Below are 115,343 nucleotides of genomic sequence, written 5' to 3'. Positions count from 1 at the left end.
CGAGGACGTCTACAACACGCGCGTCAAGGAGTGCGACCGGCTGGACGCGTGCGCGGAGAACCTGCGGGCGCAGGGCATCCGGGTCGAGACCGGCCGGGAGTGGATCGAGATCCAGCCGGGCACGCCGCGCCCGGTGGAGATCGCCTGCCGCGGCGACCACCGGATGGCGATGAGCTTCGCGGTCGCGGGCCTGCGCAACCCGGGCACGACCTTCGACGACCCGTCGTGCGTGAAGAAGACCTTCCCGGGCTTCCACGAGTTCTTCGCGGACCTGCGGGCGCGCTGGGACGTCTGAGTAGCGGCAACTCCCGTGTGGCGTACGGGAATCGGGGTGATCGGCTGCACGGCGCCCGCGGGCCCGGCCATCATGGTCCGCACGAGCGGGGTGGCTGGTTCCCGCACCCCCCTGACCGAACGGGAGCGCTCATGCACGCGAAAGACGCCGAACTGGCCGATGTCCTGACCGAGTCGCTGGGCGACGAGAAGATCGTGGCCGCCGCCTACGCCAGGGTGGACACCGCGCTCGGCCCGGCGCGGATGCTCTCGCCGCTCGGCAACTACCTGATCGCCAGGCCCGCGGCCCGCGCGGCCGCGAAGAAGATGACCGAGGAGACCGACATACCGCTGGACGCCGCGGTCGTCTTCGGCGTCAGCGACAGCGCCCTGCACGTGTGGACGGCCGACCCGATGCTCAACCGGGTCGGCGACCACCTCGGCGAGATCGCCCTGGAGCGCATCGCGTCCATCACGGTCGAGGGCGGCAAGAGCTGGCAGCCCGTCACGATCACCCTGGCGGACGGCAAGAGCGTCGCGCTGGAGGGCCGGGGCCCGATCCACGCGGTCGCGGCGGAGTTCGACAAGCGCAAGGCCGGATAGCACGCGTCGGGCCTCCCCGGCGGTGGGCCGAGCGGGTGGGGCGCGGTGGTGCCCCGTGACGCAGAACCGATTCGCCGTGTATGTCCCGATCTAGGGTGGCCGCTGTTCACCCACCCCACGAAAGGGACCCTTCGTGCGTATCCGTACGACTCTCGCCGCCGTGACCTGCGCGGTCGGCGTCGCCCTGTCCTTCCCGGTGCCGGCGCACGCCGCCGACGGCGCGTTCGACTACCGGACCTACCTGGGCCAGAAGGCGCTGGTGAACCCGCCCGGCCGTGAGTGCATCACGCTGCCCGAGGTCGCGGATCCGGACGTGCCGCCGGCCACCCACGGCGTCAACGACACCGACGCGTCGGCCACCGTCTTCGCCGGACCGGACTGCGACGGCCCGCACTACTCGCTGCCGCCGTACGCGGGCGCCGCCCTGCCGCAGGGCTTCCGCTCCGTGGTCTTCTCCTCCTGACACCGGGCGAGGGTGTCGGAGCCGCCGTCCTTGCCTGCGGCTCCGGCACCCTCGCGATGGTGGCTCAGACGTGCGCCGGAGCGGGCAGGTAGGGGGTGATGTTGCGCCAGGCGCGCGCGACGTACTCCTCCTTCTCGCCGACCGGCGCGACGTAGTGCAGCGCCTCGGTCGCGGCCTCGCGGCCCGCGAGGCGGGCGATGACCCAGCCGGCGAGGTAGTGCGAGGCGAGGCAGCCGCCGGCCGTCGCCACGGTGCCCCTCGCGAAGAACGGCTGGTCGAGCACCTCGACGCCCGCGGCCACGACCCAGGGCCTGGTGGTCAGGTCGGTGCAGGCGGGGACACCGTCGAGCAGGCCCAGCCGGGCCAGCACGAGCGCGCCCGAGCACTGCGCGGCGACGAGTTGGCGCGACGGGTCCAGACCGCGCAGCACGCCCATGACCGCCGGGTCCTCGACCACCTCCCGGGTGGCGATGCCGCTGCCGACGACGACGGCGTCGGCCTCGCAGGCTTCTTCGAGGGTCGACATCCGCGCGACGGTCACGCCGTTCATCGACGTCACCGTGGGAGTGGGACAAGCGAGGGTGACCCGCCACCCGTCGGCCCGGACGCGGTTCAGGACGCCGAGCGCGATCAGGGAGTCGAGTTCGTTGTAACCCTCGAAGGTGAGGATGGCGATGTGCACGGCTGCTGTCCTTCCGTCAGGAGTGGGCCCGACCGTAAGGACCCGCGGACGGGACAGTCAAAGAATTGTCATGGATACAATCCCGTCCATGGCGGCCTCGCGCTACAAGACCCTGGTCGACGCCTTCGCGTCCGGCATCCGCGCGGGCCGGCTCGCCCCGGGCGAGCGGCTGCCGACGCACCGCGCGCTCGCCGCCCGCGAGGGCATCGCCGTGGTGACCGCGACCCGGGTGTACGCCGAGCTGGCGGCGATGGGCCTGGTCAGCCGGGAGCAGGGCCGCGGCACCTTCGTCCGCGACCTCGCCGTGCCCGCGGGACACGGCATCGACCAGCAGGCCGTCGCGAGCGACACCGTCGACCTCAACTTCAACTACCCCCTGCTGCCCGACCAGTCCGACCTGCTGCGCCGGGCGCTGCGGGAGGTCGCCACCTCCGGCGAGCTCGACTCCCTGCTGCGCTACCAGCCCCACCGGGGGCGCCCCCAGGACCGCGCCTCGATCGCCCGCCACCTGTGGCGCCGGGGGATCCCCGCCGACCCCGACCGGATCCTCGTCGTCAGCGGCGCCCAGCACGGCCTGGCCGTCACCGCCATGGCCGCGCTCACCGCCGGGGACGTCGTCGCGGTGGACGCGCTCACCTACCCGGGCTTCAAAGTGGTCGCGCACGCCTTCCACCTCGACCTGGAGCCCGTCCCCGCGACCGCCGCCGGGCCGGACCTCGACGCCCTGGAGCGGCTGTGCGCGACCCGCCCGGTGCGCGCGATCCACACCATGCCCACCCTGCACAACCCGCTCGGCTGGGTCATGCCCGCCTCCGACCGCACGCGCCTTGCCGCGATCGCCCGGCGGCACGGCGCGCTCCTCGTCGAGGACGCCTCGTACGCCTACCTGGCCGAGGACCCGCCACCGCCGCTGGCCGCGACCGCGCCCGACATCACCGTCCACGTCTCGGGGCTGTCCAAGAGCGTCGCCACCGGTCTGCGCGTCGGCTTCGTCGTCGCACCGCCGTCCCTCGTGCCGCCGCTGGAGCGCGCGATCCGGGCGACCGTCTGGAACACCCCGGCGCTCAGCACCGCGATCGCCTGCCGCTGGCTCGACGACGGCACCGTGGACCGCCTGGAGGCGCGCAAACGGGACGACGCCAGGGCGCGCCAGGCCATCGCCGCCGAGGAGCTGGCGGGCCTGCCGCTCGTCGGCCACCCCGCGTCGTACTTCACCTGGCTGCCGCTGCCCGACGACGCCCGCGCCGACCGCCTGACCGCCGCCCTCGCGCGCCGGAACATCTCGGTCGCCACCGCCGAGCCCTTCGCCACCTCGCCGCACCCGCCGCAGGCGCTTCGCCTCGCCCTCGGCTCGACCGACCCGGACCGCCTCCGGTCGACGCTGCGCACGGTGCGGCAGGTCGTCCTGGAGGACGCCTACACCTGAGCGGCGCGGACGGCGACCGGCTCGCGGCCGAGGGTGATGCCGAAGTGCTCGCGGTAGGCGGGCAGGACCTCGTCCTCGCCCAACTCCCGCTCCTCGCGGCGGCCTTCGCCGTCCGTCAGGACGAGCGTCCGCCCGCTGAGCGTCGTCCGGCCGCCCTCCTCCGTCAGCCGCGAGCAGACGAGCGACCGCCGGAAGTACGAGCCGGGGAAGCTGCGCTGGTACCAGCACGTCGCCGCGAAGTCCCCCAGCTCGCGCGGCCGCTGCTCCAGCCGGTAGGCGGCGGTGCCGTCGTGGAGGACGTCCAGGTCGCCGTCCGCCGCCTCGGCGACACGGAAGCACCCGCCGGGGTCCTGCTGCTCCGCGCGGCTCGCGTAGTCGAGCGGGAAGGTGCTGTGCCGCCCGAAGCCGACGTCCGCGAGCCACGGGCCGCTGCCGTCCGCGCCCGTGACCCGCAGCGCCATGTGGTCGTACGGCGGCCCGAGCCGCCCGCCGTCCCCGAAACCGCGCGCCGCCAGCAGCTCCACGCCGAAGCCGAGCGAGCGCAGCAGCGCGGCGAACGCGCCGTTGAGCTCGTAGCAGAAGCCGCCGCGTCCCTTGAGGATCTTGCCGACGAGGGCGTCCTCGGTCAGGACGATGTCCTCGCCCAGGTGGATCGACAGGTTCTCGAACGGCACGCTCACCAGGTGCCTGCGGTGCAGCTCGCGCAGCGCGGCCGCGTCGGCGGCGGCCGGACGTGCGGCGCCGATCCGGCGGAGGTAGGCGTCCGTGTGTTCGGGGTCCATGCCCGTACCGTACGGGCCCGGCCCGCCGCCCTCCCGCTGCGCCGCCCCGGCCACCGCCACCCGCGGGTCCTCCCAGCGCAGCCGCCAGGGCCGCGGCCCGCCTCGGCCGCCCCCGGAGTGCGGCGCCTCCTCGACCAGGCCGTGCCGGGCCAGCTGCCGCAGATGGAAGGAGCACAGCCCGGAACTGTGGCCCAGCCGCGCCGCCGCCTCGGTCGCGGTGACCGTGCCCTCCTCGGCGAGCAGGTCGAGGAGCGCGAGCCGTATCGGGTGGTCCGGCAGCTCCCGCGGGGCACGGCTCGGCCGGGCGGTCTTCCGGGGTTCGTCCTCGGTCATTTGCAAAGAGTGCTACTTTGCAAATGACTTGGCAAGCCCGGGAGTTGCCGGGCGGAGAGGCGGCCGTGGATGAGCGAGGACGTACGCGAGGTGCGGGTGCAGGGGGAGCGCGTGGCGTCCTACCCCGAGCTGCCCCCCGAGGTGGGACGCGGCGCCGTACGCCGTATCACCGTCGTCGGCGAGGACGTGTTGCACCGCCCGTGCGCCGACGTCACGGACTTCGGCTCACCCGAACTCGCCCGGCTCGTCGACGACATGTTCGCCACCAACGCGGTGGCCGAGGGCGCGGCCATCGCCGCGAACCAGGTCGGCGTGCCCCTGCGGCTGTTCGTGTGGGACATGGCCGACGAGTGGGGCGTCCGCCACGTCGGCCACATCGCCAACCCCGTCCTCGACGAACTCCCCGCCGACCGGCGCCGACTGGTCGAGGAGTCCGAGGGCTGCCTGTCCGTACCCGGCCCCTACCGCCCCCTCGCCCGCCCCGACACCGCCGTCGTCCGCGGCCAGGACATGCACGGCAACCCCCTCGTCATCGAAGGCCGCGGCTACTTCGCCCGCTGCCTCCAGCACGAGACCGACCACCTCTCCGGCAGCCTCTACGTCGACCGCCTCTCCGCCCGCGACCGCCGCTCGGTGCTCCGCGAGATGAGCCGCACCCAGGACGAGGTCCACGCCCGCAGGGCCGCCCGCGCGGCCGACCTCGGCAAGCCGCTGCCCCTGCCCTGACGGGCGGTCCCTGCTCAGTCCCCGGAGGAGCCGAAGATGCCGACGTGGCTCGGCTCGTCGCCGCTTTCCTCGGCGTAGAGCAGGACGTAGCGCCCCGTCCAGCGCATGGAGCTCTCGGCGAGCAGCGTCGCCGGGCCGCTGCCCCCGGACAACGCACGCCACGCCGCACGGGCCTCGGCGAGTGCCTGCTCGAACCGGGCGGGCGTCGGCCGCTCGGTGCCGAAGTGGTGGAGTATTCGCTCCGCCGCCATCGGGCGCAGTGTCCCGTAGTCGTCGTCGTTCAGATACTCCGGCTCGGCGGTCGTGTGCACGACGCGCGGGATGTCCAGCACCGAGTGCGTCCCCGCCGTCCCCATGAACTCCTCGTCCGCCCACATCTCGGCGATGCTGCCGAAGTCGTCGCCCCACTCCTCCGCGAAGAGCCTGTCCTGCAAGGCCGCGAGGGACTTCTCGACGCTCCCCTCGTACGGCGTGACGTACTCCCACCCGCTGGCGCCCATCGCTCGTGACCTCCCCAGATCCGTTCCGCGGCTACGGACACCACGCTAGGGGCGACCACTGACAATCCGGCTCCCTCGCCTCAGCCGACGACCGCCCACACGAGCTTGCCGACCCCGTCCCGCGAACTGACCCCCCACCGCTGGTCGGTGAGCACACTCACGAGTGCGAGCCCCCGCCCGGCCTCGTCGTCCTCCGCCGCCCGCTGCGTCAGCGGAATCCGGTGCGAGGCGTCGTGCACCTCGATCCGCACGCCCTTCTCCGTCCGCTCGTACCGCGTCTCGACGAGCCGCCCCCGCGGCGTCCGCGCGTGCCGCACCGCATTCGTCATGAGCTCACTGAGCACCAGCTCCGCGGTGTCCGTCAGCTCCTCCAGCTCCCACCCGCAAAGAGCCTCCCGCAACTCCCGCCGGGCCCGCCCGACCGCCCGCGCGGTCATCGGCCACCGGAGGACGACGAGCTGCCGCTCGGGCTGGTCGGGGCTGTGGCTGTCGTCTTCGTACGACGGTTCCATGTGCGTAGTCCTCTGCGAAGATTGCAGGCACGGTCTGTGCCGTTCTGCTTACAGAGTGGCTTGGCCGGGGATAGCCTTGACAGAGGGTTGCCCTCTCCACTGGGCAAAGGAGGGACGGGAGTTCCGCATGAGCCAGGAAACGGACCGCGACAACGACAGCGACAGGCCCCTCACCCCGGCGGAGTTCCTGGGCCGGGAAATCCGCCGCCGGAGGGAGGCGCAAGGCCTGAGTCAGCCCCAGTTGGGCGACATGATCGTGATGTCCTGGCAGATGATCGCCCACTTCGAGAAGGGCCGCCGCAAGCCGCGCCTTGACGACGCGAGGCGCCTTGACCAGGCGCTTGGCACGGACGGCTGGTTCTACCGGTTGCGCAAGAACATGGAAGATCCGCGTGTGGCCGACCACTTTGAGACGGTCCGGGAAGCGGAGCAGTTTGCGACGGTCATTCAGATCCACGGGGCGGCCCTGATCCCGGGACTCTTTCAGACGGAGGAGTATGCGACGGCTGTGCTGCGTCTGGGCATGGTGAATCCTGTGGCGAGCAAGGTGAAGGAGCGCGTAGCCGCGCGTCTGGAGCGTGCTCGCCTTCTTGATGACCCCGAGGGTCCGGACGTATGGCTGCTTCTCGACGAGCACGCGCTCCGGCGGCCAGTGGGTGGCCCGGCCGGGATGGCTCGGCAACTACGCCATGTCGCCTCGTTGGCGCGGAGAGGGCGTATCCGCTTCCACATCATCCCGTTCTCAGTAGGCGTACACGCCTTGGTGGAGAGCATGCTCATGCTTTTGTCGTTCGCTGATGCGCCCACATTGGCCTACGTTGAGGGCCTGCAAATGGGGAAGGTCATGGACGACCCGGCGCTGGTTACCGGATGTCGGCGGTCCTGGGACCTCGCCCTCGGAGATGCGTTGTCGGCGGAGCAGTCGCTGGCCATGCTTGAGGAAGTAGCCGAGGACTATGAACGACAGGCAGCTGAATCTGAACGGCCACCGGTGGCGTAAGTCGAGCTACAGCGGTCCAACCGCTGGCGAGTGCGTCGAGGTAGCCGACGGCGTACCCGGTGTCGTCCCCGTCCGGGACAGCAAGGACCCGCAGGGTCCGGCGCTGCTCTTCCCGGCGGAGGCGTGGGCCAGGTTCATCTCCGAGGTGAAGTCGGGCTGCTTCGGGGCCTGAGCCGACCGGCGGCGGAAGAGATTGGGAGCAGTGCGTGTCCTCGTTGAGCGAGTTGCGGGCCCTGCTGGGTGAGCCGGTGCGTCGGCAATCCGGCCCGGACGACTGGGCCGACGTCGAGCAGCACGTGGGTTCGGCACTGCCCGGAGACTTCAAGGCGTTCCTCGACGCCTATGGCGGCGGAGTCATCTCCGGCGAACTCGCCGTCTTCCACCCGTGTGGACCAGCACCATTGCTGGACCGTATGCGCACGACGCATCAGGTGTTCGCCGAGCGCCGGGACAAGGCGCTCGGCCGCGGCGACGCCGAGCACGTACCGCACCCCTTCCACCCCGAGCCCGGCGGGCTGATCTCGTGGGGGTACGACTACAGCGGGGACGAGCACTTCTTCCTGCCCTGCGCTGCGGATCCGGGGCAATGGAAGATCGTCACGATGGTCCACGAAGAAGGGTGCGAGACGTTCGACGGCTCGTTCTCGCACTTCGCCCTCGCGTTCGTGCGGCGGTTGCTCGATGTCGACCGGTACCACGGCATCGACCCGGACGCCTTGGAGTTCCTGGAGCCGGAAGACCTGGAGGAACTGGTCGCCGCCGGAGAGATCGGCCCCGTGCAGCCGAGCTTCGAGCCGTTCTGACCACACTGGCGCCGGCCAACCTGTCGCGGACCCCGCCTGAAGCCGATCGAGCTCCGGGCCGGAGGGCCGTAGCGTACCGGGCATGACGAACGAGAACTCCCCAGCCGCCCCCGAGACGCTTCAGAAGCGGTTGAGAGCCGCGCTGCCCGCTGCCATGCGGGCTCGGGACAAGGCGACGCTGGCCCTGCTCCGCTCCACGCTCGCGGCGATCGAGAACGCTGAGGCCGTCGAGTTGACCGACGTGCCCGGTGGGAGCTTGGCGATCGAGCGGACCCCGGTGGGCCCCGGCGCAGCCGAGGCGGTCCGGCGGGAGCTGACCGAGGCCGACGTCGAGCGGATCGTCCGCGCGGAACTGGCCGAACGCGAGGCCGCGGCCCAGGCCTACGACCAGGCCGGTCAGCCCGCCCAGGCCGAGCAGTTGCGCGCCGGGGTCGCGGTCGTCGCCGCGTACCTGCCGGATCCGGGTGGTTGCTGAACGCCCGACGGCGGTCGGCTGTCGGACCCGCCTGGGATGCTCCGGGCATGGAGATGACAGTGCAGCTGACGATCGACTGCTCCGACCCGCAGCGGATGGTGGCCTTCTGGGCCGAGGCCCTGGGCTACGTGCCCGAGCCTCCGCCGGGCGGCCATGCCACGTGGCGTGCCTACTGGGAATCGCTGGGGGTGCCCGCGGAGGAACTGCCGCCCGGTGCCGGGGACATTCCGGAGTCGATCATCGACCCCGCCGGGCACGGACCGAGGGTGTGGTTCCAGCAGGTTCCGGAGCAGAAGGCCGGCAAGAACCGGTGGCACCTCGACCTCAAGGTCGGCGGGGGCCGTGACGTCCCGCTCGACCTCCGCACGCAGCGCGTCAAGGTCACGGTGGAACGGCTGGTCGCCGCCGGTGCCACCGTGCTGCGGATCAAGGACGAGCCGGACACCGGCTTCTACGCCACCGCCCTGCAGGACCCCGAGGGCAACGAATTCGACGTCGTCTGACGGCCTGCACCCCCACCGGCGGGCAGCCGCCGACGAGACGCCGGGAGGGGGACGATCCGGGGGTGCCCCCGCAGGAATGCGCTTCCCAGCCCCTTCACGGCTACGGGTGAGGGTGGACGCGCATTCCGAGGAGGTACCCCCGGAGTGGCACCCGACCCCACCCCCGGCCAGGGGCGCCCGCCGGGCAACCCGGGGGCGCGGGGCTGCATCTGATGTGCGGCCGGCGCCGCGCGGGCGCGATCAGCCCCCACGCGCGGAAGATCGCCCAAAGCACCCCACCTGGGCCACCCCGTGGCGCATCAGAGCGCCGCGCCACGCCCCGCAGCCAGCCGCTCCATCAGCGCCGCGCTCCGCGCGAGCAGCGCCCGCTCCTCCTCCGAGAGCTCGGTCTCGATCGCCAGCGCCAGCCACCCGGCCCGGCGGCCGCGTTCGGCCTCAAGAGCGGCCCGCCCCGCCTCCGACAGCTCCACGAGCGACTTGCGGCCGTCCGTGGGATGCGCGCGGCGCGTGACGAGGCCCTGGTCGAGCAGGAGGCCCACCGCGCGGGCCATCGACTGCGGCCGCACCCGCTGGTCGGCCGCCAGATCGCTCGTGGTCATCGCACCGTCGCGGTCGAGGACGCCGAGCACGGCGATCTGGCCGAGCGGGATGACGTCCTCGCCCTTCACCCGCCGGGTGAGCTTGCCCATCGCGGTACGCAGTTCGGCCGCGACGGTGGCGGCATCCGGGGTCGGCATAGGGCACTTTAACCCGTAACGCAACTATGCAGCCGAACTGTGCAGCTGAGCTGTACAGCAGAACTGAACAGCAATACTGCGCAGCAATGCTGTAGAGTTCGACGTGTCGGGCCGAGCGCCAGAGCCGTCGCAGCCGGGCCCGGCCCAGGCGACGAAGGGAAGAACCCCCATGTCCGCACCCACAACCGTCAGCACCGTCACCGCCCGTGCCGTCCTCGACAGCCGCGGCAACCCGACCGTCGAGGTCGACGTCGTCCTCGCCGACGGATCCCTCGGCCGCGCCGCCGTCCCCTCCGGTGCCTCCACCGGAGCCCGCGAAGCGGTGGAGCTGCGCGACGGCGACCCCGGGCGCTGGCACGGCAAGGGCGTCGACCGGGCCGTGGCCCATGTGAAGGGCGAGATCGCCGACGCCGTCACCGGGCGGGACGCCCGCGACCAGGCGGGCCTCGACGCCGCGCTCGTCGCGCTCGACGGGACGCCCGCGAAGGCGCGCCTCGGCGCGAACGCGCTGCTCGGGGTGTCCCTCGCGACGGCCAAGGCCGCCGCGGCCTCGCACCGCCAGCCGCTCTACCGCTACGTCGGCGGGGCGGACGCCCGCGTGCTGCCGGTACCGATGATGAACATCGTCAACGGCGGCGCCCACGCCGACAACCCGCTGGACTTCCAGGAGTTCATGATCGCGCCGGTCGGCGCGCGCACCTTCGCCGAGGCCGTCCGGATGGGCTCCGAGGTCTTCCACACCCTGCGCCGCGACCTGCTGGCCGCGGGCCACTCCACCGGCGTCGGCGACGAGGGCGGCTTCGCGCCCGCGCTGCGTACGGCCGAGGAGGCGCTCGACTTCGTGATGGCCGCGATCGAGCGGACCGGCTACCGGCCGGGCGCGGACATCGGCCTGGTCATGGACCCGGCGTCGTCGGAGTTCCACAAGGACGGCGTGTACGCGTACACCGGCGAGGGCGTCCGGCGGACCACCGCCGAGCAGGTCGACTACCTCGCCGGGCTCATCGACGCGTACCCGATCGTCTCGGTCGAGGACCCGATGGCCGAGGACGACCACGACGGCTGGCGCGAGCTGACCGCCCGGGTCGGCGCCCGCTGCCAGCTGACCGGAGACGACGTCTTCTGCACCGACGAGGCGCTGGTGCGCGAGGGCATCCGTACCGGGGTGGGCAACGCCGTCCTAGTCAAGGTCAACCAGATCGGCACGCTGACCGAGGCGCTCGGCACGGTGGCCGCCGCCCGCCGCGCCGGATGGAAGGTGGTCATGTCCCACCGCTCCGGCGAGACGGAGGACACGACCATCGCGGACCTGGCCGTCGCGACGGGCTGCGGCCAGATCAAGACCGGCTCCCTTTCCCGCTCCGACCGCACGGCGAAGTACAACCAGCTCATCCGGATCGAGGAGGAGCTGGGCGAGTCCGCGCTGTACGGCGACGCGGCGGCGTAGCGCCCGCCCCGCGGCGGCGCGGGGCGCGGGCGGGCGAACGGTACCCAGGGCGCACCGTCCGCCCGCGGCGGACGTCGGCACCCGGCCGCACCGTCCGCGCCTGGCGGACGTCCGCGCCGGCCGCACCGTGCGCGCCCGGCGAACCTCCGCGCCTGGCGGACGTCCGCGCCGGCCGCACCGTGCGCGCCCGGCGGACGTCCTCACCCGGCGCCCCGTCCGCGCCCAGCGAACGTCCGCCCCCGGCGAAGCGTCCGCACCCTCACAGTGTCAGCCGCGCCGCCACCGGCAGGTGATCGCTCGTGGTGGCGGGCAGGACCCACGAGCTGTTCGCCCGCACACCCCGCACCAGGATCTGGTCGATCCGGACCACCGGGAATTTCGCGGGCCAGGTGAAGCCGAAGCCCTTGCCGGCCGCGCTCTGCGCGGAGTGCAGCCGCGCGGTCAGGCCGCTGAACGCGCGGTCGTCCACCGTGCCGTTGAGGTCGCCGAGCAGCACCACCCGCGCGTCGGCCTCCGCGGCGACCGCCTCGGTCAGCGCCTTCGCGCCCGCGTCGCGCTGGTCGGTCCAGAAGCCGTTCCGCGGGAAGACGCGCACGGAGCCGAGGTGCGCCACGTACACCGCGACCGGCCCCTCGGGCGTGGTGACCGTGGTGCGCAGCGCGCGGGTCGCGTCCGTCGCGGTGTAGGCCGTCCCGGTGATGGCCTGCGGCGGCGTGCGGCGCAGGGCCCTGCGCATGCCCTCGGGCGAGCCGTACGGCTGCGAGCCGTACACCTTGACGTCGATCGGCCGGGTGCCGGACAGGGGCAGCCTGCTCCACAGCCCGACCGTGCCCTGCACCGTGTGGTACGGGTACGAGGCCGCGAGCGCCTGCTCGTACGCGGGCCGGGCCTGCGGCGTCAGCTCCACCAGGGCCAGCACGTCCGCGCCGGACGCGGCGAGGTCGCGGGCGGTGCCCGCGGGGTCGGGGTTGGCGTCGCTGACGTTGTGCTCGGCCACGGTGAGGTCGCCGCCCGGGCGGGACTTGTCCTGGAGCGCCCCGCCGAAGAGGTTCAGCCACACGACGGACGGCAGCAGCAGTGCGACCACCGCTGTGGCGGAGCGCCGCCACAGCGCCCCGGCCAGCAGGAGCGGGACGAGCGCGCCGAACCACGGCAGGAAGGTCTCGGCGAGGCTGCCGAGGCCCCCGGCCCCGTTCGGGATCCGCGCGTGCAGCAGCAGGAGCAGGCCGAGCGCGAGCGCGAACCCCGCGAGCACCCGGCCGCGCCTCCAGGGCCCCGGCCGTGAGGCCGCCCGTACCGCCCGCCGGGCGTGCGCGGGCCAGGCCCGGGGCCGCAGCCGCTCGCCCCACACATGGGTGCTCAGGTTCCGCCGGACGCGCCGGCGCCTGCCCCCGGCGCCCGGGGCCGGGCGTACGGCACCGGCCCCCTCCGCTTCCGCGGCGGCCTTCCCCGCGTCCGCAACGGTCTTCGTTCGTGCTGGTGGTGCGGTCTCGTGCATGCCGCAAGCCAAGGCGGCACGGTGTTGCCAGCGCGTATGCGCTTTTCGATACGCGGACGATATGTACCGGCTTGTAGCATCCGTGCCATGCGCGTGCTGATCGTCGAGGACGAACCCTTCATGGCGGAAGCCATCCGCGACGGCCTGCGCCTCGAAGCGATCGCCGCCGACATCGCCGGGGACGGCGACACCGCGCTGGAGCTGCTGGGCGTCAACACCTACGACATCGCCGTCCTCGACCGCGACATCCCCGGGCCCTCCGGCGACGAGGTCGCCCGCCGTATCGTCGCCTCCGGGAGCGGCATGCCGATCCTCATGCTCACCGCCGCCGACCGGCTCGACGACAAGGCCTCCGGCTTCGGGCTCGGCGCCGACGACTACCTGACCAAGCCCTTCGCCCTCCAGGAACTCGCCCTACGGCTGCGGGCGCTGGACCGCAGGCGGGCCCACAGCAGGCCGCCTGTACGGGAGATCGCCGGGCTGCGGCTCGACCCCTTCCGCCGTGAGGTCTACCGGGACGGGCGTTTCGTCGCGCTGACCAGGAAGCAGTTCGCGGTGCTGGAGGTCCTGGCAGCAGCCGACGGGGGAGTGGTGAGCGCCGAGGAACTCCTCGAACGCGCGTGGGACGAGAACGCCGACCCGTTCACGAACGCGGTGCGCATCACCGTCTCCGCCCTGCGCAAGAGGCTCGGCGAGCCGTGGGTCATCGCGACGGTGCCGGGCGTCGGCTACCGCATCGACGTCGGGAGGGGCGGAGGAGCCGCCGGGCCGGGGGAAGCCCCCGGGGCACCCCGTGGCTAGACCCCCGGGCATGAGCGTCCGGCTCAAGCTCACCCTCAGCTACGCGGGTTTCCTCATGATCGCGGGCGCCCTGCTGCTCGCCGCCGTGTGGCTGTTCCTTCTCCGGTACGTCCCCGAGCGCGCCCTCCTCGTCCCCGGCGGTACCCCCACCCCGCACGGCGTCTTCCCCATCCGCTCCCGGCTGCTGGACGTATTCGCCCCGCGGGCCGCCGCCGTCATGGCGCTCCTGCTGCTCTTCGGCCTGGCAGGCGGATGGTTCCTTGCCGGGCGCATGCTCGCCCCGCTGACCCGGATCACGGAGGCGACCCGTACGGCCACGGGCGGCACCCTCGCGCACCGCATCCGGCTGCCCGGCCGCAACGACGAATTCCGCGAACTGGCCGACGCCTTCGACGCGATGCTCGAACGCCTCGAAGCGCACGTCGCCGAGCAGCGGCGGTTCGCCGCCAACGCCTCGCACGAGCTGCGCACCCCGCTGGCGATCTCCCAGGCCCTCATCGACGTGGCCCGCACCGACCCCGACCGCGACACCGGCGAGATCCTCGACCGCCTCCACACCGTCAACACCCGGGCGATCGATCTCACCGAGGCGCTCCTCCTGCTCAGTCGCGCCGAGCAGCGGTCCTTCACCCCGGAGCCGGTCGACCTGTCGCTGCTCGCGGAGGAGGCCGCCGAGACGCTCCTGCCCCTCGCCGAGCGGCTCGGCGTCACCCTCGAAACCTCCGGCGGGATCGCCACCGCGAGCGGATCACCCGCACTCCTGCAGCAACTGACCACGAACCTCGTCCACAACGCGATCGTCCACAACCTCCCGGACGGCGGCACCGTCCACGTCACCACGACCATCGCCACCACCCACCCCCGCAGCGTCCGCCTCACCGTCGAGAACACCGGCGACCCGCTCCCCCCGCATCTGGTCGCGACCCTCACCGAACCCTTCCGCCGCGCCACCGACCGCGCGCGCGGCGACCACCCGGGCACGGGCCTCGGCCTGGCGATCGCCGCGACCATCACCCGGGTCCACGACGGCACCCTCACCCTCACCCCGCGCCCCGGCGGCGGCCTGCGCGCGACCGTCGAACTGCCCGCGGCGGACGGGCGCCGGCCCGGCCGGAGACCGCAGCCTTGAGCACGCGACCGCCGCGGCCTCTCCGGAGCCCCTTGACCCTCACGCGGCGTCATGCCGCATGGTCGGGGGCGTGGAAGAACTCCTGACCGTGGGGCGCGTGGCCGGGCTGACCGGAGTCAGCGTGCGCACGCTGCACCACTACGACGAGATCGGGCTCGTGCGGCCGTCCGCGCGGACGGCGGCGGGCTACCGGGCCTACGCGGCGGCGGACGTGGAGCGGCTGCGGGAGGTGCTGGGGTACCGGCGGCTCGGGTTCGGGCTGCGGGAGATCGCCGACCTCGTCGACGACCCCGGCACCGACGCCGTCGCGCATCTGCACCGGCTGCGCGGGCTGCTGCTGGAGCAGCGCGACCGGGCCGCCGCCACCGTCAGGGCCATCGACCGGGAACTGGAGGCACGCGCCATGGGGATCAAGACCACACCGGAGGAGCAACTGCAGGCGTTCGGAGCGCAGTTGTACGAGAGGATCGGGTCCGGCTACCCGGCGACGCGGTGCACCGAGCCGCGGATCGCCGCGCAGATCTGGGAGGCGCTCGGGGACGCCCGCACCGTGCTGAACGTCGGGGCGGGCACGGGCTCCTACGAGCCCGCCGACCGCGAGGTCACGGCCGTGGAGCCGTCCGCCGTCATGCGGGCGCAGCGGCCCGCGGGCGCGGCGCCGTGCGTGGCCGCCGCGGCGGAGAGCCTGCCCTTCGAGGACGGGTCCTTCGACGCGGCGATGGCGGTCAGCACCGTCCACCACTGGCAGGACGCCGTCGCCGGGCTGCGCGAGATGCGGCGCGTCGCCCGCCGGGTGGTGGTGCTCACGTACGACGCGAGCAGCCCCGGCTGGCACGACCGGTTCTGGCTCTCCCGCGACTACCTGCCGGAATTCGCCGACATCCTCGACGCCTGGCCGTCCTTCGCCGAGCTGACCGCCGCGGTCGACGGCCACGCCGAGCCCGTCCTCATCCCCTGGGACTGCGCCGACGGCTTCTTCGAGGCCTACTGGCGCCGCCCCGAGGCCTATCTGGAGGACCACGTCCGCCGCGCGGTCTCGGTCTGGGCCCGGGTCGGCCCCGAGGCCGAACACCGCGCGGTCGAGGCGCTGCGCGCCGACCTGACGTCGGGCCGCTGGGCGGAGCGCAACCGCGACCTCGCGGCCCTGGAGGCGGCGGAACTGGGCCTGCGGCTGCTCGTGGCCTGAACCGGGCGCGGCCCCGGGGGGGGTTGACCTTCCCCTCGGGGCAGGCCCCAGGGTGCGGCCATGACCACGCAATCAGCAGCTCAGGAACAACTCCTGTCCGAGCAGCGCGCCTACTACAGCGCCTTCGCCCCCGACTACCTGGACCAGCCCCTCGACCTGCCCGGTGGCGGCGAACCGGCCACCGCACTCGACGCCTTCCGGCCGGTGGGCAGCGTCCTGGAGCTGGCCTGCGGGCCCGGCACCTGGACGCCGCAGCTGCTCCGGCACGCCGCCGACCTGACAGCGGTCGACGCGTCGCCGGAGATGCTCGCGATCGCCGCGGGCCGGGTGCCGCCCGGCGCCCCGGTGCGGTTCGTCGAGGCCGACCTCTTCGGCTGGGAACCCGACCGCCGCTACGACGTCGTCTTCATGGGGTGCTGGCTCTCGCACGTGCCGGAATCCCGCTTCACGTCCTTCTGGTCCCTGGTGGCCGCCGCCCTGGCCCCCCGGGGGCGCGTGTTCTTCGTCGACGACCACCACCGGACGCCGGAGGAGCTCGTCGAGGGTCCGGCGTCGTCCACCGTCGAGCGGCGCACCCCGGACGGCGCGGCCTACCGGATCGTGAAGGTCCCCTACGAGCCGGCGGAGCTGGAGCGGCGGCTGCGCGGGCTCGGCTGGGACATCACGGTGACGCCGACGGCCGGACCGTTCTACTGGGGCGCCGGAGGCCGGGCCGGGGAATCCGGGTGAGACCGCCGTCCCCGCGGTGACCGCCGGGCGGACGGCGGGGGCGGGACCGGGCACGCACGGTGCGAGCCGACCCGCCCCCCACAACACCGTGTCCTCTTCCGGCACGTGTCCGCTGCCTGCCGCGCGCGGGGCCGCTGGAGCGGCGGACGGGCTGGCATGCTCGCCATACCGCCTGCCTGGCGGGCGATTTGTCCGCTCCTTGCGCTCGGAGGAAAGACCTTGGCGATACCCGTGCACCGTCCACGGCCCCGGCTCAGACCGCTGCTCGCGGGGGCCGCGGTCGCCGCGCTGGCCGTGCTGGGCGTGCAGTTCCCGGCGCAGCCGGCCGCCGCCGCCCCGCAGGCGCAGGCCGCGCCCGCCGCGGCTGCGGCGAAGAGCACGAAGAAGCCCGCCTCGCACCCGTCGCACCGGGTGTGCTCCCGCTCCACCCGCCCGGGGCAGGCCGCCTGCTCGGCGGTGGAGCGCGACGACGTCGAGCAGTCCAGGGCGCAGCTCGCCGCAGAACCGGACGCCACCCCGTCGGGCTTCGGGCCCGCCGACCTGCAGGCCGCGTACGACCTGCCGTCCGCGACCGAGGGCGCGGGCCGCACAGTGGCCATCGTCGACGCCTACGACGACCCGCAGGCGGAGGCCGAACTCGCCGTCTACCGGCAGACCTACGGACTGCCCGCCTGCACGACCGCCAACGGCTGCTTCCGCAAGACCGACCAGCGCGGCGGCACGAAGTACCCCGCCGCCAACGCCGGCTGGGCCGGTGAGATCGCGCTCGACGTCCAGATGGTCGGCGCGGTGTGCCCCAACTGCAAGATCCTGCTGGTCGAGGCGGACAGCGCAGGCAGCGACGACCTCGGGACCGCCGTCAACCAGGCGGTCGCCCAGGGCGCCGGATTCGTGTCCAACAGCTACGGCGGCCCCGAGGACGGGTCCGACCCGCAGACCGACACGACGTTCTACGACCACCCCGGCGTGGTGATCACCGCCAGCTCCGGCGACGACGGCTACGGCGTCAGCTACCCGGCGGCGTCCCCGCACGTGACGGCGGTCGGCGGCACCTCGCTGGTGCGCGACGCCTCGGCGCGCGGCTGGACGGAGTCGGCGTGGAGCGGCGCGGGCAGCGGCTGCTCGGCGGTCGAGCCCAAGCCGTCGCAGCAGGCGGACACCGGCTGCGCGCGCCGCACGGTCGCGGACGTCTCCGCGGTGGCCGACCCGAACACCGGCGTGGCGGTCTACTCCGCGGGCGCCTGGCACGTCTTCGGCGGTACGAGCGTCGCCTCGCCCGTCATCGCCTCGGTGTACGCGCTGGCCGGCGACGCCCCGGCGGGCTCGTACCCGATGGCCTTCCCGTACGCCAGGCAGAGTGCCCTCAACGACGTGACCTCGGGCAGCAACGGCTCCTGCGGCGGCGGTTACCTGTGCACCGGCGCCGAGGGCTACGACGGGCCGACCGGCCTCGGCACGCCCGACGGCGTCGCGGCCTTCACCTCGGGACCCTTCGCGACCGTCAAGGGCACGGTCACCGACGGCGCCACCGGCTCGCCGCTGCCCGGCGCCCTGGTCACCGCCGGGGACGCGCACGCCACCACCAGGGACGACGGCAGCTACACGTTCACCGCCGACCCGGGCACGTACGACATCACCGTCGCCAAGTTCGGCTACGCCACCCGCACCTTCGCGGGCGTCACCCTCTCCGGGGGCCAGACGCTCACCGAGGACGCCGGACTCGCCGCCAAGGCACGGGTGAAGGTCACCGGCACCGTCAAGGACGCCGCCGGGCACGGCTGGCCGCTGTACGCGACCGTCCAGGTCAAGGGCGAGCCGACCAGCGCCGTGCACACCGACCCGGCGACGGGCCGCTACACGCTGAGCGTGCCGGTGGACGGCAGCTACACCCTGCAGACCAGCGCCGCCGCCACAGGGTACGTACCGCGCGAGGACACCCTCGCGGTCGCCGGCACCGACACGAAGCTCGACGTCGGCATGCAGGTCGACGACGTGTGCGCCGCGCCCGGCTACGCCTCCCACACCACCGGCGACGCCCAGGACTTCGGCACCGCCACCGGGGCCGTACCGCCCGCCGGGTGGACGGTCGTGGACGCGGCGGGGACCGGCCAGACCTGGCGCTTCGACAGCACCCGCGGCAACTCCACGGGCGGCAAGGCCACCTACGCGATGGTCGACAGCAAGACCTACGGGACCGGCGGCAAGCAGGACACCTCGCTGGTCAGCCCGCCACTCGACCTGAGCGGCCAGCCGCACCCGTACGTCACCTTCGCCACCTGGTACGAGGGCGCCCCGACCAGCACCGCCGACGTCGACGTCAGCCTCGACGGCGGCGCCACCTGGACCAACGCCGGCCACTGGGCCAACTCGGCCAACCGCGGCCACACCCAGCGCTGGGACCTGCCGCAGGCCGCCCGGCACTCCGGTGTCCTCGTCCGCTTCCGCTACACCGGAGCCAACTCGCAGTTCTGGGAGGTCGACGACATCTTCGTCGGCGGGCAGCACTGCGACGTCGTGCCCGGCGGCCTGGTCCTCGGCCAGGTGACCGACGCCAACACCGGTGACGGCCTCGCCGGGGCCACCGTGGCGTCGGCCGACGCCCCGGGCGAGTCCGCCACCACCGCGGCCACCCCGGACGACCCCGCCCTCGGCGACGGCTACTACTCCTTCTTCTCCAGCCTCACCGGCACCCACCCGCTGACGGTCACCGCCTCCCACTACACGGCGGCCACCACCTCCGCGGCGATCGCCGCGGACGAGGCCAACGAGGCCGACACCGTCCTCAGGGCGGGCCGGCTCACCGTCAGCCCGGCATCCGTGGCGAAGACCGTGCAGTGGCAGGGCACCGCCTCGGCCACCGTCACGGTCGAGAACACCGGCACCGCCGACGCCACCGTCCGCCTCGCCGAGAACGACAACGGCTTCACGATGCAGGGCCGCGCTCCCGGCGCCGCCCTCCAGGAGGTCAAGGGCCACTACCCGGCCGGCTTCGTCGCCCCGTCGCACGCCACCGCCGTGTCCCCGGCCGCCGCGGCACCCGCCGCCGCGCCCTGGACGACGCTCGCGAACCTCCCGGCCGCGGTGATGGACAACGCCGCCGCCACCGGTCCCGACGGCCGGGTCTACTCCGTGGGCGGGCTCAGCGGCACGCAGGCGATCCTGTCCGGCGGCTACGTCTACGACCCGCAGGCCACATCGTGGACGGCGCTCCCGGACAGCGGTGTGCGCCGCGAGGCGCCGCAGGCGGCCTTCCTGCACGGCAGGCTGTACGTGACCGGCGGCTGGAACGACGACGGCGGCACGGTGACCGCCACCCAGGCCTACGACCCCGCCACCGGCGCCTGGACCGCCGTCGCGAGCGCGCCCAGCGCCTTCGCCGGCGCCGGTTCCGCGGTCGTCGGCGGCAAGTGGTACATCGTCGGTGGGTGCACCGCGGCCTGCGGCAGCACCACGGTCCTGGTGTACGACCCGGTGGCCGACTCGTGGAGCACCGCCGCCGCCTACCCCAACTCCACCGCCTGGCTCGGCTGCGGCGCAGTCGGCAGCGCGCTCTACTGCGGCGGCGGCTACGACGGCGCCCTCGCCTCCGCCCGCGCCTTCACCTACGACCCGTCCGCCGGCAAGTGGACCCGGCTGCCCGACATGCCCTACGACCTGTGGGGCATGGGCGCGACCGGCGCGACCGGCGAGCTGCTGCTGTCCGGCGGCGTGACCGGCCAGTCAACCGCCCTGACCAACAAGGGCGTCGCCTTCGAACCCCTGAGCGGTACGTGGACGGCCCTGCCCAACTCCAACGCCACCGTCTACCGCGCGGGCAGCACCTGCGGCTTCTACAAGGTGGGCGGTTCGGGCGGCAGCTACGGCACCTCCGCCACCGTGGAGACGCTTCCCGGCTACGGCGACTGCGGCACCACCGGGGACGTGTCCTGGCTGACCGCCGATCCGACCTCGATCACGCTCGCCCCGGGCACGTCCGTCGCGGTCGCGGTCACCGTCGACGCGTCGGGCGCCGCGATCAGCCAGCCCGGCACGTACGCCGCCGTGCTCGCGGTCAGGAACGACACCCCCTACACCGTCGCGCCCATCGGCGTGGCGATGACCGTCCAGCCGCCGAAGACCTGGGGCAAGATCACCGGAACGGTCACCGGCGCGGGCTGCACCGCCGATCCCGCACCGCTCGCGGCCGCGACCGTGCAGATCGACGGCTGGGCCGAGAGCTTCACGCTCAGGACCGACGGCAACGGCCGCTACGCCCTGTGGCTGGACGCCCGGAACAACCCGCTCATGGTCACCGCGGCCAAGGACGGCTGGGCGCCGCACCCGGTGAGCAGCAAGGTCAAGAAGGGAGCCGTCACCACGCTGGACTTCGCCCTGCACCCCGACCACCCCTGCACCTGACCGTCGCCTGAGCGCCGCCTGACCGCGCTCCGCCCGCCGCCCCGGCCGTCGTCCCCGGCCGGGCGGCGCGGCTACAGCCAGCCGCGCTGCGCCGCCCGCACCCCCGCCTGGAAGCGCCCCGTGCTGCCCAGCCGGTCCTGGAGCACCCGCACCCGGCGCCGCAGCGTGCGCACGCTCACCCCGTAGTGGCGGGCGATCGACTCGTCGGTCATCCCCGCGCCCAGCAGCTCCACCAGCTCCTGCTCCTCGGCGGCCAGCCCGCCGTCCGCCAGCAGCGCCGGATCGGGGAAGCGTCCCCGGCCGCGGATCGGCGCGCCCTGCTTCCACAGCGCCTCGAACAGCGCCTGCAGCGCGTCCACCATCGCCGATCCGCGCACCACCAGGGCCCGGTGGCCGTCCGTGGCCTCGCCCGCGGTGAGCGGCAGCAGCGCGGCCCGCCCGTCGATCAGCAGCAGTTTCAGCGGCGCGTCGGAGAGCACCCGCGCCTCCTCGCCCGCCGCGGTCATCGACGTGAGGTGGGCGACGCGGCCCGGGTCGTCGAGCATCTCCACCGCGTACAGCGAGCGGAAGCGGACCCCACGGGCCAGCGCCCGCGCCTCGGCCGCCGACATCGGCGCCTGCTCGCCCACGTACGGCGGCGCGTCGATGCCGCACAGCTCCCGGTCCGCGGTGCCGATCAGCTCCTCGATGCGGCGCGTGACGGCCGGCCCGCCCTCCACCACCTCCAGGATGCCCTGCGGCGTGCGGTGCACCCGGCCGCGCTCGTACTCCGCGCCGAGCAGCCCGCTCAGCGCCTCCGCGGCGGCGGCGAACAGCGCGGCGCCCTCCCGCCGCTGCCGCACCAGCGAGCGCAGCGCCTCCCGCGGGTCGGCCGGCTCCAGCCTGCCGGGCCGCCCGGCGCCGCGCCGCAGCAGGCCCTGCCGCAGCAGCTGTTCGGCGGCCCTGCGCACCCTGGCCGCCGACACCCCCAGCGCCGCCGCCCAGCCGGCGACCCCGGCGTCCGGGTCGCGCAGCGCCGCCAGGTACACCTCGCGGGTGAGCGGGGCGATGCCGAGGGTGTCCCAGTCGGGCGCGGGGGAGGGCGGTCCGGGATCCGGGCCGGTCGATGGCGTCACGTGTCGTGCTCCCTTGCGGACGTGCCGAAGCCGCGGGCGGCGGGGGCCGATCCCCGCCCCGCCGCCCGCGGCGCCTGTGGTCCCCCGTCAGCCCGCCGCCGTCAGCGCGACGTAGTCCTCCAGGGTCTTCCCCTTCACCTCCGTGACGGGGGCGGTGAGGTGGTCGGCGGTGCTGTTCTGCATCAGGTAGTCGGTGACGACCCAGTGCAGGTCCTTCGGCCCGACCACGCCGTCGTGGTCGATGTCCGCGGCCCGGTCGGCGGTGCCGCGGGCCGCGTAGACCGCCGCCGCGTCCCGGACGTCCACGACGTCGTCGCCGTTGACGTCCCCGGCGACGAGCGCCGCCGCCGTGGTCGCGGTCGTGCCCGCGGTGCCCCAGTCACCGCGCAGCGCGGTGTCGACGTCCTCGTACCAGGTGAAGTGGCCGGGCGCGCGCACCTCCAGCCGGTAGGGCCGGTCGGTCGGCGGGAGTCCGCCCAGGGACATCCGGCCGGTGGCGTCCGGCGTGAGGACGTGCCGGGTGCCGTCCGGGGCGGTGAGCGTCGCGGTGATGCCGTCCGCCGAGTAGTCGCGGGCCGGGTCGAACGCCAGGCCCGGGGTGAGCAGTGCCTCCGCGGCCGGGCGGGCGATGAAGGTCGACGTCGGGTTGAGCTTGCGGACCGAGCCGTAGAACTGCGTGTTGAGCTGCACCTTGGTGCCGTCGCTCCGGACGGCTCCGGTGGTGCCGGTGTTCAGGCCCGCGTTCTCGGTCCAGGCGCCGTCCAGGACCCGGTAGGTCACCTTCAGCAGCTGGACGGAGGCGCCGCTGATCCCGTCCGGCTCCGCGACGCCGAAGGAGGCCGTCGTGAAGGCCGAGGCCCCGCTACCGCTCTGTGCGGTCGTCACGGGCGACGGCCCGTACCGCGCCAGCTGCGCGGCGGTCTCCACCGACACGATCGCGACGTTCCGCGCGTCGTAGCGGATCTGGCTGTTGAAGGACGTCCACTGCTGGAGGTTGTGCCCGGTGAGGGTGTACGTGACCAGGTCGCCGGGCCGGGCGGATTCCGCGGAGGCGTCACCTACGACGTACGGGCGGCCGGCGTCGATCACGTTGACCAGCCGTACGTCGCCGATGTTGCCCGCGGCGTCCGTCGGCCACATCTTCACGAAGCCGACCGGCGGGCCGGTCGGGAGCGAGACCCGGCCGGAGACCCGGCCGTTCGCGTCGGGCGTGAGCGCCGCCTCGGGCGCGACCGGGCTGAACGTCGAGTAGTTCAGCGCGTTGTCCCCCTGCCCGATGTCGATCCCCGCGGCGCGCTCGGCGTCGGCCTCGTTGTCGTGCAGCGTGCCGGTGATGTCGAACGCCGTGGTGCCGACCGGGCGTTCGACGACGGTCGGGTGCGCCGGGTCCCAGGCGCCGTAGCCGTCGGTGTACGACGGCGCCTTCGAGTCGACGTAGATGTCGCGCAGTTCGGGGTAGGTGCCGCCCTGCGCGTCCCTGCCCACGACGCGCAGCTTGTAGTGGCCGTCGGCCGGCCACTTCCCGCGCGGGTCGACCGGGGTGTCGGCGCGGCCGGTGAGCGGGTGGTAGTAGCCCTTGACGTCCGCGGGGCCGTAGAGCACGCCCTCGGTCAGGCCCGTCGTGTCGATGTAGCCGATGTAGCCGATGTCGTTCCCGGAGGCGTCGTCGAGGAAGATCTCGACGGAGTCGAGCTGCCCGGCCATCTGCAGGTCGAACTGCGCCTGGCCGCCCGCGGCGCTTCCGACGCCCGTGCCCTGGCTGGTGGACAGCACCGGCTTGGTCATGTCCAGCCGCGCCAGCCCTGTTTTGACCACGCGCATGCCGAACGGCACGTGCAGCGCCGGGTGCCCCGCGCCGTCGGGGGTCAGGGTCAGCTCGCCCTCGTACAGCCCCGCGGGCGCGCTCGCCGGCACCTGCAGCCGGGTGCGGACCGTCCCCCTGCCGTGCCCGCCGACCGTGACGCGGGGCGTCGCGGTGAGGGTGATGCCCGCCGCGGCGGCGTCCCCGGAGGAGCCCGAGCCGCGGGTGAAGGCCGCCGCCACGGTGTAGCGGACCGGCTCGCCGGAGTCGTTGCGCACCTGGAGGCCGTCCGACCGCGCGTACGCCTCGCCGAGCGGCAGGGTGCCGTAGTCCAGCGCGCCCGTGCGGTACGCGCGCTGCGCCGTGGCGCCCTCCAGGTCGGTGTACGCCGTCGTCGCGGCGACGTCCACCGAGGCCGTGGCGTGCACGGCGGCGTAGGGGTCGATGCGGCCCGCGCCGCGGTCGAAGACGCTGGTGTCGCCCTCCAGCGGGCGGGCGGTGTTCATCAGCGCCGTCCGCACGCCGTCCGGGGTCAGCCGCGGGTCGTGCTGGAGCAGCAGGGCCGCGGCCCCCGCGACGTACGGGGTGGCCATCGAGGTGCCGCTGAGCCGCTCGTAGGCGTACGTCCAGTCGTCTGCGGCGCCGCCCGCGTTCACCACGTCGGCGGGGACGGACGACAGGATGCTCACGCCGGGGGCGGTGACCTCCGGCTTGATGGTGTTCGTCCCGTAGGCCGGGCCCCGCGAGCTGAAGTCGGCGAGCCCGTCGCCGCCCAGCACGAAGTCGCCTCCCGGCGCGAAGGACACGGACGCGCCCGCGGCCGCCTCCAGCGCGGCCCCGTCGGCCGCGGTCAGGGAGAAGGCCGGGGCGTAGGTCGCACTCTCACCGAGGTAGTACGGGATGTGGCCCTCGGCGGCGTTGTCGTTGACCAGCAGCACCGCGGCCGCCCCCTGCGAGCGGGCCCGCGTGACCTTCTCGTCGAGGCTGATCCCGCCGCGCCGCACCAGCACGGCCTTGCCGGTGACGTCCTTGCCCGCGTAGCCCGACGCGGTGCCCGTCCCGGCGTCCGCCACCGGGTACGTGCCCTGGGCAAGCCGGTCGAGCGCGTCGCCGTAGGGCTGCGCGACCAGCCGGGCCTGCGCGGAGACGCCGCCGCCGGCGACCGTGTACGACGGCAGCGTCAGCGGGCTGTCGTTCGCCCCGACCGTGAGCGGCAGCGCCGCCGCGCCGGGGGAGCCGAGGCTGTACGCGCCCGGGCCGCTGTTGCCCGCGGCGATGACGGTGGTGACCCCGTCCAGCACCAGGGTGTCCGCGGCGACCGACTCCGGCCCCAGCGGGTCGTTGACGGCGCTGCCCAGCGACATGTTGACGACGTCCATGCCGTCTTGGTCGGCCCGATCCATCCCGGCCAGCACCGCGCTCGCGCTGCCGCTGCCGTACGGGCCGAGCACCCGGTAGGCGTACACCTTCGCGCCGGGCGCGACACCGTGCGCCGCGCGGGCGGTTTCCGGGTCGCCGCCTCCGGCGACGATGCCGGCCACGTGCGTGCCGTGCAGGGTGTAGAACGTCTCGCCGTTGTACCGCTCCGCCCGCCCGGAGGCCTTCCAGTCGGCGTACGTGGTCTCCATCGGGTCCGCGTCGTCGTCGACGAAGTCGTAGCCGCCCGCGTAGGCGTCCTTCAGGTCCGGGTGGCGGTAGTCGATGCCGGTGTCGATGATGCCGACCTTGACGCCCTTGCCGGTGACGCCCTCGGCGTGCAGGCGGGCCAGGCCCGCGGCGATCGCCTCGTCGTCGCTCCCGTCCTGCGCGGCCGCGGCCGCGCCGCCGCCCTGCGCGTCGTCCAGCGCGTGCACCGCCGCGTCCGGCCACACCGCCGCGACCTGGTTGAGCGCCAGCAGCCCGGCGACCTTGTCGCCGGGCAGGGTCATGCCGACGCCGTCGAAGCTGCGGGTGTAGCTGCGGTGCACGGTGTAGCCCCCGCCGCCCGCCTTCTTCGCGGCGCCGCCCGGCATGGCCTTCGCGAGGTCCGCGGTGAAGGACGTGTGCGCGTCCCGCACGGCCCGGTCCGCCGAGTCCGCGGTCAGGGTGCGCCCCTGCTCGGCGGCCAGCAGCCGGGCGGCGGTCGCGGGCGGCTGCCGGAAGCGCACGATCACGTCGACCGGCTTGCCGGACTCCAGCGCGCTGCGGTCCTCGAAGTGGAGCGCCGCCGTGTCGACGGCGCTCAGCCGGTGCAGCGCCTGGAGCTGCTCGGAGCTGAGCGAGGAGAGCAGCCGTGCGGCGTCGCCCGTCTCAGGTCCCGAGCCGGAGGCGTGGGCCGGGGCGGGCAGCCCGAGGCCGAGGAGGAGGGCCGAGAGCGCCGCGGCCGGTACGGCCCACCGGCGCGGGCGGCGCGGTATATGAGGGTGCATCAGGTGCTTCCAGTCCTGGGCGGGGCAGGTGCCGCCGACCGCCCCACCGCATGTGCGCAGGTGGAACGGTCGGCGTCCGACGAGAATGCCCGCGCCGGTGCCCCGCGGAGAATCCCTCCGGATGGCGAGACCGCGCCGTGACGGCAAATCGCCACCCGGGGTGCCTTCCGGCGGGCGGGGGTCCGTGCCCGGGCCGCGGGGCAATGCAGGAGACTGGGCGGCATGCCGTCCGACCCCTCGGTGCCGACGCCCGCACTGTCCTCGCTGTCCGACCTGCTCACGCGGCTTCAGGAGGACCTGCGCCGGGCCGAGTCGACGGTGTCGGACCTCCTGGAGGCCCGCGACCGGCAGCGGGGCACGGCCGCCCCCGGGCTCGTCAGCTACGTCGACGGCAGGGAGGCTCAGGGGCGCCTGCTGCTGGAGCTGGAGTACGGGGCGCGGACGTCGATCCTGGTGTGCCAGTCCGGCGCCAACACGGTCGCGCCCGTCCCGACGACGATCGGCGCACCGGCCCCCGCGCCGCCGGAGTACCTGGGGGCGGAGAACCCGCGCAGCGTCCTGGCCGACGTCGCCTACCGCGTCCTGGTCGACCGGGATTTCCTCGTCGAGCCGGCCGCGGTGCAGGCCCTGGACGGCCGCCTCGCGGAGGGCCACGCGGTGCGGGTCGTGGACCACGCGCTGACCAAACTCGCCGTCGTCGACGGGAAGGTGGCGGTGGTCCAGGTCAGCCCCGAGCGGTCGATGGTGCTCAGACCGCCGCTGGTGGCCCTGGTCACCGAGCTGTTCGAGGCGCACTGGCTGCGCTCGCGGCCCTACCTGCGCGAGGAGGGCGACCTGGACCCGAACGACCACCGGATCCTGCAGCTCATGCTCTCCGGGCTCACCGACTCGGCGATGGCCAACCAGCTCGGCACCTCCCCGCGCACCGTGCAGCGCCGTATCCGCGCCCTGATGGACGCGGCGGCCGTCACCTCGCGCGTCCAGCTCGGCTGGTACGCCATCCGAAACAACTGGGTGTGACGCGGTGCCGCCTCCCCCCGTGACGGAGGCGGCGCCGCGGCCCTTCACAGCGTGGCCAGGACGACCCTGCTCGAACCGCCGTCGGCCTTGTCGAGCGCGTAGAAGGCGACCTGGCCGGCGTTGTTGACGCCGATCCCCTCCGTCGCCGCCCAGCGCCGGCCGTCCACCATCGCGCCCAGGTCGAACATCCGCCCCTGCGGGTCCCACACCACGGCGGTGGTGTCGTCCGGGGCGGTCTCGGCGGTGCCGACGATCCAGCCCGCGTCGTTCACCCCGAGCGCGTGCGCGTCGAACCCGAAGTCGGGCAGCCGGGTCATCGTGCCGCCCGGCCGCAGCACGAACGCGTCGTCGCCGCTGGTGCCGACGATCTCGCCGGAGGCGTTGACGGCCTGGGCGTAGCTGTCGGCCATGCCCGGCAGGGTGCCCAGGTCGGTGACCGTGCCGTCGGGCGCCCACTTCACCGCCCGGCGCTTGCCGTTGAGAGCGGAGTGCCCGACCACGGTGCCGTCGTCGGCGATCGCCAGCGGCTCGGTGAGCGACGCGTTGGCCGTCAGGTGCGGCAGGGCGCGGAAGCCGCCCGCCGCCGTCCACACGAAGGCGTCGTTGACCTCGGTGTTCCGGCCGGTTGCCGGGTCGGTGACGTAGCCGGTGGCATTGCCGACGACCGTGCCGGAGTCGTTGACCGCGAAGGCCCGGTCGAAGGTGTACGCCTTCCAGTCCGGGATCGGCAGCACAGTGAGGTCACCGGCCGCGTTCCAGACGCCGCCGTGGGTCCGGCCGCCGATCGTCAGCTGGCCGGCCGCGTAGCCGGCGGTGCGGCTCTGGCCGAGCACGTAGCCGCTGGTGCCACCGCCGTTCGCGAGCTGCGTGACGCCCGTCGCGGCGTCCCATCGGATCGGCACGGACTTGCCCGCGACCTGCTGCGATCCCGCGACCTGACCGGTGTCGCTGAGGCCGAACGCGACCACCGGGCCGAAGCTCGCGGTGACGGTGGCCTTCGGCTGCGTCAGCCGCTCCACCACCAGGTCGGTGCTGCCGATGACGTCGCCGCGGTCGGTGGCGACCGAGAAACGGCCGACGAGCCGCCGCCCCTCGGCGGGCAGCGCGTCCGCGGTCAGCCGCCCGCGGACGGCGAGGGTGCCGCCGTGCGCGAGCGTGACCGGCCGCGCGTCGTCGACGGTCACTTGCCCCAGGGAGTCGGAGAAGACCGTGTCCTGGACGTCCACGGCCGTGCTGCCGGACGGCACATGGGTGCCCGCGATGTAGACCTGGTAGTAGCCGGGCGCCGGGCCGTCCACCGTGATGGACTCCTCGGCGCCGCCGTGGGTGGACGAGCCGACCAGCACGCCGGTCGAACTGACCAGGTAGAGGTCCAGGTCCGCGTGCGGGTCGGCCGCGTTGCCCATCGCGATCTCCAGCCGCTTGCCGTCCCGCGGCACGGTGATCTGCTTGCCCGTCATCTGGCCGTCCGCGACGGTCGGGCGCTCCTGTGCCATCGCGCCGAGCGCCCCGCCGACCGCATGGGCCTCCACCGGGCCGAAGGTGTTGGTCACGGTGAAGCCGCGCTCGACCGGCTCGTGCACCGCCGCCTCGTCGACCGTGCCGGAGGCCGGGTCGAAGGCGGCGCCCTGCACGGCGGCGGTCAGCTGGTAGGGATTGGCCTGCTGGGGCGAGGTGCGGCGGCTGTCGACCTGGAATTCCCAGACGCCGGCCATCGGCTGGTGGTACGTCCGGGCCGCCGGGTCGCAGTCCGCCGGGTCGGAGTAGTTCGCGTAGCAGCGGGCCGCGGCGGTGTCCTCGACGGGCTTGCCCTGCGGGTCGACCGCCAGGAAGCGCGTCTGGCTGCCCTCGGCGAGGCCCGACAGGCCGACGGCGACCGCCTGCGCACCCGCCGGGACCGCCACGAACAGCGAGTCCGTGCCGTTGCGGGCGACCACGCCGCGCCGCTCGGCGCCGAACGACGGCGCGGCGGGACCGTCCGCGGCCACGACCGTCACCAGCACCAGCTTGTCGACGCCCGGCGTGCCGAGGTCGTCGACCCGCAGCACCGCGGAGTGCGCGCCGGTGCTCCGCGGCAGCGCGCGCACGGCCACCGGGGTGGCGCTGCCCCGCGCCAGGTGGACCAGCGAGGGCGCCGAGAAGGTGCCGTCGTCGCCGAGCCACGACAGCGCGGTCGCCCCGCTGCCGCCGTCGGTCCTGGTCAGCTGGAGCTGGTACGTGCGCGCATGCCCGGCCTGCTGGCCGCCCTGGTCGGGGGCGCAGCGGTTGTACAGGCCCGCGCCGCTGCCCGGCGTCGCGAGTGCGCCGGAGAGCACGCTGCACACCGGTGCCCGCACGGTGTAGGCGGCGGGCTGCGCGTTCCGGGCCAGCACCTGCCAGGCCCGGCCGACGGATATCAGGCCCGCGCCCTGGGCGTAGGCGGGCTCGCCGGGCAGGAAGGCGGCGCCGCTGGTCAGCGCGGTGCGCAGTGCGGCCGGGGTGACCTGCCGGTGTTTCGCCCCGGCGGCGGACAGCAGCAGCGCGGCGGCGCCGGTCGCCTCGGGGGAGGCCATCGAGGTGCCGTTGTACATCGCGTAGCCGGGCGGCAGGTCGTAGCCGGCCTGCGGAACGCCCTCGCCGGCCTGCCACAGGGGCACGGTGGAGACGGCGGCGCCGGGTGCGACGAGGGTCGGCTTGAGGTCGCCGTCCTCACGCGGGCCGCGCGAGGAGAAGGGGAAGAGCGCCTGCGCCGCGTCGACCTCGGAGCCGTAGTCGGCCCACCACGTCTGCTTGCTGACGGAGGCCCCGACGCTCACGACCTCGGTGGCGGTGGACGGCTCGGCGACGGTGTTCATGCCCGGGCCGTCGTTGCCGGACGACACGAAGAGCTGCACGCCGTAGTCGTCGATCAGCCGGTCGTAGAGCAGTTCGCGGACCGACGAGCCGTCGTTGAGCGCGGTCAGGCCGCCGATCGACATGTTGACCACGTCGACGTGCTGGTTGACCACGGCGTCGATCATGCCCTCGGTGAGCGCGTAGTCGCTGCACCCCGCGGCCACGCAGACCCGCTCGGAGACGATCCGGGCGCCGGGGGCGGCGCCCTCCATCGCACCGCCGAACAGGCCGTGCCCCGCAGTGATCCCGGCCACGTGGGTGCCGTGGGTGCCGGAGACCAGGCCCAGGCTCACGAAGTCGGCGGTCTTCCCGGCGTACGGGCCGCCGCGCGCGGAGAGGTCCACGCCGTCGCGGTACTCGACGGTGAAGGGCACCGTCTCGGCGACGGCGGTCCTCGGGTCGTCGGTGCCGAAGTGCGCGACCTGGCCGCTCTCGGCGTAGGGGCGCACGATGTCGCCGTCGCCGAAGACGTGGTCCTGGTTCGCGTCGACCCACACGGTGTGGTCCGCGGGGCGGTAGAGCACACCGAAGACGTCGGTGTAGTCGCCGTCGCGGTTGACGTCGCCGCCCAGCTCGCTGCGGTAGAGGTTCTTCTCGGCGAAGGTCTGGAATTCGTAACTGCCCGCAGGGGCCGTCCAGGTGGCGCCGCCGGAGGTGAACGTGGCTCCGGTGACGGTGACCTTGGTGCGCATCTCCAGCCACGTCGGGTCGCCGTCCAGCACCGGGTCGGTGGCCGTGACCCAGGCGGCGACCTTGCGCTCGCCGGTGGTGGTCGTGCGCAGCGCCGGGTGGTCCAGGTCCACGCCGGTGTCGAGGATGCCGACGGTCACGCCCCGGCCGTCCCACGCCGGGTGCTGCTTCACGAAGTCCACGGCGCCGGTGTCGGCGGTGGGCAGGTACGGGTTGGCGGCCGGTGTCCGCGGGCCGGGCGCGGGGGCGGGGGCAGGGCCGGGGCGGCCCGTCCTCGCGTCCTGCGCGGTGACCGGGGAGGGGTCGGGCATCCGGTAGGTCTCGTCGAGGTCGAGGGCGGTGACGTCGGCGAGCGCGGCCAGCTGCTCCGCCTTGCCGGTCGGCACGGACGCGCGCACGTACCCGAGGTGGTCGTAGACCTTCTCGGCGTGCCCTCCCAGCTTCGCGACCTCGGCCGGCACCCGCGCGGTGCGGTCCGGGGCGGTGGCCAGCAGCACCGTGACCGCCGGGGCCTTCCGGCTCTGCGCCGCCTGCAGCAGGGTGCGGTCGTGGGCGCTGAACTTGCCGTGCGGGCCGGCCTTGGCCGCGGCGGCCCGCGGGGCGCCGAGCGAGCGCGGGGTGTGCGCACCGGAGGCCGCGGCCGTGGCGGGCTGCGTCCCCAGGCCCAGGACGGCGCCGACGAGCCCGGCCGCGAGGACGGCGGCGGTCAGCCGGGGGCCGCGGCGGGCGTGTCGCCCCGGGGTCGCCGGGGTGGCCGGTAGGGACCGGCGTCTGTGCAGAGGAGTCATCCGGCGTGTCTACCGGGCCCGTTGCTCGCGTCGCAGCGTCCGCGGCTGACGAGATGGCGCCGCGTCGCGATCTCGTCAGCCGGCCGGGATCGGCGGGCGCCCGCGCGCGTGCGGGGCATGCGGTCAAGGACGGCGAAAGATCTCCATGGACGAGCGGGGGCCGCTGGTGCGCGGGGCGTGCCGGCAGCCCGCGGCCGGCTTGTCCGGGGCCGGTCGTGTGCTGGGCCTGACGTACCCCGCGGCCGGTGTGCCCGGGCCCGCGGCCGGTGTGCCGGTGGCGGCGGTTCGCCGTTCGCCAACCCGGCGGCCGCGGCGCGGCCGGAGTCCCGCCCACGGCGGCCCCGTGCCTACTCCACCCGCTCCAGCGCCTCCCGCCCCACCGCGTGCAGCAGCGGCTCGCCGCCGACCCAGCGGGCGATCTCCGCCACCGTGCTGTCGCCCAGCGCCTGGCGGCCCTCGACCGTGGCCGCCGCCTGGTGCGGGGTCAGCAGGGCGTTGGGCAGGGCGCGGAAGGGGTGGTCCGGCGGGAGGGGCTCGGCGTCGAAGACGTCGAGGGCGGCGTCGAGGCGGCCGGTGCGCAGCTCCGCGAGCAGGGCGGATTCGTCGACCAGCCAGGAGCGGGCGGTGTTCACCAGGCCCGCTCCGTCCGGCATCAGGGCCAGCTCGCGGGCCGCCAGCAGGTGGCGGGTCCCGGGCAGCGCGGGCGCGTGGACGGCGACGACACGGCTCGTCGTGAGCAAGTCGTCGAGGTCCGTGGCGCGCACCCCGAGGGTGCGGGCGTCCCCCGCCGTCAGGTACGGGTCGTACACCCTCACCTCGGCGCCGAGCGCGCGGGCCAGTGCGATGTACGCGCGGCCCGTACGGGAGGCGCCGACGACGCCGACCGGGCAGCCGGCGATCCCGTGGCGCTCGGGCGCGGCCGAGGCCTCCTCCCAGGGCAGGCCCGCGTGCAGGGCGTGGTCGAAGCGGTGGACGCGGTGCAGCAGCGCCAGGGTGAAGGTGAGGGCGACCTCCGCGACGGGGCGGGCCATCGCCGCCCCGGCCTGGGTGACGCGCACCCCGCGGTCGAGGGCGGCGCCGGTCACGTACGGGCTGACGGCCCCTCCGGTGTGGGCCACCAGCCGCAGCCGCGGGGCCCGCTCCAGCAGCGCGGTGTCCAGCCGGGCGGTGCCCCAGGCGGTCACCAGGACCGCGGCGTCGCCGAGCGCGGCGGCCAGCGCCTCCGGGTCGCAGTGCCGTTCGACCACGCGGACGTCGGTGAGCAGCTCCAGCCGCCGCCACGCGGCGGGCGTGAAGAACTGCTCGCGCAGCCGCGCGGGGACGGCGACGACCGCGCGCGGGGCCTCAGCGGAGCCAGTCATCGCGGTGCTCCGCCACGAACGCGTCGTCGGTCAGCCACGGGTACGCGGCCGCGACCGACGCGATCTCCTCCGCCTGCCGCGGCGAGAGCCGCTCGTTGGGGTCCAGGCACCAGGTGCCCTCCAGCAGGCCCTGGCGGCGCAGCACCTCGTGGACGCCGGGGATGCAGCCGCGGAAGGCGTTGCGGACGTCGAAGACCGCGGCGTTGGCCTGGCTGAGCTGGGGCGCCCGGCGCAGCAGGTCGGTCATGAGGGCGTGGTCGCCCGCCCGTGCGGCCCGCACCTCCGCCAGCAGCGCGACCGCGCCCCTCGTCCACACCGCCCACTGCCCGAGCAGCCCGCCGGCGAACCACTTCAGGGCGCCGCCCGGGGTGCGGTACGGGGTGAGCAGGTCGTTCAGGATCGCGTCGTCGTTGCCGGTGTAGAGGGCGACCTCGTCGGCCCGGTCGCTCGCCCCGACCGCGGCGATGACCTCGGCGGTGCGGTAGCGGTCGAAGGGCGCGGTCTTGATCGCCACCACCGAGGGCAGCTCGGCGAAGGCCCTCCAGAAGGCGGGGGAGAGGTAGCGGCCGCCCACGGCGTCCTGGAGGTAGAAGCCGATGACGGGCAGCACCTCGCCGACCGCCCGGGCCCGCTCCAGCAGCCCGGCCTCGTCCGCGCCGGGCACGGCGGGGCTCAGCAGCACCGCGTCGTAGCCGAGTTCGGCGGCGAGGGTGGCCTCGGCGACGGCCTGCGCGGTGTAGCCGCAGGCGCCCGCGACCTTCACGACCGGGCGGCCCGCCTCCTTGTCGGCGGTCTCGGCGGCCAGCGCGAGGACCGGGCGGAGCAGGTCCACCCCGGCGTCCCGGATCGCGAACTGCGTGGTGTGCACGCCGACCGCGATGCCGCCGGCGCCGGAGGCCAGGTAGTAGCGGGTCAGCGCGCGCTGCCGCCGCTCGTCGAGGCGGCGCTCGGCGTCCAGCGCGAGGGGGTGGGCGGGGATGACCGTACCGGCGGCGAGCAGGGCCAGCGGGTCGGAGGCCGCCACGGCGGCGGGGGCGGCGGGTGTGGGGTGGGACACGGTGGGTCAGAACCTTCCGTCGCGGGTCTGGAACTTGGTCGGCCGGCCGGACAGCGGCAGCCCGCGGCGCAGCCACTCCGCCTGCCAGCCGACGAGGGTGCGCAAGGACACCGGCGGGTAGCCGAACAGGGCGTGGCAGTGGCTCGCGTCGGACAGCAGCGCGGTGCCGGACTCGGTTCCGGTCGTCACCGCGGCCCCGCCGGGGGATCCGAACTCCGCGGCGAACAGCCCGGCCAGCCGCCGCACCGACGCCGTCTCGGGCCCGGTGAGGTTGACGGTGAAGACGTCCTCGTGGGCGTGCAGCAGCGCGCGCAGCGCGACCTCGTTGGCGTAGCCCTGCCACACGACGTTGACGTGGCCGGTCGTCACGTCGACCGGTTCGCCCGCCTGCACCGACGCGGCGATGTCGGCGAGCACCCCGTAGCGCAGGTCCACCGCGTAGTTCAGCCGCAACAGCGCGACGCGGGTGTCGTGGACGGCGGCGTGGTAGCCGAGGACGCGCTCGCGGCCCAGGCACGACATGGCGTACTCGCCGACCGGGCCCACCGGGTCGGTCTCGGCGGAGCCGGCCGAGGCGGTGTCGACCAGCGGGTAGACGTTGCCGGTGGAGAACGCGGCGATCCGGGCGTCCCGGTAGCGGCGGGCGATCCGGTCCGGCAGGGCGGCGTTGACGGCCCAGGCGTGCGCCGGGTTGCCCGCGGAGCCGAACTTGGCGCCGACCATGAAGACGACGTTGCCGGCCTCGGGCAGCGCGCCCGGGTCGCCGTCGAGCAGGTCGGCGGTGACCGGGCGGACCCCGTCGGCGGCGAGCGCGTCGGCGGCCGCGCGGTCCGACCAGCGGGACACCGCGTGCACGGCGAGGTCGGTGCGGCCCGCGGCGTCCAGCGCGCGGCGGGCGAGCCGTGCCAGGCTCGGGCCCATCTTGCCGCCGGCGCCGAGGACCACCAGGTCGCCGTCCAGCCGGGCGGCGTCGGAGACCAGCGCGGGCGAGGGCGTGGCGAGCAGGTCCTCCAGTTGCCGCTCGCTCGACGGGAAGTCGAACGCGGGGCCGGGGAAGGGGAAGGGCGGCGGCGGGGTGGTCGTGTGGGTCATGTGCGGGGTCATCCTTTGACGGCCGAGCCGGTGACGCCCTCGGTGAAGTAGCGCTGGCCCGCGAGGTAGGCGGCGAAGATGGGGACGAAGGCGATCACCGATCCGGCGAGCACCTGGCTGAGCGGCACCTGCTGCTGCTGGAGCGAGGCGATGCCGACGGTGAGGGTGCGCATGTCGCTGCTCTGGCCCATGATCAGCGGCCACAGGAAGTCGTTCCAGTGCCACAGGAAGACGAACGTCCCGAGCGTGGCGAGGATCGGCTTGAGCAGCGGCAGCACGAGGCTGACGAAGATCCGCAGCTCGCCGCAGCCGTCCAGCCGGGCCGCCTCGAACATCTCGTCGGGCAGGTCGCGGATGAACTGCCGCATGAGGAACACCGCCTGGGCGTTGGCGAGGGTGGGGATGATCAGGCCCCAGTAGGTGTCCACGCCGCCGAGCTTCGCCATCATGATGAACGTCGGGATCATCGTGACGTGGTAGGGCACCATCACCATCGACAGGAACGACCAGAACATCGTCTCCCGCCCGCGGAAGCGCTTCTTGGCGAAGGCGTACCCGGCCAGCGACGCCAGGGCCAGCACGCCGACCACCGACACCACCGAGTAGACCAGGGTGTTGAGCAGCCAGCGCGGCACGTCCTGGGCGTCCAGCACGGCGCTGTAGGAGGAGCCGCTCAGATTCCACGGCAGCAGGCTGCCGGGGAGCTCCACGGCAGCGCCGGGCTTCAGCGACAGCACGATCATCGCGTAGAACGGGAAGACCGTGGCGAGCGAGGCCACGGTGAGCAGCACCGCCCGTACCGCGAGCCCGATCCTGCCGGGCCGCAGCGCCCGGGGCACGATGTCCTGGATCCTCTCCCGGGCCATGGTCACTTCTCCTTTCCGAGCACCATGCGCTGCACGAGCGCCACGACCACGGTCATGACGAACAGCACGCAGCCGAGGGCGCTCGCGTAGCCGAGGTCGGAGTATTTGAAGCCCGCGTCGTAGAGCTGGTAGACGAGGCTGTAGCTGGCGTTGGCGGGGCCGCCGCCGGTCATGACGTAGACGGCGTCGAAGATCTGGAAGCTGTTGGTCGTCTCGATCACCGCGAGGAAGAAGAACGCCGGCTTCAGCTGCGGGGCCACGATGTGGCGGAAGCGCTGGAAGGGCCCGGCGCCGTCCATGAGGGCGGCCTCCTCCAGCTCGCGCGGCACGTCCTGGAGCCGCGCGAGCAGGATGAGCATGCCGTAGCCGCAGCGCGACCAGATGCCGACCAGGGCGAGGGCCGGCAGGACGAGCGCGGAGTCGGTGAGCCAGGACTGCTCGGGCAGCCCGAGCAGTCCCATCAGGCTCGACCAGGGGCCCTTGGTGGAGAAGATCCAGATGAAGACGGTGGACGCCAGGATCAGGCTGGTGACCACCGGCAGGAAGAATATGGAACGGAAGAGCTTGGAGCCGCGGAACGCGCGCCGGGTGAGCAGCGCGAGTCCCAGCGACGCCGCGATCGTGAACGGCACGGCGATCACGCTGTAGACGACCGTCACCTTCATCGACGACCAGAACAGCGGGTCGTGCATCATCCGCTGGAAGTTGTCCAGGCCGGTGAAGTGGGTGCTGTCGCCGATCGTGTAGTCGGTGAAGCCGAGGACGAGCCCGGCCAGGCCCGGCCCGAACCGGAAGGCCAGGAAGAGCAGGAAGCAGGGCAGCACGAACAGCAGCCCGACACGGGCCTCCCGGCGGGCGTGCGGCCCGCGCCGGACGGGTTCCGGCGTGCTGCGGGGGCGGGAACGGGATTCCGCGACTGCGGCCACGGGACCTCCTTCGGGAGTCGGGATTCGGGAGTCGGGACGGTTCGGGAGACGGGGCTTCCGGCGCCGCGGGCCGGCGGGGGCTCAGCGCTTGCGGGCGATGATCTGGTCGGCGGCCTGTGCCGCGTCGTCCAGCGCCTTCTTCGGGCTGCTCTTGCCGAGCAGCGCGGCCTGCAGTTGCGGGGCGAGCACGCCCATCACGTCGCGCGAGGCCTTGTTGAGCGGGCCGACGTCGGTGCTCTCCAGCACCTTCTCGGTGGCCTCCTGGTGCTGGTCACCGGGGTAGAGCGGGGTGGCGTCGGTGCGCGGCGGGAAGTAGCCGCCGGGCTTCTGCAGCCCCGCGGAGTTCGCCGGCTGGGTGACGTACGAGATCCACTTGCCGGCCGCGTCCTTGTTGGCGCTCTTGAACATCGCCAGCGTGCCGACGGTGCCGTACGCGGCCGCGCTCCGACCGGTCAGCGCCGGGCCGACCACGATGTTGTCCTTGCCCCAGAACGGCTCGACCTCGGCGGCGGTGTTCTGCCAGGTGCAGGCCACCTTGTTCTTCGCCAGGTCCGTCTGCTCGATCTGCGGGGTGGTGGTGATCAGGTCCTTGGGCGTCCAGCCGTTGTCGACGAAGGTCTTGAGCCAGGTCAGCGCCTTGACGCCGGCGTCGCTGTTGAAGGCGGCCTTGGTGCCGTCGGAGGAGAAGACGTCACCGCCGGCCTGCCACAGCAGCGGGTAGAAGGTCATGTTGAGCGTCGCGGTGGTGTCGCCGCTGTAGCTGGTGGCGTAGAAGCCCTTGGCCTTGAGCTTCGGCGCGAGGGCGGCCAGCTGGTCCCAGGTGGTGGGGTAGGAGGTCTCGCCGATCGCGTCGAAGACCTTCTTGTCGCACAGCATCGGGTAGGTCGACATCAGCACGGGAGCCGCGTACGGCTTGCCGTCGACGGTCACGGCCTTGAGCGCGGAGGGGCGCAGTGCCGACCTGTCCTGCGCCGTCATCCACTGGTCCGCGGGTATCAGGTTGCGCTGGTAGGCGGGGAGCTGGTCGGGGATCAGGTACGCCACGTCCGGGCCCTTGCCGGCCGCGAGCGCGGTGGTCAGGGCGGTGTCGCGGTTGGCCCAGGGGTAGGTGGAGACCTTCACGGTGATGCCGGGGTTGGCCTTCTCGAAGCCCTTGACCAGGCCGTCCCAGTAGGCGTCGTTGGCCTTCGGGTCGTTGATCACCGGGTAGACCCAGGTGTTGACGGTCTTCTTCGAGGACGAGCCGGAGCCGCTGCCGGAGCCGCATCCGGCGAGGGCGGCGGTGGCGCACAGGGCGGCGGCGGTGGCGATGGCGGCGGTGGTGCGGCGTCTCACGGGGTGTCTCGCTTTCGGAAGGGCTGTCGGGTGCGGGTGGTTCTCGTTCATGTCCTGGAGGGGCGCGCTCAGCGGGACGGCACGTTCTCGACGGTGCCGTGGTGCCGGGAGCGCTCGGCGGCGAAGGCCGCGAGGTGGCTGCCGAGCGAGTCGGCGGGGCCGGAGCGGATGTGGGAGCGGTCGCCGGTGGCGAGCGCGGTGACGAAGGCCTCGACGAGGGCGGTGTCGCCGCCGCCGTGGCCGTCCGCGGCGTTGGAGCCGAGGTCGCCGATGTCGCGGACCACCGTGGAGTCGTCCCGGAAGTCGTGGACGACGACGCGCTCGCCGTCGCCGCGCAGCCAGCCGTGGCTGCCGAAGATCCGGGTCTGCCGGTGGGTCTGCTCGGTGAAGGCGGTCATCGTGAAGACGGCGGTGGCGCCGCCGGACAGCTTCATCGCGACGACCTGGTTGTCCACCACGTCGTTGTCGGAACGGTAGACGCACCGCCCGTAGGGGCCGGTGCGCAGCGCCTCGGTGAGGACGGCCTCGTCGTCCGGGCCGGTGGCGCGGGAGGTGACGTGGTCGATGGGCCAGGCGCCGCCGGTGCGGCGCAGCGCCGGGTAGTAGAGCTTGGGCGCGGAGTAGGGGCAGCCCGGTTCGGCCGCGCAGGACAGGCAGTTGTCGCCGGCGTCCGCGGGGGCGTTCTCGGGCCGGAAGTGCTGGAGCGAGCCGAAGCTCGCGACCGTCTCGATCCGGCGGCCGGTGACGTACGCGATCCAGTCCAGGTCGTGGCAGGACTTGGCGAGGATCATCGGCGAGGACCGGTCCTCGCGGCGCCACGGCCCGCGGACGTAGGAGTGCGCGTAGTGCCACCAGCCGACCGGCTCCAGGTGGTCCAGGCCGGTGACCGTGCCGAGCACGCCGCTGTCCACGACGCTCTTCACCAGGTCGGTGTAGGGCGTGTAGCGCATGACGTGGCAGACGGCGAAAGGCACGCCCGTCGCCTCGACGCCCTCCACGATGGCCCGGCACTCGGCCTCGGTCGGGGCGAGCGGCTTCTCGGTCATGATCGCGTAGCCGGCCTCGGCGAGGGCGAGCACCGGCTCGGCGTGGTCGCGGTCCTGCGTGGCCACGATCACGCCGTCGGCCAGCGGTCCGCCGTTCGCCGCGGTGGCGGCGAGCAGCTCGCGCCAGCCGTCGTACCCGGTGGCGCCGGGGACGAGGGCGCGCGCCTCGGGCCGCGGGTCGGCGACGGCGGTGACGCGGGCGCGTTCGGGGTGGCCGTGGATCCACGCGGCGTAGGTCAGCCCGCGGTTGCCGGCGCCCACGAGGGCGATCCGCACGGGCCGGTCCCCTGCGGCGCTGCTGCTCTGGTCGGTGGCCATGTCTCCCTCACGGTGGGCGGTGGGCGGTGGGCGGGGTCGGGTGGTGCGGCTGACCGTCAGCGCCGCTGACGGTCAGCCGGGCGGATGCCGGGGCGCCGGCGATCAGGATCACGGAACGTCAGGGCGGCTGACGGTCGGCGCCGCTGACCGTCAGGCAGGCAGCAGCAGGTTGCCCGCGGTGTGCTTGACGCGGTCGCTCTCGTCGGGCATGGCCGTGCGCGCCACGCCGTCCTCGGTGCAGCCGGTGTGCAGCAGGTGGCCGGCGCCCGCGAAGGCGGCGGGCGCGAGCCGCAGGCTGCCGCCGGTGAAGGCGGTGCCGGTCGCCCGGTAGCGGTTGACACCGTCGGTCAGCAGGATGTGGGCGGTCTTCGCGTCGGGCGCACGGAAGTCGGCGCCGTCCAGCTGCCAGGTGACGGTGCGCCCCGCGGTGTCGCGGGCGAGGTAGGCCGCGGCGCTGTTGCCGCCGGTGAAGCGGGCGCCGCCGTCGATCCACAGCCGCTGGTCCTTGGCCGAGTTCAGCCGCAGGCCGGTGCCGGAGAAGGTGCCGCCGTGGACGGCGGTGTCGGCGTGCGCGACCGTGCTGGGCGCCGCGCCGTCCCCCGCGCCGGCGAAGGTGCAGTGGTCCAGGACGAGGCTGCCGGTGCCGTTGAACTGCGCGCCGTCCAGGCCCTCCAGCGTGACGCGCAGCAGGTGCACGTCCGCGCTCACGGTGGCCGCGGTGACCTCGGACGCCTTGCCCTGCGTGAAGGCCGAGTCGGCGATCACGGTGGGCCGCTGCGAGCGGTGCGAGGACTGCGACACGACCAGCGGGCCGGACGCGACGCAGCCGCGCAGCTGGGCGCCGTCGGCGTTGACCCAGATCATCCCGGAGCCGGGCTGGGCGTTGCCGATGACGAGCATGTCCTCCAGCGTCAGGTCGGTGACGTTCGTCCGGGCCACGAACCACGAGCAGGCGTGCCGCCGCACCGTGACGCGCTTGGCCGCGCCGCCCCAGGCCGCGCCGGAGTTGGCGAAGGTCATCAGGCCGGAGTTGCCGGTGAAGGTGAGGTCGTGCTCGAACTGGCCGTGCGTGACGAAGGGGCCCTGGTCGTCGCCGTCGCCGTGGCAGTTGGTGACGTAGCCGTACGCCGAGGCCGTCCAGTCGTTGAGGTGCCGGGCGTTGGCGACGTGGCAGTCCTCGACGTGCCCGTACAGGCAGTAGATCTGCTGGGTGAGGTAGCCGGCTCCGCCGTACGTGACCGAGGCCGGGTTCTTCAACTGGCACTCGGAGGTGCGGAAGTACGTGCACCAGCGGCGCATCACCACCGGCCAGAAGGTGCCGGTGGCGTCGATGCCGGACACGTCGCAGGAGACGGCGTACTCGTACGCGATCGGGTGCGAGCCGGTCTCGGTGTCGTTGTCGGCGACGCCCGGCACGCCCTCGAAGACCATGTTGCGCACGTGCACGCGCTCGACCGGCTCGACGCGGGTCCAGGTGAAGGTGCGCCCGGCGGCCAGGTCCCAGCCGATCTTGTAGTTCACCCGGATGTGCGTGTCGTCCACGATCTCGGTGACCTGGACGAGCTTTTGCACCTCCTTCTCGTACAGGCCCGTCCCCGGTGCGGCGTCGATCTCCACGCTCCACCACTGGCCCAGGGCGAAGGCCTTGGAGTCGGGGACCTCGAAGACGTCCGCGAGGTCGGGCATCGCGGCGGACAGCTTCGACCTGACCGTGGTGTCGGTGACCTTGCCCAGGAAGTACAGGACGGCGCCGAAGGGGTTGTTGTAGGCGTTCTTCTCGATCCCCGTGGTGGTGACCCGGTTGCCGCCGAAGTCCAGCTCGATCAGGGAGCGGGAGAAGGTGTGGCGCTTGGTGAAGTTCAGGTCCGTGTGCGCCTCGATCCGGTGCACCGCGGGGTCGTCCATCATGGCGTCCAGCGCCGCGTCGGCCGGGGCGGAGCCGTCGAACAGGCCGAACTGGCGGAAGTCCAGGACACCGTCGTGGACCATGAGCCAGCGTCCCTTGGCCGTCTGGTCCGCCTTGCCCGGGGCCAGGACCGTGCCGCCGTTGGCGCCGGCCGTCGCGGCGGCGTCCCAGCGGGCGACCATGCCGCCGCCGTCGCCGGGCGTGCGGTAGCCGGCGACCAGGGCGAGCGCGCCGTCGGCGAGCTGCTTCGGGTCGAGGGCCAGCAGCGCGGCCACGGTGCCCGCGGTCAGCGGGGCGCTCTTCGGGGCGCTGTCGGCGTGCGCGGTGCCGGAGCCGGCGGCGACCGCGGTGCCGGTCGCGGCGACCAGCAGGCCCCCGATGCCGCCGGTGCGCAGCAGGCTGCGGCGGGAGGAGTCGGGGCGCGGGCCGGGGGTGGTGCGGGTCGGTCTGTCGGTGCCCGGCACGGAGCCAGGAGTGTGGTTCACGGGGGGTGCCTCCGCCTTCGGTGGGCCTAAGGGCGAGGACGAATCCCGTGACGCTTGTCGTCGGACGGATGGCCGTATCGGCCGGGTGCGGGGTAAAAGCGCTGACCAGAGGCAGGGTGCGAGCGCGGCACCGGTCGATGAGCGGAGACGTTAGGCCTGGTTCCGCGCTCCGGTCAAGCCCCTGCCGCGGCGGATCACGCTCCGGCGGGGGCGCCGAAGCCGAGGCTGAGGCTGATCCGGTCGGCCGCATCCCTTACCTGGAGGCCGAGTTCGCGGAAGCGCCAGCCGGGCAGGTCCAGCTTCAGACCGGTGATGCTGATCGCTCCGGCGCAGTCGCCGCGGTGGTCCCGTACGACGCTGCCGATGCAGAAGATCCCGTCGGCGTCCTCCTCGTCGTCCAGCGCGTAGCCGGTGGCGCGGACGTCGGCGAGGTGCTGGAAGAGCGTGGCCTCGTCGGTGATGGTGCGCGAGGTGCGGCGCGGCAGCCCGGTGCGGGCGACCAGCTCGCGGGCCTGCGGCTCGGGCATCGCGGCCAGCAGGGCCTTGCCGATGCCCGTGCAGTGCGGCAGTTCGCGGGCGCCCATCCGCAGATCGAGGCGCAGGCCGCCGTTGGTGTCGACCTGGTCGATGATGACCGCCTGGCCGTCCTGCGGTACGGCGACGCGGGAGGCCATGCCGGTGACCGCGGTGAGCTCGACCAGCAGCGGGCGGGCGACGCCGCGCAGCGAGATCTGGGCCTGGGCGCGGTCGCCGAGCCGGGCCAGGGCCATGCCCAGGCGGTAGCGGCGGTTCATGCCCTCGCCCTCGTCGGCGACCAGCCCGTAGTGGCGCAGCGTCTGGAGCAGTCCGAAGGCGGCGCTCTTGGAGACCCCGGCCCGCTGGGCGACCTCGGTGACGCTCAGTCCTGCCCCGGGGCCGCCGGCGGCCAGCACCTCCAGCACTTCGGCGGCTCGGGCGACGGTCTTGACCAGGTACTTCGGGTCGGGCTCCGGGCCCCGGGCGGGTCCGTCGCCGAGCGCGCTGCCGGTGCTGCTGTCGGGTGCGTTCGCACCACTGTTCTGCATATCAAAACACTTTACCACTCAACACCCCTTGACCGGCGCGGTTTCACCGACCTAGGATCCGTACTGTTCTGATATTCGGAACAGTGTTCTTGAAAATCGTTTCTGCATCGTCTCAGCACCGCAGCGAACGATTCCTGCGACGACTTGCCGGGCGGATGGCCCCGCGGTCCGGGCCGGGCAGGGCCCAGACCGTCACCCACAGCATCGACGCGAGGAGCACCACATGACGCTCGCCGAGCGGGCCCGCCAGGTGATACCGGGCGGGGTCAACAGCGGCCAGCGCAGCATTCCCGGCCTCACCGGTCTGGTCGTCACCCGCACCGAGGGCTCCCGGTTCTGGGACGCGGAAGGCCGGGAGTTCACCGACTACCACGCCGCCTTCGGGCCGCCGCTGCTCGGCCACAACGACCCGGACGTCGCCGCGGCGACCGCCGCGGCCGGCCAGAGCCTGGGCCTGACCGGCGTGGCGGTGACCGAGGGCGAGGTCCTGCTCGCCGAGCAGCTCGTGGAGCTGATCCCCTCCGTGGAGCAGGTGCTGCTCACCAGCACCGGCAGCGAGGCCACCTTCCACGCACTGCGGCTGGCCCGCGCGGTGACCGGGCGGCGGCTGGTCGTCAAGTTCCAGGGCTGCTACCACGGCTGGCACGACGCGGTGAGCCTCAACGTCATCTCCGCGCCCGACCGGGTCGGCCGGCACGACCCGACGTCCACCGGGATCCTGCCCGAGGTGCTGGACGCCACGCTGGTGCTGCGCTTCAACGACCCGGCAGGCGTGCGGCAGGCGTTCGCCGAGCACGGCGCCGACATCGCCGCGGTCATCGTCGAGCCCGTCCCGCACAACGTCGGGGCGCTGCTGCCCACCGACGAGTTCCTGCGCACCCTGCGCGAGGAGTGCACCAGGGCCGGCAGCGTCCTGGTCTTCGACGAGGTCATCACCGGCTTCCGGCACGCCCTCGGCGGCTACCAGTCGATCGCCGGCGTCACCCCGGACCTCACCACCCTCGGCAAGGCCATCGCCAACGGCGCCCCGCTCGGGGCCCTGGGCGGCCGGGCCGACCTCATGCAGCACTTCAGCAGCCGCCCCGGCGGCCCCGTCTTCTTCGCCGGCACCTACAACGGCCATCCGGCCACCGTGGCCGCCGCGCTCGCCACCCTGCGCAAGCTGCGCGAGGAGCCCGTGCACGAGCACGTCTTCCGGCTCGGCGACCGGGTGCGCACCGAACTGGACGCGCTCTACCGCCGGTTGGGTGTGCCCGCGGTCGTCACCGGCTACGGCTCGGTCTTCGTGAGCTACTTCATGCCCGGCCCCGCGCCGCTCACGTACGACGACCTGCTCGCCAACGACACGGCCCTCTTCGTCGGCTACCGCCGCAACCTCGTCGACCACGGCATCTTCGAGCTGCCGCTCAACCTCAAGCGCAGCCACATCTCCTACGCCCACACCGACGACGACGTGGACCGGCTGCTCGCCGCGACCGAGGCGGCCGTCACCCGCACCCTGCGCGAGGGCGGCCCCGACGACCTCGCGCACACCAGCACCATGGGCGGCGCGGCCGCGCAGAAGGCGGCGCGCTGATGCTGACGGTCAACACCACCCGCCCGGCCGGCCCCGCGGGCCGCATCAGTCGCGTGGAGACGCTGCAACTGGGCACCGCCTGGCGCGACTTCGGCTACGTCCGGATCCACACCGACGAGGGCCTGAGCGGTATCGGCGAGATCACCCACCCCTACCGGGTGGACGAGACGTGCCGGCTGGCCGAGGCCATGGCCCACCGCCACCTGCTCGGCGCCGACCCGTTCGACGTCGAGGAGATCTGGCTGCGGATGTACCAGGGCGACTTCCTGCGCGGCGGCGACATCGGCGGCGTCGTCGTCTCCGGCGTGGACCAGGCCCTCCACGACATCATGGGCAAGGCGCTCGGCGTGCCCGTCTACCGGCTGACCGGCGGCGCCGTCCGCGACCGGGTCCGGGTCTACGCCAACGGCTGGTACACCGGCGAGCGCGTCCCGGAGGAGTTCGCCGCGAAGGCCGAGGAGGCCGTCGGACGGGGCTTCTCCGCGCTGAAGTTCGACCCGTTCGGCGCCGGCCTGCACGAGCTGGAGCGCCCCGAGCTGCGGCGCTCGCTCGCGCTCGTCGAGGCGGTGCGCGAGGCCGTCGGGCCGGACGTCGACCTCTTCGTCGAGGGCCACGCCCGCTTCGGCACCGCGACCGCGCGGCGCCTGGTGCACGAGCTGGCGCCGTACGACATCGGCTGGTTCGAGGAGCCGATGCCCTGGACGCACATCGAGCGCTACGCCGAGTTGCGCCGCATCGCGCCCTTCCCGATCTCCGGCGGCGAGCACTTCCACAACCGCTACGAGTACAAGCAGCTCTTCGCCACCGAGGCGGTGGACATCGTGCAGCCGGACCTGTCCATGGCCGGCGGCTTCACCGAGCTGCGGAAGATCGCCGCGCAGGCCGACGCGCACGGCATGCTCGTCGCCCCGCACAACTCCAACTCGCCGCTGTGCACCACCGCTTCGGCGCACGCCGCGTTCGGCCTGACCAACCTGAAGATCCTGGAGACCTTCGACGCGCTGCTGGAGCCGTACGTCTTCGAGGCGCTGCGCGGCGTGCTGCCCGTCGAGGACGGGTACGTGCCGCTGCCGACCGCGCCTGGGCTGGGAGTCGAGCTGGCGGACGAGGTCTTCGAGGAGCACCCGCCGAGCCACCGCTTCTGGAACATGTTCGCGGACGGCTGGGAGAAGAGGAACCGCACATGATCACCGACGTGCACTCCCATCTCTTCCGGCACAGCCACGACTTCGACGCGACCTTCCGCGCCGAGTCCGCCCGCGCCCACGCCGGCGAGGTCGACCTCACGGTGCGCTACGAGGACTACGCGGCCACCGCCCCCGAGGGCACCCGCACGGTCGTCGTCGGCGGCAAGGCGCGCCGCAGCGGGCTGTGGGTCGACGACGCGGCCGTGGCTGCCTACGTGGCGCAGCACCCCGACCGGCTCATCGGCTACCTCTCGCTCGACCCGACGCAGCCCGGCTGGCAGGACGAGATGCGGTACGGGCACCGGGAACTGGGCCTGCGCGGCATCAAACTCATGCCGATGTACGCCGGGTTCGCGCCCGCCGACGAGGCCTACGACGAGCTGTACGCCTACGCCGAGCGGCACGGCCTGCCGTTGCTGGTGCACACCGGCACCACCTTCGTCTCCCAGGCGCCGCTGGAATACGCCATGCCCCGGCACCTGGACCGGGTGGCCATGCGCCACCCCGAGCTGCGGATGGTGCTCGCGCACCTCAGCCACCCCTTCGAGGGCGAGTGCATCGCCGTCATCCGCAAGCACCGGCACGTCTACGCCGACATCAGCGCGCTGCACTACCGGCCCTTCCAGCTGTGGCACAGCCTGCGCCTGGTGCAGGACTACGGCGTGTGGGACAAGCTGCTGTTCGGCAGCGACTACCCCTTCACGACCGTCGACGACTCGGTCGAGGGCCTGCGCCGGATCGCCCGCATCCCCGGCATTCCCGGCCTGGACCCGCTGGACCAGGACGCCGTGGAGGCGCTGATCCACCGCCCGTCGCTGGAACTCCTCGGACTGGAGCAGGGATGAGCCCCCGACCGGCGGCCGGACGCGGCCGGTTCGACCTCGCCGGCCGCACCGCGCTGGTCACCGGCGCCGCCGGCGGGCTCGGCCGGGCCTTCGCGGTCGCGCTCGCGCAGGCCGGCGCCGACCTGGTGCTCACCGACCTGCCGGGCGCGGCCGGGCTGGGGGAGACCGCGGAGCTGGTACGCGGCCTCGGCCGCACCGCGCACACCGCCGAGCAGGACCTCGCCGACACCGCGGCGCTGCACGCCTTCGCCGACCGGGTGCGGGCCGCGGCCGGGCCGCTGCACATCCTCGTCAACAACGCGGGGACCGCGGCCCTGGAACGCTTCAACGAGATCACGCCCGAGAGCTGGCACCGCGTCATGCGGGTCAACCTCGACGCGGTGTTCTTCCTCACCCAGCGCGTCGCCGAGCACATGATCGCCGACGGCGTGCCCGGCCGGATCGTGTCCGTCACCTCCAAGAACGCCCTGGTCGCGGAGGCGGGGCTGGCCCACTACAACGCCTCCAAGGCCGCCGTGGACCTGCTCACCCAGACCCTCGCGATCGAACTCGCCCCGCACCGCATCACCGTCAACAGCCTCGCGCCCGGCATGGTCGAGACCCCCATAGACGGCGAATTCCCCTTCGACCGCGCGGCGTTCGAGGCCGCCTACCGGGCGCGCATCCCGCTCGGCCGCTACGCCACCCCCGAGGAGTGCACCGGCGCGCTGCTGCTGCTCGCGAGCGACGAGGGCGCCTATCTGACGGGGAGCCGGATCGTGGTGGACGGCGGAGTGCTCGCCGACCAGATGCCCCGCACGGCCTTCATGCCCCCTTACCGCAGCTCGCTGCGGCCTCCGACGAAGGACGGCACCACACCATGACGTCATCGGACGGCTTCACCGGACCACCCGCCGCGGCGGGCCCCACCAGCCGCAGGCACCTGCTGCGGGCCGGCGGCCTGAGCGCCGCCGTCCTCGCCGGCGGCACCCTCACCGCGACCCCGGCGGCCGCCGACAGCACCGACCGGGGCGGCAACGACCAGGGCGGCAAGGGCACTTCGGCGCCGCTCGCCCTCCCCACCGTCGCGGCCCTGCTGGCGCTCCCCGCCGGGCCGCTGCGCGACGGCACCCTCGCCGTCGTCGCCGGCTACCGCGCCCCCGGCGACGGCGGCGGTCTGCTCGCCCGCTGGGACGCCGGATCGGCGGCCGCGGCCAACGGCGGCACCGTGCTGCGGCCCGCCGACCGCCCCGCGCGCGGGCGCTGGCTGCGGGTGCACGACGGTGTCCTGGACTTCCGCGGCTTCGGCCACTTCGACGCCTCCGCCCCCGCCGACGACGCGCTCGACGCGATGGTGAACGACCCGTCCGTGCACCGCGTCGAGGCCCACACCGACCTGCTCCTCCGGCGCCGCCACACCTACCACCGCTCGCACCTGGTCCTGGACTTCGGCGGGCACACGGTCCACACCGGCGGCATCGAGCGCAACACCCACGACAACCCGTTCGGCGCGGTCCTGTTCTTCCAGGGCACCGTCACCTCCGACACCGTGAGCCACGAGCTGCCCGCCGAGGTCATCGAGCGCACCGACGCCTTCCCGGTGCCCGACTCCGGGGCCTTCCGGGTCGGCCAGTGGTGGGCGGTGCAGAGCGACGAGGTCGCCGGCGGCGGCAGCGACGAGCGCGAGCTGCAGAAGATGGTCGAGGTCACCGAGATCGTCGACGGCACGCACATACGCGTCGGCTACCTCAACGGCTGGCCGCTCGCCGCGGGCCGCACCGTCACCTGGCGCCGGGTCGAGCCCGTCGTCGGCGCCGAGGTGCACAACCTGGTCTTCCTCGGCGCGGGCCAGGACACCGGCGCCGTCGACGACGAGTACACCGGCTCGCACCCGGTGGCGTACGAGTACGCCGTCGACTGCCACGTCTCCGGCATCCAGGCCACCGGCACCTTCTGGCCGGTGATCATGCGCCGCTGGTGCACCCGCTACCGCACGACCGGCTGCGGCCTGAAGAACCCGCCCACGGTCATGTACGGCGGCGCCGGCTACCTCACCCAGCAGATCTACTGCCTCTACGGCCACGTCGCCGACTGCACCAGCAGCAACGTCCGGCACCTCAACGACCTGACGGCGTCCGCCTACTGCCAGGTCGTCAACTGCCACGGCGACGGGGACGACGAGGGCGGCAACCCCTTCACCACGCACGGCCAGTACGAGCACGACCTGCTCTTCGACGGCAACTCCGGCCTCATGGACATCGCCAACTCCGGTGCCCAGTGGGGGAACGCGGCCAAGCGCATCACCGTGCGCAACCACGTCTGCTCGTGGTTCACGGCCAACACCCTCATCACCGACCTCACGCTGGAGAACGTGCACGTCGTCCCGCGGCCCACCTTCGACCCGTCCGGGACGCTGGTGGTCAACGCCGACGGCGCCCAGCTGCGCGGCTGCACCGCCTCGCTGTTCGCCGTCGCGCAGCGGTCCGCGCGCTCGGACCGGCCGACGACCGTCACCGACTGCGCCTTCGACCTGCCCGCCGGGCAGGTGCTCGTGCAGACCCCGGTCACCGCGCCCGTGCACTTCGTGCGCACGATCTTCACCGGCCTGGACGGCGCGGTGCTGCGCGGCAGCGGACCGGTCCGCTTCACCGGCTGCACGCTCGTCGGCGACCCCGGGGCCGCCCCGGTCTCGGTCGGCGCCGCGGAGGTCGTGGTCGACGGCGGCAGCCTCACGAACACCGGCATCGCGCTGAGCGCGGTACGCGACCAGCGGCTCGCGGTCGGCGGCGACGCCGCCTTGACCGGCACCAACTCCGCGGGCGCGCTGCTCTCCCGGGCCGCCGGCACCACCGCCACGGTCACCTGGGACCTCGGCGCCCTGCGCAGCACCGCAGCCGGCGACGGCACCGCGCACGTCCGCGTCACGGACGGCACCAACCGCTACTCGGCGGTCGGCGCCCGACTCACGGGCGGCCGGCTGGCCCTCGCCGCCGCGGCCTTCACCGGCGCGTCCTCCCTGCTGCACACCTCCTGCACGGAGGAGGACGTCACCCGGGAGGGGCTGCCGCCCGACGGCGCGCGGGTCAGCGCCACCACCGGCAACCTGGTGCTCTGAGCCGGGCGTTCAGCCGTGACCAGCACATTCCGCGGAGAAGAAGAGGGAAGGCCGCCGCATGCCGCGCTACCGCACCGCCACCCCGGCGGACGAACGGGCCCTGCACGCCCTGTGGGCGGCGGCCTTCCCCGACAGCGCCGGCACGGTCGCGCTGCTGTGGGGCCGGGACCCGGGCCGGCACGCCCGCACCTTCGTCGCCGAGGACGGCGGGCGTCCGGTGTCCGTGCTCCACTACCAGCCGCGCCCGATCCGCTCGGCCACCGGCGGCCCGCAGCGTGTCGGCTGCCTCGGCAGCGTCGCGACCCACCCCGACGCGCGCGGCCGCGGCCACGTACGCCGCCTGCTCGCCGCGGCGACCGAGGCGATGACGGCCGACGCGTGCGCCTGGTCGCTGCTGTTCACCGGCACCCCCGACGTCTACCGCGGGGCGGGCTGGCAGCCCTTCACCGCCCCGGTCCTGTCCGGGCCGCTCGCCGCTCCCGCTCCCCGCGGCGACGGCGCCGGCGCAGTGGCCGTGCGGCGCGCCGGCCAGGCCGACGTACCGGCACTTCGGGCGCTGCGCGACGCCTACGACGCCGCCCGGCCGCTCACCACCGTCCGCAGCCCGGAGGACTGGCGGCGGCGGATCCCGGTCTGGTACGGCGCGCCGGCCGCGATCCTGCTCGCGGAGGAGGCCGGAGACGGCGGGGAGGGCGGGGAGGGCGCCCCGCTGGGGTTCGTCGTGGTGCGCCCGACAGGCCCCGCGGAAGCCGCGGTCGAGGAGATCGCCCTCGCCCGCGGCCGTGAGCCCGAGACCGCGCGGGCCCTGCTGTCCGCCGCCGCGGGCCGCGCCCGCGCGGCGGGCGCGACCACCGCGACCGCCCGGCTGCCCGCGGAGCCCGCGGTCGTGGCCGCGCTGCCGCGGCTGCTCGACGGCGTCACGGCGGGCACCACCGCGTACGGCATGGCCCGCCCGCTGCTCGCCTCCGCGGCCGAGGTGACGGCGACGGTCACCGCGCCCGGTGCCGTCCACTGGTACGGCGACTCCTTCTGAGGGGCTCTGACCTGGCCCGGCGCGGCCCGACCGGGCGGATGTAGTGTCCCCGCTGTGAACGAACTGAGCTTCCGGGGGAAAGATCGGTACCGGGTGTCGTGGGGCGGTGTCGCGGCCGTGGCGGCGGGGCTGGTCGTCGAGGCGGCCTTCACCCTCTTCCGGCTGGGATTCGTGTGGTTCTGCTGGCTGTTCGGCGGCACGGTGGTCTTCGTCGCCGTCTGTGTCGGCCTGGCCAAGCGGTCCGTGACCACGGTCGGGGCGGACGGTATAACCGTCGGCTGGGGTCTCGGTCAGGGGCGTACGTACCGCTGGCACGACATCCGCCGGCTGTACGTGTGGCAGCAGGACGCCGGGCTCGGATCGGCGTCCACGGTGCGGATGATCCTCGTGGACGGGCGGCACCGCTCCCTCACCGGCCCGGCGAGCAGCACCGTCTACCCCAACCCCGACTTCCACAGCGACTTCCGGCGTGTCGTGCAGTGGTGGGAGGCGAGCACCGACCCCGCCGAGCGCTTCCAGCCGCCGCCGAAGCTGCGGCACCGGGTCTCACCGCAGGTCCTCGGGCTGATCCTGGGCGTGGTCATCTCGGTCGCCGTCGTCCTCGGCGTCGTCCTGGCGCACGGGTGAACCGCGGGTGCCGGACGGCGGACCGCCCGGCACCCGCACGACCGCCTCAGGTCTCGTCGCGCAGGCTCGACGCCAGGGACTTCAGCGGCGCGGCCGCCTCCTCGTGGCCCAGGTCCGTCAGGCGGGCGACCGCCGAGTCGAGGGAACGCAGGGCCTGCTCCGGACGCTTGAGGTACGCGCCCTCCACGACGCCCTTGAGCCGGGCGGCCTCGGCCCACTCCCCGGCCAGGGCCGCGTCCTCGCCGGGTGCGCCGAGCAGGAACAGCGTCTCCTCCAGGGCGGTCAGCGACTCCTCGTACTCCCCGGCGTAGGCGTTGACGCGGCCGTGCTCGTACGCCAGCGCGGCGTGCAGCGGGCGGCCCTCGGCCACGTAGCCCTCCGCGCGGGCGTCGTCGGCGATCCGGGCCGCGTCGGCGAGGAAGGCGCGGGCGTCGTCGAGGCCCTCCGGACCCTGCTGCTGGGCCTGCAGCCGGGCGACCTCCCGCAGGCAGCTGCTCAGCTGCTCGAAGCGCGGCGCCGACGCGTGCGCGGCGAGCGCCTGGTCGACGGCCTCGCGGGCGCGGGCGAACTCGCCGGTCTCGGCGAGGAGTACGGCCGTCTCCGCCGCGATCATCGCGTGCGAGCCCGGGTCGTCCGCCCAGCAGGCCGACTCCGCGGCCAGCTCCAGGAATTCGGCCAGCGCGGCCTTGCCGTCCTCGCCGGCGCGCAGCGCCCGCGCGCGGGTCAGCCGCAGCTGCGCGACCAGCCGGTCGTCCAGCTCCCGCGCGGCCACGTCGGGTTCGGCCAGCAGCGAGTCCAGCAGCGCGATGCAGTCCTCGACGCGCCCCAGGTCCAGGCCGAGCCGGGCCGCGTTGCTGTACGTGCAGAACGCGTCCACCCGGCTGCCGTGCCGCATGTCCACCTCCGCCGAGCGCGTCAGGTGGCGCAGGGCCTCGTCGTGGCGGCCCAGGCCCATCGAGGCGCGTGCCAGCTCGCCGTGCAGCGTCCCGGTGTAGGCGGTGTACGCGGGCCACCTGCGGGCCTCCCGCAGCGCCTCGGACAGGTCGGCGTACGCCGCGTCCGCGTCCTGCAGGCCCAGGTGGACACGGCCGCGCAGGCCCAGCGCGTGCGGCAGGTGCCAGTCGGGCCCGTCCGCCCGCAGCCGGGTCATGAGCCCGTCCAGCTCGTCCTTCGCGGCGGCCAGGTCGCCGCCGATCGCGTGCGTGCTGGCCCGCAGCAGCAGCGCACGGCACACCTGGCCGGGCAGGTCGTGCGCGGTGGCGAAGCCGTGCAGCAGCTCGACCTCGGCGAAGGCCGCCGCGGTGTGCTCCTTCGTCGGCTGCGCCTCCAGACGCATCCCCAGCGCGGTCGAGCGCAGCCGCAGCAACCGGGCCTCCTGGTACGGGGCCAGGCCGGCCGCCTCCGCCTGCAGGCGGGTCAGCGCGGTGTGGGCCGCGGTCATCGCGGCGGCCTTCGCCTCGGCCCCGGCCCCGTCGGACGGGGCGCCGGCCGCGCCCTCGGCCTCCGCGGACTCCGGCACCTCCGCCGCCGCGAGCAGCGCGCAGGCGCGGGCCACGGCGGCGTGTCCGGGCAGCCCGGCCTCCGTGTAGAGGTCGGCGGACTCCGCGTACCGCGCGGCGGCCCCGGCCAGGTCGCTGCGCTCGCGCGCCTCGGAGCCCTCCTCGTCCAGCAGGTCCGCGCGCAGCCGGGCGAGCGGGCCCACGGCCGGGTCGTCGGGGTGGACGTAACCGGGCTCGGCGACGAGCGCGGCCAGCCGCGACCAGCACGCCTCCGCGTCCGGGTGGCCCACCTCGTCCAGCTCCCGGGCCCGCAGGACGAGTCCGGCGACCGACTCGGGCAGCGCGGCGGACGCGGCGCGCGGCGGCGCGGCGGAGGCCGCGGCCGGGGCCACGTCGTCGAGGCTGCGCGGCCGGAGCGTCAGCTCCAGGGCGTCCAGCAGCGGGGCGCGGTCGAGCCGGACCCTGCGGCGGTCGGTGTGCGCGGTCGTGCCGTTGCGGGCGTCGAAGCGGGCGGCGAGGTCGCCGGCCCGGTCCGCCACCTCGGCGCGCAGGGTCGCGACCGTCCACGTCCGGCCGGGGAAGCCGGCGGCGGGCAGCCCGCCGTGGCCGAGCGACTCGACCCGCTGGAGCAGCACCTCCACGCCGGTGAGGAAGGTCAGCATGTCGCTCGGCGAATCCACCTCGGCGAAGAGGGTGCGGTTCTCGGCGAGCAGCTCCAGGCCGCGCGCCTCGTTGCCGGTGAGCGCGCAGAACTCCAGGTGCCGGCCGACGTCCGGGGCCATCGACGGGTTGCGGCGGCAGCCGCGGTAGCCGAACAGGTGGGCCTGGCGGGCGTCGTCCGTGCGGCCGGTGCGGACCAGCGGCAGCAGGGCGTGCGAGATCGAGGTCGCGGGCTCCTCCTGGCAGGATTCCTTGCCGGCCAGCACCGGCTGCCAGATGGCGAGCGCGCGCTCGTCGTCGCCCGCGGTGAGGTGGTGGAGGGCGCGGCCGCGGATCTCGCAGGCCTCGCAGTCGCTGTACTGCGAGCGCGCCCGCCCGGCCCACAGCTCGTAGGCGACCGCGGTGGCCTCGGCGCTCTCGCCGATGTGCGCGGCCAGGTGGTAGGCCTGCCCGTAGTACGGCTGGAGGCCCAGCCCGGCCTTCTCGTACCGGTCGCGCATCTCCGCCAGCCACTGGCGCAGGGCCGTCAGCGGCATCTCGGGCACCGAGAGCAGGGCGCTCGCCACCCACTTGAAGCGCCAGTACACGTGGTGCCGCAGCCGCTCGTCGAAGACGTCCGGCTGCTCGTCGAAGAGCTGGAGCAGCCGGGCGAAGACGACGGGCGACTTGCGCGGCTCGGAGCCGTACGTGTACGCCTCCTGGAGCTCCAGCAGCGCGTCCACGAGCGCGGCCGGCTCGGCGAACTGCTCGGCGGCGTCGACCAGTTCCTCGGCGATGACGGTGCGGGCGCGGCCGTAGGGGCGCTCGTCGTTCTCCTGCAGCGCCGCGTACAGCTCGTCGGTGGTCTGGGGTGCGGTCGGCATCGTCAGCTGTCCTTGCGGAGGGCGTGGGCGAGGAGGTCGAGGAAGGAGCGGTTGATCAGGCTCGACTCGGCGGGCCTGAGCGGGCGCCGGGACAGCATCGCGGCCTGCCCGTAGAGCGCTTCGGCGCTGGTGCGGGCCAGCTCGGGCTCCGTGATGGCGACCGCGGCGCGCACCAGCGGGTTGAGCTGGTTGAGGATCAGCTGCGCCTTGGGCGCCTCCTGGCGCAGCGCGCCGAGGATGTCGCCCCACAGGCCGCCGTCCTGCTCGCGGGCGAGCTGGGAGCGGGTGCGCTCGTGCCGCGCCTCGCGGTTGTCGAGCAGCAGCGCGGGCGCGGAGGCCGGCTGGAAGGTGCGCAGCGCCACGTCGCAGTCGAAGACGGCGAGCGCGTCGCGGGCCGTCGCCAGGTAGGACGCGGCGGCCAGCTCCGACTCCCGGTCCACCGGGTCCAGATGGGCGGTGAGTGTCGCCGGGTCCAGGTCGGCGACGCTCGCCTCCGGCCGGATCTCCGGCAGCCGGTGCACCAGCGCCCGGTCGTACGTGTAGCCGCCGTTGACGACGCCGAGGCCGGCCGCCGAGGCGATCGCCGCGACCTGACGGAATTCCTCCACGCTGGACGTCACGAGCACGGTGGCGTGGGTGCGGGCGAACTCGTCGAGCGTGGTGTTGCCGTCGGTGGTCTCGAACGGAAGCCACGGCAGCAGCATCCGCAGGATCTCGTCGTCGTGCACCGCGAGCGACTTGACCGCCAGGTGGTGGGCCTGGAGGAAGCGGCCCAGCAGTTCGGGGTCGCTCGCCGCGGCCCGGGCCATCCAGGCGCGCAGCCGCTCGGCGAGCGCGTCCCGTACGGCCGCGAGCGTGTCGTCCTCGTACAGCGACTCGCGTGACGCCGTCGGGCGCAGGCTCTCGGCGTCCACGACGCAGCGGACGAAGAAGGCCCACTCCGGAAGGATCTCCTCGGCCTGCTCCGACAGCAGCATGCCCTTGACGTGCACCCGGTGACCGTGCCGGCGCCCGGCGGGCACCGCCTCGGGCAGCACGCAGGCGATGCCCTTCAGGCCCACCGCCGGGAGGTCCAGCTCGATCGTGTCCAGCGGGGTGAAGCCGAAGACGTCCGCCCCGTACGCGGCCAGCGCGCGCTGCCGGGCCCCCGGCGTGGGGTAGGTCCGCGACCAGGGCGCGGGCTCGGGGTTGACGGGCGCGGGCGCCCCGCCGTCCGAGAAGGTGACCGGATGCCGCAGCAGCGAGCCGAAGTGCCGGGCCAGCGACCGGACCTGGGCCGGCTTCGTCCACTCCGCGGCGTCGGCGCGCGGCGTCAGCGAAACCGTGGTGCCCGGCTGCGGGCGGGCGGACGCGGGCAGGGTGCGCACCGAGTAGCTGCCGTCGCCGCGGCCGCGCCACTCGACGGCGGGCGCGTCGGGTGTCCTCGCGGAGCGGCTGACGACCAGGATCTCGTCCGCGACCAGGAAACAGGACAGCAGGCCGATGCCGAACTGGCCGATGAAGTCGGCCCGCTGCTCGGCGATCCGCTCGGCCCGCTTGCTGCTGCGGCCGATCGTGGCGAGGAAGGTGTGCACGTCCGCCTCGGTGAGGCCGACGCCGTCGTCCTCGACGCGGACCACGGAGCCGTCGGCGTACAGCCGGATGCCGAACGCGTCCGCGGGCGCCTCGGGTGCGAGGGTGCGCCGGGCGGTCAGCGCGTCCACCGCGTTCTGCAGCAGTTCGCGCAGGTAGACCCGGGGGCTGGAGTAGAGGTGGTGGGACAGGAGGTCGACGAGGCCGCGCAGATCCACCTGGAAGGTGCGGTCGGCGGCGCCGGCGTTCGCGGTGTCGTGCTGGGTCATCGGGCAGTCCGGAAGTCAAGGAGCGGGAAGGGCGGGAGGAGCCGGGGGAGCGGCGGCGCCGGGACGGCGGTCGCGGAAGCGGCTGGGGGAGCGGCTGGGGGAGCGGTCGCGGAAGCGGTTGCGGTGCGCACGCGGCTGCGCGTCCTCAGGCGCGGCTCTGGTAGCGGGCGAACTGCTTGGCCGGCTCGGGGAGGTAGTTCCACGGCCGCCTGGTGTACGCGCCGCCGAGCTCCCGGAAGACGCGGCGGGCCGTCGGGCCCTCGCCGGCCAGCGACAGCGCCATCGCGAACAGGTTGAACTCGTACTGCCAGCCCGGGCGGCGCTCGTAGCCGGGGTGCAGGACGCTGTGCTCGGCGGCCTCGCGCAGCTCGTCGCGGACCGCGGGGCGGTCCAGGCGGTCCGTGCCCTCCGCCTCGAACCAGTCCTCGATGTGGGCGAAGGCGATGACGCTGCCCAGCCGCTGCCCGAGCGGGGCGCGCGCGAACGCCTCCCGCGCGAAGGCCAGCGCCTCGCCGGGCTCGCCACCCCACCGGGTCTGCAGCTGCGAGACCCACTCGACGTGCGTTTCCAGATCCAGCGGGTCCCGGCGCAGCGCGGCGTCCCGCCGCGCCTCGCACACCGCCCGGCCCAGCGACATGCCGCGCCCGGACGTCAGCAGCCGGCGCCACGGGGCGACCCACTCCGGCCGCAGCTCGGCGGCCTGCAGCAGATGCTCCTCGGCGATGGCCAGCCGCTCGTGGAAGGTCTTCCACTGCTCCTGCGACACCTGCGAGGCCCTGGCCGTGGTGCGGGCCTGCCAGCCCCAGCTGATGTACCGCGCACCGGAGACGAGCAGCGCGGTCGCCCGCCCGTCCGGGTCCCCGGCGTCCCCCGCGCTCTGCTCGACGGCCCTGCCGATCCAGTCCTCGACGCCCTCGGTGTCCGCGATCTCGCTCAGGACCCAGTGGTCGCGGTCCAGGTCGAAGGGGGCCGCGGCCTGCCGGACCGCCGCCCAGTCACCGGCGCGGGCCGCCGCGGTGAGCGCGGGCACCCGCTCGTCGTCCAGCCCCTGGACCTCGTGCACCCCCCGCTTCGTCCGGCGTACGGCCGCCCGGGCGGGCGCATCCGCCGCCTGGTCCCCCGCACCCCTGGTGAACAGCTTGCCGAACATGCCGCGCCCTCCCCTGGTCCGCGTGATTACGGGTGCAGGATAGGGGGTCCCACCGACACGCCCTCCACAGGGTTTTCACCACCCGTGCACCGCGCCCCCGGCCCGGCCGCGCCGCACGGCACATCCCGCCGCGGAGCGCAGGCCGGGCCGGTGCCGCCGAGCACGTCGCGGTCCGCCGGGCACTGCCGCGGCGGGGCCGGGCACCCGCGTCGACAACCCTGCGGGTCAATGCACCTGGGCGGCGGTGTGCGCCGCCAGCGCCTCGATCAGCTCGGGCCACAGCTCGCGCGGCCGGTCGTGGCCCATGTCCGGGACGAGCAGCAGCTTCGCGCCCGGCACCAGCTCCGCCGTGCGCTCGCCGCCGCTGGGGGCGATGAGCGTGTCGTCCAGCCCGTGGATCACCAGCGTCGGCACGGCCAGCTCCCGCAGCGCGTCCGCCCGCGAGCCGCCGAGCACCATCGCCCCGAGCTGCCGCCCGATCCCCGCCGGGTAGTAGGCCCGGTCGTAGGAGGCCGCGGCGAGCGCCCGCAGCGCCGCCGGGTCGCCGTAGCGCCGCGACGCCCACACCATGTCCCGCTCCGCCGCCGCGACGTAGCCCTCTCGGTCGGCGGGCCGGCCCCGGAAGAGCACCGCCTGCGCCTCGCGCGTCGCCTGCCCGTACTCCGGCTCGCCGGTCGAGGACATCATCGAGGTCAGGGTCAGCACCCGCTCCGGGTGCGCGATGGCCATGACCTGCGCGATCATGCCGCCCATCGACGCGCCGACGACATGCGCCCGCTCGATGCCCAGCGCGGTGAGCAGCCCCAGCCCGTCGTCGGCCATGTCCGCCAGCGTGTACGGCACCATGGCGAGCGCCCCCGCGACGTCCCCCGAGCTGACCGCCCCGATGAAGCGCACCAGGTCCACGGGCCGGTCGTCGAACCGGGTGGACAGGCCGCAGTCGCGGTTGTCGTACCGGACGACGTACCGCCCCCGGTCGGCGAGCGCGCGGCAGAACCCCTCGTCCCACGCGAGCAGTTGCGCCCCGAACCCCATTACGAGCAGCACGGCGGGATCCCCGGGGTCCCCGAAGGTGTCGTAGGCCAGGCGTACGTCGGGGGACACATCGGCGATCGGCATGCCCGGATCCTCCCAGGCCGCCGGGCGGCACCGCACGCGGGATTCCCGCCGCCCGGACGGTCGGACCGGTCAGGCCGGGGCGGCGTCGGTGTACTGCGCGGGCGGGACCCGCCACAGCCGGACCCGCCGGCCGCTGGCGACCGCGAGGACCGTGCCGTCCGGGCTGAAGGCCATCGCGCGGACCGGGGACATCGGCTCGCCGGTCCAGGACGTCACCGCCTTCGCCGTCCGCGCGTCCCGCAAGGTGATCGTGCGGGACGGGCCGCAGGACGCGACCAGGGTGCCGTCGGGGCTGAACGCGAGGACGCCGGAGCGGCCGCCGGCGCCGGGCCACGCGGGGAGCGGGGCGTGCGTGACGGCGTCCAGGACCCGCAGGCCGAACTTCCTGCCGCCCACCGCGAGGAGCGTGCCGTCCGGGCTGAACGCCACCGCCCGGACCTTGCCTCCCGGGCGGAGGGGGGCACCCGCCTGCGCGGCGCTCGCCAGGTCCCAGATCCGGACCTCCTTGCCGCCGCCCGCCGCGAGGGTCCGGCCGTCCGGGCCGAAGGCGATCGAGTGGATCCAGCCCGGGTGGCCGGGCAGCGTGGCCGTGGGCCCGCCCGAGACCGGGTCCCAGAGCCGTACCTTCTTGTCGTCGCCGGCGCTGGCGAGCGTGCGGCCGTCCGGGCTGAAGGCGATGGAGCGGACCCAGTCGGTGTGGCCGTCCAGCGTCGCGGTGTTGCGGCCCGTCGCCGTGTCCCACAGCCGTACCGTCCGGTCGTACCCGCCGGTCGCGATCAGGGTGCCGTCGGGGCTGAAGGCCACCGCCTGGCCCCAGTTGCCGTGGCCGTCCAGCTCCGCCGCGATGCCGTGGGGGGACGTGAGGTCCCACATCCGTACGGGCTTCTCGTCGCCCACGGTGGCCAGGACCGTGCCGTCCGGGCTGAACGCGAGGTCGTGGATCTCGCTCGCCGATTCCAGCGCGAACGGGCCCGGCAGCCGGGGTGTCGCCGTCGCGCCGAGCCAGACGGCCGAACCCGGCCCCGGCGCCCGTCCCGGCACCGCCGCCGGTACGGGCGCGGGCGGCGGCGCGTCGTAGGGTGCCGGCGCCGACACCAGGGCGGACGCCTCGCGGGCGCTCGGGCGGCGCGCGGGGTCCCGGGCCAGCAGCGCGGTCAGCAGCGGGGCGAGCCGGCCCGCACGGACCGGTGCGGGGAGTTCGCCGGACACGGTCGCCCAGGGGTCCGCAGGGTCGAAGGGGAGGCGGCCCTCGACCGCCTGGTAGAGGGTCACGCCGAGCGCGAAGAGGTCGGCGGCGGGGCTGTCCGCGGCGCCCTCGCCGTCCCCGCCCGCGACCGTGACGCGCTCCGGCGCTACATGGCCCGGCGTGCCGTCGACGATGCCGAGCCGCGCGAGCTCCGGGTCCGGTGCGCGGCCGGACGCGCACACGTCCGTGAGCCAGATCCCGCCGTCCGCGGCGAGCAGCACGTTCGACGCCTTGACGTCGAGGTGGACGAGGTCGGCGGCATAGGCGGCGTCCAGCGCCGCGAGCAGGGCGCGGGCGACGTCCGTGGCGCGGGACGCGGACAGCGGGCCGTACGCGTCCAGGTGGTCGGCCAGCGAGCGGCCCTCCACCAGGTGCGTCACCGTCCACGCGGTGCCGCCGCCGTCCACGACGACGTCGAGGAGCGCGGCCACGTGCGGGTGCCCGCGCAGCCGCGCCGCCGCCCCCGCCCGGCGTGCGGCCCGCGCCCGCAGCTCCGCCGCGTCCGCGGTGCCGCCGTCCTGTGCGGGCGGCGGCAGAACGCGCTTGACGGCCACGTCGACGCGCAGCCACTCGTCGTGGGCCCGCCACGCGTTGCCGCCCGGTCCTGCCCCCAGCCTGCCGCCCAGACGGTACCTGCCGCCGAGTACGTGCTGCTGCGCTGCGTCCGCCACCTGCGTCCCCCTTCACGGCTCCGCGAGCAGCGTACGCACCTCCGCCCGGCCCGTGCGGGCCCCGTGCGCACCCGTGACCGTCACGGGACAATCCCCCGGCGGGGCCCGGAGGTTCAGGACCCGAGGAGGGCGGCGGCCTTCGCGAGGGCCGGGTCCTGGCGGGTGGCGACGTCCCGCGCGGTGAGCGGGGCGAAATGGTCCGGCGGGACCCCGACCCCGTCGGTGATCTCGCCGTTCGGGGCGAGGGAGCGCAGGGAGGGCAGCCGGATCGCGCTGGTGCCGTCGTCGAGCGGGTAGAGCTGTGCGGGACCGGAGTTCGCCCCCGCGGTGCGGGTGCCGACCAGGGGGCCGAGGTGCAGGTCCTTCACGGCCGCGGCGAAGGCCTCGCACGCGGACGCGCACCCGTCGTCCACCAGCACGGCCATCGGCAGGTGCAGCAACGGCGTGCCGTCGTCGACCGGTTGCGGCTCGCACGTGCCGTCCGCGGCGCAGAAGGAGAGCGCGGTGACGCCGTGCACGAAGGCCCCCAGCAGCGTGTTGCCCTCCGCGCCGACGCCCCCGCGGTTGCCCCGCACGTCGAAGACCACCCCGGCGACCGTGCCGCTCGCCCGGAGCCCGGCGATCGCCTTGAGCACCTCGGCCGCGATGCCCGGGGAGAACGCGTCGAAGCGGACGTCGGCGACGCCGCCGGGCAGCAGTGTGGCCGTGACGCGCGGCGCGGGCTGCGCGGGCAGCGCCCCCGGGACGACCCGCACGTGCCGGGTCCTGCCGGTGTCGGGGCGCCGTACGGTGAGCGCCACCGGGGTCCGCTGCGGGTAGGCGGGGTGGAGGAGGTCGAGGACACCGGGGTTGAACTGCCCGGCGGTGAGGACGGGGTTGCCGTCGACCGACTCGATGACGTCCCCCGGCTTCAGCCCGGCCGCGGCGGCGGGCGTTCCCGCGGTCACCGCGGTGACGAAGAGCGGGCCGGTGAACGCCGGAGCGCTCGGTGGCGCGGTCGGCGTGCGGTTCAGGCCGATGCCGAGGCCCCAGGGGTGCGGGTCGGGCGCGGTGCCGGCCGCGGTCTGGTAGCCGGCGTGGTCGTCGTGCAGGGCCGCCAGCAGCCCCTGGATCGCGCTGACCGCGAGGGCCGAGCGCAGCGCCGCGTCGTCCGGCACCGCGTCCAGGACGCCCTGGAGCCGCGCCGCGAAGAGCGGCCAGTCCGCGTCGTGGTCGCCCGACAGCGCGGGCAGCACCGCGCCGGGCCGGTCGATCCCGCGCCGGACCAGCTCCCGGACGACGGCCTGGAAGGCGGACTGGAGCAGAGGGCGGTCGTCGAGCGCGGGACCGCCGTAGTAGTGGTCGAGGACGCAGTGGTACGCCTGTTCCACCGTCGCCACGGTGGTCGGCCCCGGGTCCTGCGGCGCCGGGGGCTTGTTCGGGTCCTGCGCCACGCACGCGCCGGGCCGTCCGGCCCCGTCCGTCCCGTGCGGTGCGGCGGACGCGTGGAGGGCCGTCACGAGCACGCTCCCCACGAGCGCGGCCGCCGCGGCCGCGGCGACCGCGCGCCGCCGCCTCGGCAGCCCGATCCGCCGGTGCCCGCGCCCGGCCCGGGCGGTGGCGGGCGGTTCGGCGGCGGAGCGTTCGGGGGCGGGTCCGACGGCCGGGTGGCGTGCGGGGTCGGCTGCGAACGGGCTGTGGGTGGCGGCCGGTTCGGCGTGCGTCGGTGCCGCGGTGCGGTCCCGTGCGGGGGCGGGTCCGCCGGCCGGGTCGCGTGCGGGGTCGGCTGCGAACGCATCGGGGGCGGCGGGCAGTTCGGGGTCCGAGGGTGCGGTTGCGCGGGTGCGTACCGGATCGGCGGCCCCCTCGGTGACAGCGGCTCCGGCGGTGTGCGCGAGTGCGGAGCCGCGTACCGGGTCGGTCGGCTCGCCGCCGGGAAGGGCGGCGGGCTCGGAGGCGGGTGCGGGCGTGGACATGGTGGTGTGCTCCTGGCGGCGCGTCGGTCGGGTGGGTGAGCCGCGGGCTCGTGTGCTGGCGGCTCTGACGACGTTCTACGCGGACGCCGGTTTCAGCAGGGTTGCGCCGGTGCCGCCGGTGCCGCCGTGCCGGAGGCGGGGAAGGCGACCTCGACGGTGAGGCCGCCGTCGGGCCGGGCCGCGGCGGCGAGGATCGCGTCGTGGGCGTCGGCGACGGCCGCGACGATGGACAGCCCCAGCCCGTGGCCCTGCGGCGGGCCGCCGTGCGCGGTGCGGGCCGGGGCGAGTCGGCGGAAGGGCAGCAGGAGGTCCGCGACGGCCTCCGGGGGCACCGCGGGCCCGGTGTTGGTGACGGTGAGGACGGCGCGGCCGTCCCGCGTGGCCGTGCCGACCTCCACCCGCCCGCCGGGCAGGTTGTAGCGGATGGCGTTGTCGACCAGGTTGGCCGCCAGCCGCTCGGCGAGCGCCTGGTGGCCCGCCGAGGCCGCCGCCCCTGCAGCGAGACGCACCGCCACCCCCTGTTCCCGCGCCGCCGCCGCGCTCGCGGCCACCGCGTCGCGGGCGATCCCGGCGAGGTCGAGCGGGCGCCGCTCGGCGAGGCCCGCCTGCCCGCGGGCCAGCGTGAGCAGCGCCTCGATGAGCCCCTCCTGCTGCCGCCCGGCGGCGAGGATGCGCTCGTGGGCGTGCCGCAGCGACGCGGCGTCGGCGTCCGGGTCGGCCAGCGCGACCTGGCCCAGCACACGCTGCCGGGCGAGCGGGGTGCGCAGCTCGTGCGAGGCGTTGGCGACGAACTGCCGCTGCGCCCGGAAGGAGCCGTCCAGCCGGGCCAGCAGCGCGTCGAACGTGTCGCCCAGCTCGCGCAGTTCGTCGCGCGGCCCGGTGAGGGCGAGCCGCCGGTCCAGGCTCGTCGCGGAGATGTCCCGCGCCGTCGCGGCGATGGTCCGCAGCGGGCGCAGGATGCGGCCCGCGACGACCCAGCCCAGCAGCACGGACGCGACCGACATCCCGCCCAGCGCGACACCGGACTGCACCAGCAGGGTGTGCAGCATCGCGGACTTCTGCCGGTCCGCCGCGCGTTGCGCGTCCCGCTGCACGCCCTCCATCGCCGCGTCCATCGCGGGGTCGCCGCCCGGCGCCGCCGTCCCGCCGCCGGGGACGGGCACCGTCACCGTGCGCTTGACGACGGTGGGCGGCCGGTCGACGGCCGCGGCCACCAGCGCGTACGTGACGGCGAGCAGTGCCGCTCCGGACGCCAGGAACAGCCCCCCGTACAGGGCCGTCAGCCGCAGCCGCACGGTCCTGCGGGGCAGCCCGGCGCGGGCGAGGCGGGCAGTGACGCGGCTCAGCGGCACGGGGATCGGCACGGCGGATCAGATCCGGTAGCCGCTTCTGGCCACCGTCTCGATGACCGGCGGCGCCCCGAGCTTGGTCCGCAGCCGGCTGACGGTGATCTTCACGGCGCTGGTGAAGGGGTCCGCGGCCTCGTCCCACACCCGGTCGAGCAGCTCCTCGGCGGAGACGGTGCGGCCGCCGGCCGCCAGGAGGAGTTCCAGGACGCCGAACTCCTTGGGTGTGAGCGCCAGTTCCCGCCCGCCCCGGGCGGCGGTGCGGCGCGCGCTGTCCAGCAGCAGGTCGCCGTGCCGGACGACGGGCGGTACGGCGGGGTGGGCGCGGCGGGCCAGCGCGGCGATCCGGGCGACGAGGACGGGGAAGTCGAACGGCTTGGCCAGGTAGTCGTCGGCGCCCCGGCCGAGCCCGTCCACGATGTCGTCCGCGCCTCCCGCGGCGGTGAGCATCAGCACCCGGCTGCGGCACCCGGCGGCGACCAGCGCCGCGCAGACCTCGTCGCCGTGCGTCCCCGGCAGGTCGCGGTCCAGGACGACGACGTCGTACGCCGCGCCGTCCGCGCCGAGCAGCCGCTCCAGTGCCGCCGTCCCGTCGTACGCGACGTCCGCCGCCATCCGGGCGCGGCGCAGCCCGGCCGCGACGGCCCGGGCCGTCTCCCCGTCGTCCTCGACGATGAGCACGCGCATCGCACCGGCACCCCCCTCGCGGTCGTCCCCCGTACGCCGGGGGCCGCGCGGGCCCGCCGGGTCGGGCGTGACCGTACCAGGCCTTCCTGAGTCAGGCCGGTGGGGCGGGTGCGGTACGGAAGCGGTCGGTCGCGGCCAGCACGGCGTCGGTCGTGCTCGTGCCGGACAGGCCGTGGCCCTCGCCGCCGATGAGCTGCAGCTCCGCGTCCGGCCACGCCTGCGCGAGCTGCCAGGCGACGTCCGGCGGGCTGCTGATGTCGAGCCGGCCGTGGACGAGGACGCCGGGGATGCCCGCGAGCCGCCCCGCGTCGCGCAGCAGGGCGCCGTCCGGCAGGAAGCCGGCGTGCCGCCAGTAGTGCGTGACGAGGCGGGCGAAGCGCATCCGGAAGCGCGGGTCGTCGTAGCGCGGGTCGGGGCGGTGGCCCGCGTACGTCGAGACGTGCACGTCCTCCCACCGGCACCACGCGCGGGCTGCCCGGTCCCGTACGTCCGGATCCGGGTCGGCGAGCATCCGGGCGTAGGCGTCGGCGAGGTCCCCGTCGCGTTCGTCCTCCGGCAGGGCGTCGCGGAAGGCGGCCCACTGAGCGGGGAAGACCCGGCCCATCTCCCGTGTCACCCACTCCACCTCGCGCCGGGTGGTGTTCGTGACGCTGAAGAGCACCAGCTCGCTGACGCTGCCGGGGTGCGTCTCGGCGTACGCGAGCGCGAGGGTCGCGCCCCAGGAGCCGCCCAGCACGAGCCAGGCGTCGACGCCCAGGTGGCGGCGCAGCAGCTCGACGTCGGCGATCAGGTGCTGCGTGGTGTTGGCGGCCAGCGAGGTGTCCGGGTCGGCGGCGTCCGGCGTGCTGCGCCCGCAGCCGCGCTGGTCGAGCAGGACGACGCGGTAGGCCGCCGGGTCGAACAGCCGCGCCCAGTACGGTCCCGCGCCCGAACCGGGCCCGCCGTGCAGGACGACCGCGGGCTTTCCGGCGGGGTTGCCGTACGTCTCCCAGTGGACGCGGTTGCCGTCGCCGACGTCGAGCATGCCCTGTGCGTACGGCTCGGCGGGCGGGTGGAGCTGGGGCATGCGGGACGCGCCTTCCTCGCCGGAGAAATATGACAGTGCTGTCACACTAGCAGCGCGCGTGCCGCCGCATGCCGTGCGGAGGACCCGTCAGCACGCCGCCCAGCGAGCCAGCTTCTCCGGGTTGCGGATCACCCAGATCCGGGTGATCCGGCTGCCCGCGACGTCGAACGCGAACACCGAGACGACGGCGCCGTCCTCCCGGGCCACCAGCCCCGGCCGGCCGTTGACCGGGTGTTCGGCGAAGGCCACGGCGGGGGGCCTGCGCCGGGCCAGCTCCGCCCAGGCGCGGGCGATCTGCCCGCCGCCCCGGATGGGCTCCCGGAAGGTCGTGGCGCGGCCCCCGCCGTCGGCGGTCGCGACGGCGTGCGGGTCGAGCAGGCCGACGAGGGCCTTGATGTCCTTGGCCTCCCACGCCCGCTTGAAGTCCCGCACCAGGCGGGCCCGCCCGGCGTCCGCCGGCGCCGGGGGCCGCGCCGCCCGGACCCGGCGGCGGGCGGAGGAGGCCAGCTGGCGGCAGGCCGCCGGGCTGCGGCCGACGATCTCGGCGACCTCGGCGAAGGAGTGGCAGAAGACGTCGTGCAGGACGAAGGCGACCCGCTCGGCGGGCGTCATCGACTCCAGCACGACCAGGAAGGCCAGGTCCACAGACTCGTCCAGCGCGACCCGCTCGGCAGGGTCGGCGGTGGCCGCGCCCGGCCGCCCCCCGCCCCACTCCGCCACGTCCGGCAGCGGCTCGGGCAGCCACGTGCCCACGTACGTCTCGCGCCGGACCCGGGCGGAGCCCAGCACATTGAGGCAGATCCGGCTGGCGACCGTCGTGAGCCAGGCGCCGGGCGAGACGATCGCGGCCTGCTCGTGCGGCGGCATCGCGTACCAGCGGGCGTACGCCTCCTGCACGGCGTCCTCCGCCTCGGCCGCCGAGCCCAGCAGCCGGTAGGCGACGGCCACGAGTTGCGGCCGCTCGCCCATGAGCGCGTCGAGGCCCGGATCGGGCCTGCCGTGCCCCGACCCGGACCGGGTGATGGTGGTCATGCTGCGGACGGCCCCCTCGCTCGCGGAACTCCTCGTCCCTCCGACAAGACAGCGCCCCGGAATGTGAGGTGCCGGTGCGCCGCCTCACATTCCCCGCGGCTGCGCGGTCGAACCGCTGGGACGCGCACACCCTACGGCGGGCCGCTCCCCGCCGGGCCGGTCCCGCGCACCGTCCCGCGCCCCATCAGCGAACCCGAGCACGGAGGCACCATGACCACCACCCCCACGCCGGCCGCGGACTTCACCGCCCCGGCGTCCGCGGCGAGCCTGGAGCGCGCGGCCGCCGCGCTGACCGCCCACGGCTTCACCGTGGAGATCCTCGACGGCACCGCCGACGCGCGCGCCCGCGTCGCCGAGCTGCTGCCGGAAGGCGCGAACGTCTTCACCGGCGCCAGCGAGACGCTGCGACTGTCCGGCATCGAGGAGGACATCAACGGCAGCGGGCGCTACGACGCCGTACGGCCGCGCATCCTCGCCCTGGACCGCGCCACCGGCCGCGACGAGATCCGGCGGCTGGGCGCGAGCCCCGACGTCGTCGTGGGCAGCGTCCACGCCGTCACCGAGCGGGGCTCGCTGGTGATCGCCTCCGGCAGCGGCAGCCAGCTGCCCGCCTACGCGGGCGGCGCCGGGCGCGCGATCTGGGTCGTGGGCGCGCAGAAGGTGGTGCCCGACCTGGACACCGCGCTGCGCCGCGTCCAGGAACACTGCCTCCCGCTGGAGACCGCCCGCACGATGAAGGCGCACGGCTGGCCCAGTGCCGTCAGCCGGCTGCTCGTCCTCAACGCCGAGTACCTGCCAGGACGCGGCACCGTGCTGCTGCTGCGCGAGGCCGTCGGGTTCTAGACCTCCCGGCACCCGCCTCCTGCGTCCCGGCGGATGCCGTCAGACGCTGACGGGCCCGGCCCCCGGGCCGGCCCGTTTGTCAGAGGGTGCCCCTAGCCTCGGAGGCGACGACGACGCCGCGCGCCCGGGAGGCAGCATGACCACGCTGGAGAATCGCCCCAACACCGCCCTGCTCGTGATCGACGTGCAGAACGGCACGGTGAGCGCCGCCCACGACCGCGGCGCCGTGGTCGCGACCATCGCCTCCCTCGTCGAACGGGCCCGAGCCGCCGGGACGGAGGTGGTGTGGGTGCAGCACAACGACGAGGAGCTGGTGGCGGGCAGCGAGGCCTGGGCCTACGTACCGGAGTTGGTGCGGCGGGAATCCGAGCCGCTGGTGCAGAAGGCGTACGGCGACTCCTTCGAGGAGACCGAACTGGAGTCGGTGCTCGCCGCCCGGGGTGTGGGCCGCGTGGTCGTGACCGGCGCGCAGACCGACGTGTGCGTCCGCTCCACGCTGCACACGGCACCTCGCTGCGTTGCCGCATCGACCGAGTAGGGCCCACTACGAGGCCGATCCGGCGCCTTGCGACGCACCGCACCGGACGCCGCAAGCTACCGGCAAACCCTCCCGGCCACAGCACCAGCCGGAAGGCGCGGCCGGGACGGTCCGCAGCCGCGCCGCCACCGGGCGGCGTGGCGCGCCCCGCTTTTCGCCCGGAACCCCCGGGGGCATACGGCACACTTCACCCCGAAGGCGCCGAACGTCCAGGTGGAGGGTGTCGTGGCAGAGCAGCCGAACGCGTCGCCGCGCGCGGGGCTGAGCCGACGCCGGATGCTGCTCGCGGCCGGGGGAGCCGCGGCGCTCCCGGGGGCGGGCATGCTCGCGGTGGGCGCCGCGAGCGACGAGGCCCGCGCGCAGGCGCCGCGCCGCCGGCGGGACGTGCCGCCCACGGCGGGCCTGCCGCTCGTCGGCGGGCCCGACTTCCCCGTCGGCGCCTTCTGGCCGCCGCCGCCCACGTACGTCACGGCCGAGCGCTACCAGGAGATCGCCGACGCGGGCTTCACCTTCGTGCACAACGGCAACTACCTGTGGGACCAGACGGGCATCCGCTACGGCCTCGACATCGCCCGGCAGGCCGGCCTGAAGGTGCTCGTCGCGGGCGACCCGCTGCTCTCGGCGCTCACCGCCAACTTCTGGGCCGACGGCGACCCCACCGGTTACCACCCGAAGATCACCGCGGGTGACGCGGAGGTCTCGCTGCGCGCGCTCTTCGCCGCCTACCAGGAAGAGCCCGCCTTCGCGGGGTTCGCCCTCGCCGACGAGCCCGCCGCCAACCGCTTCGGCACCCTCGGCTCCCTCACGGCCACCGCCCGCGCGCTCGCCCCCGGCAGCCTGCCGTACCTCAACCTCCGCCGCCTCGGCCAGCCCTACGGGCCGTGGGGCACGCCCGGCATGGACGTCCCCACCTACACCCGCTACCTCCAGGAGGCGCTCGACACGATCGCGCCCTCCCTGCTGTCCTTCGACCGCTACCCGATGCTCGCGGGCGGCGCGGAGGATCCCGGCTACCACCAGAACTGGGCGCTCGTGCGCGCGGCGGGGCTGCGGGCGGGCATCCCCACGTGGATCTTCATCCAGTCCCTGGAGTACGCCGGGCACCGGCTGCCGACCGCCGCGGAGCTGGCGTGGCAGGTCAACACGAGCCTCGCCTACGGGGCGAAGGGGATCCAGTACTTCACGTACTGGACCCCCGACCCCAGCCGCGGGGACGGCTTCGTGACCGCGCAGGGCCTCGTGACCGTGGGGGGTGAGCGCACGCCGCTCCACGCTGCCGCGAAGCAGCTCAACACGGGGTGGCTGCGGCCGGTGGGCCGCGAACTCCTGCCGCTCGTCTCGGAGTCCGTCGTCCATGCGAACGATGTGCCGCTGCCGGCCGGGGCGACGGCTTTCGCGCCGGACGCGCGGTTCGCCTCCGTCGACGGTGACCCCGTCGTGCTCGGGGTCTTCGCGGCGCCGTCGCCGGGCGACGCGGAGGCCCGCTGGGCGCTCGTCGCGAACCGCTCCTTCACGCGGTCCGCTGCGGCGCGTCTCGTCGTGGGGCCCGGGTATGCGGTGGCCCGCTTCGACCCCGTGCCTGCGGCCTACGCCGCGGTCGAGGGCTCGGCGGTCTCCCTCGCGCTTGCGCCGGGCGGGGCCGCGCTCTTGCGGCTGACGCCGCGCTGAGGGGATCCCCTCGCCCTGCCCCTTCCCGCCGTCGCGGGGCCTTGTGCCGGTGGGGGGCTGATCGCGCCCGGGCGGCGCCGGCCGCACATCACGTGCGGCCTCGCGCCCCCGAGTTGCCCGGCGGGGCATCGCGCTTCTGCTTCGGTGGGTGGGGTCGGGGGCCACTCCGGGGGTACCTCCTCGGAATGCGCGTCCGGCCTCTCCCCGAGCGTGGCGGGGAGTCGGTGCGCATTCCTGCGGGGGCACCCCCGGATCGTCCCCCTCCCGAGGTTGCGTTGGCGGCTGCCTGCCGGTGGGGGTGAGTGTGCGAGGGGCTGCGGTTCGCCCCCGATGGCGAGTCGTCCCCACAGGTGGACAGAAGCTGTCGCTACTACCTGCACGGGTGGTGGGGGTGGGAAACACCCCGCGCCGCCAGGCACGGGCACCCGAGCCGACGGCGTGGGCGGGTCAGAGGCGGGGGCGGGGTCCCGCTGCGCGGGCTCGGGCCGCGTACGCGGCGTAGGCCGAGTGCGTGGCGGCGAGGGCGGAGACCTCTGCGACGGGGACGTCCCACCAGGCGTCCGGCGGGAGGGTGGGGCGGGCGGGGTCGGTCTCGACGTACACCGCGGTCGCCCGGCGGGAAGCACGGGCGGCGGCAAGCGCTTCGCGCAGCTCGTGCGCCGAGCCCGGCGTGAAGACCTCCAGGCCGAGGCTCGCCGCGTTCGCCGCGAGGTCGACGGGGAGCGGGGCCCCCGTGAAGTCCCCGCCCGCGCCGGGGAAGCGGTACGCCGTACCGAACCCCTCCGCGCCGACCTGCGCGGACAGCCCGCCGATCGAGGCGTAGCCGTGGTTCTGGACGATGACCAGGTTGACGGGGATGCCCTCCTGCACGGCGGTGACGATCTCCGTGGGCAGCATCAGGTACGTGCCGTCGCCGACGAGTGCGAAGACCTCCCGGTCGGGGGCGGCGAGCCGGACGCCGATCGCGGCGGGGATCTCGTAGCCCATGCAGGAGTAGCCGTACTCGACGTGGTATTGGTCGGGGTCGGTGGCCCGCCACAGCTTGTGGAGGTCGCCGGGCAGCGAGCCGGCCGCGTTGACCAGCACGTCCCGTTCGTGGAGCACCGCGCCGAGGGCACCGATCAGCTCGCCCTGCGAGGGCGGCCATTGCGTGCCGCCGAGGCCGAGGACCGCGTCGGTGCGGGCCCGCCAGTCCGCCAGGCCGTGGTCGTGCGCGGGGGCGCGGTGGCCCGCCAACTCGTCCGCGAGCGCGGCGAGTCCGGCGCGGGCGTCGCCGGTGAGGGCGAGGCCCGCCATCTTGTGGCCGTCGAGGGAGGCGACGTTGAGGTTCACGAAGTGTGCCTCCGGCGCGAAGAGCGAGCCGGAGGCGGTGGTGAAGTCCGTCCAGCGGGTGCCGACGCCGAGGACGACGTCTGCCGCGCGGGCGGCCGCGTTCGCGGGGGCCGTGCCCGTGTGGCCGACCGCGCCCAGTGCCTGCGGGTGGTCCCAGCGCAGCGACCCCTTGCCGGCCTGTGTCTCGGCGACCGGGATGCCGGTGGCGGCGGCGAATTCCGCGAGCTGCGGCGCCGCTTGGGCGTGCCGTACGCCGCCGCCCGCGACGACCAGCGGCCGCCGGGCGGCCCGCAGCAGCGCCGCCGCCTCGGCGAGCGCGTCCGCGTCCGGCACCGGCCGCCGCACGTGCCAGACGCGCGTCCGGAAGAGCGCCTCCGGCCAGTCGTACGCCTCGGCCTGGACGTCCTGCGGCAGGGCGAGCGTCACCGCGCCGGTCTCGGCCGGATCGGTCAGCACGCGCATCGCCTGGAGGAGGGCGGCGGGCAGCATCTCCGGCCGCCAGATCCGGTCGAAGTGCCGGGAGACGGGCCGCAGCGTGTCGTTGACGGACACGTCCTGCGCCCACGGCACTTCGAGCTGCTGCAGCACCGGGTCGGCGGGCCGGGTCGCGAAGACGTCGCCGGGCAGCAGCAGTACCGGCAGCCGGTTGACGGTGGCGAGCGCCGCGCCGGTGACCAGGTTGGTGGCGCCCGGGCCGATCGAGGTGGTGCAGGCCATGGCGGAGAGCCGGTGCGTCGTACGGGCGTGGCCGACCGCCGCGTGCACCATCGCCTGTTCGTTGCGGCCCTGGTGGAAGGGCATGACGTCCGGCCCGGCCTCGCGCAGCGCCTGCCCGATCCCGGCGACGTTGCCGTGCCCGAAGATGCCCCACATCCCGGCGACGGTGCGGTGCCGTACGCCGTCCCGTTCGGTGTACTGCGCCGCCAGGAAGCGGACAAGTGCCTGCGCGACCGTGAGCCTCATACGTCGTCGTCCTCCGGGGTGCCGTACAGCGGCAGGCGCGGGTCGGTGCGACGGGCGGGCCAGGTGTCGCGCACCCACGCGTGCGCCGGGTCGTCGCTGATGAGCCAGGCCCGCTCGGGGTCCGGGCCCGCCATCACGTTGAGGTAGTACATGTCGTAGCCGGGTACGGCCATGCTCGGGCCGTGCCAGCCGTCGGGGATGAGCACCGCGTCGCCCGAACGGACCTCGGCCAGCAGGTCGGTGCCGCCTCGCGGCGAGGGGTAGACGCGCTGGTAGCCGATCGCGGCGGGGCCGCCGGCCAGCTCGTAGTAGTAGATCTCCTCCAGCCGCGATTCGTGCGGGCCCGCTTCGTCGTGCTTGTGCGGCGGGTAGGACGACCAGTTGCCGCCGGGCGTCAGCACCTCCACCGCGATCAGCCGGTCGCAGTCGAAGACGTCCGCCGCGGCGAAGTTGTTGACCTGGCGGCTCGCGCTGCCCGCCCCGCGCAGCTCCACGGGCACCCCCGACGCCGGGCCGTAGCGGGCGGGGAGCCGCCGCTCGCAGCGTGCCCCGGCGAGGGCGAAGCGGCCGCCCCCGGCGGAGGTGACCACCGCGTCGGCGTCCCGCGGCAGGTAGGCGAAGTCGCTGACGCCCGCGAAGACGCCCGTCCGGCCGCGCAGCGCGAACTCCCGCCCGTCGACCCGCACCTCGCAGGCCCCGGCCAGCGGCAGCAGCACCCACTCGCTGCCCCCCGTCGCGAACTCCCGCCGCCCGCCCGCCGCCAGGCTCAGCACCCGCAGCCCGCAGTACGCCCACCCGGCGTCCTCCGGCCCGACGCACACATCCCACCCGTCCCGCGCCGCCCGCCCGGCCGCCACATGCGTCACCCCGCACCTCCCGCCGCACGCCCCGCGGATCCGCCACCCGCACCCGGTCCCGCCGCACGACCGGCGTCCGTCACCGGGGGAGCGGTGGTGCCTTCTGCCGGGCCTGTGCCCGTCGTGCGAGGCGGCGCGGCGTCGGCCGCCCGTCCGGCGGGCGGGTCCGTGTCGTCCCGGCCCGGGCCTCCGTCCGTCACCGGGGGAGCGGTGGTGCCTTCTGCCCGGCCCGCGCCCGTTGCCGAGGGGCGCGCGGAGCCCTTCGGCACGGCGCCCGCTGCCGGGGCAGGGAGCGGGCCGCCCGGCTCCGCGGCCTGCTCGCGCAGCGCCGCCTCGATCTCCGGCCGCGTCGGCATCGCGTCCGCGCAGGCCAGCCGGGAGGCGACGAGCGCGCCTGCCGCGTTCGCCGCGCGCAGGACGTCCGGCAGCGGGTCGCCCGCGAGGAGGCCCGCGCACAGCGCGCCGCCGAAGGCGTCGCCCGCGCCCAGGCCGTTGACCACCTTCACCGCCACCGGCGGGGCCACGCACAGCTCGCCGGCCGCGGTGCGGGCCAGTGCGCCCGCCGGGCCCTGCTTGACGACCGCGGTGCGTACTCCGCGCTCCAGCAGCAGCCCCGCCGCCGTCTCCGGGTCCGCGCTGCCCACCGCGACCTCGACCTCCTCCCGGTTGCCGACCGCGAGGGTGGCGTACGCCAGCGCGCGGGCGTAGAGCGCCGGGGCCTGCGCGGGGTCGGCCCAGAAGCCGGGCCGCCAGTCGAGGTCGAACCACACCTCGCCGCCCGCCCGCAGCTCCAGCGCCGCGAAGACGGCCGAGCGGGTCGGCTCGACGGCCAGTGCGGAGCCGGTGATCCACAGGGCCCGCGCCCCGCGGACGGCCGCCGCGGCGGCGGGCTCGGCGAGCATGCCCGGGGTCAGGCACTGGTCGGGCGCGACCGGGCGGCGGTAGAAGTGGAGCGGGAAGTCGTCGGGCGGGAAGAGCTCGCAGAAGACGACGGGCGTCTGGGTGTCCGGCACGGTCGCCAGCAGCCCGGTGCCGACCCCGAACGCGTCGAGCGCCGCGCGCACGTACCCGCCGAAGGGGTCCGGCCCGACCCCGCTGAGCAGCGCCGTCCGCAGCCCCAGCCGGGCCCCGGCGACCGCGACGTTCGCGGCGGTCCCGCCCAGGTACTTCGCGAAGCTGCGCACCTCGGCGAGCCCCACCCCGCTCTGCTCGGGATACAGGTCCACCCCGACCCGCCCGAGCGTGACCACGTCGTACGGCTCCGGCCCGGCGCCGCCCGCACCCCCGGCCTTCCCGGCGGCGAGGCCCGTCACCGCGTCCGTCCGCCCGGCACCGGCGTCCCCCGCCGCCCCCTCCGCAGGGGCCCTCATGACTCGGACGCCCACTCCAGCAGCCAGTCCAGGGACGCCGCCACATCCGCCAGCGGGCCCTCGCCCGGCGCGGGCTCGGCGGCCAGGACGGTGTCCTGCTCCATCACGTACCAGCCCGCGTAGCCCGCGGCGTCCAGGGCGGCGAGCAGCACGGGCAGGTCCAGGTCGCCCCTGCCCAGCGGGCGGTAGAGGCCCGCCGCGACCGCGGCCCCGTAGGAGGTGCGGCCGGCGCGGACCGCTGCGGCGGCGCCCGCGTCGACGTCCTTGAGGTGGACGTGCGTGACGCGGGCCGCGGCGCGGCGGGCCAGCTCGACCGGATCGCCGCCGCCGACCAGGACGTGCCCCGTGTCGAGGCACAGCCCGATGCCGCTGCCCTCCAGCACCCGGCCGATCTCGTCCGGCCCCTCCACGAGCGTGCCGACGTGCGGGTGCAGCGCCGCCGTCGCGCCCAGCGACTCCGCGAGCCCCGCGACCTCGTCCAGCCGGGCCAGCAGCGTCCGCCACCCCACGGCGTCCAGCGGCGGGCGCTCGTCGTAGCCGTCCCGCCCGGTCGCGGCGGCGAGCACCAGCGTGCGGGCCCCGGCCGCGGTGAAGCGGTCGAGGGCGGCCCGTACGTCCGGCAGCGGGTCGCGGTCCGGGTCGTGCAGCACCGCGGGGACGAAGCCGCCGACCGCCGTGACGCCGTGCGCGGCCAGCAGCGGACCGGGCAGGAACCCGTCGGGCCCGAACTCGCTCGCGCCGATCCCGAGCCCGGCCATCTCGGCGAGCACCCGCTCGGGGGTGAGCTGGTGCCCCCAGCCGGGGACCTCGCACACCCCCCAGGAAATCGGCGCCGCCGCGATCTGCTCCCGCCTCACGCCACCGCTCCCTTGGCTCCCTCGGCGCTGCCCGACCCGCCCGCCTCCACCGCTTCCACGGCCCGCGCCGCCGCGGCCACCTCCGCGATCCGCACCGGGCGCCGCTCCCGCCGGGAGACCTCGCAGGCCTCGGCGACCAGCAGCGCCCGCAGCGCCTCCCGACCCTCGCAGGGATTGGTGGCGGCGCCCCGCGCGACGCGCAGGAAGGCGTCCATCTCGGCCCGGTAGGCGGAGCCGAAGCGGTCCAGGAAGCCGGTCCACGGATCCCGCGGGCCGCCCGCCGCGCCCGGCTCCACCGAGGTGACCGGGGCGCGGGCGGTGACGCCGACCGCGAGCTGGTCGTCCGTTCCGGCCAGTTCCATCCGCACGTCGTAGCCGGCGGCGTGGTAGCGGGTCGCGGTCGCCGTGGCGAGCAGCCCGCCCTCCAGCGTGAGGAGCACCGCGGCGGTGTCCGCGTCACCGGCGGCCCGGAAGAACTCCGCGCCCACGTTCTCGCCCGCGGCGTACACCTCGGTGATCTCCCGGCCGGTGACCCAGCGCAGTATGTCGAAGTCGTGGATCAGGCAGTCCCGGTAGAGGCCGCCGGACAGCGGCACGTACCCGGCGGGCGGCGGCGCCGCGTCGGAGCTGACCGTGCGGACGGTGTGCAGCCTGCCGAGCCGCCCGGCGGCCACCGCGGCCCGCGCCGCGGCGTAACCGGCGTCGAAGCGGCGCTGGAAGCCGACCTGGAGCACCGCGCCCGCCGCTGCGACCTCCGCGAGCGCGGCGACGGTGCCCGCGAGGTCCACCGCGACCGGCTTCTCGCAGAAGGCCGGGATGCCGGCGTGCGCGGCCCGGGTGACCAGGGCGGCGTGCGCGGCCGTCGCGGAGGTGATCACCAGCGCGTCGGGCCGGGCGGCGAAGAGCGCGTCGACCGGCAGGGCGCGGGCGCCCGCGCGGAGCGCGACCTGCCGGGCGCGGGCCGCTTCCGCGTCGGCGACCAGCAGTTCGCCGACGCCCGGGTGCGCCGCGAGCGTCGCGGCGTGGAAAGCCCCGATCCGCCCCGCGCCGATGAGTCCGATCCGCATACCTGCTCCTGCCCCTTCCGAAGAGGAGACGTGACGGCTGTGCGCGCCGTCCCAACCTCCCGCGCCACCGCGGCCTGTGTCAACGCTTTGTCCGGACATACGGACTTCCCGTGACCATGCCGTCCCGCTACGCTCCCAGCGTGCCCAAGCACGAGCCCGCACAGCTGCGGCTCGCCGTGGACCGGGCGAGCCACGTACCGCTGTACTTCCAGCTGGCCCGCCAGCTGGAGACGGCCATCGAGGACGGCGCGCTCACCCCGGGCACCCTGCTCGGCAACGAGGTGGAGCTGGCCGCCCGGCTCGGCCTGTCCCGCCCCACCGTGCGGCAGGCGATCGGCTCGCTCGTCGACAAGGGGCTGCTGGTGCGCCGCCGCGGGGTCGGCACCCAGGTCGTGCACACCGGGGTGACCCGGCCGCTGGAGCTGAGCAGCCTGCACGACGACCTGGCCGCCGCCGGCCTGGAACCCGCGACCCGGGTGCTGCTCAACACCGCGGGCCCGCCGCCCGCCGAGGTCGCCGCCGCGCTCGGGCTGCCGGAGTCCGCACGGGTCGCCGTCCTGCACCGGCTGCGGCTCAGCTGCGGCGAGCCGGTCGCGTACCTGTGCAACTACCTGCCCGGCGACCTGCTGGAGCCGTCCACCGGCGAGCTGGAGGGCGGCGGCCTGTACGCCCTGATGCGGGCCCGCGGCATCACCCTGCACAGCGCCCAGCAGCGGGTCGGCGCCCGCACCGGCACGCAGGAGGAGTGCGGTGTGCTCGGCGAGCCGGCGGGGGCGGCGCTGCTCACCGTCCGGCGGATCACCTACGACGACCGAGGGCGCCCCGTCGAGTACGGCACCCATCTCTACCGGGCCTCGCGTTACGCCTTCGAATTCCGCCTGCTGGTACGCGACTGATCCCCATCCCGCAGGCCCAGGGCCCGCTTCCGCCTCCCGGAGGAGGGGTCGCCGCACCTCTTGACGGATACTGGGGCCGCCGGGATGGTCGTCCCTCAAGACGATGGGCAGCACTTCCATCACGGCCGCACCACGGAACAGCAGGGAAAGGCAGGGCCTCGTGGCGATGGCAAGGGCAGGGATGAAAGTGCTGGGCGCACTCCTCGCGGTGGCGCTCGGCGCGGCGGGCCTGGCCGGGTGCAGCAGCACCGGCGGCAAGCGCGCGGAGGACCGGGCCAAGAAGCTGGCGGCGAACGGCTCGGCCGTGAACACCCCGCACTGGACCTTCGCCATGGTCACCCACTCCGGGGCGGGCGACACCTTCTGGGACATCGTCCAGAGCGGGGCGAAGCAGGCCGCCGCCAAGGACAACATCAAGTTCGTCTACTCCAACAGCGACCAGGGCGACCAGCAGGCCCAGCTCGTGCAGGCGGCGATCGACAGCCACGTGGACGGCCTGGTCGTCACCCTCGCCAAGCCCGACGCGATGAAGGCGGCCGTCGCCAAGGCGGTCAAGGCCGGCATCCCGGTGATCACCATCAACTCCGGGGCGACGGAGTCCCAGCAGTTCGGCGCGCTCACCCACATCGGCCAGGACGAGACGATCGCCGGCAACGCGGTCGGCGAGGCCCTCAACAGCCGCGGCCGGAAGCACGCGCTGTGCGTCCTGCACGAGCAGGGCAACGTGGGCCTGGAACAGCGCTGCGCGGGCGCGAAGTCCACCTTCCACGGCACGATGGACAACCTCTACGTCAACGGCACCAACATGCCCGACGTGCTCTCCGCGATCCAGGCCAAGCTGCAGTCCGACTCGGGCATCGACTCCGTCGTGACGCTCGGCGCCCCCTTCGCCGCCACCGCGGCCAAGGCCGAGCAGCAGTCCGGCTCGAAGGCCGAGATCGACACCTTCGACCTCAACGCGCAGGTCGCGGCCTCGCTCAAGGACGGCACCATCGGCTTCGCCGTCGACCAGCAGCCCTACCTCCAGGGCTACGAGGCGATCGACCTGCTGTGGCTCCACCGCTACAACAACGACACCCTCGGCGGCGGCCGGCCGGTCCTCACCGGCCCGCAGATCGTCACCAAGGACGACGCGGACGCGCTCCTGACGTACGCCCAGCGGGGGACGCGATGAGCGTCGCACGCGAGGCCGCCCGGCCGCGGACAACGACGCCCGCGCGGCTTCGCCGGGCGGGCGGAGAAGCGAAGGAGCAAAGGTGAGCGACCTCGCTCTCGCCTCCGACGAGCGGCCGGCGCCGCGGTCGGTGGCCCGGCGGCTGCTGGGGCGGCCGGAGCTGGGCGCGGTCGTCGGGGCCGCGGCGGTCTTCGCCTTCTTCGCGGTCGCCGCCGAGCCCTTCCTGCGCTGGTCCAGTCTCGGCACCGTGCTCTACGCCTCGTCGACGATCGGCATCATGGCGGTGCCGGTCGCGCTGCTGATGATCGGCGGCGAGTTCGACCTGTCGGCCGGTGTGATGGTCACCAGCTCCGCGCTGGTCTCGTCGATGTTCAGCTACCAGATGACCGCCAACACGTGGGTCGGCATCGGCGTCTCGCTGCTGGTCACGCTCGCCTTCGGGGCCTTCAACGGGATCATGCTGGTGCGCACCGGGCTGCCCAGCTTCATCATCACGCTGGGCACCTTCCTGATGCTCACCGGCCTGAACCTGGGCCTGACCAAGCTGATCAGCGGCACCGTCGCCACCAAGCCGATCGGCGACATGGAGGGCTTCCCGGCCGCGCAGAAGGTCTTCGCCTCGCACTGGACGATCGGCGACGTCGACCTCCAGGTGACCATCCTGTGGTGGCTCGGCCTGGTCGCGGTCGCCACCTGGGTGCTGCTGCGCACCCGCGCCGGGAACTGGATCTTCGCGGCGGGCGGCAACGCCGACGCGGCCCGCGCGGTCGGCGTGCCGGTGGCCCGTACCAAGGTCGGCCTCTACATGGCCGTCGCCTTCTGCGCCTGGATCTCCGGCCAGCACCTGCTCTTCTCCTTCGACGTGGTGCAGTCCGGCGAGGGCGTCGGCAACGAGTTCCTGTACATCATCGCGGCGGTGATCGGCGGCTGCCTGATGACCGGCGGCTACGGCAGCGCCGTGGGTTCCGCGGTCGGCGCGTTCATCTTCGGCATGACGAGCAAGGGCATCGTCTACGCGCAGTGGAACCCGGACTGGTTCAAGTTCTTCCTCGGGGCGATGCTGCTGCTCGCCACCCTGCTCAACGCCTGGGTCCGCAGGCGGGCGGAGGCCACCGCATGACCACCATCCCCACCGAGGAGGGCGGCGCCGCCCCGCTGGTGTCGCTCTCCGGCGTGTCCAAGTCGTACGGCAGCGTGCGCGCGCTGCGGGACGTCTCGCTGGAGGTGCACGCCGGCCGGATCACCTGCGTCCTGGGTGACAACGGGGCCGGCAAGTCCACCCTCATCAAGATCATCGCCGGGCTGCACCCGCACGACTCGGGCAGCTACGAGATCGAGGGCGAACCGGTCCGGCACACCTCGCCCCGGCAGGCGCTGGACCGCGGCATCGCGACCGTCTACCAGGACCTCGCCGTGGTGCCGCTGATGCCCGTGTGGCGGAACTTCTTCCTCGGCTCCGAGCCCACCAAGGGCCGCGGCCCGCTGCGCCGCCTGGACGCCGCCGCGATGCGCGCCACCACCCGGGCGGCCCTGCTGCGCTTCGGCATCGACCTGCGCGACGTGGACCAGCCCATCGGCACCCTGTCGGGTGGCGAACGGCAGTGCGTGGCCATCGCCCGCGCGGTGCATTTCGGGGCGAAAGTGCTGGTCCTGGACGAACCGACCGCCGCGCTCGGTGTCAAGCAGTCCGGGATGGTGCTGCGCTACGTCGCCGCCGCGCGCGACGCGGGCCTCGGTGTGGTGCTCATCACCCACAATCCGCACCACGCCTACCTGGTCGGAGACCGTTTCGTCCTGCTCAAGCGCGGCGCGATGTCCGGCAGCCACCTCAAGCAGGCGATTACCCTGGACGCGCTGACCCGCGAGATGGCCGGGGGCAGCGAGCTGGACGAGCTGACGCATGAGCTGAGCCGTGCACCGGCGGCCCCGGGGCCGGTGGACGCCACCGACCCGGAGACCGACGCTTGAGTGCCAACCGTGAACGTGTGTACCGCGGCAGCGCCGCCAGAGCGACCGTGTGGCGCAATGTCAGCGGCGCCGAGCGCCGTGAGCGCCGCAGCCACCTGAGCGCGCCGCGGGTGCCGACCGTCGGCATCGACATCGGCGGCACCAAGGTGATGGCCGGTGTCGTCGACGCCGACGGCACCATCCTGGAGCAGGTGCGCACCGAGACGCCCGACAAGTCCAAGAGCCCCAAGGTCGTCGAGGACACCATCGTCGAGCTGGTGCTCGACCTGTCCGAGCGGCACGACGTGCACGCCGTCGGCATCGGCGCCGCCGGCTGGGTCGACGCCGACCGCTCGCGCATCCTCTTCGCGCCGCACCTGTCCTGGCGCGACGAGCCGCTGCGCGAGCGCCTCGCCGACCGGCTGCTGGTCCCGGTCATGGTCGACAACGACGCCAACGCCGCCGCCTGGGCCGAGTGGCGCTTCGGCGCCGGGCGCGGCGAGGCCGACCTCGTCATGATCACGCTGGGCACCGGCATCGGCGGCGCGATCCTGGAGAACGGCCAGGTCAAGCGGGGCCGATTCGGCGTCGCGGGGGAGTTCGGGCACATGCAGGTGGTGCCCGGCGGGCACCGCTGCCCGTGCGGCAACCGCGGCTGCTGGGAGCAGTACAGCTCCGGCAACGCGCTGGTGCGCGAGGCCCGCGAGCTGGCCGCCGCGGACTCTCCGGTCGCGTACGGGATCACCGACCGGGTCGGCGGCGCGATCGGCGACATCACCGGCCCGCTGATCACCGAGCTGGCCCGGGCCGGCGACCCGATGTGCGTCGAGCTCTTCCAGGACATCGGCCAGTGGCTGGGCGTCGGCATCGCCAACCTCGCCGCCGCGCTCGACCCGTCCTGCTTCGTCATCGGCGGCGGCGTCAGCGCCGCGGACGACCTGCTCATCACCCCCGCGAGGGAGGCCTTCCGGCGCACCCTCACCGGGCGCGGCTACCGCCCCGAGGCACGTATCGCCAAGGCCGAGCTGGGCCCGGAGGCCGGCATGGTCGGCGCCGCCGACCTCGCCCGGCTGGTCGCCCGCCGCTTCCGCCGCACCAACCGCCGCCGCGTGGAGCGCTACGAGCGCTACGGGCGGATCTACGGCCGGCAGGAGGCCGACCAGTGACCACGACCCCCGAACGCGTCCCCGAGCGCGAGGCGGGCCACGACGGCGCCCCGGACGGGCTCCCCGGACCGGGCCGCGGCGACGGCGGCCCGGGCGGCTCCGGCGACGGCGGCTCCGGCGACGGCGGCTCCGGCGGCCAGGGCGGCGCGGGCTCCTCCGGCGGCAGCGGCAGCAGCGCGCTGCCGCTGCGCGAGATCCCGCGCTGGATGCGCTGGACCGTCGTCCCGCTGCTGATCCTGCTGCCGCTCGGCTACGTCCTGATCTCCGCCGCGCAGAGCCGCGGCGCGGGCGCCGACTCCCAGAAGCAGGCCGCCGCCCGCCATCTGACCTGGGTCGTCCCCAGCGAGCTGCAGCGCCGCATCTACCAGGTGCCGATCCCGGACGGCACCGTGCACGACGGCTACCTGGAGACCAACTCCTGGGACACCAGCCAGTTCTTCTGCCAGTTCACCACCACCGCGGGCGGCCTGGACACCTTTCTCGCCCAACTGGGCACCAGCCGGGCCGCCCTGCACGACGGCAAGGTGTCCGTCTCCGACAAGGACGCCACCCGGGTCGGCTGGAACTTCCACGTGCCGGGCCACTACTGGGCCGGGATGTCCACCCATCAGGTCGGCGACAAGCCCGACCACGACATCACCGTGGACCTCACGAACGCCGACAAGCCCAAGGTCTACGTGGTGTCCACCGTCAACTTCCAGCACGGCTTCGGGGGCGGGTGATTCCGGCGCGCGGCGGAGTAGGTAGCGTGAAGCGATGAGCGAGCTGACGACCGAGGCGCCCGTGGGCGCGGCAGCCGACTACGCGGGCGGACTGCCGGCCGAGGCGATGCCCGCGGACGACGAGATGGACGACCTGTACGAGGACGCCCCTCCGTTGCAGTACCGCTTCGACGGCCCCGAGACAGGACCCGTGCTCGTCCTCGGGCCGGCCCTCGGCGCCACCTGGCACATGTGGGACCGGCAGCTGCCGGCGCTCAGCACCACCTGGCGGGTGCTGCGCTACGAGCTGCCCGGCCACGGCGGCGCGCCCGCCGAGCCCGCGTCCTCCGTCGACGACCTGGCCCGGCGGCTGCTCGCGGTCCTGGACGACGAGGGCATCGACACCTTCGGCTACGCGGGCTGCGCGCTCGGCGCCGCCATCGGCGCCCGGCTGGCCCTGCTGCGCCCCGACCGGGTCGCGGCTCTCGCCCTGGTGTCGGCCTCACCGCGCTTCAACACCGCCGACATGTGGCGGCAGCGCGGTGTCGTGGTGCGCGCCAACGGCCTGGAGCGCACCGCGCAGGCCAACCTCCAGCGCTGGTTCACCGAGGCGTTCCTCGCCACCCAGCCGGCGATCACCGAGTGGGCCGTGCGGATGGTCGCCACCACCGACCAGGCCTGCTACGTCGCCGCGTGCGAGGCGCTCGCCGCCTTCGACATCCGCGACGCGCTCGGCAGCATCAGCGTGCCGACCCTGGTCGTGGCGGGCGCAGACGACACCGAGACGCCGCCCGCCGATGCCCGCGCGCTCATCGCCGGCATCCCCGACGCGCGGCTCGCCGTCGTGCCCGCCACCGGCCACCTCGCGCCCGTCGAGGAGCCCGGCGCGGTCGGCGAGCTGCTCGCGACGCACTTCGCCACCGCCTGGCAGGACCCGGGCGCCGCCCTGCCGCAGCCCCCGCCCCCCGTCCCGCCGGTGCCCGCGCCCCGGGTGGCGGCCCCCGCCCCCGACCAGCTCGCGGCGGGCATGCGGCTGCGCGGCGAGGTCATCGGCGAGAGCGCGGCCACCGACCGGCCGCCCGCCGCCCCCGACGGCTTCGGCAGCGGCTTCGACGCCTTTGCCACCCGCTACGCGTGGGGCGAGATATGGGCCAGGCCGGGCCTGGACCGCCGCACCCGGGCGTGCGTCACGCTCACCGCGCTGACCGCGACCGGCCAGCTCGGCGAGCTGGCCGACCACGTACGGGGCGCGCTGCGGATCGGGCTGAGCCCCGCCGAGATCGAGGAGGTGCTCGTGCACGCCTCGGTCTACTGCGGGCTGCCCGCCGCACGCGCCGCGATCAGCGCCGCCCGCACGGTCGTCGAGGAGGAGACCGGCGGGCATCCGTAGTCCGCAGGGAAGGCGGGCGCCGCGCGCGGCTCCGCCGGTTCGACCCCCGCCCGCGACCGGGCGGGGAATCCGAGGGGCCGGCAGGCCCCGCCGACGCGTCCTGGCAAGGATGGGAATTCCGTGAAGCTGACCAAGAAGCGGCACGCCTGCGTCCGGCTGGTCAAGGACGGGCACACGCTCGTCGTCGACCCCGGCGCCTTCAGCGAGGACGACTCCGCGGCGGGCGCCGACGTCATCCTCGTCACCCACGAGCACCCGGACCACTTCGACCCCGCGAAGCTGCGCGCCGCGCTGGAGGCCAACCCGGCGGCCGAGCTGTGGACGCTCGCGAGCGTCGCAGGCCGGCTCGCCGCGGCCTTCCCCGGGCGTGTGCACACCGTCGGCCACGGCGACACCTTCACCGCCGCCGGGTTCGACGTCCAGGTGCACGGCGAGCTGCACGCCGTGATCCACCCGGACCTGCCGCGTATCACCAACGTCGGCTACCTCGTGGACGGCACGGTCTTCCACCCCGGCGACGCGCTCACCGTGCCCGGGCACCCGGTGGACACGCTGCTGCTGCCGGTCATGGCGCCCTGGAACAAGCTCTCCGAGGTCGTCGACTACGTCCGCGAGGTCAAGCCGCGCCGCACCGTCGACGTGCACGACGCGCTGCTCACCGACCTCGCCCGGCCGATCTACGACACCCAGCTCGGCAACCTGAGCGGCGCCGAGCACCTGCGCCTGGCGTCCGGGGAGGACACCGCCGCCTGAGACCGGCTGTCACACCCAGCCGCTAGGTTGGGGACATGCGCATCGCGACCTGGAACATCAACTCGATCACCGCCCGCCTGCCGCGCCTGCTCGGCTGGCTGGAGAGCAGCGGCACGGACGTCCTGTGCGTCCAGGAGACCAAGTGCTCGGACGCGCAGTTCCCCTACGACGAGCTGCGCGAGCTGGGGTACGAGGCGGCCGTCAACGCCGACGGGCGGTGGAACGGAGTGGCGGTCATCTCCCGGGTGGGCCTGGCCGACGTGGTCAAGGGCCTGCCCGGCGGGCCCGGCTACGACGGGGTGCAGGAGCCCCGCGCGGTGTCGGCGACCTGCGGCGGCACGGTCCGCGTGTGGTCGGTCTACGTGCCCAACGGCCGCGAGATCGGCCATGCGCACTACGCGTACAAGCTGGAATGGTTCGAGGCGCTGCGCGCGGCCGTGGCCGACGGCGCCACGGGCGACCTCCCCTTCGCGGTGCTCGGCGACTACAACGTGGCGCCCACCGACGAGGACGTCTGGGACACCGCCCCCTTCGAGGGCCAGACGCACGTCACCGCCCCCGAGCGGGAGGCGCTCGCCGCCCTGCGCGGCACCGGCCTGACCGACGTGATGCCCCGCCCGCTCAAGTACGACCACCCGTACACGTACTGGGACTACCGCCAGCTGGCCTTCCCGAAGAACCGAGGCATGCGCATCGACCTGGTCTACGGCAACGCGCCCTTCGCCAAGGCCGTCTCGGACGCCTACGTGGACCGCGAGGAGCGCAAGGGCAAGGGAGCCTCCGACCACGCCCCGGTCGTGGTCGACCTCGACGTCTGAGCCGCCGGGGTCCGCTACCGGCCGTGCGCCCTCGGCGAAAGGGCCGCCGATCGGTGCGGTGACGCGGCTACGGTCGCGGCCATGGAGACGATCGAGCTGCTCCCGACCCTGCACATGCTGCGGTTCCCCGTGGGTTCCGCCTATCTGTGGTCCGACGACGACGCGTTGACACTGATCGACAGCGGCAGCGCGGGCTGCGCCGACGACATCGCCGCGGCCGTCCGGGAACTGGGCCGCGACCCCGCCGACATCCGGCACATCGTGCTCACCCACTTCCACGAGGACCACACCGGCGCCGCCGCCGACCTCCGCGCGGCGACCGGCGCCGCCGTCCTCGCCCACCGGCTGGAGGCGCCGGTGGTCAGCGGCGCCGTCCCCGGCCCGCCCCCGGTCCTGCGGGAGTGGGAGGTGCCGATCCGCGCGGGTGTCCCCGCGCTGCCGCCCGCCCCGCCCGTCACCGTCGACCGCGAACTGGAGGACGGGGACACGCTGGACTTCGGCGGCGGCGCCGAGGTGCTGTGGACACCGGGACACACCGACGGCAGCATCGCCGTCCACCTGCCCGGCCCCGGCGTGCTGTTCACCGGCGACACCGCCGCCAACGTCGGCCGCGTCATGCCCGGCGTCTTCCACACCGACCCCGACCGCGCCCTCGCCTCCTACCGGCGGCTGGCCGCGCTCGACGCCGGCACGGTCTGCTTCGGCCACGGCGAGCCCCTCCGCACCGGCGGCTGCGCGGCGCTGCGCGCGGCCGACGAGCCGGCGGCGGACGGCTGAGCGCACCCGTCCACCCGGCGTCCACCCGGTGACCGCCGCGTCACTCGAAACGGTGGCGTGCACGGCGTGGCGGGGGACGGGCAGGGCGTGTCAAGGGCGTGATCGACCGGCTGCGGCACGGCATATGTGCATGATGGCGGCACACGTTCCCTGATCCGACCCTCCTCCCAACCCACCTCACAGCCGTGCAACCGGAGGCACCACGTGGACTCCCTACAGCAGCTGCCGAACATCGGGGCGGTGCTCGCCGAACGTCTGCGCCGCGCGGGCGTCGACGACGCGGGCGAACTGCGCCGGCTGGGCTCCGGGCGGGCCTTCGAGAAGATCCGCCCGGAACTGCCCGAAGACGCCTGCACCCACACCCTGCTGGCCCTCGAAGGCGCATTGCGCGGGATGCGGTGGACCGCGATCCCGCAGACCGAGCGCGACACCCTCGTCCACCGCGTGCTCGGCTGATCCCGCGGTATGCCGGCAGAGCCGCTGATCGTCCTCGAAGGCGTCAACAAGCACTTCGGGCAGCTCCATGTGCTCAAGGACATCGACCTGACCGTGGCGCGCGGCGAGGTCGTGGTGGTCATCGGCCCCTCCGGCTCGGGCAAGTCCACGCTGTGCCGGGCCATCAACCGGCTGGAGCCGGTGCAGTCCGGCACCATCACCGTCGACGGCAGCCCGCTGCCCGCCGAGGGCCGCGCGCTCGCCCGGCTGCGGGCCGACGTCGGCATGGTCTTCCAGTCCTTCAACCTCTTCGCGCACCGCACCGTGCTGGACAACGTGACGCTGGCACCGCTCAAGGTGCGCCGCCGCGCGAAGGCCGACGCGGTGCGCCGCGGCCGCGAACTCCTCGACCGCGTCGGCCTGCTGGCCCACGCCGACAAGCTGCCCGCCCAGCTCTCCGGCGGGCAGCAGCAGCGCGTCGCGATCGCCCGGGCGCTCGCGATGGAGCCCAAGGCGATGCTCTTCGACGAGCCGACCTCCGCCCTCGACCCGGAGATGATCAACGAGGTGCTGGAGGTCATGCAGCAGCTCGCCGAGGAGGGCATGACGATGGTCGTCGTCACCCACGAGATGGGCTTCGCGCGGTCGGCCGCGGACCGCGTGGTCTTCATGGCCGACGGGCGGATCGTCGAGGACCGGGTGCCGGAGGAGTTCTTCACCGACCCGCGCAGCGACAGGGCCCGCGACTTCCTGTCCAAGATCCTCCACCACTGACCCCGCCCCCGCCCCGCACACGTCAACGCACACGTCAACGCCCCTTCGCCGCCGACCCGCCGGGACCCCTCACACGTGACCGCCACGCCGCGCCGTACCACCGGGGCCGCCGCCCCGCTGCTGCTGGTCCTGACCGTGCTCGCCGCCCTCGCGCCGGCGGCCGGCTGCGGACGCTCCGGCAGCCCGCCCGTCAAGGGCCCGAAGCCCGGCGACCTGCCCTCCTACCACGTCGACAGCTCCTTCTCGCTGCCGGCCTCGCCCACCTGGAAGCGGGCCCACGACCGCGGCCGGATCGTCATCGGCGTCAAGGACGACCAGCCCTACCTCGGCGAGAAGGACCCCGCCACCGGCGTCTACTCGGGTTTCGACATCGAGATCGCCAGGATGACGGCCGCCTCCCTCGGCTTCCCCGCGAACCGCATCACCTTCAAGGCCATCGCGTCCGCGAACCGGGAGACCTCACTGAGCAACGGCCAGATCGACACCTACGTGGGCACCTACACCATCAACGCCCTGCGCAAGCGGCAGGTCGGCTTCGCCGGGCCGTACTACATGGCCGGGCAGAGCCTGCTGGTGCGCAGGGACGAGAACGACATCCACGGGCCGCAGGACCTGAAGGGCAAGAAGGTCTGCTCCGCGGCCGGTTCCAGCTCCATCCAGCGCATCGAGTCCGACTACCCGGACGCGACAGCGGTCACGTACGACACCTACTCGGTGTGCGTGGACAACCTGCTCACCTTCCAGGTCGACGCCGTGACCACCGACGACGCGATCCTGGTGGGCTACGCCGCCAAGGCGCCGGAGGAGATGAAGGTCGTCGGCAAGCCCTTCTCGAAGGAGCCCTACGGGATCGGCGTGAGCAGGTCCGACACCGCGCTGCGCCTCGCGCTGGACGACGCGATCGTGGCGCACGAGCGCAACGGCGACTGGAAGCGGGCCTACGACGCCACGCTCGGGCTGTCCGGCGTGCCCGCGCCGAAGCCGCCGCCGGTGGACCGCTACCCGGGGAGCGGCTGATGGACGTCCTGACCCAGAACTTCTCCCTCTACGGCAAGGGCCTGTGGGGCACCGTGCAGCTCACGCTGCTCGCCGGGGCGCTGTCGCTCGCGGTGGGGGTGGTCATCGCGGGCTTCCGGGTCTCGCCGGTCAAGGCGCTGCGGGTGTTCGGCACCGTCTGGGTGGCGGTGCTGCGCAACACGCCGCTGACGCTGCTGTTCTTCGCCGTGCTGCTGGGGCTGCCGCGGTTCGGGGTGGTGCTGCCCTTCCAAGTCTTCGCGATCCTGGCGCTCGGCGCGTACACCTCGGCCTTCATCTGCGAGGCGGTGCGGTCCGGGATCAACACCGTGCCGCTCGGCCAGGGCGAGGCGGCCCGCAGCCTCGGCATGACCTTCACACAGACGCTCGCGCTGGTCGTACTGCCGCAGGCGGCCCGCTCGGTGATCTCGCCGATCGGCTCCACCCTGATCGCGCTGGCCAAGAACTCCGCGATCGCCGGGTCCTTCTCCGTCACCGAGCTGCTCGGCACCTACAAACCGCTCAACGAGCTGGGCTACAGCATCGTGTGGACCTTCGTCTGGATCGCGGTCGGCTATCTCGCCGTCACGCTCGCGCTGGCGGGCCTGTTCGGCCTGCTGGAGCGGAAGTTCGGGGTGGCCCGGTGACCGCCGCGTCCGAGAGCAGCGCGCTCTACGACATCCCCGGCCCGCGCGCGCTGGCCCGGCACCGGCTCTACGCCTGGATCACCGGCGCGCTGCTGGCCGCGCTCGCCGGCTTCGTCGTGTACAAGCTGGTCGACACCGGGCAGTTCGCGGCGGTGAAGTGGCGGCCGTTCACGTACGCGGGCATCCAGCGGCTGCTGCTCACGGGGCTGAAGAACACCCTCAAGGCTTTCGGCTGGGCGGCGCTGGCCTCCCTCGTCTTCGGGGTGGTCTTCGCGGCCGGGCGGCTGTCCGACCACCGCGTGGTGCGCTGGGTGAGCACGCTGGTCGTGGAGTTCTTCCGGGCCATGCCGCTGCTGGTGATGATCTTCTTCATCTTCATCGCCCTGCAGCTCGACCCGATGATCGCGCTGATCATCGGCCTGACCCTCTACAACGGCTCGGTGCTCGCCGAGGTCTTCCGCTCCGGCGTCAACGCCGTCCCGCGCGGCCAGCGCGAGGCGGCGTACGCGCTGGGCATGCGCAAGACCCAGGTCATGACCTACGTGCTCGTGCCGCAGGCGGCCCGGGCGATGCTGCCGGCGATCGTCAGCCAGCTGGTGGTGGCCCTCAAGGACACCTCGCTCGGCTACCTGATCACCTACCAGGAATTCCTCTACTCCGGGAAGCTCATCGCCACCAACCTCGACTACGACCTGCCCTTCATCCCCGTCGTGATGGTGATCGCGCCCATCTACATCGGTATGTGCATGTTGCTGTCGTGGTGCGCCAACCGGCTCGCCCGGCACGAGCGCCGCAGCCCCAAGGCCGAGGCCGTCCCCGTGCGGACCGACCTGCCGCCGGAGATCTGAGCCGTCGCCCCGGGGACGGTCACCCGCGGTGGCTGCCGCCGTACGGACAGCGTTCCCGGTTTGCCCCGGCCTGTCCCGGGCAGCCGCACCGCAGGGACGGACCGACCCCGCGAGGAGGACGACGGCGCCATGAACGACACCATCACCCACACCCCGGTCACGAGCGACACCGACCTCGCCGAGCTGGGGCAGCAGCTGCGCGTCGACTCGGTCAGGGCCGCCGCGGCCGCCGGGTCCGGGCACCCCACCTCTTCGATGTCGGCCGCCGACCTCATGGCCGTGCTGCTCGCCCGGCACCTGCACTACGACTTCGCCGATCCGGACCGCCCCGCGAACGACCACCTGATCCTCTCCAAGGGCCACGCCTCCCCGCTGCTCTACTCCGCCTTCAAGGCGGTCGGCGCCATCACCGACGACGAGCTGCTGACCTTCCGCAAGCGCGGCAGCCGCATGGAGGGCCACCCCACCCCCCGGCTGCCCTGGGTCGACGTGGCCACCGGCTCGCTCGGCCAGGGCCTGCCCATCGGCGTCGGCGTCGCGCTCGCCGGCGCCCGCCTCGACAAGCTGCCGTACCGCACCTGGGTGCTGTGCGGGGACAGCGAGATGGCCGAGGGCTCGGTGTGGGAGGCCATGGAGGCCGCCGGCATGGAGGGCCTGGACAACCTCACCCTGATCGTCGACGTCAACCGGCTCGGCCAGCGCGGCCCCACCCGGCACGGCTGGGACCTCGACGCGTACGCGCGGCGGATCCGCGCCTTCGGCTGGCACACCGTCGAGATCGACGGCCACGACATCGGCGCCATCGACCAGGCCATGACCACGGCCCGCGGCACCCGCGGCGCCCCCACCGCGATCATCGCCCGCACCCGCAAGGGCCGCGGCGTGGCCTCGGTCGAGAACCAGGAGGGCAGGCACGGCAAGCCGGTGCCCGACGCAGAGGAGGCCGTCCGCGAGCTCGGCGGCCGCCGCGACCTGCGGGTCGAGGTCCAGCCCCCGCCGGACGCCGCACCGCCCGAGCGCGGCGGCGGCGACCCGCACACCGAGCTGCCGCGCTACCCCACCGGCGGCCCGCCCGTCGCGACCCGCACCGCCTTCGGCGAGACGCTGGCCGCGCTCGGCTCGCTGCACGACGACATCGTGGTGCTGGACGGCGAGGTCGGCGACTCCACCAAGGCCCAGCTCTTCGCCGCCGACCACCCCGAGCGCTACGTCGAGTGCTACATCGCCGAGCAGCAGCTCATCGGCGCCGCCGTCGGCTTCGGGGTGTGCGGCTGGACGCCCTTCGCCGCCACCTTCGCCGCCTTCCTGACCCGCGCCCACGACTTCCTGCGGATGGCCGCGGTCAGCCGTTCGCGGATCAACGTCGTCGGCACCCACGCGGGCGTCGCGATCGGCGAGGACGGCCCCTCCCAGATGGCGCTGGAGGACCTGGCCATGATGCGGTCGCTGCACGGCAGCACCGTGCTCTACCCCTGCGACGCCAACCAGACCGTGCAGCTCATGACCGCCATGGCCGACCGCCCCGGCATCAGCTACCTGCGGGCCACCCGCGGCGACACCCCGGTCCTCTACGGGCCGAGCGACGCCTTCCCGGTCGGCGGCAGCAAGGTGCTGCGCTCCCACCCCGACGACCAGGTCACCCTGATCGGCGCGGGCGTCACCGTGCACGAGGCGCTCGCCGCCGCCGACCAGCTCGTCGCCGACGGCATCCGGGCCCGGGTGCTGGACCTCTACTCGGTCAAGCCCGTCGACACGCAGGCGCTGCGCGCCGCCGCCGAGGCCACCGGGCGCTTCGTCATCGCCGAGGACCACCACCCCGAGGGCGGCCTCGCCGACGCCGTCATGGAGTCCTTCGGCAACGGCTTCCCCGCCCCCCGGCACACCCGGCTCGCCGTCTTCACCATGCCGGGCTCGGCGACCCCCGCCGAGCAGCTCGACGCCGCGGGCATCCACGCCGCCTCCATCGCCGCCGCGGCCCGCAAGCTCGTCGCGACCTGAGCGCGCGGGCCCCGGGCCCGGGGCGTGGACCAACGCCGCGGGCCCCGGACCCGGCGCGTCCACCAACGCCAGGTGACACCCGCACGGCGTAAGTGCGTCATGCCCATTGACACCGCACCGCACGCGGCTGAAGCCTTGCTCGACGTCAGCGTCGACGCAGGGGAGGGGCCGCATGGCGGCGATATCCGGTACGGGCAGGGGCAGCGCGGGCACGGCGGGGGAGTCGTCCCCCGGGCGCTCCAGGCGGCGGGCGGCCGGCCTCGGCGCCGCGGCGATCGGCGGCGCGCTCGCGCTCACCGCCGCAGCCGTCAGCCCCGCCGCCGCGCACGGCGATCCGCACCGCGGCCACCACGGCAGGCCGCCCGCCCACGCGGCGCCCGCCGTCGACTACGTCGCGCTCGGCGACTCCTACACCTCGGCCCCCGGCGTGCCCGCCCAGGTCGACGCGAACTGCGCGCGGTCCGACCACAACTACCCCTCGCTCGTCGCCGCCGCCCAGCACTTCCGCGGCTTCACCGACGTCAGCTGCGGCGGCGCCACGACCGTCCAGATGTGGCAGGCCCAGGGGACCAACCCGGCCCAGCTCACCGCCGTCACCCGCGACACCGATCTGGTCACGCTGCAGATCGGCGGCAACGACGTCGGTTTCGGCTCGATCATCGCCACCTGCGCGGGCCTGAGCGTCACCGCCCCCGCCGGCAGCCCCTGCAAGGACCACTACGGAGCGGGCGGCACCGACCAGCTCACCCTGAACGTCCTGCAGACCGCCCCCAAGGTCGCCGAGGTGCTGCGCGCCGTCCACCGGCAGGCCCCGCACGCGAAGGTCGTCGTGGTCGGCTACCCCGACCTGCTGCCCGACCAGGGCCCCGGCTGCTTCCCCGCGGTGCCTTTCGCCGCGGGCGACGTCCCCTACCTGCGCTCCACCGAGAAGGAGCTCAACGCCATGCTCCGGGCCGAGGCGCTGCTGGGCGGTGCGTCGTACACCGACACGTACGGCCCGACCGTCGGCCACGACATGTGCCAGTCATCCGCCGACCGCTGGATCGAGACGCTCACCCCCGCACCGCCCGCGGCCGCCGCGCACCCCAACGCGGCCGGCGAGCAGGCGATGGCCACCGCGCTGACGGACACCCTGGAGGGCCGCGGGCACCGCCGCTGACCTGGACCGCGGGTTAGGCGACCCTGAGTCGCGGGCGCGCGCGGCGTCATGGATCATCGATCCATGCCGGTCCTGATAGCCGCGTGCGCCTTCGCCATGACACTCGTCGGCGGGGTCGTCGCCCACCGCATCGGAGACCGCCGCCACCTCGTCCTCGGACTCGCCGCCGGGCTGATGCTCGGTGTCGTCGGTTTCGATCTGCTGCCCGAGGCTCTGGAGACCCAGCCGAGGGTCGTCTTCGGGGTGCCCGCGGCGCTGCTGATGTTCGTCGCGGGCTTCCTCGCGCTCCATGTCATCGAGCGCGCGGTCGCCATCCACCGCGCCCACGAGGGCGAGTACGCCCCGCACGCGCACGGCCACGGGCACGCCCACGACCCGGTCAAGGGCATCGGCATCACCGCCGCCGCGGCCCTGGTCGGCCACAGCGTCATGGACGGCTTCGCGATCGGCGCCGCCTTCCAGGCGGGCAGCACCGTCGGCATCGTCGTGGCCATCGCCGTCGTCGCACACGACTTCGCGGACGGCTTCAACACGTACACGATCACCCGCATGTACGGGAACGGGCAGCGCCGCGCGCAGATGCTGCTCGGCGCGGACGCGCTCGCCCCCGTCGCGGGCGCCGCGGTGACGCTGGCCTTCACCATCCCGTCCGGGGCGCTCGGCCTCTACCTGGGCTTCTTCGCGGGCTTCCTGCTCTACCTGGCGACCTCGGACATCCTGCCCGAGGCGCACAGCCCGCACCCCTCCAGCTCCACGCTGTTGTGCACGGTCGCCGGGACCGGCATCATGTGGCTGGTGATTGGTCTCGCTGACTGAGCTTCTTGGCCGCCGCGCGGGCGGCCGAGCGGGAGGTCGCCGCCGCGCTCTTGGTCACGTCCGCCACCAGCTCCACGACGTCCGAGCCGTAGGACTGGGAATTCACCACCTTGAGCAGCAGGCAGAACGTGCCGTCCACCCCGTGCTTGCGCGCCAGCCGCACATGGTGCCGGGCCAGGTAGCGCGCCGCCGCCTGGGTGGCGATGCCGCGCTGGCCCGAGAAGAGGAAGACCGGGCGGTCGTTGCCGGTGTCGCCGGCCGCCGCGAGCCGTGCCAGGAGCACGTACTCGACCGTGCCCTTCTCCATCTCGTACGCGCTGCCGCCGATGGTTATCGCGCCCTGGAGGGGGCCGGGCGCGGGGTCGGTGTTGACCTCCACACCGGGCAGCATCGAGCGCAGGTGCGCGGCCAGCCGGGAGTTCTCGACCGGGCCGCCGATGCAGAACTCGGTGCGCGCACCGAAGCCCTGCCAGGACGTGTCGTGCGCCAGCACCTCCGTGTGCGCCCCGCACTCCTGGATCACGGCGGCCAGCTCCAGCAGCGCGAAGGCGTCGTGCCGCGCCAGGCTCCAGCTCCGCGAGCCGGGGTCGCGCGGCACCACCAGCAGGCACTCGGAGTCCGTCGGCAGCCCGAAGAAGCGCTGCTTGCGCCGCAGCCTGCGCTGCCACAGATAACTGCGGGCGTACCAGCCGGCCGCCACGCACACGGCGGCGGCGAGCAGGCCCAGGACCAGGTTCCGGAGGTCGTCGCTCATGGCGCGGCATCGTAGCGTTGTTCGAGCGGTGCCGACTACGGCCCGGACCGGGCGCACGGGCGCCCGGTCCGGGCCGTAGTCGCCGGGGTCAGGCGGGGAGCAGCGCCAGGATCTCGTCGGCGGTGCCCGTCTCGCCCAGCCGCGGGAAGATCGTGGCGACCGAGCGCTCGTGCGCCGCGGGGTCGGTGTCGGTGACGGAGTCGGTCGCCACCGTGACGTGGTAGCCGTGCTCGTACGCGTCCCGCGCGGTGGACTCCACGCCGATGCTGGTCGAGATGCCGCACAGCACGATCTGCGTCACGCCGCGGCGGCGCAGTTCCATGTCGAGGCCGGTGCCGTAGAAGGCGCCCCACTGGCGCTTGGAGACGGTGATGTCCTCCGGCTGCCGGTCCAGCTCGGGCACCAGCTCCGTCCACTCCGCCGGGAAGGACGTGACGGGTGCCGGACCGCCGTCGGTGCGGCCGGGCGCCACGCCCGTGACGTTCACCAGGACGACCGGCAGCCCGGCCTTCCGGAAGCCGGCCGCCAGCCGGGCACTGCGGGCGACGACGGCGTCCGCCGGGTGCACGGTCGGCAGCCCGACGATGCCGCTCTGCAGGTCGATGACGACCAGGGCGGTACGCGGGTCGAGGGTGGTCGCGGTCATAGCGGGACATCTCCTGAGGGTGTGCTGTCGTGCGGGGACTCCGCCAGGCGGCGGAGCAGGGGGAGCGCCGCGGCGAGCGTGCGGTGCTCCTCCGGGGTGAGCCGTCCGTCGATCGCGTCCGCCAGCCACCCGCGCCGGGCCGCGCGGCCCGACCCGAGCAGGCTGCTGCCGCTCGCGGTCAGCGAGAAGACGACCTGCCGGCCGTCGGTGGGATGCGGCGCGCGGGCGACGAGCCCGCGCTCCTCCAGCGCGGCGAGCGTCATCCGCATCGACTGCGGCCGCACCAGCTCGCCGCGCGCCAGCGCGGCAGTGGTCGTCGGTCCCTCGCGGGCCAGCCACGCCATCACCGACTGCTGCGACGGCGTCAGCTCGGCCTCCGCGGAGGCCACCCGCATCCGCCGCGACAACCGCGCGATGACGGTGGCCAGCTCGTCCGCCGTCCCGGCGCCTTGGCTGCTCACGGGGCCACGGTAGGAGGAGGGCAGGAAAACTTGCAAGTTTGCCTGTCGAAAGGGCGGGCGAGTGGGCGGCGGGGCGGGCGGGTGCCGCGGGGCATGCCGGGCCTGGCCTGCGCCCGCCGGCGGCGGGGCTGTGGCCCGGCCCCGGGCGGGAGGCGGTCGCCGCTCGGGGCCGGGGGCGCGTGGAACCGTGTGGGGCCGGTCGGGGGGCGGCCGCCGGGACCGGAACGTAGGATCCCGGCCGGGGGCCGGTGGGACGACGAGGCCGCGGCCCGGCCCGGTCCGGAGTGGCCGTTGCGGGCGGGGCGGGGGCGGTTTGCCGGGAACGTCGGGGGGGCCGCGGTCCGGCCCGGTCCGGTGTGGCCGTTGCGGGCGGGGCGGGGCGGGGGCGGTCGCGGTCCGCCGGGGAACGTCGGGGCGTGGCCGGGACGCCGTCGGTGCCACGGAGCCGGACCGGACGGGGCGGGCAGGGACGGCTCGGCCGGGCGGGGGACGGCCAGGACGGTCGGGTGCGGCCCGGCGGCGGGCGCGGGGCTGACCCCGGGAGATCGGTCGGCGATCGAAAACGGTACGTAGCAGTGCCGTAACGCGGCGGGTGTGCAATGCCGTGTCTGGCGCGCGCGCCGGGTGCCGGGTCCGAACACGCCCCCTCGCATCCGATCGCGTCCGATTGCCCAGCGGCGGCCGACGGAGGAGCTGTTGACACCGGAATTCCTGCACTGCTTCCGCTCCCTGCTCACGGCGCTGGGCGACCGGCCCGGGTGGTACGCGGAGTACGCCCGGCGCGACCCCGACGCCGCCCGCGCGCACGTGACCGGGCACGAGGTGCCGCCCTGGGACGTCGTCCGTACGGTCCTGCGCGACCTCGCCCGCAACGCCGGGGCCTCCGACGCCGGCCCCGCGGACATCGGGAGGATCCACGCGCTGCACGCCGCCGCCGTCGTGGCCGAGGACGCCCGTCCCGGCACCGGTGCGCGCCTGTACGCCCGGCTCGCCGCCGCCGAGCGCGCGCACGAGGCGGCCGCCGCCCGCGCCCGGGACGCGGCCCGCGCGCACGCGCGGCAGCCGAGCACCTCCCGCGCAGGTTTCCTGGCCTGGACCCACGACGACCTGGAGCGGGCCGCCGCCCGCCGGGCCGCCCTCCAGAGCCGGCTGGACGCGGTGCTCCCGGCCACGGGGGAGCCGGGCCCGGGCGCACCCGGGCCGGCGCGGCGGCCGCGGGGCGCGCGGTTCGCCGGGGCGTACGAAACGGCTGCCGCCGCACCGGTGGAGGGAGCCGCACCGTCCCGTGACGCCGCCCCGCGCGGGGCCCGCTTCGCCGGGTCACCCGTGGAGGAGGCCGCGCCGGAGTCCGCCCCGGCACCGCGGGGTGCCCGGTTCGCGGGCGCCGCCACGGACGGGGGTGCGGGCCGCTCCACGCCGGAGCCCGCTCCGGCGCCGCGGGGCGCGCGGTTCGCCGGGGCGCCGAAGGAGGCCGTACGCTCCGGGCCGCCCGCGCCCGACCCGCGCTGGACGGCGGAGGCCCGCGCGGAAGCCGCCCGGCTGCTGCGGCTGCGGGCCGCCGGCGACAGCGGGGCCGCCTACCTCGCCCTCAGCGCTGCCGCGCAGGGGCCGGCCGAGCGCCTTCCGTACGTCGTACGGGCCCTGGAGCGCACGGGGCTCGTCGCCGACGCCGGGACCCTCCTGTGGGAGGTCGCGGCCCTGCCGCCCGCCGCGGTCGCCGCCGCCGTGGCCGCGCTCGCCGCCGATCGGCGGGACGAGCACGCCCGTACGCTGCTGCACCAGACCGCGGCCCGGCCCGCCGCCGAGGTCGCGGTGGTCGCCGACCTCCTGCACTCCGCCGGGCACACCGGCGAGGCGGCGGAACTCCTCGAAACGGTCGCCCGCGCCCGACCCGCGGACGCCGCCGCGGACGTCGCCCGCGCGCGCCCTGCCCTGACGGCCCCTCTCCTCGCCGCCGCCGCCCGTGTCGCCCCACCCTGCCGCCGCGACCTCGCCGCGGCCCTCCTCCGCGGCTGACCTCTCCGGGGTCCGCGTCCGCCCTGCGGGGTGCCCCTTCCCGCCGCCGGCGGGACCTCGCTGCCGGGGGTGGGTCACGCGCGCAGTTCTCCCCCACGCTTGGCCTGGGAGGTCCCCCCACGCGCCTTCTCGCACCGCGGGGTGCCACTCGCGGCAGGCCGCGTGACCTGCGGCGGGTAGCGGGCCGGCCGGGCAGTTCTCCCTCGGAGCTTCGCCTGGGAGGTACCCTCCCGCGCCCCTGACCGGCACCGCCCTGCGCCAACGCGGCCACCTCCGTGGCCGGGACGTTGCGCGCGACGGACCCGCGTCTTCGGGGGCGCGGGAGGGCACCTCCCAGGCGTAGTTCCGGGGGGAGAACTGCGCGGTCAGCCACAGCGGCGGGAAGGTCACACGCACCACCGCATGTGGCACCCCCGGGTGAAAGCGGCGCGGCCAAGCGCACGCGGCAGCCCGCAGGGCGTGCGGGCCCGGCGGGCGGGCCTCAGGGACGCGGTGTGGCGTCCAGTTGGGTGAAGCGCGCCTCCGCGGAGCGGTATGCGCTGCCCCCTACGCCGAAGGGCTGGCGGAAGGGCTGGTTGAGCTGCGCGGCCAGCACGATCGCGAAGGCCACCGCCGCCCCGGCGAACCCCACCGCCACGAGGTGGCGCGGCGCAGCCGTGAGCCCGAGCACTGCCGGAAAGGTGAGCAGGAAGGCCCCGGAGACGACCATCGCCACCCACACCACCCGTGGGATCCCCGCGGTGACCGCGGCGGCGCGGTCGGACCTGGTCTCGTACACCGTCGCCAGCGCCGACTGCGCCGCCGCCTTCGCCGCCTGTTCCTCCGGCCGCGCCGCCGAGGCGCCACGGACCGCCGCCCGTACTTGATCGAGCGCCTGCCACGCCGCGGGACTGGTCCGCCCGCGGGCGAGCTGCGGGAATTCGACGTCGCGGACGTCCTCCGTGTACGCCCGCAGCAGCCCGCGCACCGCGCCACGGTCGGCTGGGGCCAGCCCGCCCGCGGCCCAGTACGTGTCCGTGAGCGCCCGCGCCTCGTCGTACGTACCGGAGCGCGCGTTGCCCAGCGCGGACCAGCTGCCCGCGACCTGGAATCCCGTCAGCAGGATGAACGAGCTGAGGAGCACCGCCCCGATCAGGGACAGGCCGTCGCCGGAGTCGCCGTCGGGCGCGGGCACACGGCGGCGTCCGAGGAACCAGCCGGTGGTGAGAGCGAAGGCCGCGCCGCCGAGCGCGGAGAGAACGAAGAGGAGGTAGTGCGGCATGGCGCTCCCAGGGGTGCGACGGGAGGAGGGGCGGCGCGGGCGTCAGCTCCGGCGCCGGGAGGTGCGGTAGCGGTAGGGGACGGCCGCGAGCACGGCGGGGAGCAGCACGACCGCCATCGTGAGCAGCCACCAGCGCGCGGCCCCGCCTCCGGCTCCGTGCGGGTGCGGCTCGCCGCCGGGTTGCGGAAGGGCGAAGTCGTCCGTGCCGGACGGTGTCGGGTACACGTGCGACGCGCTGCCGGGAGCGGGGCGTACGCGTGGGCTCTCGCGGTCCGGCCCGGACGCGTACCCGGCGGCCCGGGGTGTCGTGCCGGTGGGCACGGGCAGTGCGGACGCGGGCGTCGTGGCGGGCGGCGAGGTGGCAGGGGGCGGTGCCGGAGGGGACGTCGCGGGCGGGGGCGTGGGTGGCGGCGGTGTGACGGGCGGCGGGCCCGGCGGGGGCGTGGGTGGCGTCGTGGGCGGCGGGGTGACGGGCGGCGGCGTACCGGGCGAAGGAGTGCCCGGGCGCGGGCCGCACGTGCCGCCCACTCGGACGGCGACCTGCCCGATCGGCAGCAGGACCGCTCCGCTCACCCGGACCAGGACCCCGATCCGCCCGTCGCGGCCGCACACGACCACGGTCACCCCGCGTGACCCGTGCGGGGTCGCGGGCGCGGGCGTGGAGGCGGCGGAAGGGCCTGCGGCCAGCAGGAGCGCGGACGCGGCGCCCACGGCGAGCGGCCACCGCGGGCGGGGTACGGCTTTCACGAACATCACGGTAAAAGCTGATATGCCCTCAGGTCCGGGGAATGGGGGAGTATGGCGTGAACCGACCTGTCCGCCCCGCAGGTTCGAACACCCCGCCCGCCGCGCGCGGCCCCCGAGGCCTCCCGCCCTCGAACACGACCGTCACCATCCGGCCAGCCCCCTTCCGCCCCGGCTGACGGGGGACCTGCGGGGTGCCCTAGCGGGGGAGGGGAATCGCGTGCGGAGGGTGAGCGTTTCAAGGGCGCGGGGCACTGCGCGCGTAAGTGAGACGGCGAGAAGGTCACGGGAACCACCGCAAGCAGCACCCCGGTGCGAAAGGGGCGCGTGGGGGCACCTCCCAGGCGAAGCGCTGGGGGAGAACTGCGCGACCAGCCCCCGCCGGCAGCAAGGTCGAGCGGCAGGCGGCAGGCGGCAGCCCCGCAGGGCGCAGGCGCAACCCCGCGCAGGGAGAAGTGACCCCTCCGCGGCGGTGGGCCGCGGTGTGCAACGCCCGCACGGCGAGTGGGCCGTACGGGTCAGCCCGCGGCGACACAGCGGGTACTCCCGCGCGGAAGCGCACGGTGCGCGCCACAGTGGGGCGACGTGACGCCACGTCAGAGGGGCAGCAGCCGCATGAGCAACGTCGTACGCGCCGCACTGGTCCAGGCGGCCTGGACCGGCGACACCGACTCGATGGTCGCCAAGCACGAAGCGCACACCCGCACCGCCGCGGCGCAGGGAGCGCAAGTCATCGGCTTCCAGGAGCTGTTCAACGCCCCCTACTTCTGCCAGGTGCAGGACGCCGCCCACAACCGCTGGGCGGAGCCGGTGCCGGACGGGCCCACCGTCCGGCGGATGCGGGACCTCGCCCGCGAGACCGGCACGGTGATCGTCGTACCGGTCTTCGAGATCGAGCAGCCCGGCGTGTACTACAACACCGCCGCGGTGATCGACGCCGACGGCAGCTACCTCGGCAAGTACCGCAAGCACCACCTGCCGCAACTCCCCGGGTTCTGGGAGAAGTTCTACTTCCGGCCGGGCAATCTCGGCTGGCCGGTCTTCGACACGGCGGTCGGCCGGATCGGCGTCTACATCTGCTACGACCGGCATTTCCCGGAGGGCTGGCGGGCGCTGGGCCTGGCGGGAGCCCGGCTGGTGTTCAACCCGAGTGCCACCAGCCGTGGTCTGTCGGCGCACCTGTGGCAACTGGAGCAGCCCGCCGCGGCGGTGGCCAACGAGTACTTCGTGGCGGCGATCAACCGGGTGGGCCGCGAGGAGTACGGCGACGACGACTTCTACGGCACCAGCTACTTCGCCGACCCGCGCGGCCGGCTCGTGGGCGACCCGGCGTCCACCACGGACGAGGAACTCCTCGTCCGGGACCTGGACTTCGGGCTGCTCGACGAGGTCCGCACCCAGTGGGCCTTCTACCGCGACCGGCGCCCGGACGCGTACGGCATCCTGACGGGGGCGTGAGGGAGTGGCCACCGAGACCGCGGGCCTGCACGAGGCCCTGCACGCCCGGCACCGCGCGGTGCTGCCCGACTGGCTGGCCACGTACTACGACCGGCCGATCGAGCTGACGCGCGGCGAGGGCCGCCATGTGTGGGACGCCGAGGGCAACCGCTACCTGGACTTCTTCGGCGGCATCCTCACCACCATGACCGCGCACGCGCTGCCCGAGGTCACCGCGGCGGTCGTGGCGCAGGCCGGGCGGCTGCTGCATTCCTCGACGCTCTACCTGAGCAGCCAGGCCGTGGAACTCGCGGAGCGGATCGCGCGGCTGTCCGGCATCCCCGACGCCCGGGTGTTCTTCACCACCTCCGGCACCGAGGCCAACGACACCGCGCTGCTGCTGGCCACCGCCTACCGCGGCTCCAACCAGGTCCTGGCGCTGCGCAACAGCTACCACGGCCGCTCCTTCAGCACGGTCGGCGTGACCGGCAACTCGGCCTGGTCGCCGACGAGCCTGTCCCCGCTGCAGACGCTGTACGTGCACGGCGGGGTGCGCAGCCGCGGCCCGTACGCGCACCTGGCGGACCCCGAGTTCGTGACGGCGTGCGTGGCGGACCTGGAGGACGTGCTCGGGCAGACGGGCGGCCGGGTCGCCGCGCTCGTCGCGGAACCCGTCCAGGGCGTCGGCGGGTTCACGATGCCGCCGGACGGGCTGCTGGCCGCCTTCAAGCAGGTGCTGGACAAGCACGGCATCCTGTGGATCACCGACGAGGTGCAGACCGGCTGGGGCCGCACCGGCGACCACTTCTGGGGCTGGCAGGCGCACGCGGCGGCCGGGCCGCCGGACATCCTCACCTTCGCCAAGGGCGTCGGCAACGGCATGTCCGTGGGCGGCGTCGTGGCCCGCGCCGAGGTTATGAACTGCCTGGCCGCCAACTCCATCTCGACCTTCGGCGGCAGCCCGGTCACCGCCGCCGCGGCGCTGGCCAACCTCGACCACCTCGTCGGCCACGACCTCCAGGGCAACGCCCGCCGGGTCGGCGGCCTGCTGCGGGCCCGCATCGAGGGCGCCGCCGCGCGGCTGGACGTGGTGCGCGAGGTGCGCGGGCGCGGCCTGATGCTCGGCGTGGAGATGGTCGTGCCCGGCTCCGACCGCCCGTCGGCGCAGGCCGCGGCAGTGGTCCTGGAGGCCGCCCGGGAGAACGGCCTGCTGGTCGGCAAGGGCGGCAGGGCGGGCAACGTGCTGCGGATCGCGCCGCCGCTGTCGCTGACCGTCGCCGAGGCCGAGGAGGGCGCGGAGATCCTGGAGGCGGCGCTCGCCGCGGCCCGGGAGGACTACGCGGCCCGAGTCGCCCTGTGAACGGCCGGACCCTGATCCGCGGCGGCCTCGTCGTCACCGCCGCGGAGGAGGCGCACGCCGACGTGCTGATCGAGGCGGGCCGGATCGCCGCACTCGCCGCCCACGGCAGCGACGCCGCCGCGTCCCTCACCGCCGACACCGTGATCGACGCGACGGGCCGCTACGTCGTCCCCGGCGGCGTGGACGCGCACACCCACATGGAGATGCCCTTCGGCGGCACCACCGCGTCCGACACCTTCGAGACCGGCACCCGGGCCGCCGCGTGGGGCGGGACCACGACGATCGTGGACTTCGCGGTCCAGAGCGTCGGCGGCTCGCTGCGCGCGGGCCTGGACGCCTGGCACGAGAAGGCCGACGGGCGCTGCGCGGTCGACTACGGCTTCCACATGATCGTCGCCGACGTCCACGACCGGACGCTGCGCGAGATGGACGCCCTGGTCGAGGAGGGCGTCACCAGCTTCAAGCTCTTCATGGCCTATCCCGGCGTCCTCTACAGCGACGACGGCCGCATCCTGCGCGCCTTCCAGCGGGCCGCGGCCAACGGCGGCCTGCCGATGGTGCACGCCGAGAACGGCATCGCCATCGACGTCCTGGTCCGGCAGGCACTGGAGGCGGGCCGGACCGGACCGCGCGCGCACGGCGAGGTGCGGCACGCGCTGCTGGAGGCCGAGGCGACGCACCGCGCGATCCAGCTCGCCCGGGTCGCGGGCTCCCCGCTGTACGTCGTCCACGTCTCCGCCGAGCAGGCGCTCGCCGAGCTGACCGCCGCCCGCGACCTGGGACTTCCGGTCTTCGGCGAGACCTGCCCGCAGTACCTCTTCCTGTCGGCCGACAACCTCGCCGAGCCGGGTTTCGAGGGCGCCAAGTACGTGTGCAGCACCCCGCTGCGCCCGCGCGAGCACCAGGCGGCGCTGTGGCGCGGGCTGCGCACCGACGACCTCCAGGTGGTGTCCACCGACCACTGCCCGTTCTGCTTCGCGGGCCAGAAGGAGCTGGGCCGCGGCGACTTCTCCCGCATCCCCAACGGCCTGCCGGGCGTGGAGAACCGGATGGACCTGCTGCACCAGGCCGTCGTGGAGGGCAGGCTGAGCCGCCGCCGCTGGATCGACGTCGCCTGCGCCGCGCCCGCCCGGATGTTCGGCCTCCACCCGCGCAAGGGCACCATCGCGCCCGGCGCGGACGCCGACGTGGTGATCTACGACCCGCACGCCGAGCAGACCCTCTCGGCGCGGACGCACCACATGAACGTCGACTACAGCGCCTACGAGGGCCGCACCCTCACCGGCCGGGTCGAGACCGTGCTGTCGCGCGGCGTCCCGGTCGTCGACCGCGGTACGTACGTGGGCCGCGCCGGGCACGGCCAGTACACCCCGCGCGGCCTGTGCCAGTACCTGTGACCCGCACCCGTGACCGTCACGCACCAGCGAGGAGCGCGGCCCATGCACTTCGGCCTCGTGCTGCAGACCGACCCGCCCGCGTCCGACGTCGTCGCGCTCATGCGGCGCGCCGAGAGCCGGGGCTTCAGCCACGGCTGGACGTTCGACTCCGCCGTGCTGTGGCAGGAGCCGTTCGTCATCCACAGCCGCATCCTGGAGCACACCGAGCGGCTGACCGTGGGCACCATGGTCACCAACCCCGCGACCCGCACCTGGGAGGTGACCGCCTCCACCTTCGCGACCCTCAACTCGATGTACGGCAACCGCACCGTGTGCGGCATCGGCCGCGGCGACTCGGCGATGCGCGTCGCGGGCCGCCCGCCCGCCACTCTGGCCCGGCTCGGCCGCGCGATCACCGCGATCCGCGATCTCGCCGAGGGCCGCGAGGCGGTCGTCGACGGCACCGCGCTGCGGCTGCCGTGGGTGCGGGACGGGCGGCTGCCGGTGTGGATGGCGGCGTACGGGCCGAAGGCGCTGGCCATGGCGGGGGAACTGGCGGACGGCTTCATCCTGCAGCTGGCCGACGTCCATCTGACGGCGTGGATGGTCAAGGCGGTGCGCGCCGCGGCCGAACGCGCCGGGCGCGACCCGGCGTCGGTCACGGTGTGCGTGGCCGCGCCCGCGTACGTCACCGCGGGGGTCGCGCCGGGTGACCTCGCGCACGCCCGGGAGCAGTGCCGCTGGTTCGGCGGCATGGTCGGCAACCACGTCGCCGACCTGGTCGCGCGGTACGGCGCGCACTCCGCCGAGGTGCCGGAGGAGCTGACCGCGTACATCCGGCAGCGGCAGGGCTACGACTACGCGCACCACGGCCGCAGCGGCAACCCCGACACCGCGTTCGTGCCGGACGCGATCGTGGACCGTTTCTGCGTCATCGGCCCCCCGGAGGCGCACCTGGCCCGGATGCGCGCGCTGCGCGGGCTCGGCGTCGACCACTTCGCCCTCTACGCGATGCACGACGCCAAGCAGGCCACTGTGGACGCGTACGGCGACCACGTCATCCCCGCGATGGCGTGACCCTGCCATACGCACCGGGGTACCGAACCACGCGGCCGCGCAGTCTGGTTGGATGGGCCGCATGGGCAACGGAGTCGGTGCGGTGACCGGTGGGGCGGAGGCGGCGGGCGGCCCGCCCGCCTCCTGCTGCGACGCCGGAACGGGTGCCCGCGGCCGGACGGCGGTCGGGCCGTGAGCCGGGCCGTGGTCGCGGACGCGGTCGTCGTCGGGGCGGGCCCCAACGGGCTGACCGCCGCCGTCGAGCTGGCCCGCGCGGGCCTGAGCGTGCAGATCTACGAGGCCGCGGACACCGTGGGCGGCGGCGCCAGGACCGAGGAGCTGACGCTTCCCGGCTTCCGGCACGACCCCTGCTCGGCCGTCCACCCCTTCGGGATCGGCTCGCCCGCCTTCCAGGCGCTGCCGCTGGCCCGGCACGGCCTGGAGTGGCTGCACCCGGACGTGCCCATGGCGCACCCCTTCCCGGACGGCACCGCCGCCGTCCTCGCGCGGAGCGTGGGGGAGACCGCCGCGTCGCTCGGCCCGCGCGACGCGGGCACGTACCGCAGGCTGCTGGCGCCCTACATCGGGCACTGGGAGTCGATCGCCGCGGACTTCTTCCGGCCGCAGTGGTCGGGGGTACCGCGCGACCCCTACCGCTTCGCGCGCTTCGGGCTCACCGGCACCCCGCCGCTGTCGCTGCTCGCGCTGCGCTTCCACGACCCGAAGGCCCGCGGGATGCTCGCCGGGCTCGCCGGGCACGCGATCACGAGGCTGAGCCAGCCCTTCACCGGGGCGATGGCCATGATGTTCGCGCTCGCCGGGCACGAGCGCGGCTGGCCCGTCGCGCGCGGCGGCTCGCAGGCGATCTCCGACGCGCTCGCCGGGTATCTGACCGAGCTGGGCGGCGTGATCCGCACCGGCGTGACGGTCCGCAAGCTCGACGAGCTGCCGCCCGCCCGCGCCTACGTCTTCGACACCTCGCCGACCGCGCTGGCCCGGATCGCCGCCCTCGGCGACGCCTACCGGCGCTACCGCTACGGCCCCTCCGTCTTCAAGATCGACTACGCCCTCGACGGCCCCGTCCCGTGGACGGCGCCCGAGGCGCGGCGGGCCGGCACGGTGCACGTCGGGCCCACGTACACCGAGATCGGCGACGCCCTGAGCCGCGCGGTCACCGGCCGCCCGCCGCACACCCCGTTCCTGATCACCGCCCAGCCGGGCGTCGCCGACCCCTCGCGCGCCCCCGAGGGCAAGCACGTCTTCTGGGCCTACGGGCACGTGCCCAACGGCTGGCACGGCGACGCGACCGACGCCGTCGAGCGGCAGATCGAGCGCTTCGCCCCGGGCTTCCGCGACCTGGTGCTGGCCCGCGCCGTCACCGGCCCCGCCGGGCTCGCCGCGCGCAACGCCAACTACGTGGGCGGCGACATCGGCTGCGGCGCCTTCTCGGGCTTCCAGACGGTGCTGCGCCCGCGGCTCGCCGCGATCCCGTACGCGACCTCGCGCCCCGGGGTCTTCCTGTGCTCGTCCGCGACCCCGCCCGGACCCGGTGTGCACGGCATGAGCGGCCACAACGCCGCCCGCGCGGTGCTGCGGCACCTGCGCCGCACGGCCCGGCGCTGAGGCGGCGCGGCCGGAACGCGGAAGCCGCGGCGGGCCAGGCCCGCCGCGGCTCCGGTTCGTGCGGGGCCGTCAGCCCGCGTACGGCGACTGGCCCGGGGCCGGCTGCGAGGGGTAGCCGGGCTGCGCGCCGTATCCCGGCTGCACGCCGAACCGCACCTCGGACAGCGCCTTCTTGTAGATGACCTTGGCGAGGTAGCCCGACCCGAAGAAGATGTTCTGCACCACGTACCAGAACTTCTCGGCGCCGGTCATCTGGACCAGGCCGTAGTCGCTGAGGGCCTTCTTGACCGGGACCTTGGCGAAGTAGCCGGCGCCGAAGGCGATGCAGTGCAGGACGTACCAGAAGCTCTCGGCGGACGTGGTCTGGCCGCTGCCGAGCTGCTGGGTCTGGGGCTGGGACATGGTGGAGCCTTTCGCGGTACGCGAGTGAGCGATGGGGACAGTGCGGCCCGGGCCGCAAATCGCCTGCGGCAACGCGCAGTTCACCCGCGCCGACTCGGAAGCTTAGGGGTAAATGTTGCTCTCTGTCGCGGTGGTTCCGGGTTGTGGGCGGCCGGTGCGGAAACTATTCTTACTGGTCGGTAAGTTTACTCTGGAGTAAGGACGGTGGACCGATGGCCGCACTCGACGACCTCGACCTGGAGACCCTGGACTTCGGCACGGTCGAGCCCCGTGACTTCGCCCGGATCGTCAAGGGCCTGCCCGCCGCGCGGATCGCCGAGCTGATGGCCGGACGGCAGCGGCGCCGCGTCCTCGACGAGGTCTTCGGGCGCATGCACACCCTCTTCAAGCCCGACGCGGCCGCCGGCCGCGACGCCCTCGTCCGCTGGCGCATCACCGCTGCCGACGACGGCCCCGACGACGTCTACGAGACCCACATCGGCGGCGGCGCCTGCACCGTCACCCCCGAGCGCACCGACCGCGAGCCGCAGCTCAGCCTGGTCATGGCCGCACCGGAATTCCTCAAGCTCGTCTCCGGCAACGCCTCGGGGCCCACCCTCTTCTTCACCCGCAAGCTCAAGCTGAAGGGCGACATCCGGCTGGCCGGCTCGCTCACCTACTTCTTCGACATCCCCAAGGCCTGAGGATCCGCGCGGCGGTCACAGCACTAGGCGCCGCCCGGCAGCCCGTCGACGAGCTCCACGGGCGTGCGCCCGGAGGCCAGGCCTTCGACCGCCGCCCGCACCGAGCGCGCACCGTGCGGGGTGAGGTAGCGGTCCACCTCGGCGGGGTCGACCAGTTTCCACGAGTCCAGCTCGCTCTCCTGGACACGGATCGACGCGATCTGCTCGTCCGTCAGCACCCCGCCGTCGAAGAGGAAGGTCACCGAAGGCGGCCGCGGCGGCCCCGCCGTCGTCCACCCCATCACCAGCAGCGCGCCCGGCTCCACGTCCAGTCCGACCTCCTCGAGCGACTCGCGCCGCGCCGCCTGCCGCGGCGTCTCGTTCTCGTCCGACTCGATGGTTCCGCCCGGAAGCGTCCAGGTCTCACGGTAGTTGGGCTCGACGAGCAGGACTCTGCCGTCCGCGGAGCGGAAGAGCATGTTGGCCCCGGCGAGGATCCTCGGCAGCCCGGCTATGTACGTCGCGAAATCGGTCGTCATACCTCGAATCTACGGTCCGCCGCCCCGCGGCGGCGAACACTCCGGCACGCGGGATAGGGTCCGAGCTGCCGTTGAACCATGATCGGACGGGAGCTGACGAAGGTGGCCGACACCGCACGGAAGTCGCAGGGGCGGGTGCTGATCGCCGCCGACAAGTTCAAGGGCTCGCTCACCGCCGTGCAGGTCGCCGAGCACGTGGCCGCGGGCCTGCGGGCGGTCGTGCCCGGCCTCGACGTCACCGCGCTGCCGGTCGCCGACGGCGGCGACGGCACGGTGGACGCCGCCGTCGCCGCGGGCTTCACACGGCGCACCGTGCGTGTCACCGGGCCGCTCGGCGAGCCCGTCGAGGCGTCGTACGCGCTCCGCGAGGGCACCGCCGTGGTGGAGATGGCCGAGGCGTCCGGGCTGCGCCACCTGCCGCCCGGCGTCTTCGCGCCGCGCACCGCCACCACGTACGGCACCGGCGAGCTGCTGCGGGCCGCGCTGGACGCGGGGGCCCGCAGCATCGTGCTCGGTGTCGGCGGCAGCGCCACCACCGACGGCGGCGCGGGCATGCTCGCCGCGCTCGGCGCCCGGCTGCTGGACGCGCACGGCGCGCCCGTCGCACCCGGCGGCGCCGCCCTCGCCGGGCTCGCCACCGCCGACCTCGGCGGGCTCGACCCGCGGTTGGCCGCCACCGAGGTCGTGCTGGCCGGCGACGTCGACAACCCGCTGCTCGGCCCCACGGGCGCCGCTGCCGTCTACGGGCCGCAGAAGGGGGCGGACGCCGACGACGTACGCGCTCTCGACGCGGCGCTCGCGCACTACGCGGAGGTCCTGGACGCGGCCGACCTCGCCGCCGCACCTGGCGCGGGGGCCGCGGGCGGCATCGGCTTCGGTGCGCTCCTCGCCCTGGGCGCGGCCTTCCGGCCCGGTATCGACATCCTGCTCGACGTCCTGGGCTTCGTGGACGCGCTGGAGGGCGCGACCCTCGTCATCACGGGTGAGGGCTCGCTCGACGAGCAGACCCTGCACGGGAAGGCGCCCGTCGGCGTCGCCCGCGCCGCCGCGGCCCGCGGGGTGCCGGTCGCCGCGGTGTGCGGGCGGCTCGCCGTCCCGCCGGCCGCGCTCGCCGCCGCGGGCATCACCGCGGCGTACCCGCTCTCCGCGGTCGAGCCCGACCCCGCCCGCTCCATCGCTGACGCCGGCCCCCTCCTCGAACGCGTCGCCGCAACCCTGGCGGAGGAGCTGCTGCTCTGAGGTTGCGCTTGCCGCGCCGGGCACACCGGGGGCGCGGGCAATTGCGCGCGAAACCACCGGCCGCGCGCGGGTCGTCACCGGCCGCAAGGGGCAACTCGATCCGTACCGGACCCCCGGCCGATGGTGGGTTGCTCGCGCAGTCTTCCCCCAGAGCTTCGCCTGGGAGGCCGTCCCACACGCCGGTGAAGTACCCGGCGAGACAGGCGCGCCCTGAAAACGCTCGGGCCGCACGGCGGTCGTGCCGCAGAAAACGCAGAACCCGGCCGCGCAGTGTGAAAGCTCACTCTGCGCGGCCGGGCAGGCACTGCGGGGTGCGGCCCGGGAGGGGCCGCGGGGATTACCGAAGCGCGGTGGCGCGCGCCTCGCGGCGGTTGGCGCGGATCGTGTTCACACGGCGCGTCGTGGCGAAGCACGGAATGACCGCCGCAGCCATGCACTGGAGCGCGGCCCCGGTCTGGAGGAGCTGGTGCCCGCCGGGCACGTCCAGCGTCCAGGCCGTGAGGCACCCCATGCTCACCACGGTCCACGCGAAGGTGATCAGGGCGAGCCGGCCGCGCGGCTTGGGGTATTCGACGCGGCTCACCATGAGCCACGCCACACCCACGATCGCGCAGATCGTCGGAGCGAAGGGCAGCTCCAGCAGGATCAGGGAGACCACGGTCATCGCCCCGAAGGGGCTGGGCATGCCCTGGAAGACGCCGTCCCGCAGCGTCGTGCAGGAGAAGCGCGCGAGGCGCAGGACGACCGCGAGCACCACCAGGACGGCCGCTGCCGCCGACACCTTGCCGTACGCGTCGTCGGCGACCAGTCCCCACACGACCACGAAGTAGGCCGGGGCGAGCCCGAAGCTGATCAGGTCGGAGAGGTTGTCCAGCTCCGCGCCCATCGCCGAGCTGCGCAGCTTGCGCGCCACCAGCCCGTCGCAGAGGTCGAAGACGGAGGCCAGCAGCATCAGCGAGACCGCGGTGGCCGCGCTGTGCTTGGACATGCCGCCGTCGCTCGTGCCGTTCAGGTGCGGGACCAGCACCCCGGTGGTGGTGAAGTAGACCGCCAGGAAGCCGCAGATCGCGTTGCCGAGCGTGAGCGCGTCCGCGATGGACAGCCGAGTGGACAGGGGGAGGTCGTCGACCTCGTCCTGGAGTTCGGTCACCCAGTCGGACTGCGCCGTATCGCCGTCAGTCACGGTCAAGGCGTGTCACCCCAGCCGTGGTGGTCTGGCCGACCTCGACGCCCGCCTCGATGCCCTCGGGGAGGTAGACGTCGACGCGTGAGCCGAAGCGGATGAGCCCGATGCGGTCGCCCTGCTCGACCTTGCAGCCGCGCGGCACGTACGGCACGATCCGGCGCGCGACCGCGCCGGCGATCTGCACCATCTCGATGTCGCCGAGGTCGGTGTCGAAATGCCACACGACCCGCTCGTTGTTCTCGCTCTCCTTGTTGAACGCCGGAACGAACCCGCCGGGGATGTGCTCGACGGAGGAGATCGTGCCGGCCAGCGGAGCGCGGTTGACGTGCACGTTCAACGGGCTCATGAAGATCGCGACGCGGGTGCGCCCGTCCTTCCACGGCATGACGCTCTGGACCACACCGTCGGCCGGGCTGATCACCCGTCCTTCGGCGATCTCCCTCTCGGGGTCGCGGAAGAACCACAGCATCCCGGCTGCCAGGGCGGTGGCGGGGACTGCCACGGTCGCCCAGCGGCCGGACTGGCGCGCCTTGACGAGGGAGACCGCCGCGGTGGCGACGGTCGGGAGGAGCCACGGTGATGCTCCACGGGCGAGGCGGACCCGGCCGCGCGGTGCAGGGGAATGGCTGTGGGGCATGGAAGACCTTCGTAGCGGAGGATGCCGCGAATTGCTTCTGGGGACGGCGGCTTTGGTCGATGGTATCGGCTGACACCGGCAACTGGGCAAGCGCGAGGCCGAGTCGGTGGCCGGTTCTGGTGGCTCTCCGGCGGCCGAAACCATGGCGCAGTGTGATGTTTGCCTCGGGTAAATGCATCCAAAATTGGACATTTACCCCTGGAATCGATACTCCTCCAGAAGTCGCCGTCCGATGATCATTTTCTGGATCTCGGCGGTCCCCTCGCCGATCAGCAGCATCGGGGCCTCCCGGTACAGCCGCTCGATCTCGTACTCCTTGGAGAAGCCGTAGCCGCCGTGGATGCGGAAGGCGTCCTCGACGACTTCTTTGCAGAACTCCGACGCGAGGTATTTGGCCATGCCCGCTTCCAGATCGTTCCGCTCGCCGGAATCCTTCTTGCGTGCGGCATTGACCATCATCTGGTGGGCGGCCTCCACCTTGGTGGCCATTTCGGCGAGCTTGAACTGCACCGCCTGGTGCTCGGCGATCTGCTTGCCGAAGGTGTGCCGCTGCTGTGCGTAACCGATGCCCAGCTCGAAGGCACGCTTGGCGACGCCGCAACCACGCGCGGCGACGTTCACCCGGCCCACCTCGACGCCGTCCATCATCTGGTAGAAACCACGCCCGCCGACGCCGCCGAGGACCCGGTCGGCGGGGATCCGCACGTCCTGGAGCACCAGCTCGGTGGTGTCGACGCCCTTGTAGCCCATCTTCTCGATCTTGCCCGGCACGGTCAGGCCAGGCACCGCGGGGTTCGGGCCGAAGCCGGGCTCCTTCTCGATGAGGAAGGTGGTCATCGAGCGGTGCGGCGGCGCGTCCGCCGGCTGCCCCTCGTCGGTCCGGCACAGCACCGCGACCAGGTTCGACGTGCCGCCGTTGGTCAGCCACATCTTCTGGCCGTTGATCACGTACGCGTCCCCGTCGCGGACCGCCCTGGTCCTGATCGCGGACACGTCCGAGCCCAGGCCCGGCTCCGACATCGAGAACGCGCCGCGCACCTCGCCGGCCGCCATCCGCGGCAGGAAGTGGTCCTTCTGCTCCTGCGTGCCGTGCTGGCGGATCATGTACGCGACGATGAAGTGCGTGTTGATGATGCCCGACACGCTCATCCAGCCGCGCGCGATCTCCTCCACGACCAGTGCGTAGGTGAGCAGCGACTCGCCGAGGCCGCCGTACTCCTCGGGGATCATCAGCCCGAAGACGCCGAGCTGCTTGAGGCCCTCGACGATGGCGAGGGGGTACTCGTCGCGGTGCTCCAGCTCGGTGGCGACCGGCAGGATCTCCTTGTCGACGAAATCCCGGACGGTCCCGATGATCTCCCGCTGGATCTCGGTCAGGCCCTCGGTGCGCGCGAGACGGTCGGCCATGTCACTTCCCTTCCGGCTGCGTCGAGGACTGCTCCACGGGCCGGGGCCGCGGCTCCGGGCGGCCCGGCTGCTCGCCGCCGCGCTGCTCGACGTACCGGGCGGTCGGCACCATCACCTTGCGGTGGAAGACGCACACCAGGGTGCCGTCCTGGTTGTGGCCGCGCGTCTCGACACGCACGATCCCGCGGTCGTCGCGGCTCTTGGACGGCCACTTGTCCAGCACCGTCGTCTCGCCGTAGATCGTGTCGCCGTGGAAGGTCGGCGCGACGTGCCGCAGCGACTCGACCTCCAGGTTGGCGATGGCCTTGCCCGACACGTCCGGTACGGACATGCCGAGCAGCAGCGAATAGACGTAATTGCCGACGACCACGTTGCGGCCGAAATCGGTGGTCTTCTCCGCGTAGTTGGCATCCATGTGCAGCGGGTGGTGGTTCATGGTGAGGAGGCAGAAGAGGTGGTCGTCGTATTCGGTGACGGTCTTCCCCGGCCAGTGCCGGTAGACGGCACCGACCTCGAACTCCTCGTAAGTGCGGCCGAACTGCACGGTCATACCTCCAGCTTGTCCTGCTCGACGGGCCCGTCGAACTCGTCGAGCTCGTGCGCGCGCCGGATCTCGTCCACGATCCGGCCGATGATCCCGGTGATACCGAAGTCCTTGGGCGTGAACACCGCCGCCACACCGGCCGCCCGCAAGGCGGCCGCGTCCGCGGCCGGGATGATGCCGCCGACCACCACCGGCATGTCGTCCGCGCCCGCGGCGTGCAGCCGCTCCAGCACGTCCGGCACCAGCGCGCTGTGCGACCCGGACAGGATCGACAGGCCCACGCAGTGCACGTCCTCGGCCACCGCGGCCGCCACGATCTGCTCGGGGGTCAGCCGTATGCCCTGGTAGACGACCTCGAAGCCGGCGTCGCGGGCGCGTACGGCGATCTGCTCGGCGCCGTTGGAATGCCCGTCCAGGCCCGGCTTGCCGACCAGCAGCCGCAGCCGCCCGCCGCCCAGCTCCCGCGCGGTCTCCGCGACCCGGCGGCGGACCTCGGCGAGCGCCCCGCCGTCGTCCGCCGCGACCGCCACCGGCGCGCCGCCGACCCCGGTCGGGGCGCGGAACTCGCCGAAGACCTCGCGCAGCGCGCCCGCCCACTCGCCGGTCGTCACACCCGCCCTGGCGCACTCCAGGGTCGCCGCCATCAGGTTGTCCGTGCCCTCGGCGGCCTCCCGCAGGGCGGCCAGCGCGGCCTTGGTACGCGGCTCGTCGCGCTCGCGCCGCCACTCCTCCAACGCGGCCACCACGCGGGCCTCGGTGGCCGGGTCCACCGTGTGGATCGCGGTGTCCAGATCGGCCGTCAGCGGGCTCGGCTCGGTCGCCCGGTGGACGTTGACGCCGACGATCTTCTCCTCGCCGGACTCGATGCGCGCCCGGCGCGCCGCGTGCGAGGCCACCAGCTCCGACTTCAGGTAGCCGGACTCCACGGCCGCCATCGCGCCGCCCATCTCCTCGATGCGCGCCATCTCGGCGGTCGCCAGCTCCACCAGTTCGGCGACCTTCGCCTCGACGACATGGCTGCCGTCGAAGAGGTCCGGGTATTCCAGCAGGTCGCTCTCGTAGGCGAGCACCTGCTGGATGCGCAGGCTCCACTGCTGGTCCCAGGGCCGGGGCAGGCCCAGCGCCTCGTTCCAGGCCGGGAGCTGGACGGCCCGGGCGCGGGCGTCCCTGGACAGCGTCACGGCCAGCATCTCCAGCACGATGCGCTGCACGTTGTTCTCCGGCTGCGCCTCGGTCAGCCCGAGCGAGTTGACCTGCACCCCGTAGCGGAAGCGGCGCTGCCGCGGGTCCTCGACGCCGTAGCGCTCGCGCGTGACGGTGTCCCAGATCCGGCCGAAGGCGCGCATCTTGCACATCTCCTCGACGAAGCGCACCCCGGCGTTGACGAAGAACGAGATCCGCCCCACGACCTCGCCGCGCCGCTCCTCGGGCACCTGCCCGGAGGCGAACACCGCGTCCAGCACGGCGACCGCGGTGGACATCGCGTACGCGACCTCCTGCACCGGCGTCGCGCCCGCCTCCTGGAGGTGGTAGCTGCAGATGTTGATGGGGTTCCAGCGCGGGACGTGGTGCACCGCATACGTGATCGTGTCGGTGGTCAGCCGCAGCGACGGGCCCGGCGGGAAGACGTGCGTCCCACGCGACAGGTACTCCTTGACGATGTCGTTCTGCGTCGTGCCCTGCAGGGCCGGCAGCTCGGCCCCCTGCTCCTCGGCGACCACCTGGTAGAGCGCCAGCAGCCACATGGCGGTGGCGTTGATGGTCATCGAGGTGTTCATGCGGTCGAGCGGGATGTCCGCGAAGAGCCGCCGCATGTCGCCGAGGTGCCCGACCGGCACCCCGACCCGGCCCACCTCGCCGCGCGCCAGCACGTGGTCGGCGTCGTAGCCGGTCTGCGTCGGCAGGTCGAAGGCGACGGACAGGCCCGTCTGGCCCTTGGCGAGGTTGCGCCGGTAGAGCGCGTTGGACTCCTCCGCGGTCGAGTGGCCCGCGTAGGTCCGCATCAGCCACGGGCGGTCGCGCTGCCCGGGCCCGCTCACGCGGCCGCTCCCGCGGCGGCGGTGGAACTGCCGGGCGCCGCACCGGCTGCGGCTGCGGCTGCGGCGTCGCGGAAGAGGTTGATGGACGCCAGGTGGCGTTCACGCGTCTCGGGGTCGGTCACTCCCATGCCTTCCTCAGGGGCCAGCGCGAGCACGCCGACCTTGCCGTGGTGGAGGTTGCGGTGCACGTCGTACGCGGCCTGGCCGGTCTGCGCCAGCGGGTAGGTGCGGGACAGCGTCGGATGGATCTTCCCTTTGGCGATCAGCCGGTTGGCCTCCCAGGCCTCACGGTAGTTGGCGAAGTGCGAGCCCACGATGCGCTTGAGGGACATCCACAGGTAGCGGTTGTCGTACTCGTGGGTGTAGCCGGAGGTGGAGGCGCAGGTGACGATGGTGCCGCCCTTGCGGGTGACGTAGACACTGGCGCCGAAGGTCTCGCGCCCGGGGTGCTCGAAGACGATGTCGACGTCCTCGCCGCCGGTCAGCTCGCG

Annotated in this window: 98 protein-coding genes and 2 pseudogenes (1 of these 100 running past the window's edge); 53 read left to right on the top strand and 47 right to left on the bottom strand. The window is 74.4% G+C overall.

All coding sequences use genetic code 11. From position 1 onward, the window contains the following. From aroA to IH54_RS0111655, 3 genes are all read left to right on the top strand, one after another. Positions 1-295, top strand: partial view of a 3-phosphoshikimate 1-carboxyvinyltransferase gene (gene aroA, locus IH54_RS0111665; RefSeq protein WP_420711730.1) — the 3' end only. 941 nt of this gene lie to the left of the window's left edge; the window shows 295 of its 1,236 coding nt (coding positions 942-1,236); its start codon lies beyond the left edge, outside the window; it ends in the stop codon at positions 293-295. 131 nt (positions 296-426) lie between these two features. After that, positions 427-876 carry a hypothetical protein gene (locus IH54_RS0111660; RefSeq protein WP_031515633.1) on the top strand — a complete coding sequence of 150 codons (450 nt, stop codon included), beginning with the start codon at positions 427-429 and terminating at the stop codon, positions 874-876. Positions 877-1,009: 133 nt separating this feature from the next. Further along, positions 1,010-1,339 carry a hypothetical protein gene (locus IH54_RS0111655; RefSeq protein ID WP_031515630.1) on the top strand — a complete coding sequence of 110 codons (330 nt, stop codon included), beginning with the start codon at positions 1,010-1,012 and terminating at the stop codon, positions 1,337-1,339. Positions 1,340-1,403: 64 nt separating this feature from the next. On the opposite strand, the gene IH54_RS0111650 is transcribed toward IH54_RS0111655, so the two are convergent. Further along, positions 1,404-2,021 carry a DJ-1/PfpI family protein gene (locus tag IH54_RS0111650; RefSeq protein WP_031515628.1) on the bottom strand — a complete coding sequence of 206 codons (618 nt, stop codon included), beginning with the start codon at positions 2,019-2,021 and terminating at the stop codon, positions 1,404-1,406. 88 nt (positions 2,022-2,109) lie between these two features. Here IH54_RS0111650 and IH54_RS0111645 point away from each other — a divergent pair, with 88 nt between their 5' ends. Next, a complete protein-coding gene (locus IH54_RS0111645; RefSeq protein WP_031515626.1) occupies positions 2,110-3,447 on the top strand; it encodes a PLP-dependent aminotransferase family protein in 1,338 nt (445 codons plus the stop codon). Here the strand turns inward: IH54_RS0111645 and IH54_RS0111640 are convergent. Both IH54_RS0111640 and IH54_RS46745 read right to left on the bottom strand, forming a co-directional pair. Beyond that, positions 3,438-4,229: an arylamine N-acetyltransferase family protein gene (locus IH54_RS0111640; RefSeq protein WP_043180594.1), complete on the bottom strand. Its 792-nt coding sequence runs from the start codon at positions 4,227-4,229 to the stop codon at positions 3,438-3,440. The two genes, IH54_RS0111645 and IH54_RS0111640, sit on opposite strands and share 10 nt — an antisense overlap. 138 nt (positions 4,230-4,367) lie before the next feature. Continuing rightward, a pseudogene (locus tag IH54_RS46745) lies at positions 4,368-4,562 on the bottom strand (helix-turn-helix domain-containing protein); the annotation flags it as partial. Between the two features lie 69 nt (positions 4,563-4,631). Between IH54_RS46745 and def the strand changes: the two are divergent. Next, a complete protein-coding gene (gene def / locus IH54_RS0111635) occupies positions 4,632-5,288 on the top strand; it encodes a peptide deformylase (protein WP_031515622.1) in 657 nt (218 codons plus the stop codon). A gap of 14 nt (positions 5,289-5,302) precedes the next feature. Here the strand turns inward: def and IH54_RS0111630 are convergent, their stop codons facing one another. Both IH54_RS0111630 and IH54_RS39615 read right to left on the bottom strand, forming a co-directional pair. Continuing rightward, a complete protein-coding gene (locus IH54_RS0111630; protein WP_031515620.1) occupies positions 5,303-5,788 on the bottom strand; it encodes a hypothetical protein in 486 nt (161 codons plus the stop codon). Between the two features lie 80 nt (positions 5,789-5,868). Beyond that, positions 5,869-6,300: an ATP-binding protein gene (locus IH54_RS39615; RefSeq protein WP_031515619.1), complete on the bottom strand. Its 432-nt coding sequence runs from the start codon at positions 6,298-6,300 to the stop codon at positions 5,869-5,871. A gap of 127 nt (positions 6,301-6,427) precedes the next feature. On the opposite strand from IH54_RS39615, the gene IH54_RS0111620 reads away from it, so the two are divergent. From IH54_RS0111620 to IH54_RS0111600, 5 genes are all read left to right on the top strand, one after another. Continuing rightward, positions 6,428-7,300 (top strand): helix-turn-helix domain-containing protein, encoded by an 873-nt coding sequence (locus IH54_RS0111620; RefSeq protein ID WP_052397313.1) that lies wholly within the window; start codon positions 6,428-6,430, stop codon positions 7,298-7,300. Next, the gene (locus IH54_RS0111615; RefSeq protein ID WP_031515614.1) at positions 7,257-7,472 is read left to right on the top strand and encodes a DUF397 domain-containing protein; all 216 of its coding nucleotides are present in this window, start codon (positions 7,257-7,259) and stop codon (positions 7,470-7,472) included. Before IH54_RS0111620 ends, IH54_RS0111615 begins: the two co-directional genes overlap by 44 nt. 34 nt (positions 7,473-7,506) lie before the next feature. After that, the gene (locus IH54_RS0111610) at positions 7,507-8,103 is read left to right on the top strand and encodes a hypothetical protein (RefSeq protein WP_031515612.1); all 597 of its coding nucleotides are present in this window, start codon (positions 7,507-7,509) and stop codon (positions 8,101-8,103) included. Positions 8,104-8,185: 82 nt separating this feature from the next. After that, positions 8,186-8,578: a GatB/YqeY domain-containing protein gene (locus IH54_RS0111605; RefSeq protein WP_031515610.1), complete on the top strand. Its 393-nt coding sequence runs from the start codon at positions 8,186-8,188 to the stop codon at positions 8,576-8,578. Between the two features lie 47 nt (positions 8,579-8,625). Beyond that, entirely contained in the window at positions 8,626-9,081 is a 456-nt protein-coding gene (locus IH54_RS0111600) for a VOC family protein (protein WP_031515608.1), read from the top strand. A 299-nt stretch (positions 9,082-9,380) separates the two neighbouring features. On the opposite strand, the gene IH54_RS0111595 is transcribed toward IH54_RS0111600, so the two are convergent. Further along, positions 9,381-9,818, bottom strand: a complete 438-nt coding sequence (locus IH54_RS0111595) for a MarR family winged helix-turn-helix transcriptional regulator (protein ID WP_031515606.1) — start codon at positions 9,816-9,818, stop codon at positions 9,381-9,383. A gap of 169 nt (positions 9,819-9,987) precedes the next feature. Here IH54_RS0111595 and eno point away from each other — a divergent pair, with 169 nt between their 5' ends. Then, entirely contained in the window at positions 9,988-11,265 is a 1,278-nt protein-coding gene (gene eno, locus IH54_RS0111590) for a phosphopyruvate hydratase (protein WP_031515604.1), read from the top strand. A 259-nt stretch (positions 11,266-11,524) separates the two neighbouring features. Here eno and IH54_RS0111585 read toward each other — a convergent pair whose 3' ends face one another. Then, the gene (locus IH54_RS0111585; RefSeq protein WP_107060150.1) at positions 11,525-12,763 is read right to left on the bottom strand and encodes an endonuclease/exonuclease/phosphatase family protein; all 1,239 of its coding nucleotides are present in this window, start codon (positions 12,761-12,763) and stop codon (positions 11,525-11,527) included. 87 nt (positions 12,764-12,850) lie between these two features. Here IH54_RS0111585 and IH54_RS0111580 point away from each other — a divergent pair, with 87 nt between their 5' ends. From IH54_RS0111580 to IH54_RS0111560, 5 genes are all read left to right on the top strand, one after another. Next, positions 12,851-13,564: a response regulator transcription factor gene (locus IH54_RS0111580; protein WP_031515601.1), complete on the top strand. Its 714-nt coding sequence runs from the start codon at positions 12,851-12,853 to the stop codon at positions 13,562-13,564. Between the two features lie 10 nt (positions 13,565-13,574). After that, entirely contained in the window at positions 13,575-14,693 is a 1,119-nt protein-coding gene (locus IH54_RS0111575) for a sensor histidine kinase (protein ID WP_052397312.1), read from the top strand. Between the two features lie 58 nt (positions 14,694-14,751). Next, a complete protein-coding gene (locus IH54_RS0111570) occupies positions 14,752-15,879 on the top strand; it encodes a MerR family transcriptional regulator (protein ID WP_199923368.1) in 1,128 nt (375 codons plus the stop codon). A 60-nt stretch (positions 15,880-15,939) separates the two neighbouring features. Beyond that, positions 15,940-16,608: a class I SAM-dependent methyltransferase gene (locus IH54_RS0111565; RefSeq protein WP_031515594.1), complete on the top strand. Its 669-nt coding sequence runs from the start codon at positions 15,940-15,942 to the stop codon at positions 16,606-16,608. 219 nt (positions 16,609-16,827) lie between these two features. Further along, entirely contained in the window at positions 16,828-21,006 is a 4,179-nt protein-coding gene (locus IH54_RS0111560; protein WP_052397311.1) for a carboxypeptidase regulatory-like domain-containing protein, read from the top strand. 71 nt (positions 21,007-21,077) lie between these two features. Here IH54_RS0111560 and IH54_RS0111555 read toward each other — a convergent pair whose 3' ends face one another. Further along, positions 21,078-22,121, bottom strand: a complete 1,044-nt coding sequence (locus tag IH54_RS0111555) for a TrmB family transcriptional regulator (RefSeq protein WP_052397310.1) — start codon at positions 22,119-22,121, stop codon at positions 21,078-21,080. A gap of 87 nt (positions 22,122-22,208) precedes the next feature. Next, the gene (locus tag IH54_RS0111550) at positions 22,209-26,330 is read right to left on the bottom strand and encodes a S8 family serine peptidase (protein WP_031515588.1); all 4,122 of its coding nucleotides are present in this window, start codon (positions 26,328-26,330) and stop codon (positions 22,209-22,211) included. A 222-nt stretch (positions 26,331-26,552) separates the two neighbouring features. Between IH54_RS0111550 and IH54_RS0111545 the strand changes: the two genes are divergently transcribed. Continuing rightward, positions 26,553-27,350, top strand: a complete 798-nt coding sequence (locus IH54_RS0111545) for a helix-turn-helix domain-containing protein (protein WP_052397309.1) — start codon at positions 26,553-26,555, stop codon at positions 27,348-27,350. Positions 27,351-27,394: 44 nt separating this feature from the next. On the opposite strand, the gene IH54_RS0111540 is transcribed toward IH54_RS0111545, so the two are convergent. From IH54_RS0111540 to IH54_RS0111495, 10 genes are all read right to left on the bottom strand, one after another. Further along, positions 27,395-31,702, bottom strand: coding sequence for a S8 family serine peptidase (locus tag IH54_RS0111540; protein ID WP_063762278.1), 4,308 nt, complete (start codon positions 31,700-31,702; stop codon positions 27,395-27,397). Positions 31,703-32,049: 347 nt separating this feature from the next. Next, positions 32,050-33,063, bottom strand: coding sequence for a hydroxyacid dehydrogenase (locus IH54_RS0111535; RefSeq protein ID WP_031515582.1), 1,014 nt, complete (start codon positions 33,061-33,063; stop codon positions 32,050-32,052). Further along, a complete protein-coding gene (locus IH54_RS0111530; protein ID WP_234343461.1) occupies positions 33,047-34,120 on the bottom strand; it encodes a dihydrodipicolinate synthase family protein in 1,074 nt (357 codons plus the stop codon). The genes IH54_RS0111535 and IH54_RS0111530 overlap by 17 nt, the downstream gene beginning before the upstream one ends. Before the next feature lie 6 nt (positions 34,121-34,126). Next, entirely contained in the window at positions 34,127-35,212 is a 1,086-nt protein-coding gene (locus IH54_RS0111525; protein ID WP_052397308.1) for an NAD-dependent epimerase/dehydratase family protein, read from the bottom strand. Positions 35,213-35,220: 8 nt separating this feature from the next. Further along, entirely contained in the window at positions 35,221-36,078 is an 858-nt protein-coding gene (locus IH54_RS0111520) for a carbohydrate ABC transporter permease (RefSeq protein WP_078862106.1), read from the bottom strand. 2 nt (positions 36,079-36,080) lie between these two features. After that, entirely contained in the window at positions 36,081-37,004 is a 924-nt protein-coding gene (locus IH54_RS0111515) for a carbohydrate ABC transporter permease (RefSeq protein WP_031515574.1), read from the bottom strand. Positions 37,005-37,085: 81 nt separating this feature from the next. Further along, positions 37,086-38,339, bottom strand: coding sequence for an extracellular solute-binding protein (locus IH54_RS0111510; protein ID WP_031515572.1), 1,254 nt, complete (start codon positions 38,337-38,339; stop codon positions 37,086-37,088). Positions 38,340-38,407: 68 nt separating this feature from the next. Continuing rightward, positions 38,408-39,703: a Gfo/Idh/MocA family protein gene (locus tag IH54_RS0111505; protein ID WP_031515570.1), complete on the bottom strand. Its 1,296-nt coding sequence runs from the start codon at positions 39,701-39,703 to the stop codon at positions 38,408-38,410. Positions 39,704-39,853: 150 nt separating this feature from the next. After that, on the bottom strand, positions 39,854-41,791 hold the full coding sequence (locus IH54_RS0111500; RefSeq protein WP_420711733.1) for a peptidase C14: 1,938 nt from the start codon (positions 41,789-41,791) through the stop codon (positions 39,854-39,856). A gap of 497 nt (positions 41,792-42,288) precedes the next feature. After that, on the bottom strand, positions 42,289-43,158 hold the full coding sequence (locus IH54_RS0111495; protein ID WP_078862105.1) for an IclR family transcriptional regulator: 870 nt from the start codon (positions 43,156-43,158) through the stop codon (positions 42,289-42,291). Positions 43,159-43,381: 223 nt separating this feature from the next. Between IH54_RS0111495 and IH54_RS0111490 the strand changes: the two genes are divergently transcribed. Genes IH54_RS0111490 through IH54_RS0111460 form a run of 7 tightly spaced genes read left to right on the top strand, consistent with a single transcriptional unit; the run spans position 43,382 to position 51,520 of the window. After that, positions 43,382-44,734, top strand: a complete 1,353-nt coding sequence (locus IH54_RS0111490; RefSeq protein ID WP_031515564.1) for an aspartate aminotransferase family protein — start codon at positions 43,382-43,384, stop codon at positions 44,732-44,734. Next, positions 44,734-45,921, top strand: a complete 1,188-nt coding sequence (locus IH54_RS0111485; RefSeq protein ID WP_031515561.1) for a mandelate racemase/muconate lactonizing enzyme family protein — start codon at positions 44,734-44,736, stop codon at positions 45,919-45,921. Before IH54_RS0111490 ends, IH54_RS0111485 begins: the two co-directional genes overlap by 1 nt. After that, positions 45,918-46,766: an amidohydrolase family protein gene (locus IH54_RS0111480; RefSeq protein ID WP_031515559.1), complete on the top strand. Its 849-nt coding sequence runs from the start codon at positions 45,918-45,920 to the stop codon at positions 46,764-46,766. The genes IH54_RS0111485 and IH54_RS0111480 overlap by 4 nt, the downstream gene beginning before the upstream one ends. After that, the gene (locus IH54_RS0111475) at positions 46,763-47,629 is read left to right on the top strand and encodes an SDR family NAD(P)-dependent oxidoreductase (protein WP_031515557.1); all 867 of its coding nucleotides are present in this window, start codon (positions 46,763-46,765) and stop codon (positions 47,627-47,629) included. The genes IH54_RS0111480 and IH54_RS0111475 overlap by 4 nt, the downstream gene beginning before the upstream one ends. Continuing rightward, on the top strand, positions 47,626-49,860 hold the full coding sequence (locus IH54_RS0111470) for a peptidase C14 (protein ID WP_234343459.1): 2,235 nt from the start codon (positions 47,626-47,628) through the stop codon (positions 49,858-49,860). Before IH54_RS0111475 ends, IH54_RS0111470 begins: the two co-directional genes overlap by 4 nt. A gap of 58 nt (positions 49,861-49,918) precedes the next feature. Continuing rightward, the gene (locus IH54_RS0111465) at positions 49,919-50,893 is read left to right on the top strand and encodes a GNAT family N-acetyltransferase (RefSeq protein WP_031515553.1); all 975 of its coding nucleotides are present in this window, start codon (positions 49,919-49,921) and stop codon (positions 50,891-50,893) included. A 54-nt stretch (positions 50,894-50,947) separates the two neighbouring features. Then, positions 50,948-51,520, top strand: a complete 573-nt coding sequence (locus IH54_RS0111460; protein WP_159011778.1) for a hypothetical protein — start codon at positions 50,948-50,950, stop codon at positions 51,518-51,520. Positions 51,521-51,566: 46 nt separating this feature from the next. Here the strand turns inward: IH54_RS0111460 and IH54_RS0111455 are convergent, their stop codons facing one another. From IH54_RS0111455 to sigJ, 10 genes are all read right to left on the bottom strand, one after another. After that, positions 51,567-54,542 carry a hypothetical protein gene (locus IH54_RS0111455; RefSeq protein ID WP_031515550.1) on the bottom strand — a complete coding sequence of 992 codons (2,976 nt, stop codon included), beginning with the start codon at positions 54,540-54,542 and terminating at the stop codon, positions 51,567-51,569. A 2-nt stretch (positions 54,543-54,544) separates the two neighbouring features. Then, positions 54,545-56,383 carry an HSP90 family protein gene (locus tag IH54_RS0111450; RefSeq protein WP_031515548.1) on the bottom strand — a complete coding sequence of 613 codons (1,839 nt, stop codon included), beginning with the start codon at positions 56,381-56,383 and terminating at the stop codon, positions 54,545-54,547. A gap of 145 nt (positions 56,384-56,528) precedes the next feature. Continuing rightward, positions 56,529-57,533: a hypothetical protein gene (locus IH54_RS0111445; protein ID WP_031515546.1), complete on the bottom strand. Its 1,005-nt coding sequence runs from the start codon at positions 57,531-57,533 to the stop codon at positions 56,529-56,531. A gap of 225 nt (positions 57,534-57,758) precedes the next feature. Further along, positions 57,759-58,652: an alpha/beta fold hydrolase gene (locus IH54_RS0111440; RefSeq protein WP_031515544.1), complete on the bottom strand. Its 894-nt coding sequence runs from the start codon at positions 58,650-58,652 to the stop codon at positions 57,759-57,761. Positions 58,653-58,721: 69 nt separating this feature from the next. Next, positions 58,722-60,569, bottom strand: a complete 1,848-nt coding sequence (locus tag IH54_RS41520) for a protein kinase family protein (protein ID WP_052397306.1) — start codon at positions 60,567-60,569, stop codon at positions 58,722-58,724. 113 nt (positions 60,570-60,682) lie between these two features. Further along, positions 60,683-62,524 (bottom strand): S41 family peptidase, encoded by a 1,842-nt coding sequence (locus IH54_RS0111430; protein ID WP_052397305.1) that lies wholly within the window; start codon positions 62,522-62,524, stop codon positions 60,683-60,685. A 92-nt stretch (positions 62,525-62,616) separates the two neighbouring features. Then, the gene (locus IH54_RS0111425; protein WP_234343458.1) at positions 62,617-63,888 is read right to left on the bottom strand and encodes a sensor histidine kinase; all 1,272 of its coding nucleotides are present in this window, start codon (positions 63,886-63,888) and stop codon (positions 62,617-62,619) included. Positions 63,889-63,894: 6 nt separating this feature from the next. Beyond that, positions 63,895-64,557 carry a response regulator transcription factor gene (locus tag IH54_RS0111420; protein ID WP_031515536.1) on the bottom strand — a complete coding sequence of 221 codons (663 nt, stop codon included), beginning with the start codon at positions 64,555-64,557 and terminating at the stop codon, positions 63,895-63,897. A gap of 91 nt (positions 64,558-64,648) precedes the next feature. Further along, positions 64,649-65,623, bottom strand: a complete 975-nt coding sequence (pip, locus tag IH54_RS0111415) for a prolyl aminopeptidase (RefSeq protein WP_031515534.1) — start codon at positions 65,621-65,623, stop codon at positions 64,649-64,651. An 87-nt stretch (positions 65,624-65,710) separates the two neighbouring features. Then, positions 65,711-66,655: an RNA polymerase sigma factor SigJ gene (gene sigJ / locus IH54_RS0111410; protein WP_031515532.1), complete on the bottom strand. Its 945-nt coding sequence runs from the start codon at positions 66,653-66,655 to the stop codon at positions 65,711-65,713. Positions 66,656-66,865: 210 nt separating this feature from the next. On the opposite strand from sigJ, the gene IH54_RS0111405 reads away from it, so the two are divergent. The 3 genes and pseudogenes from IH54_RS0111405 (at position 66,866) to IH54_RS0111395 (ending at position 69,704) form a co-directional block, all read left to right on the top strand. Next, the gene (locus IH54_RS0111405) at positions 66,866-67,498 is read left to right on the top strand and encodes an LUD domain-containing protein (protein WP_031515530.1); all 633 of its coding nucleotides are present in this window, start codon (positions 66,866-66,868) and stop codon (positions 67,496-67,498) included. A gap of 136 nt (positions 67,499-67,634) precedes the next feature. After that, positions 67,635-68,006 (top strand): annotated as a pseudogene (locus tag IH54_RS0111400) (isochorismatase family protein); the annotation flags it as partial. Positions 68,007-68,261: 255 nt separating this feature from the next. Continuing rightward, positions 68,262-69,704 carry a hypothetical protein gene (locus tag IH54_RS0111395; RefSeq protein WP_159011776.1) on the top strand — a complete coding sequence of 481 codons (1,443 nt, stop codon included), beginning with the start codon at positions 68,262-68,264 and terminating at the stop codon, positions 69,702-69,704. A 447-nt stretch (positions 69,705-70,151) separates the two neighbouring features. Here IH54_RS0111395 and iolD read toward each other — a convergent pair whose 3' ends face one another. From iolD to IH54_RS0111370, 5 genes are read right to left on the bottom strand one after another with little or no spacing between them, the layout of a single operon-like run. Further along, positions 70,152-71,999, bottom strand: a complete 1,848-nt coding sequence (gene iolD, locus IH54_RS0111390) for a 3D-(3,5/4)-trihydroxycyclohexane-1,2-dione acylhydrolase (decyclizing) (RefSeq protein WP_043180535.1) — start codon at positions 71,997-71,999, stop codon at positions 70,152-70,154. After that, positions 71,996-72,865, bottom strand: a complete 870-nt coding sequence (gene iolB / locus IH54_RS0111385; RefSeq protein ID WP_031515522.1) for a 5-deoxy-glucuronate isomerase — start codon at positions 72,863-72,865, stop codon at positions 71,996-71,998. Before iolB ends, iolD begins: the two co-directional genes overlap by 4 nt. After that, the gene (gene iolC / locus IH54_RS0111380; protein WP_078862102.1) at positions 72,862-74,226 is read right to left on the bottom strand and encodes a 5-dehydro-2-deoxygluconokinase; all 1,365 of its coding nucleotides are present in this window, start codon (positions 74,224-74,226) and stop codon (positions 72,862-72,864) included. The genes iolB and iolC overlap by 4 nt, the downstream gene beginning before the upstream one ends. Next, positions 74,223-75,083 carry a TIM barrel protein gene (locus tag IH54_RS0111375; RefSeq protein ID WP_031515518.1) on the bottom strand — a complete coding sequence of 287 codons (861 nt, stop codon included), beginning with the start codon at positions 75,081-75,083 and terminating at the stop codon, positions 74,223-74,225. Before IH54_RS0111375 ends, iolC begins: the two co-directional genes overlap by 4 nt. Further along, positions 75,080-76,150: a Gfo/Idh/MocA family oxidoreductase gene (locus IH54_RS0111370; protein ID WP_078862101.1), complete on the bottom strand. Its 1,071-nt coding sequence runs from the start codon at positions 76,148-76,150 to the stop codon at positions 75,080-75,082. Before IH54_RS0111370 ends, IH54_RS0111375 begins: the two co-directional genes overlap by 4 nt. A gap of 116 nt (positions 76,151-76,266) precedes the next feature. Between IH54_RS0111370 and IH54_RS0111365 the strand changes: the two genes are divergently transcribed. From IH54_RS0111365 to IH54_RS0111280, 18 genes are all read left to right on the top strand, one after another. Continuing rightward, positions 76,267-77,046 (top strand): GntR family transcriptional regulator, encoded by a 780-nt coding sequence (locus tag IH54_RS0111365; protein WP_052397327.1) that lies wholly within the window; start codon positions 76,267-76,269, stop codon positions 77,044-77,046. Positions 77,047-77,227: 181 nt separating this feature from the next. Beyond that, positions 77,228-78,220, top strand: a complete 993-nt coding sequence (locus tag IH54_RS0111360; RefSeq protein WP_078862100.1) for a substrate-binding domain-containing protein — start codon at positions 77,228-77,230, stop codon at positions 78,218-78,220. An 82-nt stretch (positions 78,221-78,302) separates the two neighbouring features. Next, a complete protein-coding gene (locus tag IH54_RS0111355; protein WP_031515509.1) occupies positions 78,303-79,340 on the top strand; it encodes an ABC transporter permease in 1,038 nt (345 codons plus the stop codon). Beyond that, positions 79,337-80,188 (top strand): ATP-binding cassette domain-containing protein, encoded by an 852-nt coding sequence (locus IH54_RS0111350; protein WP_052397303.1) that lies wholly within the window; start codon positions 79,337-79,339, stop codon positions 80,186-80,188. Before IH54_RS0111355 ends, IH54_RS0111350 begins: the two co-directional genes overlap by 4 nt. Further along, a complete protein-coding gene (locus IH54_RS0111345) occupies positions 80,185-81,333 on the top strand; it encodes an ROK family glucokinase (protein WP_031515505.1) in 1,149 nt (382 codons plus the stop codon). The genes IH54_RS0111350 and IH54_RS0111345 overlap by 4 nt, the downstream gene beginning before the upstream one ends. Beyond that, a complete protein-coding gene (locus IH54_RS0111340; protein ID WP_234343457.1) occupies positions 81,330-82,055 on the top strand; it encodes a hypothetical protein in 726 nt (241 codons plus the stop codon). The genes IH54_RS0111345 and IH54_RS0111340 overlap by 4 nt, the downstream gene beginning before the upstream one ends. Before the next feature lie 124 nt (positions 82,056-82,179). Continuing rightward, positions 82,180-83,424 carry an alpha/beta fold hydrolase gene (locus IH54_RS0111335; protein ID WP_078862118.1) on the top strand — a complete coding sequence of 415 codons (1,245 nt, stop codon included), beginning with the start codon at positions 82,180-82,182 and terminating at the stop codon, positions 83,422-83,424. 120 nt (positions 83,425-83,544) lie between these two features. Next, complete coding sequence (locus tag IH54_RS0111330) at positions 83,545-84,177, top strand: MBL fold metallo-hydrolase (protein ID WP_031515499.1); 633 nt, start codon at positions 83,545-83,547, stop codon at positions 84,175-84,177. Between the two features lie 35 nt (positions 84,178-84,212). Continuing rightward, the gene (locus IH54_RS0111325) at positions 84,213-84,995 is read left to right on the top strand and encodes an exodeoxyribonuclease III (RefSeq protein ID WP_031515497.1); all 783 of its coding nucleotides are present in this window, start codon (positions 84,213-84,215) and stop codon (positions 84,993-84,995) included. An 81-nt stretch (positions 84,996-85,076) separates the two neighbouring features. Further along, positions 85,077-85,772: an MBL fold metallo-hydrolase gene (locus IH54_RS0111320; protein WP_031515495.1), complete on the top strand. Its 696-nt coding sequence runs from the start codon at positions 85,077-85,079 to the stop codon at positions 85,770-85,772. A gap of 204 nt (positions 85,773-85,976) precedes the next feature. Further along, positions 85,977-86,228 carry a TfoX/Sxy family DNA transformation protein gene (locus IH54_RS0111315; RefSeq protein WP_031515493.1) on the top strand — a complete coding sequence of 84 codons (252 nt, stop codon included), beginning with the start codon at positions 85,977-85,979 and terminating at the stop codon, positions 86,226-86,228. 9 nt (positions 86,229-86,237) lie between these two features. Beyond that, entirely contained in the window at positions 86,238-86,981 is a 744-nt protein-coding gene (locus IH54_RS0111310) for an amino acid ABC transporter ATP-binding protein (protein WP_031515491.1), read from the top strand. Positions 86,982-87,056: 75 nt separating this feature from the next. Then, complete coding sequence (locus IH54_RS0111305; RefSeq protein WP_043180532.1) at positions 87,057-87,998, top strand: glutamate ABC transporter substrate-binding protein; 942 nt, start codon at positions 87,057-87,059, stop codon at positions 87,996-87,998. Beyond that, positions 87,998-88,642: an amino acid ABC transporter permease gene (locus IH54_RS0111300; protein ID WP_031515487.1), complete on the top strand. Its 645-nt coding sequence runs from the start codon at positions 87,998-88,000 to the stop codon at positions 88,640-88,642. Before IH54_RS0111305 ends, IH54_RS0111300 begins: the two co-directional genes overlap by 1 nt. Continuing rightward, positions 88,639-89,490 (top strand): amino acid ABC transporter permease, encoded by an 852-nt coding sequence (locus IH54_RS0111295; protein ID WP_031515485.1) that lies wholly within the window; start codon positions 88,639-88,641, stop codon positions 89,488-89,490. The genes IH54_RS0111300 and IH54_RS0111295 overlap by 4 nt, the downstream gene beginning before the upstream one ends. Before the next feature lie 129 nt (positions 89,491-89,619). After that, the gene (locus IH54_RS0111290) at positions 89,620-91,488 is read left to right on the top strand and encodes a transketolase (protein WP_052397302.1); all 1,869 of its coding nucleotides are present in this window, start codon (positions 89,620-89,622) and stop codon (positions 91,486-91,488) included. A 172-nt stretch (positions 91,489-91,660) separates the two neighbouring features. After that, positions 91,661-92,647, top strand: coding sequence for an SGNH/GDSL hydrolase family protein (locus tag IH54_RS0111285; RefSeq protein WP_078862099.1), 987 nt, complete (start codon positions 91,661-91,663; stop codon positions 92,645-92,647). A 63-nt stretch (positions 92,648-92,710) separates the two neighbouring features. Continuing rightward, a complete protein-coding gene (locus tag IH54_RS0111280; RefSeq protein ID WP_031515478.1) occupies positions 92,711-93,463 on the top strand; it encodes a ZIP family metal transporter in 753 nt (250 codons plus the stop codon). Here IH54_RS0111280 and IH54_RS0111275 read toward each other — a convergent pair. The 3 genes from IH54_RS0111275 to IH54_RS0111265 all read right to left on the bottom strand — a co-directional run bounded on the left by IH54_RS0111275 (position 93,432) and on the right by IH54_RS0111265 (position 95,324). Then, the gene (locus tag IH54_RS0111275) at positions 93,432-94,217 is read right to left on the bottom strand and encodes a hypothetical protein (protein ID WP_043180530.1); all 786 of its coding nucleotides are present in this window, start codon (positions 94,215-94,217) and stop codon (positions 93,432-93,434) included. The genes IH54_RS0111280 and IH54_RS0111275 overlap by 32 nt on opposite strands. 88 nt (positions 94,218-94,305) lie before the next feature. Continuing rightward, positions 94,306-94,863 (bottom strand): isochorismatase family protein, encoded by a 558-nt coding sequence (locus IH54_RS0111270; RefSeq protein ID WP_031515474.1) that lies wholly within the window; start codon positions 94,861-94,863, stop codon positions 94,306-94,308. Next, complete coding sequence (locus tag IH54_RS0111265) at positions 94,860-95,324, bottom strand: MarR family winged helix-turn-helix transcriptional regulator (protein WP_324607769.1); 465 nt, start codon at positions 95,322-95,324, stop codon at positions 94,860-94,862. Before IH54_RS0111265 ends, IH54_RS0111270 begins: the two co-directional genes overlap by 4 nt. A gap of 696 nt (positions 95,325-96,020) precedes the next feature. On the opposite strand from IH54_RS0111265, the gene IH54_RS0111260 reads away from it, so the two are divergent. Next, a complete protein-coding gene (locus tag IH54_RS0111260; RefSeq protein WP_052397301.1) occupies positions 96,021-97,340 on the top strand; it encodes a hypothetical protein in 1,320 nt (439 codons plus the stop codon). A gap of 481 nt (positions 97,341-97,821) precedes the next feature. Here the strand turns inward: IH54_RS0111260 and IH54_RS0111255 are convergent, their stop codons facing one another. Together IH54_RS0111255 and IH54_RS44405 are read right to left on the bottom strand one after the other, a co-directional pair. After that, on the bottom strand, positions 97,822-98,601 hold the full coding sequence (locus tag IH54_RS0111255; RefSeq protein WP_031515467.1) for a DUF4239 domain-containing protein: 780 nt from the start codon (positions 98,599-98,601) through the stop codon (positions 97,822-97,824). 42 nt (positions 98,602-98,643) lie between these two features. Continuing rightward, entirely contained in the window at positions 98,644-99,348 is a 705-nt protein-coding gene (locus IH54_RS44405) for a hypothetical protein (protein WP_031515465.1), read from the bottom strand. A gap of 612 nt (positions 99,349-99,960) precedes the next feature. Here IH54_RS44405 and IH54_RS0111245 point away from each other — a divergent pair. The 5 genes from IH54_RS0111245 to IH54_RS0111225 all read left to right on the top strand — a co-directional run bounded on the left by IH54_RS0111245 (position 99,961) and on the right by IH54_RS0111225 (position 106,197). Next, a complete protein-coding gene (locus tag IH54_RS0111245; protein WP_031515463.1) occupies positions 99,961-100,803 on the top strand; it encodes a nitrilase-related carbon-nitrogen hydrolase in 843 nt (280 codons plus the stop codon). Positions 100,804-100,807: 4 nt separating this feature from the next. Then, positions 100,808-102,142 (top strand): aspartate aminotransferase family protein, encoded by a 1,335-nt coding sequence (locus IH54_RS0111240; protein ID WP_031515462.1) that lies wholly within the window; start codon positions 100,808-100,810, stop codon positions 102,140-102,142. Continuing rightward, a complete protein-coding gene (gene hydA, locus IH54_RS0111235; RefSeq protein WP_031515461.1) occupies positions 102,139-103,539 on the top strand; it encodes a dihydropyrimidinase in 1,401 nt (466 codons plus the stop codon). Before IH54_RS0111240 ends, hydA begins: the two co-directional genes overlap by 4 nt. A gap of 42 nt (positions 103,540-103,581) precedes the next feature. Then, a complete protein-coding gene (locus tag IH54_RS0111230; protein ID WP_031515460.1) occupies positions 103,582-104,595 on the top strand; it encodes a TIGR03842 family LLM class F420-dependent oxidoreductase in 1,014 nt (337 codons plus the stop codon). 171 nt (positions 104,596-104,766) lie between these two features. After that, positions 104,767-106,197, top strand: a complete 1,431-nt coding sequence (locus IH54_RS0111225) for a phytoene desaturase family protein (protein WP_031515459.1) — start codon at positions 104,767-104,769, stop codon at positions 106,195-106,197. Positions 106,198-106,266: 69 nt separating this feature from the next. On the opposite strand, the gene IH54_RS0111220 is transcribed toward IH54_RS0111225, so the two are convergent. Next, a complete protein-coding gene (locus IH54_RS0111220; protein ID WP_031515457.1) occupies positions 106,267-106,599 on the bottom strand; it encodes a hypothetical protein in 333 nt (110 codons plus the stop codon). A gap of 212 nt (positions 106,600-106,811) precedes the next feature. On the opposite strand from IH54_RS0111220, the gene IH54_RS0111215 reads away from it, so the two are divergent. Continuing rightward, entirely contained in the window at positions 106,812-107,282 is a 471-nt protein-coding gene (locus IH54_RS0111215) for an SCP2 sterol-binding domain-containing protein (protein ID WP_031515455.1), read from the top strand. A gap of 23 nt (positions 107,283-107,305) precedes the next feature. Here IH54_RS0111215 and IH54_RS0111210 read toward each other — a convergent pair whose 3' ends face one another. Next, positions 107,306-107,800 carry an NUDIX domain-containing protein gene (locus IH54_RS0111210; protein ID WP_031515453.1) on the bottom strand — a complete coding sequence of 165 codons (495 nt, stop codon included), beginning with the start codon at positions 107,798-107,800 and terminating at the stop codon, positions 107,306-107,308. A gap of 78 nt (positions 107,801-107,878) precedes the next feature. On the opposite strand from IH54_RS0111210, the gene IH54_RS0111205 reads away from it, so the two are divergent. Then, positions 107,879-109,039, top strand: coding sequence for a glycerate kinase (locus IH54_RS0111205; RefSeq protein ID WP_052397299.1), 1,161 nt, complete (start codon positions 107,879-107,881; stop codon positions 109,037-109,039). Between the two features lie 337 nt (positions 109,040-109,376). On the opposite strand, the gene pssA is transcribed toward IH54_RS0111205, so the two are convergent. The 6 genes from pssA to IH54_RS0111175 all read right to left on the bottom strand — a co-directional run. Beyond that, the gene (pssA, locus tag IH54_RS0111200) at positions 109,377-110,228 is read right to left on the bottom strand and encodes a CDP-diacylglycerol--serine O-phosphatidyltransferase (protein WP_031515450.1); all 852 of its coding nucleotides are present in this window, start codon (positions 110,226-110,228) and stop codon (positions 109,377-109,379) included. Further along, a complete protein-coding gene (locus IH54_RS0111195; RefSeq protein WP_031515448.1) occupies positions 110,215-110,862 on the bottom strand; it encodes a phosphatidylserine decarboxylase in 648 nt (215 codons plus the stop codon). The genes pssA and IH54_RS0111195 overlap by 14 nt, the downstream gene beginning before the upstream one ends. Before the next feature lie 192 nt (positions 110,863-111,054). After that, on the bottom strand, positions 111,055-112,269 hold the full coding sequence (locus tag IH54_RS0111190) for an acyl-CoA dehydrogenase family protein (protein ID WP_031515446.1): 1,215 nt from the start codon (positions 112,267-112,269) through the stop codon (positions 111,055-111,057). Between the two features lies 1 nt (position 112,270). Then, entirely contained in the window at positions 112,271-112,813 is a 543-nt protein-coding gene (locus IH54_RS0111185; protein ID WP_043180559.1) for a MaoC family dehydratase, read from the bottom strand. Positions 112,814-112,815: 2 nt separating this feature from the next. Then, entirely contained in the window at positions 112,816-114,816 is a 2,001-nt protein-coding gene (locus IH54_RS0111180) for a protein meaA (protein ID WP_031515442.1), read from the bottom strand. 32 nt (positions 114,817-114,848) lie between these two features. Beyond that, positions 114,849-115,343, bottom strand: a 495-nt coding sequence (locus IH54_RS0111175; RefSeq protein ID WP_031515440.1) for a zinc-binding dehydrogenase, incomplete at its 5' end; no start/stop codon positions are given.

The organism is Streptomyces sp. NRRL F-5123 (genome assembly GCF_000721495.1).
GTDB lineage: Bacteria > Actinomycetota > Actinomycetes > Streptomycetales > Streptomycetaceae > Actinacidiphila.
The sequence above is the reverse complement of the archived record's forward strand: the minus strand, read 5'-3'. Positions and strand labels throughout refer to the sequence as shown.

Bases quoted from the DNA above. Each gene is read 5' to 3' on its own strand.
- iolC (WP_078862102.1), bottom strand. From the start codon at position 74,226: ATGAGGGCCCCTGCGGAGGGGGCGGCGGGGGACGCCGGTGCCGGGCGG.
- IH54_RS0111365 (WP_052397327.1), top strand. From the start codon at position 76,267: ATGCCGTCCCGCTACGCTCCCAGCGTGCCCAAGCACGAGCCCGCACAG.
- IH54_RS0111585 (WP_107060150.1), bottom strand. From the start codon at position 12,763: ATGCACGAGACCGCACCACCAGCACGAACGAAGACCGTTGCGGACGCG.
- IH54_RS0111525 (WP_052397308.1), bottom strand. From the start codon at position 35,212: ATGACCCACACGACCACCCCGCCGCCGCCCTTCCCCTTCCCCGGCCCC.
- IH54_RS0111335 (WP_078862118.1), top strand. From the start codon at position 82,180: ATGGACGACCTGTACGAGGACGCCCCTCCGTTGCAGTACCGCTTCGAC.
- IH54_RS0111640 (WP_043180594.1), bottom strand. From the start codon at position 4,229: ATGGACCCCGAACACACGGACGCCTACCTCCGCCGGATCGGCGCCGCA.
- IH54_RS0111615 (WP_031515614.1), top strand. From the start codon at position 7,257: ATGAACGACAGGCAGCTGAATCTGAACGGCCACCGGTGGCGTAAGTCG.
- IH54_RS0111285 (WP_078862099.1), top strand. From the start codon at position 91,661: ATGGCGGCGATATCCGGTACGGGCAGGGGCAGCGCGGGCACGGCGGGG.
- IH54_RS0111290 (WP_052397302.1), top strand. From the start codon at position 89,620: ATGAACGACACCATCACCCACACCCCGGTCACGAGCGACACCGACCTC.
- IH54_RS0111605 (WP_031515610.1), top strand. From the start codon at position 8,186: ATGACGAACGAGAACTCCCCAGCCGCCCCCGAGACGCTTCAGAAGCGG.
- IH54_RS0111350 (WP_052397303.1), top strand. From the start codon at position 79,337: ATGACCACCATCCCCACCGAGGAGGGCGGCGCCGCCCCGCTGGTGTCG.
- IH54_RS0111490 (WP_031515564.1), top strand. From the start codon at position 43,382: ATGACGCTCGCCGAGCGGGCCCGCCAGGTGATACCGGGCGGGGTCAAC.
- IH54_RS0111440 (WP_031515544.1), bottom strand. From the start codon at position 58,652: ATGCCGATCGCCGATGTGTCCCCCGACGTACGCCTGGCCTACGACACC.
- IH54_RS0111550 (WP_031515588.1), bottom strand. From the start codon at position 26,330: ATGCACCCTCATATACCGCGCCGCCCGCGCCGGTGGGCCGTACCGGCC.
- IH54_RS0111575 (WP_052397312.1), top strand. From the start codon at position 13,575: ATGAGCGTCCGGCTCAAGCTCACCCTCAGCTACGCGGGTTTCCTCATG.
- IH54_RS0111595 (WP_031515606.1), bottom strand. From the start codon at position 9,818: ATGCCGACCCCGGATGCCGCCACCGTCGCGGCCGAACTGCGTACCGCG.
- IH54_RS0111430 (WP_052397305.1), bottom strand. From the start codon at position 62,524: ATGTCCACGCCCGCACCCGCCTCCGAGCCCGCCGCCCTTCCCGGCGGC.
- IH54_RS0111570 (WP_199923368.1), top strand. From the start codon at position 14,752: ATGGTCGGGGGCGTGGAAGAACTCCTGACCGTGGGGCGCGTGGCCGGG.
- IH54_RS0111620 (WP_052397313.1), top strand. From the start codon at position 6,428: ATGAGCCAGGAAACGGACCGCGACAACGACAGCGACAGGCCCCTCACC.
- IH54_RS0111300 (WP_031515487.1), top strand. From the start codon at position 87,998: ATGGACGTCCTGACCCAGAACTTCTCCCTCTACGGCAAGGGCCTGTGG.
- IH54_RS0111505 (WP_031515570.1), bottom strand. From the start codon at position 39,703: ATGGCCACCGACCAGAGCAGCAGCGCCGCAGGGGACCGGCCCGTGCGG.
- IH54_RS0111325 (WP_031515497.1), top strand. From the start codon at position 84,213: ATGCGCATCGCGACCTGGAACATCAACTCGATCACCGCCCGCCTGCCG.
- IH54_RS0111630 (WP_031515620.1), bottom strand. From the start codon at position 5,788: ATGGGCGCCAGCGGGTGGGAGTACGTCACGCCGTACGAGGGGAGCGTC.
- IH54_RS0111405 (WP_031515530.1), top strand. From the start codon at position 66,866: ATGACCACCACCCCCACGCCGGCCGCGGACTTCACCGCCCCGGCGTCC.
- IH54_RS0111600 (WP_031515608.1), top strand. From the start codon at position 8,626: ATGGAGATGACAGTGCAGCTGACGATCGACTGCTCCGACCCGCAGCGG.
- pip (WP_031515534.1), bottom strand. From the start codon at position 65,623: ATGCCCCAGCTCCACCCGCCCGCCGAGCCGTACGCACAGGGCATGCTC.
- IH54_RS0111420 (WP_031515536.1), bottom strand. From the start codon at position 64,557: ATGCGCGTGCTCATCGTCGAGGACGACGGGGAGACGGCCCGGGCCGTC.
- IH54_RS0111540 (WP_063762278.1), bottom strand. From the start codon at position 31,702: ATGACTCCTCTGCACAGACGCCGGTCCCTACCGGCCACCCCGGCGACC.
- def (WP_031515622.1), top strand. From the start codon at position 4,632: ATGAGCGAGGACGTACGCGAGGTGCGGGTGCAGGGGGAGCGCGTGGCG.
- IH54_RS0111645 (WP_031515626.1), top strand. From the start codon at position 2,110: ATGGCGGCCTCGCGCTACAAGACCCTGGTCGACGCCTTCGCGTCCGGC.
- sigJ (WP_031515532.1), bottom strand. From the start codon at position 66,655: ATGACCACCATCACCCGGTCCGGGTCGGGGCACGGCAGGCCCGATCCG.
- IH54_RS0111480 (WP_031515559.1), top strand. From the start codon at position 45,918: ATGATCACCGACGTGCACTCCCATCTCTTCCGGCACAGCCACGACTTC.
- IH54_RS0111475 (WP_031515557.1), top strand. From the start codon at position 46,763: ATGAGCCCCCGACCGGCGGCCGGACGCGGCCGGTTCGACCTCGCCGGC.
- IH54_RS0111520 (WP_078862106.1), bottom strand. From the start codon at position 36,078: ATGGCCCGGGAGAGGATCCAGGACATCGTGCCCCGGGCGCTGCGGCCC.
- IH54_RS0111270 (WP_031515474.1), bottom strand. From the start codon at position 94,863: ATGACCGCGACCACCCTCGACCCGCGTACCGCCCTGGTCGTCATCGAC.
- IH54_RS0111470 (WP_234343459.1), top strand. From the start codon at position 47,626: ATGACGTCATCGGACGGCTTCACCGGACCACCCGCCGCGGCGGGCCCC.
- IH54_RS0111445 (WP_031515546.1), bottom strand. From the start codon at position 57,533: ATGTTCGGCAAGCTGTTCACCAGGGGTGCGGGGGACCAGGCGGCGGAT.
- IH54_RS0111190 (WP_031515446.1), bottom strand. From the start codon at position 112,269: ATGGCCGACCGTCTCGCGCGCACCGAGGGCCTGACCGAGATCCAGCGG.
- IH54_RS0111580 (WP_031515601.1), top strand. From the start codon at position 12,851: ATGCGCGTGCTGATCGTCGAGGACGAACCCTTCATGGCGGAAGCCATC.
- IH54_RS0111500 (WP_420711733.1), bottom strand. From the start codon at position 41,791: ATGGTCGCCCGCTGGGACGCCGCCGCGACGGCCGGCGCCAACGGCGGC.
- IH54_RS0111180 (WP_031515442.1), bottom strand. From the start codon at position 114,816: ATGCGGACCTACGCGGGCCACTCGACCGCGGAGGAGTCCAACGCGCTC.
- IH54_RS0111255 (WP_031515467.1), bottom strand. From the start codon at position 98,601: ATGCCGCACTACCTCCTCTTCGTTCTCTCCGCGCTCGGCGGCGCGGCC.
- IH54_RS0111660 (WP_031515633.1), top strand. From the start codon at position 427: ATGCACGCGAAAGACGCCGAACTGGCCGATGTCCTGACCGAGTCGCTG.
- IH54_RS0111455 (WP_031515550.1), bottom strand. From the start codon at position 54,542: ATGCCGACCGCACCCCAGACCACCGACGAGCTGTACGCGGCGCTGCAG.
- IH54_RS0111220 (WP_031515457.1), bottom strand. From the start codon at position 106,599: ATGTCCCAGCCCCAGACCCAGCAGCTCGGCAGCGGCCAGACCACGTCC.
- IH54_RS0111535 (WP_031515582.1), bottom strand. From the start codon at position 33,063: ATGACTGGCTCCGCTGAGGCCCCGCGCGCGGTCGTCGCCGTCCCCGCG.
- IH54_RS0111210 (WP_031515453.1), bottom strand. From the start codon at position 107,800: ATGACGACCGATTTCGCGACGTACATAGCCGGGCTGCCGAGGATCCTC.
- iolD (WP_043180535.1), bottom strand. From the start codon at position 71,999: ATGAGGCTCACGGTCGCGCAGGCACTTGTCCGCTTCCTGGCGGCGCAG.
- IH54_RS0111565 (WP_031515594.1), top strand. From the start codon at position 15,940: ATGACCACGCAATCAGCAGCTCAGGAACAACTCCTGTCCGAGCAGCGC.
- eno (WP_031515604.1), top strand. From the start codon at position 9,988: ATGTCCGCACCCACAACCGTCAGCACCGTCACCGCCCGTGCCGTCCTC.
- IH54_RS0111275 (WP_043180530.1), bottom strand. From the start codon at position 94,217: ATGAGCGACGACCTCCGGAACCTGGTCCTGGGCCTGCTCGCCGCCGCC.
- IH54_RS39615 (WP_031515619.1), bottom strand. From the start codon at position 6,300: ATGGAACCGTCGTACGAAGACGACAGCCACAGCCCCGACCAGCCCGAG.
- IH54_RS0111205 (WP_052397299.1), top strand. From the start codon at position 107,879: ATGATCGGACGGGAGCTGACGAAGGTGGCCGACACCGCACGGAAGTCG.
- IH54_RS0111465 (WP_031515553.1), top strand. From the start codon at position 49,919: ATGCCGCGCTACCGCACCGCCACCCCGGCGGACGAACGGGCCCTGCAC.
- IH54_RS0111280 (WP_031515478.1), top strand. From the start codon at position 92,711: ATGCCGGTCCTGATAGCCGCGTGCGCCTTCGCCATGACACTCGTCGGC.
- IH54_RS0111370 (WP_078862101.1), bottom strand. From the start codon at position 76,150: ATGCGGATCGGACTCATCGGCGCGGGGCGGATCGGGGCTTTCCACGCC.
- IH54_RS0111545 (WP_052397309.1), top strand. From the start codon at position 26,553: ATGCCGTCCGACCCCTCGGTGCCGACGCCCGCACTGTCCTCGCTGTCC.
- IH54_RS0111320 (WP_031515495.1), top strand. From the start codon at position 85,077: ATGGAGACGATCGAGCTGCTCCCGACCCTGCACATGCTGCGGTTCCCC.
- IH54_RS0111450 (WP_031515548.1), bottom strand. From the start codon at position 56,383: ATGACCCAGCACGACACCGCGAACGCCGGCGCCGCCGACCGCACCTTC.
- IH54_RS0111215 (WP_031515455.1), top strand. From the start codon at position 106,812: ATGGCCGCACTCGACGACCTCGACCTGGAGACCCTGGACTTCGGCACG.
- IH54_RS0111245 (WP_031515463.1), top strand. From the start codon at position 99,961: ATGAGCAACGTCGTACGCGCCGCACTGGTCCAGGCGGCCTGGACCGGC.
- IH54_RS0111310 (WP_031515491.1), top strand. From the start codon at position 86,238: ATGCCGGCAGAGCCGCTGATCGTCCTCGAAGGCGTCAACAAGCACTTC.
- IH54_RS0111495 (WP_078862105.1), bottom strand. From the start codon at position 43,158: ATGCAGAACAGTGGTGCGAACGCACCCGACAGCAGCACCGGCAGCGCG.
- IH54_RS0111360 (WP_078862100.1), top strand. From the start codon at position 77,228: ATGAAAGTGCTGGGCGCACTCCTCGCGGTGGCGCTCGGCGCGGCGGGC.
- IH54_RS0111230 (WP_031515460.1), top strand. From the start codon at position 103,582: ATGCACTTCGGCCTCGTGCTGCAGACCGACCCGCCCGCGTCCGACGTC.
- IH54_RS0111485 (WP_031515561.1), top strand. From the start codon at position 44,734: ATGCTGACGGTCAACACCACCCGCCCGGCCGGCCCCGCGGGCCGCATC.
- IH54_RS0111195 (WP_031515448.1), bottom strand. From the start codon at position 110,862: ATGCCCCACAGCCATTCCCCTGCACCGCGCGGCCGGGTCCGCCTCGCC.